The organism is Parapedobacter tibetensis, assembly GCF_024704835.1.
Lineage (GTDB): Bacteria > Bacteroidota > Bacteroidia > Sphingobacteriales > Sphingobacteriaceae > Parapedobacter > Parapedobacter tibetensis.
The window spans coordinates 115,343-206,767 of record NZ_JAMXBE010000012.1 but is presented as its reverse complement, the minus strand read 5'-3'; the positions used below and the strand labels follow the sequence as shown (position 1 = coordinate 206,767).

The following is a 91,425-nucleotide window of genomic DNA, read 5'->3' as shown; positions in this document are numbered from 1 at the left end:
TTTTTCCACTATTAACCATAACTAATCTTAGGGAAGTCATTTGCATCATTGGCCAGTTGGGCATACATGATGTGCTGAAGACCATCGTGTTCGCTGCCCTCGGTGCGGTGGTGAGCTTCATAGTGACCCTGCTGCTACAGCACTGGCTACGCAGGCGCCAGTAGGCCTTATGCAAAACAGCGGGCGGCCCTAGTCATCGGGCCGCCCGCTTAATTATGTTATGCAAGGTCTAAAACGAATACACTTATAACGCTACTATAGCTTCTTGGTCGTCGTTTGCAGCCATTTTTTCTACCCGTTTGATGGATTGGGCAAAATACTGCGCTACCTCATGTAAGAGTGATAGCGTTTCATCGTTTACGAGCTGCGCGTTATTTTTCTTTACCTTTTCAAATTTTTTCTGCTCTTTTTTCAATTCGGCCTTCAAATGAGCCTGTAATAGGGCAATCCGCTTGCCTTCATAGGCTTCCCTTTCGGCATGCTTCTGAGCATATGTGGCTTCTATTTCTGTCATAGCCTTTTTGCTTTCCTCCACACGTATGCCCTTAGCGATGTCTTGTTGGTAGACACCTAGAAAAAAAGCCTTATCACTGTCCAGATCGGTATGGCTCCCACGGCTATTTTTTATCCGTGTTTCTTCCAGATTGTACTGATTCCAGAACACATCTACATTCCTTTGATGGAAGGCAAGCTGTTGTTTGAAAGCGTCGATGCGTTTTTGTTCATCCCTGATTTCGGTGTTGTCTGCGATTTCGTAAGTAGCGGTCTCCATGGTGGTGTTCGCCATACTGTTTCCTACTGTTGTTGCAAAGACTAGCGCACTTAATACTAAATTTTTCATGATGTTTTGTTTTTAATTTTTATCTGTTAATTTTTAAATCCATTTTTTCGAGACAGCCTTCTTTTATCTTGGGATTCCCGCAATGCCGACCCGCTGCTCATTGTTTCATGCCAGTATATTACATTACCGTTCCAAAAAATTAACAGGCTGTATTTCAGTGAAATAAATTTATTAGGCGAGTTGAGCACTGTTCGATAACGGACATTTGGTTGTTCGTATTCGTACAGGCGTACATAAATTATAATAAGGAATTGCTCGAATGCTGAGTTGCACTCGAGATGGGAAAATAGAAGTTATGGTTTCTCCGTGTTATGTCCTAAAACGGTATATATTTTCACAGGATGTTGTTTCCCTTTAAGCAGTACGGTGTCAATCGCTTTACATTCAAATTCAGTAGAAACTTGCTGGTACGTGTTTTCACATATTAATATTTTCACACCGTATTTCTTGGTTTCACTTTCAAGCCTTGCCGCCAAATTTACAGGGTCGCCGATTACGGTGTATTCATATCTTTTCTCAGAACCGATATTGCCGGAAACCACATATCCGGTGCTAATGCCAATCCCGATATTTAATTCGACATTACCATTTTGATTTTTGTTGGTTTCTTCAATTACCCTAAACATATCTAACGCACACGTGATGGCATTTACTGCATCGCTGGAGTTGGTGTAAGGCACACCGAACACCGCCATAACCGCGTCCCCGATGAATTTGTCTAAAATTCCATGATGTTTATGGATGGAAGTTACCATGGCATCAAAATACCGATTCAACAACTCAACAATTTGGGGCGCTCCCAATTCTTCTGTAAGTTTCGTGAAATTCCGTATGTCAGAAAATAGGATGCTACATTTTCTATTTTTACTCTGTAAAATGGAAAGGTCATCCTTATTTATAACCTCATTGACAATGTGTTGGGGGATGTATCTGCTTAAATTAGCATGTATTCTTTTTTCCTTGGTGACATCATGAAACACATTTATTGCCCCGATGATGGCGCCATTGGTATCTTGCATGGGGAGAATACTTAAGTTGGTGACAATATTTTTGGATTTTTCGGTCATAAATTCAAGGCCGTACTCATAATGTTTCTTGCCGGTTGCCATGGTATGGTGGCTGTGGCTTAACAGCGAAAATAGCCCGGTGTCAAGATTGTTGATTTTTCTATTGCCAAGGGATTGATTGCGGTCTAGACCAAATATCCTGTAAAAAGCACTATTCACGGTTTGAATCTTGTCGGCCTTGTCAATGGTCACGATACCATTGTCCAGGTTTTCAACCAGGATATTCAGGTAGTTTTTCATACCATTGATCTGTCTGAAAAGTTGGGCATTTTCAATAGCAATCCGAATTTGACTTGCGAAGCCTTCGAGGATTGATAAATCACTCAATTTAAACGGACCACCGATTTTGTTGATGGCCTGAATAACACCCAAAATCTGGTTATTAGAACGGAAAATAGGGATACTTAAAATAGATGCCGTTTTGTATCCTGTTTTCAAATCTATGGACGCATCGAAATGAGGGTGTTGGTAAGGATTATTCACAATACAGGGCTTGCCACTTTTTGCTACCAAGCCTACAATTCCCTTTTTGGTCCGTATAGTTTCTGTTTCAAGGCCTTTTGCATACTTGGTCCATAATTCGCCAGTATCGTCGTCCAAGAAAAACAGCGAGCTGCGATCGGCCTGGGTTATCTGGGCTGCTTTCGACATAATCAACGGAATCAGGTGGTCCAAATCAAATTCAGAAGTAACCGCTCCGAAAACATTTAAAAGTGTTGAATAGCTATTTTTGAGCTGGTCACTGGCGTGATAAAGCTTCGTGCTCTTAACGATTGCACCAATGGTATGGGCGAAGCTGCCCAGAACCCTGATGTCTTTTTCCTCAAACTCGCCACGTGTTGAATTAAGGCATTGTAACGCTCCGATAGTATTTCCTATGTCATCAAATACAGGTACGCACACCACTGATTTCGTGGTAAAATTCAGTTGCACATCCACGGAATGGTCAAATATCGGAGAACTTTGGACATCATTTTCCAGAATAGCTACGCCGCTTTCAGCCACGCGTCCTACGATACCCGTTCCGATTGGTATGCTTAATGTGAGGTTTTCAATACCTTGTGCAACGATGCTTTCCAAGATTGACAACGGTCTATTGATCAAGAAAAACGAACTTCGCTCGGCTTCTAACGCGTTGGATACATGGCCGAGCACACTATTCACCTCTTTCAATAACCGTTCAGTCTTCACATTAACCATTACTTAGTACGTTAATTTGCATGCTGTTATATGCGGCGATAAGCCTTTCAGTACCTTGTTCGCTCGACATTTCCACTAAATCCATTGAACATAGGCTTAAGAGACGTTGTACCTTATCCATCATGTCGGATGGTGTGCCGACATGTTCATCAAACAAGGCAACATGCTTGGTTGCTTTTACCAGTATTGTTTTGAGTATTTCAAGGGCTTCCGCTGCCATTGGAGGTTTTCCAAGATAGTTTTCCAGCCTTGCGCCGGCACGGTATTGTGGGTACCTCTCCAATCCGATGAATTTCAAAAACCAATCTGCATTAAATTTGCCCAACACTTCGGTGATGCCCATATAGTCGGCCAGCAACTCATCATGCATATTATTCGCCATGTGCCCGTAGTAACGGAGGGTAAAGAGGTGTGTACATTCATGAGCCAACCTGATTTCCATAGATTGTGCTAACCATTGTTCATTTGGGATGCCGAGTTGTTGGGATGAGACGCCACTATATGGCTTTCTGCTTAAAATGATAATGTTGTCTTGGTAGTTCGACTTCTGGGGCAATACAACACTTGAAAACGTTGCTTTCCAATTGCCAAAAGGATTCTCCATTTGCCATTTTTGCCGCAGCGCCTTGATCCGACCCCAGTTATTGATGCCTTTAATGAGTGCTGCACCCATTGATTTGGGTATTACCACAGGTTCGTTTTTATGCGATAGTGCCTGAATAAGACTGCAAAAATCATCGTCATTGGCCGTGGTGAGTACCGGTATTTTACCGGCTATGCTTTGATGGATTTGAAGCGTTAAAGATTCGGCATCATTGAGTATAAGGCCAGCTTGGGATGCCTTATTATTCATTGTAGTCCCGCTTAACGTGGCCGCCCGGTATTCGTCTGATAGGCTAATGCCTTGCTTGATGGGAAATTGCAATTGGGGCAAGTAGGATTTCAATGTCGAAAACACGCCATTTTTCTCAGATTCTTCTTCATACTTAGCCCAAGAAGAGACATAAGATTCATCGGGTAGTGGAAATGATAGGAAATGACTATTCCGGGATTTCGGTGTAAACTTGTTTTGAGTATAGCCAAGAACCGCTTTTATTACCAACGGATTAGTCGTATAACGCTTCAACAACTCGTATCTTTCTGTTAAGCCAGCCATGGATTTCATTCAAGCAATTTGCCTATTGGCCATATTTGAAAAAAGCCCTCCATTGTGCATGAGTTCTTGATAAGTGCCTGATTCTACGATTGAACCTTGATCGAGTACGTATATTCGATCCGCATTGGCAATTGTGCTCAACCGATGAGCAATTACAATACGCGTTGCTTGTAGGTTATCCAGGCTTTCGGCAACAATACTTTGGGTTTTGTTGTCCAGAGCACTTGTTGCTTCATCCATGAATATCAACCTCGGTTTATGCACGATAGCTCTGGCAATCATTAGGCGTTGCCGCTGGCCCCCGGAAAACGTTCCGGCGCCTTCGCTTACCACGGTATGCATTTCCATGGGCATCGCTTTTATATCTTCTTCCATTCCGGCCATCCTTGCCGCTTCCCATGCAGCATCAAGACTGAGCTCGGAATTGCCTATGATATTTTTATAAATGCTGCCCGGCATGAGTGAGCCATGTTGCAAGACCACACCGACCTGTTGGCGTACGAGATCTTTATTTAACGAGTCAAAGGCATTTCCGTCATAATAGACCGAGCCAGCTTCGGCCTCCTCAAAACCCAATAATATCCGCATGATGGTTGATTTTCCGGAACCGGATGGGCCGACAAAAGCAATCATTTCCCCCGGTTTAATTTTGAGCGAAATATCCTTCAATATCAACGGCTGGTTTTCGTGATACCTGAACGAAATGGAATTCAATTCAATCGCTCCACTTAATTCCCCAGGGTCGGCATTGTGATCCGTCGACTCAGGGGTTTCTTCCAAGATGGGTTTTACACGTTCATATAGTGTCACAACATTTAAAGAGGAAATCAAAGATAAACTCATCTTCAAGGCATCGGACAGAAATTGATTGAAGGCCGTGATAAATGCCATAAATGCACCTACAGAAATCATTGCGGCGTTTGCTGATGTGGCGTTGCTGACGGTATAGTAGATAAACGAAAAGAAGAAGATATTGGTGAGTAGGGGATAGGATTCATTAAATACCTGAATGCGATTTTGATGACTCCCTGACTTAAATCCAAGTTTCTTCAATGTCGAAAACTGATTGGCCCAAAGCGAAAATATGCGTTTCTCTGCTCCTGTAATCCGTATTTTGGTGATTCCGGAAAGAAATTCAAATAAGAAGCCTTGGATATTGCCTTGTTTGGTTGAGATATCTCGGTCGTAGGCCAACTTCAACCATCCAATGCTAGCGACAAAAATGATCGCAATAGCTGCCAAACCGACCCCTATCCAAGCCAGGCGCGTATTATAATAGAAAAGTAAACCTAAATTGACGAGCGAAAATGTACCGCTTAACACAGATGTTATCACGGTATTCGAAAGGATTTGCCGTATGGCGTTAATGCTGAGCGCCCTATTGGTTAAGTCCCCCGCCGTGTATTTCCTGAAAAAGGATACCGGTAGGCGCAGCAGGTGGTCCATGAGCCCCCCTTGGAGGTTCAGGTTGGATTTGGTTTCTACCCTAAGCTGTAAAACACCTTGGATCAACTGTAGTAGTGCTGTTATGATGCCGATCATCAGCATGATTGCAAAAACTTCAACCAACATTGTTCGGTCGGCCGTTGGAATCACATCATCGAACATAACCCCCGATAGGACGGGCACCAATAGCCCTAATAGACTTCCTATGAAAGCCGCCAGGACTAAATAGCCAGCATCTTGTTGCACACCGCGGACGGCGAAATTCCAGATTTTCTTGATCGACGCCATTTTGCCATTAAATGCAAAAAAGAACATATAGGCTACCGGCTCAAGTGACTGGGCAATGTCTTCGTTTATGGGAATATCAACAGACGTTCGGACATCCTTCAGGGTATAGGTGTTCGCTTTGCTTTGGAGCAACGCTACAGGTTGCTTCTCATCCTTGGTAAAGGCCAATAGGTGTCCGTTTTCTTCCTTCCACCAGGCGCCCCGTAAAATCACTTTTCGGATTCTAACGTTGGAAGATTGCCCAATGGCAAATAGTTGACGGGTTGGACTATTTGTATAGGATTCCATCAATTTCGGCGCTATGAACCTAAACCCGACGGTTTCTCCGATAAGTTGGCAGGTGGCTAAGACGGAATCGTCTTGGGTTGTCTTGGGTGTGTGGGTGAAGCTGCGTTTCTTTGAGCGGTCTTTGTCCACAATGGCTCCCAGTTCCTGCAATGTGGTATTCAGGGTTTCATCATCGGCATATATTTTATTGACGATCCGATCCTTTTCCTTAGTTTTCGCCGACTTTTCAACGTCAATTACCTGCTTATAGAAGTATTCTTGGATGTCGTTCAACGCGAGCATGAAAAAAATATCATCTGCTACTACTGCCCTTGTATCCAGCACTTTCAATTTGACATCGTTACCCAAAGCTTTTATCCATAGGTTACGGCCTACAGGGAATGGATAGGGATATTGCGCTGTGGAATCGTATGAAATGGAACCTGCATATTTAAGTACATCTCCCTCGACTTTACTGCACCACACGATATCCTTGGGAGGATAAGCAATTTCATGTTCTGATAACATGATGTCCATACCTTCCTTTAACGGCTTATAAACACGGGGAATGTTTTCTTGAATCAGTTTTTCGGATAATTTCTGTATCCATTTATTGATGTAGAATTTTAGAAACTTATGGTCTACATTCATCAATTGGTTTTTATCCAATTCGATGAGCTTGGCCTCAGCTCCTTGCGCAACGAGTTTGATGCCGCGTTCCAGCGGGCGTGTTAATAGGCTGAATAGAATTTCTCCCTTTTTGGCGCTATATAGGTGATGTAGCTGGCTGCAGTAGTTTCCATTTTCGTCAACACTCACATAAAACACATCCACTTCACCCGCGACAACCATCCAGCATTTATCATGGCTCCCCAAGACCAAGGAGTTGTTTGCGCCCAAACTGATTTTTTTTCTTTCTGACATACGCTGATATTATTTTGAACTGATCAAATCGGCATACAGCCCGTTTTGGGCTAGCAATTCAGTATGTGTTCCCCGTTCTACAATCTTTCCGAATTTCAGCACGATGATTTCATCGCAATCCTTGATCGTACTTAGTCGATGTGCCACAATCAGGCAAGTGCAGCCTCTTCTTTTGATATTGTCCATGACCGATTTTTCCGATGTAGGGTCTAGTGCACTGGTTGCTTCATCCATGATCAAAACCGATGGGTTGAGCGAGAGTGCTCTGGCGATTTCCAGCCGCTGGCGTTGTCCACCACTGAAGTTTGTGCCACGTTCGGCCACTTCGCTATCATAGGCACTGTGCCGGGCGGCTATGGTTTCGTGGATCGCAGCATCATGGGCAGATTTTATGATCTGGCTTTCCGGCATTTTGGTGTCCCAAAAGGAAATGTTTTCTGCTACAGTACCCTTAAACATTAATACCTCTTGATCAATAACTGCCACGGATTCATTGACGAAATGTCGCGGGATATCGGTCCTTGCCTTCCCATCGAATCGTATCGATCCTGACCACGGGGTATAGAGGCCGGCTACCAAGCGTGCAATGGTAGACTTTCCACTGCCGGAACCGCCAACCAATGCTACCCTACGGCCCGGCTTTAGTGTCAAATTAAAATCGGCTATCAACGCGGGCATCGTTGTCGTGTAACCAAAAGACAGGTCTCTGATTTCTACATGCCCGATAAGTTTAGCGGTGCTTTCAGCTGCTTCTTCTTCGCGCTGTTCGTTTGCTGTTGTATCTATAGGGTTTGAGTGCTCTTGCTGGGTAAACTCCTCTGATATCCCATAATTCAAGACATCATCGATCCGGTTCATGTCGCCGTCGGTCTCTTGCAGTAAACTGCCAACAGAGACCAGTTGGTTGACGGGACGAATGAAGTTGTTCATCAGGTACAGGAAGGCGACCAGCATACCCAGTGTCATATGGCCATCCATCACGCGCATCGCACCAATGCCCAAAACCAAGGTTGTGGTCAACGAGGTGAGCAATGGCGGGATAATATTCAATTTGATGGTCAGCCAGCCCAATTCCTGCTGTGCATTGATTACCTTGGCTAGGTAACCAGCCCAATTCATGAAGAAATCATTTTCTCTCCCGGAGGCCTTCAAGGTCTCTATCATACTTATTCCAGAGGTGGTGGTGCCGAGCAGCTTGCCATTTTCATTGATGAGACGCCGGTTGCCGTCTTTTCGCGCTCTTGAGACAAGTCTTAAAGCAAAGACATTAATGGCCGCCATTGCAATGCCTATCGTGGTTAGGACCACATCGTATGAAAACATCAACATGGCGTAAAAAATTACAACAATGACATTCAGGAATGCCGTGGCAAGCTCACCACTCAGGAGCCTCGCCACCTTGTCGTTTAGTGTTACCCTATTGCCAATTTCGCTGCTGTATCGTTGCGTGAAGAAGGCAATGGGCAAGTGGAATACATGCCACAGGAATTTACTGGAGGTGGTTAAGGCAAGCTTGGTTTCCAATCGGAGTAGATAGTATTGCTGAATGTATACCAAAGCTGAATTGATTAACAGAATGCCACCCATGACCAACAGTAATGGCATCACAAACCCAGTAACTTGATTGACCAAATACCGATCGATAAAAACTTGGGTAAATGAGGGGATGATGAGCCCCGGGATAACCAAAAATAAGCTAGCCAGGATAATGAAAATAACACTTGATTTGGAACTGGAAATCCGGGTAGCTAAGGATGGTATTAAACCAGTCTTTTCATTTCCTTTTTCAAACCCCTCGCCGGGTTTGAAGGTCATTACAACACCGGTAAACGCTTCGTCAAATTCTTGATGGCTGACCTGATACCGTCCTTGTGCAGGGTCACTCAGGTAGACTTTATCTTTTGTAAACCCTTCAATGACTAGGAAATGATTGAAATTCCAAAAAACGATAGCAGGCATCTCCATTTCCTTGAGCTTCTCAATGGACTTGGCATAACCTTTGGCTTCCAATCCGTACTCCCTGGCAGCTTTTAATAGGTTGGTAGCTTTGAGGCCATCTCTGGAAACGCCACAAGCAATTCGCAATTTTTCCAAAGGGACAAATTTGCCGAAATACCCTAGCATGATACTCAATGCTGCTGCACCGCATTCAACGGCTTCCATTTGGAGTACCGTCGGTGTCTTTACGCGATGGCCATGTTTCTTAAGCTTCAAGACATTACTTATCATGTTTAGCGGTATTTAATATAGATCAAAGAATTTCTTAAGCGCTGGAACAACAATGGTAATGGGCGGTTCTGATTTGACGGTTACCTTTCCCAGGCATGATGTGCCCTCTTTGATTTGCACTTTGGGGCCATTAGCTGAAGTCCATCGAAAACCGCTATAAGCGGCGGTGTCTTTTTCAAATTTTACATGAACTTCAAACGGCGCTCCTACCCCCAATAGGCTTTGAACCAATTGGTCATTTTTGACCGAAGTCATCATGCCTTTTTGGGTAATCGGAAAATCCGATACATAGGTAACCGTACCCTTCATGAACCCGAAATCTTGAGGTTGTATGGTTGACGGCGCTACCAATGCTTCCATGCCAACTTTTATTTTTTTCCCATCCTGAGACGGTATATAAAGTACCCCGCGCAAATCACCTGTAAGTTCATCCTGATTTTTGAGTTTGAACAACGGTGCCCCTTGTGCCACCATGATCCCTGCATCGGTCAACACTTCTACTACTTCGCCTTTATAAGGGCTTTTTATGTTGGATTGTATGTCGTATCGCTCCAGTAGCTGCTCAATATTCCTTTCGGTTTGTGCAATACGCTGTTTGACTAAGTTGACTCGCTGGCCAGAATCAAAATCCAGGTTTAGTTTTTGTGAAGAAGTTTGTGCTGATTGCGCTTTTAAGTTCTCGATTTGGTTGATGGCTCCTTCAATCTGCTGTTCTGTATTGATTACTTGGGAGGTGGTAATCAACCCCTTCTTGAGTAGGTCTTTTTCGGTATCGAGCTGATTTCTGAGAAATTCCAGTGTCTTTCTTTGGGTTCCGATTTGCAATTGGATACTTGATTGCTGTTGGCGGATAAATTCATTTTGCAACTTGGAATCTTGTGACCCAAAGGATTTCAACCGCTCCAATTCAAACTGCTGCTCAACCAAGAGTGCTTTGGCTTCCTCGATTTGCTGGGATATTTGCGGTTGTTCGATCTTGGCAATGACGTCACCCTCCTTGACTTGGTCACCGATCTTCACTTTCAAACTGATGAGTTGGCCTTGCGATGTAGACACCACTTCATGAACTTCACCGCCCAACAATACGCCTACCACGTTAAGTTTGGTTTTTACGTTCCCCCAAAACGACCACGCAATTGCTGTCGCTAAAAGAACGGCGATGGCTGTGAGGGTAACCCAAGCCCTCGGCTCGGTGACTTTGATCAGTTGGTCCAATTTCTCTGGTGTGGAGAGTTTTTCCAATGCCGCTTTTCTAAAAAATGGTGTAGACATACCGCTATCGTTTTAATGAATACTAGGTATTGTATAAAATGCTGTTCGTTCAATCGATTGTATTTCTTTGCCTGCCTTCATCGAAATGAGTGTGCCGGTTTCATATCGAAGATTGATGATGGATACAGCAAATTGCTGTTGTGCCGTTAGGTATTCCAATTGCGCGAAGGTCAGGCGCTCTTGAAACAAAATGAGGTTCAGTAGGGTGGTCAGACCATTCTGGAACCTTACCTGCTCATTGTCGAATACCTCTTGGTAGTATTCCAGTGTTTCTTTAGCTTTTTCAAGTATCGACACGCTGTTTTCAAGGTTGTTTAATGCGATGCTAACATTCAAATCGATGTTTCTCAATAGATTTTCATAGGATATGTTCTGGTCGGTCAAGGCGATTTTGCTTTTTGCTAGATTGGCGAGGGCTAAATTATTGTTGACCGGCAATGAAAATGTAAGGCTTAGGCCTATTATGTGGTTGCGTCCTTGCCTGTTTCCAAACGTGTTAAAAAAGCGATCCACGCCACCACCTACAGCCGCTCCTCCATAGGTATAAAAGCCAGCTAGGTCCAATATCGGCAACACGGCATTCTTAGTGGCTGAAAGCTGAAGTGCTAGGGCATCTTGAGTATTTTGAAATGCTTGGATGTCACTTCTACGGTTCCTGGCCAATGCCATCATAGATTCAACGTCGACCTCTTCATTGAATCGTGACGCTACAATGGCTGGAAAGTCATTTGTAGGATTTCCTATGGATCTACTTTGTGCCTCGTTTAGCCCGATGGCCCTACCCAAATTTACCCGTGCGTTGTACAAGTTTTGAAGAGCCACAGTTGTCTGCCGTTCCTGCTCAGCGAGGTCGGCCTTGATTTGCACGAGGTCACTTGCCGGTTTTTTATCCGCTTTAACGAGTTCTTGGGTGATTTCCAGGACATTTCTGACCCGGTCTTCGTTTTCCCGGAAGATTTCCAAACTTCTGAATGCTCCCAAATACTGCCAGTAGGTTGTTCCCATCTGCAGCACTTCAAAAGCCCCATTTAATTCGAAATTTTGATAAGCGCTTTCCACATCCAGTTTGGCAGCGTTTTCAAATGCGGTGTTTACCTTTACACTGTTGCCCCTTAATAAAGGCTGTGTAAGGGAAAGGGTAGTCGATGTAGCATGGTCTGAAACATTTGGCCCTACCTCTTCATTGTATGTGTTGAATGGGAAGTTGTCATATACCCGAGAGTAATTAGTGCTAATATCGGCTACCATCCCAGTGCGTAGCTTTTTTTGCATGGCCACATAGAAATCAAGGTTATTGGTTTTTAAATTGGACGTCAAAAATTGCTGACGTGGATCTGCATTAAAAGGTGTAAGGTTGTTCCTGCTGGCATTGATACCAGATGACAACTGATAATCGAAAGTGCTCCGTTGTGTACGCAGATTGGCCTCAGCTTGGTCGATTTCCAACGCATTTCTTTGGATAAGTGGACTCTTTGATAACGTCAATTCGGATAGCATGATTAAATCTCCCTCAATAGCCGACTGGCCAAACGTACCAAATGGTAAAACCAATAAAAAGATGCAAAAGTGTATACCTGTTTTCAAATTCATAACGTGGTTTGGCGTAAGGTGAACACCTATTCTTACCGTAAAAAAGGAGTGATCCAGCTTATTATACCTCAGCGAATTTCTTTAGGATCTGGTCAAACCTAGCCCCTGCTTGTGCGACACCTTCAAGAATGTTATGGTCTATGAGGTCTGCTTCTTCTGGTATGCCGTATCCCAATTGGTCCGTGGTTTTACGCAACCTATTGGATAGAAAGAGTGCCAGTGCATAATAGAAATTGGCTCTAAACTGGATATCGAGTTGCATGCGTTCAGCGATCAACGTACGGGAAATCGCATAGACTTCGCAGGGCACCGTTGCCATTACGGATACAGATGGAGGCCTGGTTTCCAAAAAGGACATTTCTCCTAAAATCTCACCTGCGCCAACTGTAGCAATCTCATTAATGTTGGTAATACCGTCTCGGATGGAGAGTTGTCCAGCGAGTACGATGTAAAGATTTTCAATCTCCTCATCCCTGTGGATCAATACATCCCCGGCTTTTACGGATGCTTTATGACCGTTGTTGATCATCCATTCGATGTCCAGATCATTCAGTTGGCCTAATAAAAAAAGTACGCGTTTCATTCGTCTCCATGTTAATGATTTCCAAAGGGGTTACGATACCATAACCGTTTTTTACTCCATTCAAATGTAGGTAGATAAGCGAATGTGAAACTGTCAAGAAACCTGTCAAAACTGACAAATACGATATATGGTAGTGACTTTAATGGTTTGCTTCGGTAACCGAAGCTTTTATTTGAGCATAGAAATACCGGGTGGTTTTGCTGGGATGTTTAAATAGATGATTGAAGAATCGGACTGATCTTCCACTACTACCCGCATTCCTTCCGGCAAATGGCTTGGCTTGCCGGTTACTTTTTCAATGGTCTCTACGGGGGATGCAATAAACCGCTTTTTAAAGGTTGGGTTTTTCCAACAAACCTTAATCAGATAGGCGATCAATTGTTGGCTTTGCCGTTGTCTTTTTGTCAGTTCCAAAGCTGAATGCACGAGTTGCCTTTAGTCCTACCTATTTGGGAAGCAACTCCCTGGGCATGATACCATACTGGTTGTGGAACATTTTTGAAAAATAATAAGTATCACTAAAACCTACGGCATAGGCTACTTCTGCTATCGTCCTATACGCATAATCTTCTAGCAGATTTTTAGCTTTATGCAACTTTAATATCCGTATGTATTTGTTTGGTGTTAGGGAAAGGAATTTCTTGATATTACGGTGCAATTGACGTTCACTTACGGAGACTTCGAATGCCAAGCTAAACAAGTTGATTTGGCTTTTCTTTATCTCTTCGAAAACTACATGTTCCAAATTCATTAGCCAGGTTTGATCGGTCTTGGAAATCTTTTTGGGGTCAATGCTATCCGAACACATAGCCTGGACGTGAGGGAGCGTTTCATACAATTCAAATATCAACGGAGCCTGTTTTTGAACGTGGCGCGTTGAAGCATGTTTAACAACTTCATCGATTAAATCTGCAATCATCTTGCTGTTTTGTAAAGTCACCTCTGCTGCTGTCTTATGGGAATGATGATTCCGGGTTCGTTTAGTAGCTACGTCATTGGCTGCTATAATGGATGACAGCGGGTTCTTAATGCTGTCGACCAATTTCAACAGGGTGTCTGATGATCTCAAGTCTGTAAGGGTATTTTGGCTATCCATAAGCTTGTTTGTGATGTGATGATGTTGTTCTACATTTTTGTTCGCTACTCCTTATTCATTTAATGGTTTGGTGTCCTGTGTATTGATTTAAGAAAACTCTTTTTGTGTTGTGTGGTTGTTTCAATTGGTGTTTTACTTTCCAAGCTTGCGTAAAATCCTTTACGCTAACATCTCTAATAGATTAAGCATTTGTCAATTTTTTGATGAGGAAAGAAACCTGCTGCCTATACACCACAAACCACCTGCTGCCCTAATTTTATTTTGTCAGCATCATTACCTAATGTGATGTCAAATCCTCAAAACTTCATGTTTCCAAGTGTTTTTTAATAACTTGATTATCATATTGGGTTTTTTAACTTGATTATTTTTGTATTGTTAAAACTACTTATGAATAATGGTATAAAACTGACCACTAAACTGTCAAAACTGACAAGCTATGGGGTTCTTGCTGAAGCTTTGGTAGTCAATATTATATATATCAAGTATCGAAGGTTATTTTGTAGAAAAAATCCCTGTAATCAGGTATTTTAGACTATGTTTAGCCTGTGTCAATATATTCATGGCGATTACCATTACTTAGCTTTGCAAAAGCTAAGTTAGTATGGTTGAAATGTTGTCTTAATGCGTGACTTATATCCGCGTAGGTTTTCAGTATAATTGCGGGGGTGGAATGATTATTTGTATGGGACACCGATTCCAACTCCGGTTAGAAAACATGCGGTAAGGAGGATAACGGTTGTGGGAGTACTATATTAGGAACATACGCTTTTATGCCAAGGCGTATTGAATAACTTTTTCCATTTTAAAATTTGACATGGTTTCGTTTATTTCAATTTGTAGTTTGTCCATCATGTCATAATCTGTTAATATATTTTTCTCAAATTTATTCACCATTTCGAGAAAAATATTCCAATAGTTAGGATTATCATTTGGGTGAGGTATGTGACCAGAAACACCAAGTTCCTGTAACCTTAGTGCTATGTCTTCTCGGTCGTAACATTGAGTACCTATTGTTAAGGAAGGTACCCTGTTCATTATTGGGTAATGGTACATTCCTGAACCGCATTGATGAATCACTAAATTTGAAATCCCGCATATATAGTTTAGGGGAAGCAGTTTATTATAAAAAACCGCTCGCTTGTAGGTTTCGTTTATTTCACAATCACAGGTCGTAATAACAGCGTAGTTGCGCTTTGCAAAGAACGCTATAAAATTTGCTATCGGCGTTTTGTCTATTGTACCGGTAGTGATAAAAACAATTGGTTTTTGTTTATTGATATCTAGAAATTCATCCAATCTATTCGATAGATTCTTCGAAGGTTTATCCATAACAATCAGCGGCCCGGAATAGAAATAGGATTCCCGATCTTCCATGTTCTCCGGTAAACGTTCGATTGTAGGTATTCCAGGAATAATCTTAACTTTTGGTTTTGCGTATTGTTGCAAAAAGTACGAATCGGAATCATTAAATGTAGGTACCTCTAAATTGTTCCGATCTGAAAAGAAATCAGATTTTTGAATATAACCGCCTTTCTGTAGTGAATGTACATGACTACTGTTTCTAAATCGCTTATCAATTGATCTAAAAATCCCGGTTCGCTGAATTGAAATTCTTGGCAGTTGGTTTTTCTCAGCGATCAGCGGAGTAAAAAAAGAAGTATCTTCGATAATCAACGATGGCTTTGCCATACCAAAAGCCCTATTTTCCATTTCCATGACATACGCTTTTGTCCGCAAAGCATGATCGGACGTAAGCAGATGCTCTTCAAAATCATAAGCTAAAGGCATACAGCGTATGCCGTGCATCACGAGGAATTTCTGTGCGCGACTATTAACCAAAAACTGATTGTTGATTCCGGCAATATTGCTTAACCACCGATGATGTAAAACATACAGCGGAATCAAATGCGAGAGTCCACCAGCAAAGTAGGGTATAGTTAAAATGTTCATCTGATTGTCGTCAGCCATTTTGTAATGTGTTCGATTTGTTCGTTTTTGTGATGAATCGATAAGGAACGAACCCTACGCTTAATGTTTTCAATACAATGATACCTGAAGATTTTAAATGACTTATCTTCTTCTAAATGACAAGCTAAACTGTCAAGATTAAATAAAGGGATGTTGCCAGCTAATAGTTGCTCCATCTCGCATTTGAGGATAAATTTATAATCGCTAAAATTTCCTTTCTGATAAGCTTTTGACATCAATTCATACAATTTTGATCGGTATGTCTCAAAACTCGACATAAAAGACGCACTTCGCATGTACTTCAAGATGCTGAAATATACAAAAGAGGGTCTCCATACATAACGGATTTTCCGATTATCAAAGAATTGTATTGGGGAATTGCAAGATATTAACTCTTCTCTCGAATCCATAAATACATCGTAGGTGGCTGAAAAACCGGCTATAAAAGAATTCTTGTAAGCATTAGCAAACACATGGGTATCCTTATATAATGGTACGTTATCTTTCACCAGTTTCCTGAAAACAAAACGGGTATTTCTCCTAGAATCAATGGTATTCGGGTCAATTACTTTCTTCGCTAAATCCATAGCTTCAACATTTCCTTTGCTACCATATCCGGCATACGCTAAAGGAATACCTGTGTGTCGGCTAACGATCAACATGCTTTCCAGCACCGAAAAATGAGGCACGTTGTGCTGATCATCCCACGTCCGGATGGATTGATTTGAAAGGACCGGCTGGATGATCGTTTCGTGATCGACAATAACCGGATTACTTCCCGATGCGATGATGTTTTCATAATGGCAGTCTTTGCTTCCCAAAAGGAGGGTAACTGCTAAGAGTATTCCTGCTTTGTAATAATACTCCTGCAATTCATCGGGAGACTTGGCTGCCCGATAAGGAATAAACTCCAGCCAGCCGTAACTCCCGCAGTTCAGACATTTTATCGTTTTCAGATCGGTAGTTAATTTGCGATTAACCCAGTCGATAAATTGGTTGTATGAAATCGCTACATCAATATTCCTGGGTTTGTATATCAGCTTTGTACCATCAGCCAACGTAATTAAGGCAGTACTTTCTCCACGATGCCCATCACCAAGGCCTGTGTCTATGTCCTCAATGATGATATTTTTATTAGTTTCTAAAGAGAAAACTTCTGCAATAACATAAAAGTCTTTACTAAAATTTGAAAATATATTTTGTATATGTTTTAAATAGTTATTTGCAATGGTTTTTAAGATGTTATCCAGGACGGGGTATTTAACTGCCAATACTAAATTGGTTGTTTCTACAAACTCCTGATAGGTGCCTGTTTCATTGCCTTTAAAATATGCTAACTCCTCTTGCAACGTTATTTCCGCAACTAAACTGAGCTCCTGCAAAAGAGTTAGATGAAGTTTGTCGATTAACTCATTGGATGCATTTATCTGTTCCAGGTCATATAAGAAACGCTCAGCATAAGACAGCAGTATATCGACAAACGGAATCTTGTCAGGCTCATTTCTGACCAAATATTCTGTACTGTTTTCCATACGGGTGCGTAACGATTATTCATCGCTTCTAAATTATTTATCTACTTTTTTCTTCTTCTTAAACAGAATAATCAAGACATAGATAAACGTAACAATATATACGACATCCAACCACGTTTCTTTGAACGTAAATGTATTGAAATCGAAATCTTTATATATTGTGATTCCTAATATTATAGCGACTATGATAAAAGGTAAACTTAAATTTCTATTACTCATAATTCATGCTAAAAGTTGATCCGAACGATGAAAACTTTTTAAAACAACTACCCATGAGGAGTAGTTGTTTTAAAAAGTAGTAAAGTTAAGAAATTAAATTTTAACCTCTCATATAATCAACAAGTGCACATACACCAATACCGAGAGCCACACCGGCAACATATGCAGCAGGAGTCACTCCGCCGGCAATCGTCTCCAATTGTTCTTCGGTTAACTCAAGCTCATTTATATCAATTTTTGCCGGAATATTGAGATAGATTACCGATTCATCCGTTTGATCTTCTACAACTACTCTTTTATCATCAAAGTTTGCTAATTTCTTTCCCGTAACCTCCTCAATTGCTGCTACAGGATTTTTTACCAATTGCTCTTTGAACGATGCACTTTCCCAAGCCTTCTGGGTAAGGGTTTTCATCAACTCTGCACCTTTTTCCTGTTGTTCTAATGTGATATTCATTTTTTTTTAGTTTTATATTTACATTATTTGTTCTTTAGTCACCGGTTGCCGCCCAAACCGCAACTCCGACAGCAAAGCCATAGCCAACTGCTATAAATGTTGGGGTAATCCCACCCGCTACCTGTTCCAACTGCTCTTCAGTCAGCTCCAGCGTATCAAAGTCTACTTTTCTTGGAATATTAAAGTAAACTGTAGACTCATTTGATTGGTCTACTACCACCATTTTTTGTCCTTCGGGTAAATTAATCTTATGACCCGTTAATTTTTCCATTATTTCAACTGGATTCGCCATCAACTCACTCTTAAATTGGGCGTCTTCCCATGCTCTTTGTACGACTTGAGCATTCAACTTTTGTTCTTGTGTAACTTCCATGATTTTTTGATTTTATGTTGTTTATTAACTGATTATAATAACCGAAATATGGGAAACGTAGGAAAGGGAAGTGGGAAACATCCCCCATCTATAACCCCGCCTGCCACGGCTTCTAATTGTTCCTCATTCAGCTCCGCATCCAATTCTGGCTTTGCCGGAATGTTGATGTAGATGACGGATCCGATGGTTTGATCACGTACCACTAGTTTTTTCCCTTCGGGCAGTTCGATTGTTTTACCGGTAAGTTTTGCAATAGCGGCTACCGGATCGGCAACCAGTTCTTGTTTGAACGCTTCGTCTTCCCACGCCTTGTTGACAATGGTTTGAATTAGTTTTTGCTCTTGTGTGAATTCCATGATACGATAATTTTAATTGTTTATAAAAAGATTACTAAATGATATCATATAAAAGTCGTTTCTACCGTATAATTACGGGTATTGTGGTGAGTTTCGGTGGGAGCACCATGATGATATCAAGTAAGGCGCTTCCCCCGGCCACAGCTTCGAGTTGCTCCTCACTCAATTCCATATCGTCGAAATTCCGCTCGGCCGGGATGTTGATGTAGATGGTGTTCTCATCTGTTTGGTCTCGTACCACCAGGGTTTTCCCCTCTGGTATTACAACCCGTTCGCCGGTTAACTTCTCAATGGCAGCCATAGGATTGGCAATTAGCTCTTGTTTAAAACCTTCATCTTCCCATGTTCTGTTGATGATGGTTTGCATCAGTTTTTGTTCCTTAGTCAATTCCATGATTAATCGATTTTAATTGTGTAACTAATTACGATGTAAAATTATTTCTATATTTATTGACAGAAATGCCAGAAAGACTGAGAAAATGATTTTTTGTCGAAAATCCCATGAAACACTAAATTTAAACTAGAAATGAAGCAATGCTTAAACTGTAATGCCGAGATACGGGGGAATTATTGCGCAGCGTGTGGCCAAAAGGCATCCACCCATCGTTTTTCTTTGAAGCATATTTTCTCTCACGATTTTATCCACGGCATATTTCACTTGGACAAAGGGATACTCTTTACGGCCAAAGGACTGCTTTTAAGACCGGGACATAGCATCCGGGAATATGTAGCAGGGAAACGCGTCAGGCATTTTAACTATTTTACAATGCTTCTTATACTGATTGCGCTCTCTTATTATATCAGTGGACTTGCCCGTATCCATACGTCGGATATCGTGTCGTTCGAGGACAACGAAATGCAGGAGGAACGTGTAGAATTCTACCGTGGCAAGGTCAAGTTAATTTCGCTCCTCCTGATTCCAGTGTTGTCATTGGTAAGCTTGCTGATGTTTAGAAAGAGCAGGCAAAATTATGCCGAGCATTTAGTATTGAATGCGTATCGGGCGGCTGGAGAGATGCTAATTACGATAGCCTTTTACTACATTCCGTGGATTTTTATCACTACTGTAAATACTGCTGTAACCGTGTACTACTTTTTTAGCGCTTCGCTCCCATGGGTGTATTTCGTTTGGTTTTACCAACAGTATTTTTCACCGTTTTACCGTAACCAGTGGTTACTGTTTTTAAGGGTAGTGTTATGCATGTTGATTGCTTATTATGTTAGCTTCGTTGTGTATGAACTGTTTTTTTTGAACAGAGATGTGATTAAATAAGGCATCACGCCGGCAAGCGGCTTCAATGTGCTATTTACCCACCGCATCCACCAATCGGTAATCCCCATCTTCCTTCGCTTCGGGGCGCCCAATGGCGATATTGGTAGAATGGTACATCAGGAATACCCAATCCTCGGCGCATCCCTGCTCCCAGTATTGCTGGCGGAGGGTCATGGACTTGCGTCCGTCGAAATCGTATTTGGCAGCGAAATTTCTGAAGAACTGCTCCGGTTCGGGAGCTTCATCCCCCCCGAAAAAGAAATGCTCCCCTCCGGTGCGGATGTGGAAGACCTGGTGGTGTGCGGTATGCCCGCCCGAAACTTCGTAACGGATTTCGTTATTCAATGCCCCATCGCCTTCTACCAGCAACAGGTTGCCGCTTCGTTGCAGTATATCAAAGATTTCCGTCTTATATGAATCGGATTTGCCGCTGTATGCATCCTCCCATTCGCCCCGCTGGATAACATATTCGGCTTCGGGGAATGCCAAGCGGATATTCCCGTTTTCGCCGGTGACCATACCACTTGCATGGTCTTTATGTAGGTGCGACAAAAGCACATACCTTATGTCGTTCGGGTCAAAACCTTTTTCGCGGATATTGTCATGTAGCAAAAGTCCGCCTTCTTCGTTGGTGAATCCCAAGCCAGTATCCAGCAAGAGGAGTCCGCCCGCTGACTCAATGAGGAAAGGATGGACATGGATGAATAGGGAGCCAGGGCGGTCTTTCTTGTCGTGCTGTGTTGGATCGAAAGGAATGAATTTTTTCGACGAGTCTACGGAAAAAGAGCCTTCGTATAGGGAATATGCTTGCATTTTTATATTGCGTTGAACCTTTGTACGTTATAAACTGAGTGGTGGAGCCGGTATCCCCAATGTTAGGTAAATACCTTCCCAAACTGTATCTTTACGCGTTCGTAGCGTGCTAAGATATGCAAAAAAGATGGGCAATAGCTTCTTGCCATAATCAGATAGCGTCACAAAAACTTCAAGTAGAACTTGGTATCCGTGCCGTGTTGGCCAATCTTTTGGTCAATAGGGGTATCGGAAGCTTCGAAGAGGCAAAGCGCTTTTTTCGGCCTGATTTGTCTTCACTACACGACCCGTTTCTGATGCGTGACATGGACAAAGCCATTGCCCGTATTGAGCAGGCCATCGGCAACAATGAAAAGGTACTGATTTATGGCGATTACGATGTGGATGGCACTACTTCAGTAGCGGTGGTATACAGCTTTTTCAGGCAATTCCATTCACGCTTGGAATATTACTTGCCTGATCGTTATATTGAGGGGTATGGGATATCCACCCAGGGTATCGACTATGCTGCCGAGAACGGCTTTTCATTGATCATCGCATTGGATTGCGGCATCAAATCGCTGGATAAAGTTACTTACGCCCGCCAGCAGAACATTGATTTTATCATAGGCGACCATCACCTTCCGGGCGAATGCTTGCCCGACGCGGTGGCTGTGCTTGACCCTAAACGTGAAGATTGCGCTTATCCATACAAGGAACTTTCAGGTTGTGGTATTGGGTTCAAAATCATCCAAGCCTTTATCCTGAAAAACAACATGGATATCAATGATTGCTATCAATACCTTGATTTGGTAGCCGTGAGCATCGCATCAGACATTGTGCCCATTACGGGTGAAAACCGTGTGCTGACCCACTACGGCCTCCATAAGCTCAATACCAATCCCTGCTGTGGATTGCAGTCATTGATCGATCTATCTACCCATAAAAACAGCCATTTTACAGTTAATGACATTGTTTTCCAAATTGGCCCCCGTATCAATGCAGCAGGGCGGATAGATCATGCTAAAGACGCTGTGAAGTTATTGATTTCAAAATCATTGCAGGAAGCGGTTGTATACAGTGCCAGCATCGATGTGCAAAACACCCAACGGAAGGATTTTGACCTCCGCATCACGGAAGAGGCATTGGCAATCATTGATGCAGACGAGGTGCTTAAGCAACGGAAAACCACCGTGGTATTTAAGCCCGACTGGCATAAGGGGGTCATCGGGATTGTGGCATCACGCCTTACTGAAAAATATTACCGCCCTACCGTAGTACTTACCCAAACCAATGGACATGTGGCCGGTTCGGCCCGTTCGGTGCTTGGCTTTGACCTGTATGAGGCATTAAGCGCATGCAGCGATTTGCTTGACCAATTTGGAGGGCATAAATATGCCGCGGGACTGACCATGAAGCCAGAAAATATTGAATCATTCCAACAACGTTTTGAAGAAGTGGTCTCGGCAAGTATCCGCCCAAGTATGCTCCAAAAGGAAATTTATATCGAAGCGGTATTGACATTATCGGATATCGATGCTAAATTTTTCCGGATTTTGAAACAGTTCGAACCGTTTGGCCCGCAAAATGAAGGGCCATTATTCCTTAGTAAAAAGGTATATGCCTGTGGGCAGGCGATGATCGTAGGGGGCAACCACCTTAAGATGACCGTTATGCAGGAAGGAACAGTCGGTTTTGATTGCATAGGCTTTGGGCTGGCAGATTATGTGGATGTGATCAATACAGGCAAGGTTGTTGATATATGCTATACCATCGAAGAGAACGTATGGCGCGATAAGCGCAATCTTCAGTTGAATTTAAAGGACATTAGAGTTTAGTGATTTTAGATTTTAGTGTTACGATTCTTTTAATCGAAATCTAAAATCGTAAATCTAAAATCTACAATTGTACATCTAAAATCACTATGATTTTAAAAGCAGAAAACCTCATCAAGAAATACAGGCAACGCACCGTGGTGAATGATGTGTCATTCGAAGTGTCGCAAGGGGAGATCGTGGGATTATTGGGGCCAAACGGTGCGGGGAAGACCACTTCCTTTTACATGATTGTAGGGCTCATTAAACCCAATATGGGCCACGTATACCTGGATGGCCAAGAGATTACCGAAGATCCGATGTACCGAAGGGCACAAAAGGGCATTGGTTATCTAGCCCAGGAGGCCTCCGTATTCCGAAAACTGTCTGTAGAAAATAACATCATGGCGGTATTGGAAATCCATTATAAGGACAAAGCTGAGCGAAAGGAAAAGCTGGAGGAACTATTGGCAGAATTCGGTTTGAACCGTGTACGCACCAACCGGGGCGACTTGCTGTCCGGAGGCGAACGCCGTCGCACAGAGATTGCGCGGGCGTTGGCCGCTAATCCAAACTTCATTCTGTTGGACGAACCATTTGCTGGGGTAGATCCCATCGCGGTAGAAGAGATACAGACCATCGTCTCCAAGCTCAAGCACCGCAATATCGGAATCTTGATTACTGATCACAATGTGCAGGAAACACTGTCTATCACAGACCGGGCATACCTGCTTACGGAAGGTAAAATCATGCTTACGGGAACACCTGAAGAAATTTCTGTAAACGAAATGGCGCGTAAGTTTTATCTTGGCCGGAATTTTGAGTTACGAAGAAAAAGATTATGATTGATTTACGATTTTAGATTTACGATTTTAGATTTATCCGGCCACTCTAGTATAGTACTCCCCAAAAATTGGACAACTGCTTAGCAATCTAAAATCTAAAATCTAAAATCGTAAATCTACAACTAACTAACCACCGACCATCAATGGCCCTTATCAATTCAATTTTTACGTGGATCATGAAAAAGCGCATTCATCAGATTGAGCTTTTTATGAAATATCCGCATGAGGTGCAGGAAGAATGGTTCCAGAGCTTGCTGTCTACGGCTGAAGCTACTGAGTGGGGCAGAAAATATGAATATAACTCCATCCTGACACCAGAGACCTACAAAGAACGTGTGCCTATACAGGACTATGATAGCCTCAAGCCTTATATAGACCGGATGATTCATGGAGAACAAAATATTTTATGGCCGTCGGATATTAAATGGTTTGCCAAATCATCCGGTACCACGGCCGACCGCAGCAAATTTATTCCAGTGAGCGAGGAAGCACTTGAAGACTGCCACTATCAAGGAGGCAAAGACATGCTTTCCGTATATTGCCACAACCGGCCCAATACGAAAATCCTGACCGGGAAATCCGTTGTGTTGGGAGGGAGCTCCCAAATAAATAATTTCCATTCGGATTCGTATTATGGGGATCTTTCATCCATCATCTTGCGTAACCTACCATTTTGGGCCGAATTTCATCGCACCCCCAACTTGGACGTTGTTTTGAATCCCAACTTTGAGGAAAAAATCGAGCATGTAGCAGAAATCACCATCAAGGAAAATGTCACTAACCTTGCTGGGGTGCCTACCTGGAATGTGGTATTGGCCAAGCGTATACTGGAAAAGACGGGTAAGGACAACCTATTGGAGGTATGGCCAAATCTGGAGTTCTATAGCCATGGCGGTGTGAGCTTTAAGCCCTATCTTGAGCAATTCAAGAGACTTATCCCTTCCGATGCCATGTATTACCTCGAAAACTACAATGCATCGGAAGGTTATTTCGCGCTACAGGACCAGTCGGATTCAGATAGTTTGCTGCTAATGCTGGATTACGGGATATACTATGAATTTTTGCCCATGGAAAATCTACTTGATGAGCATCCCAAAACATTGGGCCTCCATCAGGTGGAACTGGGCAAGAACTACGCCTTGATTATCTCCACCAATGCAGGTTTATGGCGTTATATGGTTGGTGATACGATCAAGTTTGTCACCCTGCATCCTTACCGTATACAAATTACGGGACGCACCAAACAGTTTATCAACACCTTCGGGGAGGAGGTAATTGTGGATAATGCGGACGATGCACTGAAACGGGCTTGCGCGGAAACGCAAGCCACCATCCGCGACTATACGGCTGGACCGGTTTATTTCAAGAACTGCGAAGCAGGTGCGCATGAGTGGATCATCGAATTTGAAGAACAACCGAATGATTTTGATAAATTCTGCAAGGTGTTGGATAATACCTTGCGTGAAATCAATTCAGATTATGATGGGAAGCGGTTTAACGACATGGCCTTACGGTTTCCTAGTATTCACAACGCACCCCAGGGCACATTTTACCGTTGGATGAAAGCACGTGGAAAGCTCGGCGGACAGAACAAGGTGCCAAGGCTAGCCAACGATAGGGCTTATCTCGAAGATATTCTTAAGCATTTGAAGGGGATATAGGTTTTTACCATTCCTTATCCTTACCTTTGCATTTTTGCAACCTTCATTGGCGACAGGGCCACGGTTCTCGTTGCTAGGCACAATAGCACAAAATTCAATATGGCAAACATCATCGCAATAGTAGGAAGGCCAAACGTCGGGAAATCTACCCTCTATAACCGGCTGACGGAGAGCCGGAGAGCCATTGTAGACAATTACAGTGGCGTGACCCGCGACAGGCACTACGGACAGGGCGAATGGATAGGAAAGAATTTTACGGTGGTGGATACTGGAGGGTATGTGCATGGATCTGACGATGTGTTTGAAGCAGCCATCCGTGAGCAGGTATTGATTGCCATCGAGGAAGCTTCCGTTATCCTATTCATGGTCGATGTGACCACGGGCATTACCGATTTGGACGATGCGATTGCCGATTTGCTACGGCGCAGTAAGAAGCCGGTTTTTGTCGTGGTAAACAAAGTCGACCACCCGCTCTTACAGCAGGAAGCCAGTATCTTCTATAGTTTCGGGCTGGGCGAAATCTATCCTTTGTCATCCATTACGGGCTCTGGTACCGGCGAACTGCTGGACGAAGTGGTGAAGCATTTCGAAGAAGATGAGGAGGAGGTCGACGAACGCCCGAGATACGCCATCCTGGGAAGGCCCAATGTGGGCAAATCTTCCCTGCTCAATGCCCTTGTAGGTGAAGAACGCAACATTGTGACGCCAGTAGCCGGCACCACAAGGGATTCCATCCGGATACACTATAATCAATTTGGGCATGATTTCATCTTGATTGATACGGCCGGAATGCGCCGCAAGGCCAAGGTGCGTGAAAACATTGAGTTCTACTCCGTGATGCGCACCATCAAGGCCTTGGAAGAATCGGACGTGGTCATCCTGATGCTCGATGCCACTGAAGGAATAGAGGCACAGGATATCAATATTTTCCACTTAGCGGAGAAAAACCGGAAAGGGGTGGTTATATTGGTAAATAAATGGGACCTTATCGAGAAAAACCACAAAACCACCAAAGTTTTCGAGGAGCTTATCCGCGAGAAAATTTCACCGTTCACGGATGTGCCCATTATTTTTACCTCTGTAACCGAAAAGCAACGAATCTTCAAGGCCATTGAAGCAGCCTCAAAAGTGTATGAAAACAAAGTGAAAAAGGTGCCGACGTCGAAATTGAATGACATCATGCTGCCCATCATCGAAAGTTTCCCGCCACCGTCTACCAAAGGAAAGTACATCAAAATCAAGTATGTCACACAAATAATGGGCAAATCCCCGATGTTTGCCTTTTTCTGCAATTTGCCACAATATATTAAAGAACCTTATGCCCGTTTCGTGGAAAATAAACTCCGGGAAAATTTCGATTTTGAAGGGGTTCCCATACAGGTGTATTTCCGACAAAAGTAACACACGCTTGGTGTTGTCACCAACCATTTTAAATTTGTATTTTCGCCCGCATGGATAATCAGTTGGTATTATACAACACATTAACGAGAAGGAAGGAAAAATTCGAGCCGCTGAACCCACCCTTTGTAGGGTTGTATGTCTGTGGACCTACCGTATATAGCGATGTACATTTGGGCAATTGCCGTACATTTGTATCCTTTGACTTGATTTTCCGCTACCTACTTCATTTGGGTTACCAAGTGCGTTATGTGCGCAACATCACCGACGCAGGGCACTTAGAGGGCGACAATGATGAAGGCGATGATAAATTCGCAAAAAAAGCGAAGCTGGAACAATTGGAACCCATGGAAATTGTGCAGAAATATACCTTGGGATTCCATGAAGTCTTACGGCTTTTCAACACCTTACCACCAAGTATCGAACCCACAGCCACAGGCCATATTTCTGACCAGATCGAGATGGTAAAACAGATCATCGAAAATGGATATGCCTACGAAGTGAATGGGACGGTGTATTTCGATGTAGAGAACTATGTGAAAAAGCATGATTATACCATACTGACCAACCGAAAATTGGATGATTTGCTAGACAATACCCGCGAACTGAATGGGCAGGATGATAAGCGGGGCAGGCTTGATTTTGCACTATGGATTAAAGCCAAGCCAGAGCATATCATGCGTTGGCCTTCGCCCTGGGGTATAGGTTTCCCGGGTTGGCACATCGAATGTTCGGCAATGAGTAGCAAATACCTTGGCGAGGAGTTTGATATCCATGGTGGTGGAATGGATTTGGCTGCTACACACCATACCAATGAAATAGCCCAATCGCAGGCTTGTAACCATACCAATCCGGCCAAATATTGGATGCATACAAACATGCTTACGGTAAACGGCACGCGGATGTCCAAATCGGCTGGAAACGGTTTCCTGCCATACGAACTTTTCAGTGGTAGTCATCAGTTGCTGAACCGCGGCTATTCGCCCATGGCTGTCCGATTTTTTATGTTGCAGGCGCACTATAGGAGCACCCTTGATTTTTCCAATGAAGCACTTGATGCCGCTGATAGAGGGTATAAAAGGTTAATGAATGCAATAGCTTTATTGCCCAAATTAAAGATAAATACGAAGAAATCAGCAGTCAACATTGGCGAACTGAAGCAGCGTTGCTATGCAGCCATGAACGACGATTTTAATAGTCCGGTGTTGATTGCCGAATTGTTTGAGGCAGTACGCATCATCAACAGTGTATACGATGGCAAACTCATGCTCGATGAATCATCCTTTGCCGAATTGAATACATTGATGCAGCATTTTGTTCATGATGTACTTGGTCTTATCGATGACAATACGGGGGCTGCGGATTTCGAAAAATTGATGACGGTGATCATCGCATTAAGGAATGAAGCCAAACAAAACAAGGACTACACGACATCAGATCGCATAAGGGAAGGGCTCAGTTCCATGGGCATTCAGCTTAAAGATAGCAAGGAAGGCACACTTTGGAATAAGATTTGATTGGTTGGAGGTGCTTGTTAAAAATCAGTTATCAATTCATAGTCAATGATACATATTGTTCGGTGTGGTATAGTTGTTTGTTTACTCACGTTCTCAATCCAAACTTTTGCGCAGGTACTGGGTAAAGTAGGAAGCCTGTTGTCGGCGGACCGGAGCGCAGCACGGTTGTCGGCTAACGAAGGGCCGCACACGGCATTGTTGTCTGTGGTAGATCGTAGTTCGACTTTCTTTACCCCTTCACCCGTAAACGCGCTGGAATACCTGAATAACCGCCCTAACATTCCGGATGTATTGACATGGAAGCCTGCTTTTGCGGCGGTCGCAAAAAGCATGGAATTTGGCGTAACGGCGGGGTCGCTCTCGTTTCAGCGTGTGGGAGCAATAAAGCGATATGGAGAGTATCTGACGGTTTGGCGGCGCGATCGTAAGGGCAACTGGAAGATTGACCTACGGGCGCAAATCGAGCATCACGGTGGAAAGGAGGAGCCGGAACTTCAATATATTGAGCCCGATGACAAGGACTACACCAGATTCAGGACGAAAGAACGAATACAACAACGGAAGGAAATCGTGACGAGTAATGACCAATTGCTTTCTGCCGTATTGAAGTCCAACGCTGCTGTTGCTTACGAGGAATTTTTGGCAGACGATGCGCGTTTATATTTCCCTTGGAATATACCGATCATAGGTAAAAGTAATATCCTTAAATTTGTTAAGAAACAGGATTTGGCTATCCAAGCGGAATCACTTGTGGCAAGCCGCTCCGCTAGCGGGGAATTGGCCTATTCGTATGGAACGGCTACGGTAGCTACCGGGAGTGATCACCTCAAATGCAACTACGTTAGAATTTGGCAGCTGCAACCCGACTTTCAATGGCGGGTAATTATTGAGATGCTGTTTGAGCAATAAGGCTTTAGTGCAGTAAGCGATAAGCGTGTAGCCTAGCGTCCAAAAGCAAAGGACATCATTATTCCTGTGCAGCTACGGGTTCAATTTTTTCCGCATCTTTCAGCCATATCTTAAGGTCATCACAATCATGATATTCTTCATTGATGTTGATGTACGTTACCTTCCGTCTGCCTTCGAACCATTCACTCAGTTTCCGATTGATTTTATCGTCCAAAGCGGCCTCCTTGATTTTGGCGTAATCTTGATTAAGATTGGCTTGGTGAGGAGGTGTGCGCGATTTGAGATAAGTGAATCGATATCCCGTTTTGCCCATTTGGTCGGTGAATTGGGCAGGACGCGAATATTGGCCGGGCTGTAAGGTGTCAATGGCCGTGAAGACGGACGCATCAAGCTTGTCGGTAGGTATCAATGTGGTACGGTTCTGTTGGTTTTCCATATTGAGGAGCATGCCACCATTGTATTTGGTTTCCTTATTGTCGGAGTACATGGTCGCTGCCGTATAAAAGTCAAGTTTCTTCGATATCACTTGGCTATGTATGCTATCTATATGGGTTTTTGAGCGTTGCAAACTGGCGGAAGTAGGTTTGGTCTGTATCAAAACATGCCGTGTTCGTACCTCTTCGCCCCGGCGCTCCAGCACTTCCAAGAAATGGAATCCGTGCTCAGACTCAAATACCGGTGAGAGTTCACCGGGCTTGAGCCGGAAGGCCACAGCCGAAAACTCCTTCACAAAGCCTTCACGGGTATTGAAGCCCAAATCGCCGCCATAAGGTGACGAACCTGGGTCTTGGGAATACAATCGTGCAATGGTGGCAAAATCCGCGCCCTCAGCAACTTGCCTACGCAGGTCTTCGGCACGGTCGCGGAACTGCTGCTTTTCCTCTCGGGTTAGTTTGGGATAAACCACCAATTCACCTACCTCCACTTCCGTGTTGAAATAGGGTAGGCTATCGTTTTCCAACGACCCGAAATATCGTTTCACTTCCAATGGGGTAACATCAATACCAGACACGATATTTTGCTGCATTTTGTTGGCCTTCAATTGCTCATAGATACTCGGCCGCATTTCCTCCTTATACTGAAGCAATGAGCGGTTTAAGAAACGTTCGAGCCGCTCTTGCCCTCCTGCTTGGCTAGACATGTATCGCAGGCGTGAGTTGATGTTGTCGTCAACTTCACCCTCACCCACTTCAATGGAATCAATGGCGGCTTGCTGCGCCAATAGCTTTTGCGTGAGTTGTTGTTGCAGGATGTAGCATTTGAAATCCGAACTGGCTTTGTTGCCTTGGGCCAGGTACTGGGCATATTGCATTTCGATTTCAGACTGCAGGATGATATTTGACCCCACCACTGCCGCCACTTTATCGATGACCTTGGACTGTGCCGTAACAATTTTGGAGGCACTTAGAATTGCCAAAACCAGAAGAATGCAGCTATGTTTACTCATTAGTTATATATTTCTATGTTGTTTTTTTTGCGGGCATCGTCTACAATGCTCTTTTGCATTTGGGCGATTAAATCAATTTTGCGTTTATTCAAAATCAGGTTACGGATGTTGTCATGCACCAAAGACAAAGGTGAACGGGTATCCCTGAATTTTGAATCGTGCAAAATTATCAGATATAATTCATTATTTTCAATTATTTCGAAAATTCGTCCAGTTTGGCCATAATTGTCTTCTCCGATACGGGAAAGTGGGATTTTATTCACCAATTCATTCACGTAATGCCATGAAGTGTCATACAGTACATACTGAGGAGAATACATGGAGCAATATTTTTCAAGCAAATCCTGGTCCTTGAAATCAGTCGAAAGAAACCATCGCTGCACCCGGTCCAATTCAGGCGCATCCGGCCGCAGTTTGATATAAGAAACCTTGAGAATGGGTTGTTTGAGCAAAAATAACTCCTTTCGCGTACCGTAATATTCACCAATTTCTTCATCGGTAACCACCGTATCCAATTTTTGACTTACCAATGCCTGCTCGTATTCATATACGATAAGCCCATTTTTATATTCCTCCACCTGCCTATCGAGACGTTCCGTATTGATGTTAATGTTTCGTTGCGCATGATAAAGCAATGCCTGTTGACGCAACCATTGTTCGATATAGGCTTGCGCAAGCTGCGTACTGTCATCTCCCGTTATACCAATAGGCACTACTCCCTGCAAATCCTCAGGGTAGAGGAATGCATCATATGACCGTGCCACCGGATGTGGTTTCCCCGAATGACACGCAGCAAACAGGGACGTAAGGATAACTATAGCCAATATAAAAACCCTAACCATTATTTTTTTCCATGCAACACGATATCAACCTGCTTATATTAGAAGGCTAATGTACATATTTGATGGCAATGCGGCATAGATTTAACGATTTTTAACACATCCAAACCACATAAATCCGCATGGCGGAATGGTGCTAAAGGTAATGGAATAAGTAAAATAATTGAGGTATTTAATGCATTTTTTGACATAAATGATATTTTTGTGGAACGTTAGCGCGCGGTGAAATGCCGACGATAGCATGCTGGAGACGTTGAGAAAATAAAAAGACCAGTCAATAGGTATTTTATAGTTCACCAAATTTATTTAGAAATTATGCAGACAATCAAAGGGCCAGGTATTTTTTTAGCGCAGTTTTTAGGAGAACATCCACCATTTAACACCCTCCAATCCATTTGCCAATGGGCAAAGGAATTAGGGTTTAAGGGAGTACAAATCCCAACATGGGCAACCGATTATTTCGACCTGCAAAAAGCCGCGGAAAGCAAGACTTATGCAGATGAAATTAAAGGGATGGTGAATGAGATGGGGTTGGAAATCACGGAATTGTCTACCCACCTTCAGGGGCAATTGGTTGCCGTGCACCCTGCTTATGATCAACTATTTGATAGTTTTGCTCCACCGGAGTACCATAATAATCCCAAGGCACGTACCGCTTGGGCCGTGCAACAGCTGAAATATGCCGCCAAGGCCTCCCATAACCTGGGACTAACCGCACATGCCACTTTTAGTGGGGCATTGCTTTGGCCAATGGTATATCCTTGGCCCCAACGCCCGCAGGGAATTGTAGATACCGGTTTTGCTGAGCTGGCCGACCGGTGGCTTCCCATCCTGAATACATTTGATGAGTATGGAGTGGATGTATGTTATGAAATCCATCCCGGTGAAGATTTACATGATGGGGTGAGCTACGAGCGTTTCTTGGAAAAGGCAAACAACCACCCTAGGGCATGTTTGCTATATGACCCTTCTCATTTTGTATTGCAGTCGCTAGATTATTTGGCTTATATCGACCATTATCACGAGCGTATCAAGATGTTCCATGTGAAGGATGCAGAGTTTAACCCTACGGGTAAGCAGGGGGTCTACGGTGGCTACCAAGGTTGGGTAGACCGCGCCGGCCGTTTCCGCTCGCTGGGCGATGGGCAGGTAGACTTTAAGGCCATATTCAGCAAATTGACCGCCTATGACTTCAAAGGTTGGGCCGTGATGGAATGGGAGTGTGCCATTAAGCATCCAGAAGACGGAGCACGGGAAGGTGCTGTATTCATCAAGGATCATATCATTCGCGTCACCGAAAAGACCTTCGACGATTTTGCCGGGGCGCAGGCAGATGAAGATAGCAATAGACGGTTGTTAGGTATTGATAAGGCATAGAAGGTGCACCATTGAGCACGTAGGAAAGTCATAGCCGTAGGCAGAAATTGTTTTATAGCCATAAACTTCATATTTTAGTAAAATATTTGGCTAAAGGCTTCTAAGTTATGACAACCGATTGCCGTTGTTTCGTTGCCGGTTTACTTTTATTGTTGGTATCGCCAATCACTGCCTATACACAAAAGGAAGCATACATTTTACAACAATTAGACAACCGTAATGGATTGTCGAACAGTGCTGTCAATTGTGTTTTTCAGGATTCAGACGATATGCTTTGGGTAGGTACATGGGATGGCCTTAACCGCTATGACGGGAAGGGCTTCCATGTTTTCAATTATAACGACCACAACAATGGAGACCAAGGAAGTATCGGAAGCAACATCATCCAGCATATCGTAGAAGACCAACGCAAAAACATCTGGATCAGTACCATGGAGGGCATTTCACGGTACAGCAAAAAGACAGGGGGTTTCCATCATTATTTTTACACGCGAAGCAAACAGCATCGTATTCGTGAGCAAGAGTTTGAAGTTGCCGTCGATACCGGCGGCATGGTCTTTGCCCGTACCGCTGCCCATGGTTTAGCCTGTTACGACGCGCAAGCAGACACCTTTGCTTCCCTTAGCTTAACCGGTGTGCAAGAGCGTATCCATAAAATCCTATTTGATGCACACAACCGGCTATGGGTCTTATCCGGACGAGGTATGATCCATGCCTTCGAGCATACGTCTGACCGACAGTTTAAGCCGGTGTATGTTTACAATGGGCAAGACCGGTCTATATCAGATTTGTTTTTTGTCAATGGCCAATTCTTTTTCAGCACATCGGATGGGACCCTGTATCAGGTAGGGGCGAACCTGATGAAACCCAAGTCGGTCGCATCTACAGGATATGGCATTAAAGCGATGACTTGGTATAATCAGCATTACTATGTTGCGATGGTTGGCCAAGGATATTTGGTTTATAATGCCAATTTCGGTCCGCAGGCATCGATCTCAGCCAATCTGGAACCGCTGGAGACCATGAAAGTCACTGCTTGGTCAGTTGGCAACGAACAGTTACTATGGGCTGCGACAGATGGAAATGGGATCCTGAAAATCGCTCCACAAACGATTCCCTTTGCCAGCCTTTCCCCTGCTTATGTAGGGGTAAACAAACCAGTCCGGGCAATTTGCGAAATAGATGGCTCACTATGGGTCGGCACCAAGGGCGGAGGCATTTCCTCCGTCCCCGATTTCGATCACGATTATCCAAAAACCCCCGCATGGAAACACCTCACTGCCAACGGAGAACTGAGCAATAATTCGGTGTATACCATTCGCCAAGGCAGCAATGAACTGGTGTATATCGGCACGGATGGCAAAGGACTGAGCCTTTATGACCAGCGTACGAGTCAGTTTCTCAACTGGGCAGATCTGCCGGGCCATGCGCAATGCCCCGACTTTGGTTCGGTATATGCCGTCAGGGAAGACCCTGATGGTTCCATCTGGTTGGGTACGAGTGGCTTTGGATTGCTCCACCTACGCTTTTCACGCCTCTCCTCCGGGCGCCCCCAAGTGACGTTCATCCAACAGTACAATTATTCCGGTGAGGAAGGTGGATTGGCCAATGATATCATTTACGCCATTTGCCCGGGTGACGGCAACGATCTCTGGATAGCTTGTCGATATGGCGGACTCAGCCTGCTCAATCGGAAAAGTGGGGAAATAAAGACATTCAAAGCATTTACCTATGAAGGTAGCCTATCCAACAATGATGTGTTATCCTTATATAAAGACAGCAAAAACCGACTATGGGTAGGCACGAGTTATGGCCTCAACTGGATTTCGCTGGAAGAAACCCGGCATATACGACCCCAATTCAAAAGCCTTACTACTTCCAATGGGCTGCCCAACAATACTATACATGCCATCAGTGAAGATGATATGGGTTATATTTGGGTGAGTACCAACAAGGGGTTGGCAAAGATCAACCCCGCAGATATCAGCATTGCCCATTATCAGGAAACAGACGGATTGCAGAGCAATGAATTCAGTGATGGGGCCATATGGAAAGACTCGCAGGGTTATCTTTATTTTGGGGGGATTTATGGTCTCAATTATTTCCTTCCACAAGATATCCGTGAAAATACACGCCAACCCAACCTGGTGTTGGCCGGCCTCCAGTTTGCCGGCAAGCCCCTGAATCCCGACGGATATCTCGTGCTGCGAGCGGACCGTGGAACCCCCGAAAACTACGCCGTGCACCGCAATGACAACTTTTTTGAACTGGAACTGCGTGCTTTGAGTTTCATGCGGGCGGAAAAATGCGAGTACACTTGGCAATTGGCAGGCCACGACAAAATATGGCATTATGCTGGCACAAATGGAAAAATATCCTACAGCAATATCCCTCCGGGCAACTACACACTACTCGTCAAATGGTCAAATGGAGAAGGTGTGTGGACCACCGAGCAAGTGGCTTTCCACCTTCACGTAAAACCCTATTTCTGGATGACCTGGCCTGCTTTCCTCGGTTATGCATTACTGTTATTCGCTGGTGGCTACCTATTCTACAAAAACCGCAAAAATAAATTGGAGATCAGGCATCACCTAAAGCTTGAACAGAAACTCAGGGAAAAAGATGAAGCCTTGCATCAAGAGCGGCTCAACTTTTTCACCAACATCGCACACGAACTGCAAACACCGCTTACCCTCATTATGGGATCAGCTGAACGCTTCCAACACCATGATCAAGAGCAAGGCCCAGCGAAAAAACGTTCGGATCTACTATCCATCTTATACCAACAGGCATCTCGGCTCACCTACCTTGTCCAACAGCTCCTCGAATTTCGCAAGGCAGAAGCTGGCCACCTGCAAGCACACTACAACACCATAGACGTTTCAGCCCTGCTGGGTAACCTCACCGAATTGTTCGTGCCTTTGAGCGAGCAGCTCGGCATCACATTTGAACGGCAGATCCCCGATGGCCTCACGGTCACGACCGACCGCGACAAACTCGAGAAAATCCTATTTAACCTCCTTTCCAATGCGTTTAAGCATTCCGGCAAGCATGAACATATCATGATGGGCGTACGGTTTGACGCCGATCAACAGCTGCTGCAACTCACCGTTGCCAATTCGGGCTGCGAATTGGGGAATGATGAACTGGAACGGATGTTCACTAAATTCCAAACCGGCAACAAGACCAATGCCGACCGATTCAGCACGGGAATCGGTTTAGCCTTTACCAAACAGTTGGTCAATCTGCTTGGTGGAAATATCAGTGCCAGCATAGACCAAGGGTGGATCACATTCCAGTTTGATATTCCCATCCCTGCCCAACAGGCACCTAATGAGCTTCCGGCAGACGGCGGAAACCAGAGCAGACCTTCATTTTTGTACCAGAATATGACGGCAGTGACCAGTAGCGAACCCGCGCTCGCCACCACTGAATATAATAAAATCGCCATGCTGGAGACACTCACCGAGGCGCATAAAAAAACCATCCTGCTTGTGGAGGATGAACCAGGGATCCGATACTTATTGCGTGATATTTTGAAAGACCAGTACGTGCTCTATGAGGCTGGAGATGGATTGGAGGCCGTTGCCTTCATCAAGAAACAAGCCCCAGACCTCATCATCAGTGATGTGATGATGCCTGGCATGGATGGCCTGACGCTATGCAACAAAGTCAAAAACACCCCAGCGACCTGCCATATCCCTTTCATTATCTTATCCGCGAAAGGTGCTATGGAGCAACGCACGGAAGGGTATGAGGTAGGTGCAGATGCCTATATCGCCAAACCTTTCCATAGCAGCCACCTACGCATACGGGTAAAAAATTTGTTTGAACAGCAGCAACGCCTACATCAGCTATTCAAACAAACGGATATCGGTGGTATTCCTGCCAGCATCGATCGAGAGCATGGGCAATTCTTATCGGCCTTGGTACAAGTGATCGAACAGCAGTTGGACAATCCCATGCTCAATGCTTCCATGCTGGAGGAGGCGCTCGCGTTAAGCAAAATGCAGCTTTACCGAAAACTGAAAACCATCAGCAGCATGACCCCGGCTGAATTCATTCGACACATCCGCCTGCAACATGCGACCAAGCTACTCAGCACCACTCAACTTACGGTAGCCGAAATCTTCTACCGCACGGGATTCAACAATCAATCCTATTTTTTCCGTGAATTCAAGAAGCAATACCATTGTTCACCAAATGAGTACCGTTCCCGGCAATATGTGCAAGTTTAAGAGCCTATAAAACCGCAAATTGTAACCCCAGTACATTCAAATGTAACTATAGTGCAGTAGCGTTGGTGCGTCATGGGATACCTTTGTCCTACCAGTTGAACTATATTTAACTAAATTTTAACCAATGAAGCCAATCAAACTTGTATTCAACATCGGGAGCTTATTCCTTTGGATACTACTGGGCTGTAGCACGGCCTTAGCAGCAGTTGCGCAACAAACCATCACGGGTAAAGTGACCTCTTCAGATGGCACCCCCTTAAGTGGTGCCACCGTAGAAGTAAAAAATGGCACCCAAAAGACGGGTACCGATGCGGCTGGAGCTTTCTCGCTTTCCGCTTCCACGGATGCCACGCTTATCGTATCGTATATCGGATATAGCACGCAGGAAATACCCCTTGCGGGTAGGAGCACGCTAACCATCATCCTAGAATCTTCATTCAATGACCTTGATGAGGTCGTGGTGGTGGGTTATACGTCACAGAAAAGGAATACCATTTCGGGTGCAGTAGGCAGTGTGAACATGAACGATGCCGAAAAGCGCCGGGTGCCCGATGTAGCCCAGCTACTGCAGGGGCAGGTTGCCGGCGTTCAGGTTACGCAGAGCACGGGCGCCCCAGGCGACCCCATTGATATACGTATCCGTGGGGTGGGTACTATCGGCAATAACAATCCCCTATACGTGATCGATGGGATACCTTCCACCAATTTTTCTTTCGTCAATCCGCAGGAAATCGAGACGATAAGCGTTCTGAAAGATGCCTCTGCGGCGGCAATGTATGGTGCCCGCGCTGCGGCCGGTGTCGTACTGATCACCACCAAAAAGGGGAAAGCCGGCCGTACCGCCATTGACGTGAACTACTTCAATGGCGTACAACAGGTGACGAATCTGCCCACGATGCTCAATACCCAGCAATACCTCAATAAGGTGGAAGAGGCTTGGAACAATGCCGGATATACCGGCACCAATCCCTACACTGCGGATAAGAGCCGCACCGACCTTGCCAATACCGACTGGCTTGACGAACTCTTTGAATCGGGACATTCACAAAACCTGCAGGTTACCGCCAGTGGAGGCAACGAAAAGACCCAGTTCCTGCTTTCCGCAGGATACTACAAGCAAGACGGTATCGTGGTGTATGACAATGACCGTTATCAGCGATTGAACTTCCGGGTGAACCTAAACAGCGAGCTCAGTAAACGCATCAAAGTGGGAACCAACTTACAGTTTTCCCATGAACAGCGTGATCCGCTGTCTTCCCGTGGAGATGCGCCGGGCATTATCCGACACGCTTTGCTAAGGCCGCCCGTGCTATCTGTTTACAAGGATGCTTCCGATCCCACATATACGACAGATGACCCTTTTACTGACTTGCCCTTTTACGTTGGACCGGGAAACTTCCAGAACAGTAAGTATGAAAACACTCAGAATCCAATTGCACTGGCCTATTTTACCGATAATACACAGAAGCAATTCAAGACGTTCGGAAATGTTTTTGCCGAAGTGGATATACTTGGCGACAACTCATTGAAATTTCGGACGAATGTGGGTGTTGACCTCAATTTCAACCACAACAAGGCTTTTTACAGAAATTTCGGGGACGACGACGGTGGGGGAAATGACCCCGACCGGGGGCAAGGTCGCCAAAACCGACCCAACTCACTGAATGAAGACCGGGGTGATGATTTTACCGTTACTTGGAACAATACCTTATCTTATGAAAAGACCTTTGCGGAAAAACACAATTTCAGCACACTGGTCGGAACCGAATTTATCCATAACTCCGGATCTTCCATCAACGCCTCCCGGATGCGGTTTGAATATGAAAATCCCGCCCTGCGTTATCTAGATCTGGGAGGCTCCGAATTGAATCTATGGAATGGCGGTTTAGGATCTGAATGGTCGTTGTTCTCCCTTTTTGGTACAGCCACTTATGTATATGACGGACGCTATATGCTCACCGCCAACCTCCGAGCCGATGCCTCCTCACGTTTTGGTGAGAATAATAAATGGGGGTATTTCCCTTCCGTGTCAGCTGGCTGGAATATTTCCCGTGAATCCTTTATGGAAGATGCTGATTGGATATCGGACCTACGCCTCCGTCTCAGCACCGGCCAATTGGGCAACCAGGCCTCGCTGGCAAACTATGACTACGTGACCTTATACCGCAAAGACGGAGAGGAATATAAAAGAACGCGTTATGGTAATCCCAATTTACGTTGGGAATCCACAACACAGCATAATGTCGGTATTGATTTTGGGCTATGGAACAATAGTCTGAGCTTTACGGCTGATTATTTTATTAAAAACACCTCAGATATCCTGCTACCTATCCGTTTACCCCAATTTATTGGTCAGGTAAGCCCTACCGCCGTAAATGCCGGTGACGTGCGCAACAGTGGCTTTGAATTTGGCATTACGCACCGGCATAGTACGGCAGGCGGATTCCAGTACAGCATTAATGCCAACCTGGCCACGTTGACTAACGAAGTCCGTTCACTGCATCCTAACCTTCCGGTCATTGATAATACGATTTCCCGCATAACACCCGGTCATCCCCTCGATGCCTATTATGGCTATGTTATGGAAGGCATATACCAGAATGCGTCAGAAGTCAGTTCACACCTTTTTGGCACTAGTAACGCCGTAGAAGTACCGGGCGACATCCGCTTTAAAGACCTCAACAACGACGGCATGATCAATGATTTTGATCGGACATTTATTGGCAGCCCGATACCTGACCTCACCTACGGGCTGAATTTTTCGGCCAATTATAAAGGCATTGATCTATCGTTCATGTTCCAGGGCGTGCAGGGTATAGACCGGTATAACGATGGCAAAAAGATCACGGATTATGATACCCGACCTTTTAACCACAGCACGGCAGTACTGGGTAGCTGGAACGGCGAAGGATCGACCAATAGCATACCCCGCGTCAGTTTCAGCAACAATGGCAGCAGCCGCATTTCCAGCATCTATGTGGAAGACGCCTCCTACCTGCGGCTGAAAAACGTGGAGATTGGCTATTCCTTCGGCGAACTGCTGAAGAAAGCCAACTGGGGGGTACAAAACCTTCACCTGTATGTATCTGGACAGAATTTATTTACCGTGACCAATTACAGCGGGCTAGATCCTGAATCGACTGATCTCATGGATATGGGTACCTATCCGCAATCGCGCGCTTTTCTTTTTGGTGTAAACGTAACCTTTTAATTGTGATGAAGATGAAAAAGATCATATTCCCGATAATGGCCATCATAGGCTTTGCGGCTTGTAGTAAATATCTGGATAGGGAACCTATAGGACTTATTAATGAAGACGTGATCAACACGCAACCTTCTGTGAATACGGTGACATCTGCTGTAAATTCTGCCTATGTACCCTTATCAAGTACGCTGAACATCCTTGGCGAATGGGACTGGAACAATGGACTGGTCATCCGTAACGACTTCATCATCCAGGATATTACTTCGGGCGATATCAATAAGAAATGGAATCCGGATGGAGACCAGGCCTGGATGGATGACATTGGTAATTTTAACTTTACGGCAGATAACGGCGGTTTCAACGGCGTGTGGAGTTACGCCTATGAAGGCATCTCAAGGGCTAATGGCGCGATTAACCAACTCGAAAACAGCGAGCTCATGTTGCAAATTGGAATGAGTGAATCTCGCCGGAACAGATTTTTGGGCGAAACCTATTTTGTCCGCGCTTTCAATTATTTTGATCTCGTCACCAACTTTGGCGATGTACCCTTGCTGCTCAAACCACTCAACAGCTTTGAGGAAGCTTACGAAGTGGCCAAACGCGAACCGAAAGAAATGGTGTGGCAGCAGATCCGTACCGACTTGGGTCAGGCGCTTAGCCTTTTGCCCGACGGTAAATTTTCGGACAATACCGACAAATGGCGGGCATCCAAAGGCGCTGTGCTGGCCATGCAGGCCAAAGTGGCACTGTACAATAGCCAATGGCAGGAAGTGGTTGATAAAGTGAATGCGCTCGAAACCCTCGGATATTACGACCTTAATGCCAACTATTTTGACAGTTTTGATGTAACCAAGGAATTTGCCGACGATGAAGTCATCTTTGCCTACGACCACCAATCCAGCAGAACTCCGGCAAGGGGGAGTGGACTTACAGCTATCCAGAATTGGGGCTTTGTAGCACCCACCCAAAATTTCATGAATGCTTTTGAAGCAAGTGATCCAAGGCTTGCCTATACCGTAGACCCTGTCGCCCAAAACGTATACAAACTGTTGGGTGCTACCACGGCCATCTATAAAGGCAACGAGGATTCCCCGGTCAACCGAATCTACATCCGTTGGGCCGACGTGCTCCTATGGAAAGCAGAGGCCCACAATGAGCTGGGTCAATATACAGCTGCCATAACGCTGATCAATGACGTCAGGGAGCGGGCTCGCACTACGCCTACGATCAATGGTGCGGCTGTACCGGCAGGCACTCTCCCTGCCCGTAACACCGGCAGCACGAATAAAGAGGAGGTCAAAGGCTGGCTCATGCATGAACGCCGCGTGGAGCTTGGCGTGGAATCGCATCGCTTCAACGATCTTCGCCGTTGGGGGACGGCTAAAGACGTCTTGACCGCATTGGGCAAAAATTTCCAGGATCGCAACTATCTCTACCCCATCCCACAGGGCGAAGTGGACAAATCGGCGGGTACGATCAGCCAAAATCCAGGATATTAAGCCATGGAGATGACGACGGACATTTCACGGCGTTTCGCCGAAAACCCTTTACTGGCTCCAAAAGACCTCCAACCCTCCCAAGCGGGGTTGGAGATCGCCTGCCTGCTCAATCCCGGCGTGTTCCGGTATGAAGGAAAAACCTGGCTCATCGTTCGGGTAGCCGAGCGGCCGCCCCAGCTGCCGGGAAGCATATCGTTTCCCATATTAAAGGCAAACGGTGATATCGAGATCATCGATTTGTCCACGGATGACTCGGATTTGGATCTCAGCGATCCCCGGGTAATCAACTACCGAGGATCCGATTACTTGACCACCCTCTCGCACTTGCGCCTGTTGTGCAGTGACGATGGCGTGCGGTTTTACGAACCCGAGGGCTATCCCAAACTCACCGGTGAAGGGCTGATGGAATCTTTTGGCATCGAAGATTGCCGGGTGACTCAACTAGGCGACCGGTATTACCTCACATTTACTTCCGTGTCTCCAAACGGCGTAGGGGTTGGGCTGCGCAGCACCACCGACTGGCAACATTTCGAGCAGCACGGCATGATACTCCCCCCACATAATAAAGACTGCGCCATCTTCGGGGAACGCATCAATGGCCTTTATTACGCCTTGCACCGGCCCAGCAGCGTCGATATCGGGGGCAATTACATCTGGCTAGCCCAGTCACCCGATGGATTGCACTGGGGCAACCACCAACTCATTGCACGCACCCGTAAAGGCTTTTGGGATAGTGCACGGGTCGGTGCAGGTGCAGCTCCGATCAAAACCGAAGCGGGCTGGCTGGAAATCTACCACGGGGCGGATACTCAACACCGCTACTGTTTAGGAGCGTTGTTGCTGGACCTGAATGACCCCTCCATGGTCCTTGGCCGTACGGCCGACCCCATCATGGTACCCACAGCGCCCTACGAAGTCAGCGGGTTTTTCGGCCATGTGGTCTTTACCAATGGCCATGTGGTCGATGGCGATGAGCTTGCGATATACTATGGTGCCGCCGATGAATTCGTGTGCGGCGCCCGTTTTTCCATTCAGGAAGTCCTTTCCCGATTAACATAAAAGCATACCATGCTCCAAAAACTCCGTTCAGAAATCACTCATTTCAATCAGCAGCCGCTCAATTTCAGGGTGCTGGTATTGACCAACCTCATCTACGCCTTCGTGCTGCCCGTCATTGATATTTTCGTTGCCGCTTATGTGATGCGTAGCTCGAATGACCCGGTGAAAGTCGTCGTATACCAGCTTACCATTTATACGGGTATCCCACTGACGTTCTTACTCAATGGCTACCTGCTCAATCGCATCAACATCAAAACACTATATGCCATTGGCATGATGCTCAGTGCCGTGTCCATGATGATCATGATGTCGCTGAAAACATTGGACATCGTCGGATTGGCCATTGCCGGTCTGACCATGGGTATGTCATTCGGCTTTTATTGGGCCAATCGTGACTACCTGGCACTCGCCATCACCAACAATGGCAACCGCAATTACTATTATGGCCTCGAAACGTTCTTTTACACCATCATCGCGGTAGTGGTGCCGGTATTCATCGGCTGGTTCATCGTATTTGGCGGACAGGGAACGGGCGATGTGAACACGGCCTATCGCATTGTCACGGCAATGGTTTTCATCATCACCATCCTGGCTTCCATCATGTGTTTCCGGGGTACGTTTACCAACCCCACCCCAGGACGATTCGTCTATTTCAAATTCCACAGGCTTTGGAAAAACATGCTGGTACTTGCCGCACTCAAAGGGTTGGCCCAAGGGTTTCTGGTAACCGCACCAGCCATGTTGATCATGCGGCTGGTGGGCAATGAAGGCGCATTGGGTACCGTGCAATCCATCGGAGCTATCGTCGCGGCCGTGATCATGTATGCGGTGGGCCGATTGACCAAACCATCCCATCGCTTGCTCATTTTTAGCATGGGGCTGATCTGCTTCACCGTCGCCGCAGTCATCAATGGGGCGCTGTATAATGCCACCGGTGTCCTCCTGTTCATGCTGTTCCTGCTCATTGCCAAACCCCTGTTGGACCTGGCTTATTTCCCCATCCAATTCAGTGTGATTGACTTCCTTTCCAAAAAAGAGAAGCGCAATGAGTTTGCCTACATTCTCAACCATGAGCTGGGGTTGTATGCAGGCCGCTTCATCGGAGCAATGACGTTTATTGGCCTAGCTTGGTACTATAGTGAGGAAATCGCCCTGCGCTACGCCATCATCATCATTGCCGTGCTGCAACTGTGTTCTATCTTTGTCGCTAAGCGGCTGATCAACACTACGGAGAAGCTCAATCAGGATTTTGAGTTGGACCCTCAGTGCAGTGAGGAAGACCGGAAGTTGGGAAATCTGAAAGCCTAGTTTTGCTTCCATTGTGAGCGTAGTGTGAAAATAATACATGATTAAAATTAAATTCGTAACTAAAATGAATCGTTTCCTTGCTATACTATTCCTCCTTCCATTCATTTCCTGCAAGCAGGGGCCAACCGTACGGGGCATCCCCGTGCCACAGCAAAGCCTGGCACGCGTGGACTCGATGGCTGACCTTCCGCAACCGCTCCATATTATCGACTGGTTGGCGCTGAGCCAACGCTATGACAGTACGGTCTATGATTTTAAAGCTACGGGCAAGCACTGGCCGTTGGTGTGGTGGGATAGTACCGGCAAGAACTTTGACCAACCCGTTGTTGGCTTGTACACCGCCATGGGCGATGCGCGGCAGGGTCCGCAAAACAACAACGGCATGTTTCACGAATCATTGGCCACCATGGGCGGTGTATTGGGAGCTACGTTGGTCGGCATTGACAAAAGCAACCAAGATGGCCTCAACTATGTAGGTATGCTCAAAAACTATTTCAACAAGGAGACTGGTTGGAACATCATGATGAACAACACCGCTCCCGAAGTAGCCCTATTGGGAGGAGGCTACGGTCGTGACTGGTGGTATGATGTATATCCCAATGTATTGTTCTATGCGCTTTACGACCGGTACCCCGATGAGAGAGGTTTCGATGACATCGCCTATATGATAGCCGAACAATTTTACAAAGCGGATTCCGTGTTGGCAGGCAATTATGACTGGACATACTTCGACTATTCGGCCATGGAGCCTCAAAAAAATTGGATTTGTGCTCAGCAGGATGCCGCAGCGGGGCATGCGTGGATATTGTATGCGGCCTATCAGCGGTTTGGTGATGAGAAATACTTGAAAGGGGCTTTGCGCGCGCTTTCAGCGTTGGAAAATCAATCCGAAAACCGCTTCTATGAAATCTTAATGCCCTTCGGCGCGTATACCGCTGCCCGAATCAACGCCGAGCAGGGCGGAGATTTTGACGTGAAAAAGTTTTTAGGATGGACATTTGATGGCACATCGGTATGCCGCGAAGGTTGGGGTGTCCTCGTGGGGAATTGGAATGGCTTTGATATTTCGGGTATCGTGGGCAGCACGATAGATCATGGGGGATATGGATTCCTGATGAATACGTTTGATACGGCATGGCCGCTGGTGGCCATGGTGCGCTATGATCAATCATATGCCTCAGCGATAGGCAAGTGGATGCTCAACGCCGCCAACGCCGCCCGACTGTTTTATCCCGAGCATATACCAGAAGGACACCAGACCATTCCGCAACTCGCGGCTGTGACCAAAGGAGTGATTGGTTATGAAGGACTGGTGAAACGATCGACTTTTGAAAAATATGCACATATTCCTGCCCCAGTGGCACAGGGTGATGGCCCAAATTGGGTGCCAGGTAAAAATCCGGATGCATCGCAGTTCAGCGTGTATGGCAGTGCTCATGTTGGTATATTTGGCAGCATCATTCAAACCACCGATGTAGAAGGCATCTTGAAATTAGATTTATTGGCGACGGATTTTTTCAGAGGCAACGCTTATCCATCTTATCTATATTACAACCCTTACGATGAAGCCAAAGAGATAACCATTGATTTGTTAGGCAATAATTCAAGGAAAAAAGTTGACTTGTATGATGCGGTTCAAGGACATTTTGTGGCCAGCGGGATAAGCGGACAAACCCGTATCCGTCTTTTGCCCAATCAATCTGCCGTGCTTGCCTATGTGCCACATGAAGCAGAAATAACGCAAGAAGGCAATAAACTATTGGCTGACGGTGTCGTGATTGACTACCATTTTCAAGCTAAACTACCATGATACTATGTCGCGTCCCATAATTTTTGTAATATTGGCTTCGTTACAAGCTGATTTTTATGAAGACAAAAACCATCATGATGCTGTTGTGCTTATCCATCACCGGAGCTGCACAAGGCCAAAAAATTAACCTGCTTATCGGTACCTATACCCATACCGGTAAGAGTGAGGGAATTTATGTGTACGATTTCGATACCAATACCGGAAAAGTAACCCTTAAGAACCAAGTAACAGTGGTTGACCCTTCTTTTTTGACCATCAGCCCCGATCGCAAGTTTGCATATTCAGTTAGTGAGCTTGGAGAAGGTAAGGGAGCGTTAAGCGCTTTTGCATTTGATGAACAAACAGGAAGATTGACCTTGTTGAATACCCAGTTGACCCAAAGTGCAGGCCCTTGTCATGTGGCCATCAACCCTGGGGTGAACCATGCGTTTGTATCTAATTATTCAGGAGGTAGCTTGACCGTGTTTCCGATACATAAGGACGGGAAGCTTGGCGAACTGGTACAACTGATCCAATACGAAGGTAGCGGACCTGATAAAAACCGTCAGCAAGCCCCCCATGTACACTCCGCTTTTTTCAGCCCAGACGAAAAAACGGTATATGTGCAGGATTTGGGAACAGATAAAATCAATATCTACCATTATCATCCTGAACATACAGACAAACCACTCACTCCCGCAGCGCAACCGGTTGTCAAAAGTGCACCAGGTGGAGGCCCACGACATATCGCTCCATCTTCCGATGGCAAATATCTCTATCTTGTACAAGAAATGACAGCCCATTTGATGGTTTATAAGCAGGAGGAAGATCGGTGGGTATCCATACAGGAAATCGCTATGAATGAAAGTGGGTTTACGGGCAAAGACGGAGCTGCCGACATCAAGCTGTCCCCTGATGGAAAGTTTCTCTATGCGTCCAATAGGGGGGATGCGAATACATTGGCTATATATCGGGTAAATACAGCAGATGGCAAATTGACGAAAGTGGGGAATCAATCCGTATTGGGCAAAGGGCCACGTAATTTCACGCTGTCACCCGATGGAAAGTTTTTGTTGGTAGCCAATCAAAACACGGATGAAGTGGTGGTATTTGCGCGGGATGCTAACACGGGACTGCTGGAAGATACGGGCAACCGCATTGCGGTAGGGGCACCGGTATGTTTGGTTTTTTGATAATTATATGCTAATGAAACTCGTTGTATTGGATGGACACACCCTGAATCCCGGAGATCAAAGCTGGGAAGGCTTGGAAAGGTATGGGGAACTGACAGTTTATAACCGTACACCTGTGCATGAAATAGTAAAACGGGCCAAGGGATCCGAAGTGGTGTTTACCAACAAAGTGCCTTTGAATTCGGAGCTATTGGAAAAGCTACCTGATTTGAAATATATTGGTGTGCTAGCCACGGGATACAATGTCGTGGATATCGAATATGCCAAGCAGCAAGGGATTGTAGTGACCAACGTGCCGGGGTATGGCACCATATCAGTCGTACAGCTGACATTTGCACTCCTATTAGAGCTTTGCCATCGCGTGCAACGGCATAGCGACAGTGTTGTGGAAGGCAAATGGGCAAACTCCCCTGATTTTTGTTTCTGGGATTACCCATTGATTGAGCTTTCGGGAAAAACCTTGGGCATCATCGGTTTCGGCGATATTGGCCAGCAGGTAGCGGATGTGGCCTCCGCATTCGGCATGAACATCTTGGGCTATAGCCGGACGGAAACAGATCAATCCCACCGGAGGAATTTCCAATGGGCAAGATTGGATGACTTGTTGGCGCAGTCGGATGTGGTCAGCATCCATTGCCCGCTTACACCTCAAACGAAAGGTTTGATCAATACCGCCACCTTGGCAAAAATGAAAGAAACTGCTTTCCTCATCAATACCTCCCGTGGCCCCATCGTCGTGGAAGGTGATCTCGCGGAGGCATTGAACGGTGGCAAGATAGCTGGTGCGGGGCTTGATGTATTAGCCAAGGAACCCCCAGAACCTGAAAACCCGTTGTTTGCCGCCAAAAATTGCCTGATTACACCCCATATTGCTTGGGCAACGAAAGAGGCTAGGTCCCGTTTGATGGAAATGGTCGTGGACAATTTGGCCGCTTACTTCGATGGAAAACCAATGAATGTGGTCAATAAATAAAGCATATGCATATCCTTGTAGCTCCTAATGCGTTCAAGCATGCACTTGATGCCAAGGAAGCAGCCAAAGCTATCCAACGTGGTCTTTTGGCAAGTAAGCTCTCCTGCACATGTGAATGTTTCCCGGTTGGTGATGGCGGCAATGGCACCTGTCGATTGATTGGTGATCGGTTGCAGGGGAAAATAGTAAACACGCCTGTCAAGGATCCATTGGGAAGACCCATTTCCGCTTCCTTTGGATGGATTGATCATGGACGGACCGCGATCATCGAAATGGCCGATGCCTCGGGATTGCATTTGTTGGAACAAAACGAGCTGGATCCTTTGCACGCAAACGCTTATGGAACGGGACAATTGATAAAGGCGGCACTGGAAATTGGTGCTAGAAAAATCATTGTCGGCATGGGGGGATCGGCCACGGTTGATGGTGGGAGCGGCATACTGGCCGCATTGGGCGTTTGCTTTTTGGACGAGGACGGAGAGGAGATTATGGATTTGCCGTTTGGTTTGCAGAAACTGCATGCCATTGACCGTTCCGCCATGGATAAGCGATTACAGGAGTGTGAGCTTACGATTCTGTGTGATGTGACTAATCCGTTGCTGGGTGAAAACGGTGCGGCCCATATTTTCGGTCCACAGAAAGGGGCAACCCCGGAAATGGTCGAGACACTGGAAGCCATATTGCAACATTATGCGGCGGTTATCCTATCTGAAACAGGGACAGCTATTTCTACGATGGCATCGGGTGGGGTGGCTGGTGGGGCAAGTGCCGGATTGAAAGGAGTGTTGAATGCCGAATTGGTCAACGGCATCGATTATTTTTTGGAACTGACCCAGTTCGACAAATCGCTATTAAAAAGCGATTGGGTAATCACCGGAGAGGGGAGCATTGATAGCCAAACGCTACAGGGCAAAGGACCATACGGTGTCGCCAAGCGGGCAAAACGCTTTGGTGTATCGGTTATCGGGCTGGCAGGCAGCATACCGATGGAAATCGACGATGAGCTCAGCCACTACTTTGATGTATTGTTGGCTATCGGTAATGAGCCTTCTTCCTTGGCTGAAGCCTTGGCCACTACTTCTCAAAATCTTTCAAGGGTTGCGATGCAACTAGGAAATTTACTCGCCGGTTTACGGAGTTCATACCCCCATGTCCATGCTGACCATAAGTGAACTTTATAGCTATCCCATAAAATCATTGGGAGGTGTAGCGCTTTCCCACGCAGCGGTTACCGACCGTGGATTTGAATACGATCGGCGGTGGATGCTCATTGATGAACATAACCGCTTCCTTACCCAGCGGGAATACCCCCACATGGCTTTGCTAAACGTGGAGATCACGGAAGCGGGTCTATTGGTGAGACATCCCGATAAAGGGCATGTCATCGTTCCTTTCAAACCTGCCCTTCAGGTTGAGCTACCTGTGCAGGTATGGAACGATACCTGTATCGGTATACTGGTAAACCCTGATTTGGATAGCTGGTTCAGTGATGCATTGGGGATAACATGTAGCTTGGTTTTCATGCCCGAAACTACTCATCGTCAGGTCGACCAACGTTATGCTCCTGATGGATTTATTACCTCTTTTGCAGATGGGTATCCTTTTTTGATGATTGGCCAAGCCTCGCTGGATGATTTAAACAGTCGGATGGAGGAACCCTTGAACATGGATAGGTTCCGTCCAAATATGGTGTTCACAGGAGGGAATCCTTTTGAGGAAGATTTGATGAAACATATTCAACTATCGAATATTGATTTCTATGGCGTTAAACGCTGTGCCCGTTGCGTAGTGACTACGATCAACCAACAAACGGCAAAAAAAGCAAAGGAACCCTTGAAAACCTTAGCTTCTTACCGATCGAAGAACAAGAAAATCCTTTTCGGACAAAATCTGATTCATCAAGGAACAGGTGTAGTACGCATAGGGGATACCATGCAGGTGTTGAGTACGCATACAGAAGATCGATTTATGATGCCTTAGCATATGAAGCGTTAATCTCTTCCGTTTTGTCATCTCCGGTTGAAAATACTATGTTTGTGATTTAAATCTGTTAGACTACTAAAACATACTTTTAAAATATACTTTCATGAAGAAACAGCTCTTGTGTCAGCGCCTATTTTTAGTTTTCCTATGTTTTTCGCTGTTAACCGCTCATGCCCAGCAAGAAACATACACCCCACCCAAACTCAGTAACCCCGATTCCTGGTCGATGGTACTCATTCCCGATGTGCAAAGCTATGTCAAATTCGAGCGCAATCAGGGCATATTGGAGCTGATGACCGGATGGGTAAGTGAGCAGATTGATCCATTGAATATCCAGATGGTGCTCTGCATGGGGGATCTGGTGGAACATAATGACTGGCTCAACCCCAATGGTACCCAAGCCAACCAGCCGGGTAAGCAGCAATGGGAAGCTACCGCCCGTGCATTCGGCCGGATGGATGGCAAGGTGCCGTATGTGGCCGCTACAGGTAACCACGATTACGGAGTGAAAAACATCGAGTACCGCCGTACAAACTACAACCAGTATTTCCCGGTAGACAAGAATCCGCTATCGCAAAAATTGCTAAGGGAAGTCAGTATCGATGCGGAAGGGTATCCAACACTCACAAACGCTACCTATGAATTTACCTCACCCCATGGGCGGAAATTCCTTGTTTTGCTTATCGAATTTGCCCCACGGGACACCATCTTAAATTGGGCATTACAGACCATCAATGATGAAAAATATACCGACCATACAGTCATTTTGTTGACCCATTCCTACTTAAATTCAGACAGCGAACACATTGTCAAGGAAGGGTACCCCATCACGGATGGTAACTATGGCGCGGCCATCTGGGAAAAATTGGTGAAACCTTCCAAAAATATCCAACTGGTGTTTAGCGGCCATATCGGCAAGCCGGATGATGCGTTGGGCCACCTCGGGTTCCGCACGGATACCAATGCTGGGGGAAAGACGGTACACCAGATGGTGTTCAATGCACAAGCGCTAGGCGGTGGCTGGCATGGCAATGGTGGCGATGGCTGGCTCAGGTATTTGGAATTCCTGCCCGATGGGAAAACCATCAGCGTGAAGACCTTTTCTCCCTTATTTGCCATTTCACCAACGACACGGCATTTGGCATGGCGCACAGAAAGCCATGATGAATTTACGTTTGTGTTGGGAGACATGGAATAGCCTGCGGTAAGCAGGCTCCGTTTGCGATCTACATAAGGGTTTATGGCTTCGGGTGCATTCCAAATTGTCGCTTTTGACAACATAGTTCTGGCGTCATTGGTAGNACGTTTGTGTTGGGAGACATGGAATAGCCTGCGGTAAGCAGGCTCCGTTTGCGATCTACATAAGGGTTTATGGCTTCGGGTGCATTCCAAATTGTCGCTTTTGACAACATAGTTCTGGCGTCATTGGTAGGCTGCTTCGCGGTCACTCCATCGCTTATGCCTCCCGCGCTGGTTCGCAAAGACGAGGAGCGACAATTTGGAATGCACCCTATAGCTTCTTCCCTTGATTTTTTGAAATTAAATTTTGTACCTTTGTCATATGACAACGCTTCGTGTTGATATTGATAACAAAAAATCTGAAAAGGTGGTTTTGGCCGTTTTTGAAGCATTAGGTTTGAATTATAAGATTGAAATCGCTTCAGATACGGATCGGCCGCTTAATAAAAAGGAGCAGATGCTTTATGACCGGCTAAAGGATTCCTTTGAAGAAATCAAGCAACACCAAGACGGTAAAATCAAATTGAAAACTATTGAAGAGGTTTTATCAGAACTCTCTTAGCATGCCCATAACCGTAATACCTACCACCGGTTTCACAAAAGAACTTAAGCGAATAGCCAAAAAACATCGTTCCATACTAGTTGATATTGCTAAACTGTCGGCCCAACTTAAAAATGACCCGACTATGGGTGTAGATTTAGGGTATGATGTTTATAAGATACGGATAGCCATTTCAGGAACGAATAAAGGGAAGTCAGGAGGTGCCCGTATCATTACCTTTGTAACCGTGGTTCAGGAAACGGTCTACCTAGCTGAAATATATCTGAAAAGCGAACGTGATACCGTGTCTGTTGAGCAGGTTATTCAACGAATGAAGGATGAAGGCTTAATCTAAATGTCCCCAACGACACGACATTTGGCATGGCGCACGGCCGAATACGATGAGTTTATATTTGAGTTGGATTGATGAGAAGGTATACGATAGAACGCAGATAATACAGATTTTGCGGATGCACATCGATAATCAGTGTCGATCAGCCAAATCCGCATCATCCGTGTTCTATTTTTATGCCTTAGCCCCTCAACTTCTCAGCCCCTTCTTTGATCTCATCCACAACACCAGGATCCAGTAGGGTAGTGGTATCGCCCAGATTGGAGGTGTCGCCCTCCGCAATTTTCCGCAGAATGCGCCGCATGATTTTCCCCGACCGCGTTTTGGGCAGCCCGCTCACAAACTGGATCTTGTCCGGTTTGGCAATAGCCCCAATGATGCGGCTCACCGTTTTGTTGATGTCCAACCGGGTAAGCTCTTCATCGGTGTGGTGCTGGCTGGCAATGACGAATGCGTAAATGCCTTGACCCTTGACGGCATGTGGATAACCTACTACGGCCGATTCAATCACGTCGCTATGCATGTTGATGGCATTCTCCACTTCAGCGGTACCAATGCGATGGCCGGATACATTTAACACGTCATCCACACGTCCGGTGATCCGGTAATAGCCGTTTTCATCACGAAGGCAGCCATCGCCAGTGAAATATAGATTTTCGTAAGCAGAAAAATAAGTCTGCCGGCACCGCTCATGGTCGCCATAAGTGGTGCGTAGCATCCCCGGCCAAGGAAATTTGATGCAGAGGTTACCACTCACGTCATTGCCTGTTATTTCTTTCCCGTTTTCATCTACTAAGATGGGTTGCACCCCCGGGAGGGGTAGCATGGCATATCCAGGTACCGTAGGGGTGACCCCAGCGATGGGCGATATGAGGAAGCCCCCTGTTTCCGTCTGCCACCAAGTGTCTACGATGGGCGCCTTCCCATGGCCGATTTTTTGATCATACCAGTGCCAGGCCTCTTCGTTGATGGGCTCACCGACGGTGCCCAGCTTGGTGATGCTACTAAGGTTCTTGCCGTCCACATACGAATCGCCGGCAGCCATAAGCGAACGGATGGCAGTTGGCGCTGTATACAAAATATTCACATGGTGTTTTTCCACAATATCCCAGAGCCGTCCGGCATCGGGCCAAGTGGGTATACCCTCAAACATCAGTGAGGTAGCCCCTTGGGATAATGGGCCATAAACAATGTATGAATGGCCCGTGATCCAACCGATATCGGCTGTGCAGAAATAGACTTCCCCGGGTTGGTATTGGAAAGCGTTTGTGAAGGTATAGCCCGTGTAGACCATGTAACCGCCGCAGGTATGCACTACGCCTTTGGGTTTGCCTGTAGAGCCTGAAGTGTAGAGCACAAAAAGCATATCTTCGGCATCCATTTCTTCGGCAGGGCATGGTGGATTACCCTGCGTTTCCACTTTCTTGATTTCGTCTTCCCACCATACATCACGGCCCTTGATCATGGATACAGGAGTACGTGTGCGGGTAAGCACGATGACCCGTTCCACCGACTTGCATTGCACCAGTGCATCGTCTACAATGCTCTTAAGCTCGATGTCCTTGGTGCCGCGGAATCCACCATCGGAGGTAATGACCAACCGGCAATCGGCATCGTTGATGCGGTCGGCGATGGATTGTGCCGAAAATCCACCAAAGACTACCGAATGGATGGCACCGATACGGGCACAGGCCAGTACGGCAATAACCAGTTCAGGAACCATGGGTAGGTAAATGCATATGCGGTCGCCTTTGCGGACACCATTATTCTTGAGCACATTGGAAAATTGCTCCACCTTGTCCAGTAATTGTTTATAGGTGAGCACACGGTGTGCCTCATTAGGGTCATTGGGTTCCCAGATAATGGCGGGCGTATCACCATGCTGGTAGATATGCCGATCCAGGCAATTTTCGGTGATGTTGAGTTTTGCGCCCTCAAACCATTTGATCTTGGGTTCTTTGAAATTCCAATCCAATACGTTGTTCCATTTGCGTCGCCAATAGAAGTTTTCAGCGATACCTGCCCAAAATGCCTCCGGATTTTCCACGCTATGTTGATAGGTGTTTTGATAATCCTCAAATGATTTGATTTGTAAATCCATTGTTTAGTTTGCCCTTTTATGCTTTATTTTGTTTAATAATACGAAGTTCGTGGTCAGTTGTCAATAGTTTGGAAAATTAATGAAGAATTTTTCAACAGTATAATCGTTTTTGAATTGACTGGCCTATTTCTGGTTTTTTTATTGTTGGCTAATTTACACACTTTTTAAAAAAAAGCGAATTTTCTGCCAAATGATATCGATTTATATTCGGAAATTATTGGACATGCTGTTATTCAGCAACGTGTTCATTTCCTGCTGTGCCGTGGCTCAGGGTGGGTTAACTTACCTGTTGCTTGGATGGCCATTTGACTTCCGCATACTAACTATGTTGGGTTGTGCTACGTTGGCACTTTATAATTTCAGCATGATTTTAGCAAGGCCCGCAAAACCAGCGGAATCCCCTTTTCGTCGAGTAAGGTGGATTTTCAGGCATGAACGGCAGCTGTGGTTATTTACCCTGATCGCGGGCATAGTGGTGATCCTGATGCTGATTCAACTGCACAGGGAGTCTGTATTCATTTGCTTACTTGTTGGAATACTCGGTTTGGCTTATAATGTGCCATTTATTCCGCTGAAAAATGAGAAACCGGTTGGCTTGCGGCATATACCAGGGATTAAGTTGTTTTATATTGCTTTGGTTTGGGTGCTCAGTTGTGTTTTTGTGCCAGTCGGAGAAGCCTACCATGCAGGCATCATCATTAGCTGGACACAGGTATTGCAGCTGGCTGCATGGATGTTTTTATTTATTGTAGGAATTACCATTCCTTTTGATATTCGCGATGTTTATCAAGATCGGCATTATGGGTTAAAAACCATCCCGATAATGATTGGCGAGCGGAACACCTACTTGCTATGTTTGATGCTATTGCTGATTCAAGCAGTTTGGGTAGGGGTAAGCGGTTATCCCATCGAAATACGGATTGCATTGATTTCGGTGACGCTGGTTACTACCGGATTGGTTTTTATGCCAGTCGTCCGCCGCTCGACCGGTGAATATTATTACTTCCTGCTACTCGATGGGATGATGATTCTGCAGTTTTTGGCAGTGTATGGAGTTATTCTATTGGATGGGTTTCGATGAATCTCAACACCTTATCCACAAGGACATCCGCAATTTTAAAGTAGCTTTCTACGCTCCACCCAGCCACATGCGGGCTGAGGATGACCCTGTCGTGGTTGGCCAGCGGTTGAAACCACGGCTCTCCGCCCAATGCAGGGAATTTTTCAACGGGAAGGACATCAAATGCCGCCCCCAATACCTTGCCTCGGTCAAGCGCCTTCAATATGGAAGGGATGTCCACGATTTCACCCCGGGCACCATTGAGGAAAAAAATCGGTTTACGGAAGTGTAACAGATACTCATCATTGACCAAACGATGTGTCTCACGCGTAAGCGGGATATGCAGACTCAGTACATCGGCACTTTTCACCACTTCCTCCATGCTTACTTCAGTTGCATAGGCATCGCTGAACCCCGTTTTGTATTTATCATAGACGATTACACGAACATCGAAACCGGAAAGTTTGCGGGCCATGGCTTGTCCATTGTTGCCATAACCGATAAGGGCCACGGTTTTGCCCCCCAATTCAATACCACGGTTTTCTTCCCGCAGCCATTTCCCGTTTTTTACTTGATGGTCGGCGCGGATGAAGTTGTTCATCAGTGCCAATAACATGCCCACCATATGCTCACCCACGGCATCACGATTGCCCTCGGGGGCATTGAGCAACGTGATGCCACGGTTCACGGCGTAAGCCTCATCGATGTTGTCCATACCGGCCCCTCCACGCGCGATAAAAGCCAATTTCGGGGCAGCATCAATAAATAAGCCGTCTACCTTGAATTTCGAGCGGATGACCAGCCCTGTATAACGCGGAATGATTGAAAGTACTTCCTCTTTTTGGATATCGGGAAAGTAATCAAATGGAATATGCTTTTTTTGGAGTTTTTCCATGAAAATGGGATGGACGTCGTCCACAATCAATACAGTCATAGGTGATTTTGTCATATATGCTGGGCAATTTCGTTAGTCAATTGGATAAAATCAGGCACGGAAAGTCGTTCGGCACGTAGTTCATACAATGGGTTTTCACCCATTTTGTCTTTGCTGAGGATAACGGACAAGGCATTCCGTAGCGTCTTTCGGCGTTGGTTAAACGCCGCTTTGACAATCCGCCAAAACAATTTTTCGTCACAATCAAGTGTCTCCATGTCATTTCGGGTAAGCCGGATGACACCGGAGAGTACTTTAGGGGGAGGGTTGAAAGCCCCCGCCTTGACTGTGAAAAGGTATTCAACCTCAAAAAAAGCTTGTATAAAAACCGAGATGATCCCGTACGCTTTACTACCTGCTCTAGCCGTGCACCGTTCGGCTACCTCTTTTTGAAACATGCCCACCACCTCTACCACGCGCTGGCGCTCTTCCAATACCTTAAACAGGATCTGGGACGATATATTATATGGGAAATTGCCAATGATGGCCAATTTGCCATCAAAATACGAAGCGAAATCTAAAGCGAGAAAATCCCCATGGATGAGTTTGTTGCCCGCCTGTGGATATTTATCCTGTAAGAATTGTACGGATTCCTGATCTACATCAATGAGCCAGATTTGATAGTTTTCATTGGCCAGCAGGAGATCCGAAAGAATACCCATGCCTGGTCCCACTTCCAGCACCGTATCGTATCCCAATTCAGGCCGGAGCGCGCCAACGATTTTCGCCGCAGTGGTTTTATCCGTCAGAAAGTGTTGGCCTAAATGTTTTTTTGCGCGGACAGTGCCCATTGATAGATTGCTTTGCGGCAAAGATAAGGATTAAGATAAAGATTATGGGATACTTAATCGCGCACTTTTGAAGATACGGAGCCGCAATCCGGTTATTTTTTATAATTTTGGTAGCTAATTTGAATGATTAGCCTAATTATATAGAATAGCATGAACGAAAAACTGAAAATTGGTATTTCTGTAGGCGATATAAATGGTATTGGCATGGAGGTAATCATCAAATCATTGATGGATAATCGGTTATTGGATTTTTTTACCCCCATTGTATATGGCCATGCCAAGGTAGCCTCCTATCACCGAAAAGCATTAGGGGTCAACGATTTCAGTTTCAACATCATCCATTCGGCCGAGCAAGCCCATGAAAAGCGCCCTAACATTATTAACTGCTGGCAGGAAGATGTAAAAGTAACATTGGGTGAGCAAAACGAGGTGGGCGGCAAATACGCGTACTTATCGCTGAAACGAGCGGTAGATGATCTACAGGAAGGGAAGATTGATGCATTGGTCACGGCTCCCATCAACAAACACAATATCCAACAGGAGGACTTTAATTTCCCGGGCCACACTGAATACTTGCAAGCTAGGCTGGAAGCCGAAAATGTATTGATGTTTATGATTAGCGATGAGCTGCGTGTGGGCGTGGTAACTGGGCATATTCCCGTTAAAGAAGTGGCCCAAAAGGTAACTGTAGAAGCTATTGTAGCCAAACTTCATGTGATGAACAGCAGCTTGAAGAATGACTTTTGGATACGGAAGCCTAAGATTGCCGTATTGGGATTGAACCCGCATGCTGGAGACAATGGATTAATCGGTACGGAAGATGAAGAAGTAATTGTGCCTGCTATCGAAAAAGCCAACGCCGAAGGTGTTTTTTGTTTTGGTCCATACCCGGCTGATGGCTTCTTTGCCGATGAAACGTATATCAAATTTGACGCAGTGCTGGCTATGTACCACGATCAGGGACTGATTCCATTCAAGCACATCGCTGCCCGTAGTGGGGTCAATTTTACAGCCGGTCTCCCGGTGGTGCGAACCTCTCCCGATCACGGTACGGGATATGACATTGCTGGAAAGAATCAGGCTTCCGAAGCTTCTTTTATGGAGGCAATTTTCACGGCCATCCACATCGTAGGACGAAGGAGGGAGCAGGGAGAATTATCGGCAAACCCATTGGTCACCAGACGTCTATCCCGTGATAGGGACTGAATGTGTCCATCCCAACGATTCCTGTGTTTATCTCATATTGAATATGTATTTTTGCCCGAATAAAAGGGCAGTGTGAGCCTGTATCCGCTATGAATGAATTACTGCAACATCCTATTTTTACATTGCTGAGTGACATTGCCGAAGAATGCAAGGTAGAATGTTACGTCATAGGCGGTTATGTAAGGGATAAGGTGATGGAGCGTGATTTCAAAAACGACATAGACATCGCGGTGGTGGGTAGCGGCATCGATTTTGCGCAGCGTGTGGGTAATCGCTTGAATGCCAAGGTGGCCGTTTATAAGAATTTCGGAACCGCCATGCTAACCCACCAATCCTTGCAAATCGAATTTGTGGGTGCACGTAAAGAATCATATAGGGCAGACTCACGTAAACCCATCGTAGAAAATGGGAGCTTGGAAGACGACCAAAACCGACGCGATTTTACCATTAATGCAATGGCCTTATCGTTGAATAAGGGCGACTTCGGGCAGTTGCTCGATCCTTTTGGAGGGATTACAGACATCCAACATCGTATCATCCGCACACCACTGGATCCCAATGAGACTTTTTCTGACGATCCGTTGCGTATGATGCGTGCCATACGCTTTGCTACGCAACTGAATTTCAAAATTGACATTGCAGCCATCAATGCAATCAAAACCAATACGGAGCGGATAAAGATTATTTCCAAGGAACGCATCACCGATGAATTGAATAAAATCATTTTATCCAATAGACCTTCCATCGGATTCAAATACCTGTTTGATACCGGGCTGTTGCACCTGGTTTTCTCGGCAATGGCCAATCTTTATGGCGTAGAAATTATCAACGGAAAGGGACACAAGGATAATTTCTACCATACCTTGGAGGTATTGGACAACGTTGCTATGTTGAGCGATGACTTATGGCTCCGTTGGGCAGCCATTATGCACGACATCGCCAAACCTGCTACCAAACGCTTTGACAAACGGCATGGATGGACGTTCCATGGGCATGAAGATAAGGGCGCAAGGATGGTACCCAAGTTGTTTGCTGATCTTAAACTGCCGCTTAATGACAAAATGAAATTTGTGCAAAAGCTGGTATTGCTGCATCTACGACCCATTGTACTGGCGCAGGATATTGTGACCGATTCCGCAGTAAGGCGGCTCCTGTTTGAAGCGGGCGATGACATCGATGACCTAATGATGCTTTGCCATGCGGACGTGACAACCAAAAATGAATATAAAAAGAAAAAATACCGACAAAACTTTGAGTTGGTGAAACAGAAGCTTCGGGATGTGGAGGAGCGCGACCAAATCCGGAATTGGCAGCCTCCCGTATCTGGAGAAGATATCATGGAAGCTTTTGGATTGAAGCCCGGTAAGGAAGTAGGCATCATCAAAAATACCATTCGTGAGGCTATATTGGAAGGAGATATTCCCAATAATAGGGAAGAAGCTTACCGATTCATGCTGGAAAAAGGGAAGGAGCTTGGATTTTAGATTTTAGATTTTAGATTTACGATTTTAGATTTACGATTTTAGATTTTTCATCTCACATCAGGTCTCATATCTCATATCCGATTTTCATTTCCGTCCATAAATTAAGATATTCGCATTAAATATACATAAGACCACTACTAACTATAACAATACGCCATGGCTATCTACCGATTTAGGATTTCATTTGAAGATTTTGATGATGTGATTCGTGAAATTGATGTGTTGCCCAAACAAACTTTTTTGGATTTGCATAATGCGCTACATGCAGCAACCGGTTACAACCCCAAAGTGTCTTCCTCCTTTTATGTGAGTAATGACCAATGGAAGAAAGGGAATGAAATTGCCTATTTGCCTGATAAGCAGAAGGTAGAAAATCATGTTATATTGATGGAAGATTCGCGGCTGAATAAGTTTATTGATGATCCACACCAGAAATTTTATTATGTATACAATTTCGATAAGCCGTTTGATTTCCACGTGCAGCTTATCAAGATATTGAAAGAAGAGGAAGGCAAGGTTTATCCCGCGTTATTCAAGAGTGTTGGGCAGACACCCAAACCTTATGGCACGAGCGTACTACCAATGGAAATAGTAGATAAAAAAGAAACTGACGACTACGATTTCCTGAATGAAACAGAGTACGGTATTGATGAGGCAGAGGATTTCGATATGCTTGATGAGGAAGAACAAGAAGAAGGAAAAGAAGGCAATGGGGAAAAAAGCGGAGGGTATGAAGAAGAATTTTAGTTGAGCACGTGAGAAAAACGCTTGTTTGCATCGTTGGTCCCACAGCTATTGGCAAAACAGCCGTAGGCATTGAGCTTGCTCAAGGATTTGGTACGGTGGTGCTCTCAGCTGATTCCCGGCAGTTTTATCGCGAAATGAATATTGGTACAGCCAAGCCTTCCCAAGAGGAATTGACGGTCGTACCCCATTATTTCATTGATTCTCTTAGCATAGCGGATGATTATTCTGCAGGCGATTTCGAACGGGATGCACTGATTGTATTGGAAGCTATGTTTGCATGGCATGATGTGGTGATATTGGTAGGAGGCTCGGGTCTGTTTGTAGATGCGGTATGCCGTGGGCTGGATGATTTGCCGGGCCCTATGCCCGGTGTGCGCGAGCGACTGAATGAACTCCATAAAGATCAAGGACTGGAATACATGCAGGATATGCTGCAACGCATCGATCCAATATATTATAGCGAAGTGGATATCCACAACCCGCAGCGGGTCATCCGTGCACTTGAGGTATACGAAAGTACCGGAAAACCCTTTTCCCATTTCAGGCAACAAAAGCGTGCACAACGGGATTTCGATATCCTGAAAATTGGCTTGGAGATGGATCGGCAATTATTATACGAGCGGATCAACAGCCGTGTAGATGCCATGATGGAAGCGGGTTTGCTGGAGGAAGTAAAAACATTGCTGCCCTACCGCCATCGCCCTCCGTTGCTAACGGTGGGGTATGCCGAACTATTCGATTACCTCGATGGGACATACACATTGGAAAGGGCGGTAGACAAAATCAAGCAAAATACCCGTCGTTATGCCAAACGGCAATTCACTTGGTTTAGGAAAGACACTTCCACCCATTGGTTCAATCCGGATGATGTGTCGAACATCATTGAATGGATCGATAAAAGACGTTTGTAATTGGTGTCAATATCATATATTGGCTATTATTGTATTTAACATATCAACTCCGTCATGCATATCGAACAACTCCGTGATTATTGTTTAGCCAAACCAGGTGTGACCGAAAGCTGTCCATTCGGACCGGACACCTTGGTGTTCAAAGTGGCAGGAAAGATATTTTTGCTTACAGGATTAGATAGTCAACCCTTGTCTTTCAATGCCAAATGCAATCCGGAATATGCGTTGGAATTACGAGAACGAAACCCACATGCTGTGCAAGGGGCCTACCACATGAATAAGCGGCATTGGAATTCCATTAGTTGCAACGGGGAGCTGAGCGACGACATACTGATGGGCCTCATCGACCACAGTTATGAGCTGGTCGTAGCTGGATTGCCAAAAAAGGACCGTGAACAGCTGTACTGACCGGGTGCAATTCAAATTGTCGCTTATCGTCATTGCGAACCCGAGCGGAGGGCAGGAGCGATGGAGTGACCGCGAAGCAGCTCCGAAGGAACTATTTCTATCAGGGATGAGTATGGGGCTGCGGGGCTGATAAAAACCAATCTAACTTGACGAAGATTGCTTCGGCTCACGCAACCCTACCCAGCCTCGCAAAGACGTCAAAGTTGATCGTATCCGATGCGACAATTTGAATTGCACCCGTACTGACCTCTTGCCTGGATGATAAATCAAGGACATCTGTCAGGAATTGCGAATCTTGAGCGCGGATTATCGAGAAATGATAATTTAAATAAAATCATTAGAAACCAAATATCATGAGCGAGCATTATTACAACAAGAAGGATCTTGCCAAATTTTCCAAGGTCGCAGATTTTCAAAAAAACTTAGGCGATAAGTTTTTTGATTACTATGGTGAGGTTTTCAAGGACAGTGAGTTGACTGCAAGGGAAAAAGCATTGATTGCATTGGCTGTGTCCCATGCTGTGCAATGTCCGTATTGCATTGATGCCTATAGCAGTGATGCTTTTGAAAAGGGATGGAGCGAAGCGCAAATGATGGAAGCTGTCCATGTGGCTTGTGCCATCCGTGGTGGGGCCTCCTTGGTGCATGGGGTGCAGATGATGGAAAAAGTTAAAGAAATCGCTATGTAGGCATGAAGTCATTAAAAGCTCAACACCATATACTTGCCGATGCTTATGCGCAAATCGGAATCATCGAACATGGGATGTCCGATGATCTTGTGTTGCCCCTTTTTCGGGAAAAGCTGCGACAATCGGGCTTATACCCACTGAAACCCACGGAAATAACCATATTCCAAGTAAACATTGGCAAGATGTGCAACCAGACCTGTAAGCATTGCCATGTGGATGCTGGGCCTGACCGTAAGGAGATCATGACTAGGGAAACCATGCAGCAGTGTTTAGCGGTGCTGGAGGAAAACGAGCAACTCAAGACAGTGGACATTACGGGCGGGGCGCCGGAGATGAATCCTGAATTCCGATGGTTTATCGCAGAAATTGCCAAACTGAATCGGCATATCATTGTCCGCTGTAACCTCACCATCATTTTGGCCAACAGAAAATACCACGATCTCCCCCGGTTTTACAAACAGCACCGCATCGAAGTGGTTTCCTCCCTCCCCTTTTATACGCAGGACCGGACAGACAGGCAACGGGGCAATGGGGTTTTTGAGGACAGCATCAAAGCGCTTCAACTGCTGAATGAGGTAGGTTATGGCAAAGCAGGCACGGGTTTGGTGCTGAACCTGGCGTATAATCCGGCAGGGGCCTTCTTGCCCCCTTCGCAAGCCGCGTTGGAAAGCGAATATAAAGAGGTGCTGGAACAACGATTTGGCATCGTATTCAACAACTTATTGGCCATAACGAATTTGCCGATAAGCCGTTACTTAGACTATTTGCTTATCAGTGGCAATTATGAAAGCTACATGGAAAAGCTAGTTAATGCGTATAATCCAATAGCAGCGGAAAATGTGATGTGTCGCAATACCATTTCCGTGGGGTGGGATGGCTATTTATACGATTGCGATTTCAACCAGATGCTGGAATTGCAGGTAGATTGTTCAGGCAAGCACATCCGTGAATTCGATGCCGGAGCGCTAGCAAAAAGGGAAATCATCACTGGTCAGCACTGCTATGGCTGTACCGCTGGATCCGGATCCAGTTGTGGCGGCGCCATTGCCGAAAATGGACCCAAAAGATGAGCAATGGCACGATCAAACTATCTATTATTAGGGAGCATCGAATACCTGTACCGAGTTGATAGTAACCAGGGTCCTTTCTCCTCATATTTTACTATCAATACAAAAAGGGGGATTTTGCTCGAATTTTAACATAATCAACGATGAAAAAATCGTGATTACTTCAAAATTGTAACTGAACCAGACAATGGCTGCTCCAATACATCCGAAGATAGGGTATAATAGTATGTAGCGACTGGCAAAGAGGCACCATTGAATTGGCCGTACCATGGGACGGTATATCCTTTGGCGGAAAACACCAAGGAGCCCCAACGGTTGAATACCTGTATGAATACATGGGGATAGTCTTCCAACCCATCGATCTCCCAAGCATCATTTACACCGTCTCCATTTGGTGTGAAACTATTGGGTACTAGGATATTTTGCAATACCTTAATCGTGACTGTTTCAGTTTTCATACACCCTGCCGCATTGCCAGCCGTGAGGGTATAGGTAGTGGTTTCGCTTGGGGAGGCAACGGGATATTGCACATGGTAATTATCCAGTCCAGGCTGGTCGCTCCAATTGAATTGTGTGGCATTGGTTTGTGGGAGCAAGGTCACCGTTTGTCCGGGGAGCATGACCATGTTTTCCATGGGGTGAAGGTATACGGTGTCATGCACCGTTATCTCGACTCGTGAAGGTTCAGTACATAATACATCGTCTGGAGGTGAAAACGTAAGCGTATGCTCGCCAATCCCTGCAATATTGGGATAAAAATAACCATCAACAACCCCTGCTCCACCATATACACCTTCCATGTTTCCATCATTATTAATAATCGCCCCTCCCGTAAGGTATAAGGGTTCATCATCCATACAGATGGAGCTTTGCGGAAGGGTAAAGGAAGTATGGATCGTCTCCAACACATCGATTTCATACGTATGTGTATAAAAGAAATCACCACAGATGTTAACAGCTGCCCTTTTCAATATAAAATGGCCGGTTTTTTCTGGCTCAAAAAGATAAGTGGGCGTATTCGCATCAGGGATAGCATGATCACCGTCACCTTCATCAATTAGCCAGCGATAGGTTAATGGGCCTGCGCCGTGTCCCACGAATTCAGGTGGGGCTAAGGATGCATTAGCACTCTCACATATTGCTGATTGCTCTGTGTCTACACGACCTACTTGTGGTATAACAGGTGCTATGTATATGGAATCTGAAAGGATTCGACATAGTTGATTACTAAGGTTATTTACATGGGCTGCGGCTGAAATCCGATACCATCGATTGGCTATTGGGGTGATTTGCAATGTGTTTCCGTTCTCGTTTGGCAAATCCAGCCATTCAGCCTGTCCATTTTGTCTTGTCTGCCATTGGAATCCCGCATTAGCAGCATAACCTTCATCTGCTATTTCTCCAAGAATGGCAATCGGACGTATATCATCTTCGCAAAAAAACAGGGTATCACCCTGTATAAATGGTTGGTCGATATTCAACATGATTTCTGGACCGCAGGGCCTGAACTGGATATCGTCCATGGCTAGGTCGTTGCCACACCCACCGGGATTTTCATTGATGAGCACCAATTCAAAATCCGTTTGTCCGCCTGTTTCAAACTCAAAACCATATTCTTGCCATCCAGGTGTCGCCGAAGGAAAAACATTGCCCGTTGCATAGGGTAAACTGACCACGTTTCCTGCCAAATCTTCAATAACAAACCGTACATTAGGAGGTATCGGATTTCCTCCACATTCTTCTGGTCGATTGGCATTAGCTATCCAGGCACTAAAGCGGAAGTGCGTATCTTCGCACAACCCCGGTACCCGAATACGGTAGAATTCACCCGCCTCATAACCTGCATTCACGATCAACATCATGCCCTGCTGGTCGCCTGTATGATCCGGAAGATGCTGCCAACTTCCCCGTCCTTGGTTGATGTTATTTCCCAATTTATATTCACCATCATTCAATTGGCCGTTTTGGTTACGGATATAGGTCGTGGTTCCTGCTCCAAACTCTGGGTCTACGTTTGTTCCAAAGGTGATATTGATGATTGGGTCACCATAGTTAGCACAGCCCTGTTGTGCCATTGTCCTTTCCGATAATGCGATGGTTACCCATATTGCCATGGTCGCTATGGTTGCATAGCCCCTCATCGGTTATAACAATATAGGTTTACCATGCGATTACCGGACATTTGGGCCCCCATTGGTTATTGATATTGATGCCAAGGATAATTTCATGCGATCCCTGCGAATGCCTACGTAAATCCGAATTGACGAAATCATAGGAATAGGCCACATTCAGCGTGGAACTGATGAAGAACCCGGCCATTGCTGCCACCCCATCCCGATGCCGCCAAGTGAATCCGGCCCACAACATATCGGAAAATTGTCCTTTAAGATTAAGGTCATAAGCAAAAGGAGCAGGACTTACAAATTTGAGCATGGTGGATGGAGTAACATAAAAATCACCGATGCTAAATCGATATCCGGTCGTTGCAAAATAATGCCTCCGCAATCCCATATCGGCTCCCCCAGATACCGAAGTAGAAAGGCTATAATCGTTTTCCAACAGATTCTGGGCAGCAACTCCCACGTATAGATCATTGGAGTAAAACCACAACCCAGCGCTGATGGCTGGATCCATCCGGTTAAAATCGGCCATACCGTATATCGGGTCTGCCGGATCTTTTAATTGCACGTTGTTGATGTCAATGCGGTGGTAGCTCATGCCGGCGCCTACACCGAAGGACAATCGATAGTCCCGATTTAATGGGAGGTGGTAAGCAAAATTAAACTCCGCTGAGGAAAGCAATATTGGGCCTGTCTGGTCTACAAAGACCTTGCCCCCAATTCCTATCCTATTGTTTTTGAAATCAGTAATATTCAGTGGAGAATTGATTGTCGCATACAAGGTTTTGGGAGCATTGTTTATGCCTGTCCACTGTGAACGGGCGGCTAGTTTCAAATCGATATAAGGCTCAATTCCCGCCAAAGCGGGATTAAGTATATAGTTATTGGCCATATACATCGTATAGTGCGGATGCTGCTGAGCCAGTGCCATCATATGTGAGCAGGCCATGAATAGTAAAAACAGCTTCCTATGATTCACCATGGCATTAAAACGCAGTAGGAAAAAACCAAATTAATTGATGCGCTTGGTAAATATAGCATATTCCTTCGGTTTATTTGCACCCGAATGCATCGTAATCACAAAACTGCAATCACTCGCTTTTTACATCTTTAACCCAATCTCCCGCAACCGTTCATCCAGGTATTCCCCGGCGGTCACATCTGGATAAGCTTTGGGATGTTCAGCATCTATACACGACTCCAGAGCTGCCAGGCTCATGCCTGATTTGGGATGAAGAAAAAACGGCACGGAATAACGCGAAGTTTTCATCAATTCACGGGGCGGATTGACCACACGATGGGTGGTTGATTTCAATTTATTGTTGGTGAGGCGTTGCAGCATATCGCCCACATTCACTACGATATCTTCGCCATGGGCTTTCACCGGATACCAAGAGCTATCGCGAGTGAGTACTTCCAAACCATCAGCACTGGCTCCTATGAGCAAGGTGATGAGGTTGATGTCTTCATGTGCCCCAGCACGCACGGCATCCGAAGGGATATTATCCGGATTTTCAATCGGAAAGTAATGGATGGCCCGCAGGATGGAATTACCATTATGCACCTTGTCTTCAAAATAGTCTTCATCCAAACCAAGGTAAATCGCAATAGCCTTCAACAATGTCCTACCTGCACTTTCCAGTCGCCAGTACACTTCAGCCGTGATTTCATTGAAGCGAGGCAATTCTTTTACGTCCACATTATCGGGGTAATCCTCTTCAGGTAAGTCTTCTCCAACGACCGTTTGCCCACGTTGCCAGAATTCCTTGAGGTCTGGTGTCTTGGCATCCTTGGCCTTTTCCTTACCTCTGGAGGTATAGCCACGCTGCCCCGCAAGCCCTGGGATTTCGTATTTCATTTTCTCTTCTTCCGGTAACGTAAAAAAAGCTTGTACCACGGAATACAGTTCATCGATAAGCGCCTTATCTATGCCATGGTTGGCAATGGTGACGAAACCGGTTTCGTTGAATGCGTTACCAATATCTTGCGAGAATTGCTTACGTTGTGCTGCTGACCCCTTGGTATAATCATGAAGGTCGAGTCTGGGAATGTTTACTGTGGACATATTGAATTTTTAGTAAAGATAACGGGTTTTTGTTGATTTTCAAACCTTCTCTGTCAAACCTTCTCTGTCAAACCTGCTAGCTATCGTGCACTCATCAAACCTCATCGGTTTAGTTTTTATCTTCAAAAATTTGCATTCTAAAAATATTACCACTAAATTTGCTATGCAAGCATAGTAATTTGCGCCCTGGATTATGAATGAAGATAATACCATTGATTATTACCTGAAGACTGCATGGCAGTCTGCTGCCAATAAGTATAACCAAATTGCTTCGCGTTTTGGGATTACACAAGTCACAGGTTATGTGCTCATTAACATCCACAAAGAAGGGACTGCGGTATCGCAGATCGCCAACCTTCTTGGAGTAAAGACTACCAGCCTATCGCGTATACTCAACAATTTGGAAACCTCGGGGTTTATATATAGGGAAACCAACAGTGCCGACAAGCGTTCAGTAAAGGTCTTCCTAACAGATTTAGGTAATGAGAAAAGAGAAATCGCCAAAGACGTGGTTCGCAAATTCAATGCGTACTTGGATGAACGTATTCCTAGCGAGGAACGTGTAGCGCTCATCAAAACATTGAAACGCATAAACCAATTGGCTGTAGAGTACAATCCAGAATGATGAACCAAAACTTCATAAGGTAAGACCTAAATAAAACCTATGAAGTTTAACATACATATATTATGACAAACAGAAGCATCAAAAAAGTAGCGGTATTAGGATCGGGCGTAATGGGTTCACGTATTGCCTGCCATTTTGCCAATATCGGTGTAGAGGTCGCATTGTTGGATATCGTGCCACGGGAATTGCTGCCAGCGGAAGAGGCTAAGGGTCTGACCTTGGAAAGCAAAGCCGTCCGTAATCGCATCGTCAACGGATCGCTCGAAACGGCCATCAAGACCAATCCTTCGCCTGTTTTTAGTAAACGTACAGCCAAACTGATTACCACGGGAAATTTCGATGACGATATGGCTGTCCTAGCATCCGTAGATTGGATTATCGAAGTGGTGGTGGAAAGACTGGATATCAAAAAGCAAGTGTTCGAAAAGGTGGAACAACACCGTAAGGAAGGCACGCTTGTAACGTCCAATACGTCGGGCATCCCTATCCACCTGATGGCCGAAGGACACAGCGATGATTTCAAGGCTCATTTCTGCGGTACACATTTTTTCAACCCTCCACGCTACCTGCGGTTGTTGGAAATCATCCCCACTGCGCATACCAAACCTGAAATCGTGGATTTTCTGATGCATTATGGCGATAAATTCCTTGGCAAAACCACGGTACTATGCAAGGATACGCCGGCATTCATCGGTAATCGGGTGGGTGTTTACTCCATGCTGGCCCTTACCCATCTTGTCGAGCAATTGGGGCTTACTGTAGAGGAGGTCGACAAATTCACCGGACCGGCAATGGGCCACCCCAAATCGGCTACGTTCCGTACGGCGGATGTGGTGGGACTGGATACCTTGGTAAACGTGGCCAATGGACTGGCCGAAAATGCTAAGGAAGATGAAGCCAAGGGCGTATTCATACTACCCGAATATATCCAACGCATGGTGGATAAGAAATGGCTAGGAGAGAAGAGTCAGCAAGGCTTTTACAAAAAAATAAAGGATGATAAAGGGAATAGTGAAATATTGGCGCTTGACCTCAAGACCTTGGAGTACCGGAAGCAAGATAAGGTGAAATCTACCACGTTGGAAGCTACTAAACCTGTAGATGATATCCGTAAGCGGATGAAAGTATACGAGCAGGGGACGGATAAAGCCGGAGCATTCTTCCGTGCTATGCACTATCCTTTATTTGAATACGTTTCCAGACGTGTTCCCGAAATTACCGATGAGTTTTTCCGTATTGACGATGCCATGCGTGCGGGCTTTGGCTGGGAACTCGGGCCGTTTGAAGTGTGGGATGCCTTGGGGGTAAAGGAAACGGTCGGGAAAATCAAGGCTGAAGAGAAACGGGTGCCCGGCCATAGCGGAGAGGTGGCCGACTGGGTACATGACATGCTGGATGCGGGTCATGAATCTTTTTATAAGGTGGAAAACGGCATCAGGCATTATTATGATATCCAAAGTAAGGCATATAAGCCCATCCCAGGCACCGAAGGTTTCATCCTGTTGGATAATATTCGCAATCACAATACGGTTTGGAAGAATAGTGGCGTGACCATCACCGACCTTGGCGATGGTATCTTAAATGCCGAATTCCACACCAAGATGAACACCATTGGCGGCGATGTTATCCAAGGCATCCATAAGGCCATTGATTTGGCCGAAAAAGATTTTCGTGGGCTCGTTATTGCCAATGATGGAGCCAACTTCTCGGCCGGAGCTAATATCGGGATGATTTTCATGATGGCTGTGGAGCAGGATTATGATGAACTAAATAGGGCGGTACAGACATTCCAAAACACAGCTATGCGCTTACGGTATTCGGCTATTCCCATAGTGGCGGCTCCATTCAACCTGACGCTGGGCGGTGGCTGCGAGTTTTCCATGCATGCTGATTTTGTCCAGCTGCATGCTGAAACGTACATGGGCTTGGTAGAGTTCGGTGTAGGTGTCATTCCCGGAGGGGGCGGTTCTAAAGAGTTTGCTCTTCGTGCTTCCGATGAGTTTAAAGAAGGACAAATTGTACAGCAGGTGCTGCGGGAGCGGTTCCTGACCATTGGACAAGCCAAAGTGTCTACCTCGGCGGTGGAGGCCTTTGAGCTCGGTTATTTGCTACCGGGTAAATATGCCATCAGTATGAACAGGAGCCGCCTACTGGCGGATGCGAAAGCTAAAGCAATTGAACTAGCCGAGGCGGGATATACGCAGCCAATCCCTCGTAAAGATATCAACGTTTTGGGCAAACAGGGGCTAGGTATCGTATATGCCGGAGCCAATTCCATGCGCGCGGGTAATTACATCTCCGAACATGACCAAAAAATTTCCGAGAAACTGGGCTGGGTGATGTGTGGTGGCGACCTGTCTTCGCCTACCGAGGTGTCTGAGCAGTATCTATTGGATTTGGAGCGAGAAGTGTTCTTGTCGCTATGTGGGGAGAAAAAAACACTGGAGCGCATTCAACACATGTTAACCAAAGGTAAACCATTAAGAAATTAAGACTATGGAAGCATATATAATTGCAGGATATAGAACGGCAGTAGGAAAAGCTCCAAGAGGAGTTTTCCGATTTACCAGGGCCGATGACCTCGCGGCAGACGTGATCAAGCATTTGGTGGCATCGGTACCTAATCTGGACAACGAACAGATAGACGATGTCATCGTAGGTAATGCCACCCCAGAGGCGGAACAAGGCCTTAATATTGGCCGCATGATTTCGTTGATGGGACTGGACACGGACAAAGTGCCAGGTGTCACCGTGAACCGCTATTGTGCCTCAGGCTTAGAGACCATCGCCACGGCGGTGGCAAAAATAAAAGCAGGTATGGCGGATACCATCATCGCTGGTGGGGTAGAGGTGATGTCGGGTATGCCTTTTGGTGGGTGGAAGCTGGTGCCTAATTCCGAAGTGGCCAAACGCCATCCCGACTGGTATTGGGGAATGGGGCTCACAGCAGAAGCTGTAGCCAAGGAATACCAGGTGAACCGTGAAGACCAAGACGAATTTGCCTTGAAATCGCACCAAAAGGCGGTGGAAGCTATCAAAAACGGTCACCTCAAAGACGGTGTAGTACCCATCACCGTGAAAGAAAACTACCTTGAAAACGGCAAGAAAATCAAGACCCGCGAATATGTGGTAGATACCGATGAAGGGCCACGGGCAGATACGAATCTGGAGGCATTGGCCAAACTGAAACCCGTATTTGCCGCTGGAGGTAGTGTCACGGCAGGTAATTCTTCGCAAACTTCGGATGGCGCCGCATTTGTGCTCGTGGTATCCGAACGGAAGTTGAAAGAACTGAACGTCGAGCCAATTGCTCGTCTGGTGAGCTATGGTGTAGTGGGTGTACCGCCGCGAATCATGGGTATTGCGCCAATTGATGCCATACCAAAAGCGCTTCAACTAGCCGGGATGAAACTGGAAGACATCAGCCTGATTGAATTGAATGAGGCCTTTGCTTCACAGTCGTTGGCCGTTGTCCGCGAACTGGGCATCAATACGGATATACTGAACGTCAATGGAGGCGCCATCGCCCTTGGCCATCCACTGGGCTGTACTGGGGCAAAACTTTCGGTACAGCTATTCAACGAACTGAAACGAAGAAAACAAAAATACGGTATGGTAACCATGTGTGTAGGTACGGGACAGGGAGCTGCCGGAATTTTTGAGATGCTATAAATCAGATAAAATTATTGAATGATGGAGACAACAAATAAATCAACGATAAAGGGCGGAGAATTTGTCATCCGTGAAACAGATTATCGGGATATATTCATCCCTGAAGAATTTGACGAAGAACAGGTAATGATTCGGCAGACCTGTCAGGATTTTCTTGAGGCCGAAGTCTTCCCCAATTTGGATCGCATCGATGCGCAGGAGGAGGGACTGATGCAAAGCCTGCTGGATAAGGCGGGCGAACTGGGACTGCTAAGTGTATCCATCCCTGAAGATTATGGCGGGTTTGGTAAGAATTTCAACACCTCTATGTTGGTGACGGATGCTGTAGGTGCAGGTCACTCTTTTGCGGTGGCGCTTTCCGCGCATACAGGCATTGGTACCTTACCCATTCTTTATTATGGGAATGATGAGCAGAAAGCCCAGTATATACCCAAGCTGGCCACGGGTGAATGGAAAGCGGCCTACTGCCTTACGGAGCCGAATGCCGGGTCTGATGCGAATTCGGGAAGAGCCAGCGCCAAACTCAATGCCGAAGGAACCCATTACCTCCTCAATGGGCAGAAAATGTGGATCACCAATGGGGGCTTTGCCGATGTTTTTATTGTGTTTGCCAAAATAGACGATGACAAAAACCTATCTGCGTTTATCGTGGAAAGGGAGTTTGGGGGCATCGTCATGAACCCTGAAGAGCACAAGCTCGGCATCAAAGGCTCATCTACCCGGCAGGTGTTTTTCAACGATTGCCCCGTGCCGGTGGGGAACTTGCTTTCCGAGCGGGAGAACGGATTCAAGATCGCCGTGAACATCCTCAACATCGGCCGCATTAAATTGGGCTCAGCCGCCATAGGATCTTCACGCCGTGTAATCAGTCAAGCGATCAATTATGCCAATGAACGGGTGCAGTTTGGCTTGCAGATTTCCAAATTCGGTGCTATACGCCATAAGCTAGCCGAGATGGCCGTACGTAATTTTGCCGTGGAAAGTGCCGCCTACCGTGCAGGGCAAAACATTGATGATGCCTATGATGCGTTGGTTGCGGGGGGAATGGATGCTGCCAAAGCCAAGTTGAAGTCGACCGAGCAATTTGCCATTGAATGTGCTATATTGAAAGTTTGGGGTTCGGAGATGCTTGATTATGTGGTAGATGAAGGCGTACAGGTATACGGCGGAATGGGCTATTCGGCCGACGCACCGATGGAGCGTGCCTACCGCGATTCCCGCATTAACCGGATATTCGAAGGTACCAACGAGGTGAATCGCCTGCTCATCGTAGACATGTTGCTCAAACGTGCATTGAAAGGCGAACTCGACCTGATGGGACCTGCACAGGCCATAGCTGGAGAACTGACAGCCATCCCCGATTTCGGGGAGGAAGATAACACCCCCTTCGCCTATGAAAAGAAAATTATTGCCAATCTCAAAAAGGTCGGCTTATTAGTGGCTGGTGCTGCCGTACAGAAGCTGATGACGACCTTGCAGAAGGAACAGGAAATATTGATGAATATTGCCGACATCATCGGCTACGTTTATGTAGCCGAATCTACCTTATTGCGCGTGGAGAAATTGGTTAATCAGCGTGGAGAGCATACGGTGCAAGGGCAGTTGGATATGGCTCGCATTTACCTACACACCACCGTTGATAATGTTTACCTCGCTGGCAAGGAGGCGCTTAATTCATTTGCCGAAGGCGATGAACTGAAGATGATGCTGGTGGGGCTGCGGCGTTTCACCAAGGTGGAGCCGTTTAACCTCAAGGACGCTAGGCAACGGATAGCCAAGCAGCTAATAGAAGCGAATAAGTATTGTTTTTAAGTGTATTTCACAAACACATGAAGGCGGAGCCGAGGCAGTGAAAGCTGCTTCGGTTTCTTTTTTGCAAATGGGTTGGACTACGTTATGGAAAGCCGTCAATCCAGGCATCCATATTACAATGAAGTTAATTGCACCCCAGAGACTCGGTTTTTAGAAGTAATTTTACTATGTTTGGTTAGTGGTACAATCAGAACAACACGTATTGCAGGAATACAAAAAAACAGGGGATTTGCAACTGTTGGGTAAACTGTATGAGCCCTATATGCCACTTATCTACGGATTATGCCTCAAATATTATAAGGACGAAACGAAGAGCGAAGATGCCGTGATGCAGATTTTCGAGGCGCTCATTACCAAATTACGGGTGCATGAGGTAAGTAACTTCAAAAGTTGGCTATATACATTGGCAAGAAACCATTGTCTGATGGATCTGCGCTTGGCCAACCGTATCAATACCGTGGATATCGAAGAGCATATTGTGGAAAGCGACATTTTTTTGCATCAGTATAATAGTAGTGATGCAATTCCAGAGAAGCGGCTTACGCAGATGGAAGCATGCTTAGATGAGCTTAGTGAAGAACAACAGCGCTGTATCCGGCTGTTTTACTTGGAACAGAAATGCTATAGGGAGGTTGCTGAAATGACCGGATATGACCTCAACAAGGTGAAAAGCTATATCCAAAACGGTAAACGCAACCTGAAAATTTGCATGGAAAGGAGAGTGGAATGAACAATAATTACAATATCATTCGCATACAACAATACCTCAATAACGAATTGAGCGAAGCGGAAATGTACCAGCTGGAACGAGATGCGTTAAATGATCCGTTGCTCCATGATGCCATGGAAGGATACAGGCAGCAAAAGGAGGTGAGTCACCGCCAATTGAGCCTATTGCAGCAGCGGCTGGCCAATCGGATTGCAGGGCAGGCAAAGGAACGTAATTCCTTTTACTTCGGTTGGCAACGTTTGGGCGTGGCTGCCACGGCATGTGTATTGATGGTATTGGTGCTGGTATTGCTATGGATGCGCAATCATTCGGTACAGCAAACCGGTGAAAAAGAAGTCCAAGTGGAGTTAGCCACGCCAGGAAGTGGTGCCGGAATCCATGCCACAGGTGTAAACAATGCCGAAATGAACGCCTACCCCGAAGGCGGTTGGGATACGTTTAACGAATACCTTACCAAGAACAAGGGAACGGAACTGCCTGCCGGTGAAGTTATTTTAACTTTCCCTATCAATAGCCGAGGCCGGCCAGTCGCTATTGAAGGTTCGGACGGCACGGATCCCCGGTTGCTTGAAGAAGCCAAACGCTTATTGCAAGCTGGACCGATATGGAAAGGCCAAAAAGGCAAAATCCAACTGGTATTCCAATAACCGAAGGGCGAACCTTGCTCTTCCCCAATACATTAATTTTTTCGATGTCTTTTGGATCAATTTCAAAAACATCAAAAAGCCATGTAGGGTTTGCCATAGGGTTACCGGACATTTTGGGGTATTATGCCCGGCTCAACAGTACTGTTTAACCCCTTAACAGTACCATTGGAACGCTCAACAATACTGTTGAGATGCTCCGCAGTACTGTTGGAACGTCCAACAGCATCATTGGAATGTCCAACAGTATTGTCCGGAAGTTCCGTGGTATTGTTAGGGCGCTCCCCGGTATCATGGAGCGTATCAACAGTACCATTGAAACGTCCAACGGTATTGTCCAGAAGCTCCGTGGCATTGTTAGGGCACTCCCCGGTATCATGGAGCGTATCAACGGTACCATTGAAACGTCCAACAGTATTGTCCGGAAGCTCCGTAGTATTGTTGGAGCACTCCCCGGTATCATTGGGCGGCCCAACAGTACCATTGAAACGCCCAACAGTATTGTCCGGAAGCTCCGCGGTATTGTTGGAGCCTTCCCCGGTACCGTGGAGCGTCCCAACGGTATTGTTGAGAAGTCCCGCAGTATCGTTGGAGCACTCCGCGGTACCATGGAGCGGCCCAATGATACTGCTTAAACGCTATTTTTTCTCCTTGCCCTTCAACAACGTATAGTCACGGTAATAGGCATCCACCTCCGTACGCATCAGCCATACGCGGGGCTTGGCGAGGTGCTCGTCGCCTTTTTTGTGATACCGCGTCAGTAAAGCCGCACTCCCTTCGCTTCCGGTCATTTCCCCTGTAGACTTCATTGACATCGTGGGGGCTACTTGACAAACCTTCAAAACGCTAAATCCAATCCGTGTCGTCCGGGGTAAGCCTATCCAGCGTTTCCGACATCACACCGGATAAGCCGTCTCACTCTTCGTTTCTGATAGAATAAAGAAGCTTTGAACAGTCACAATATTGGGAAGTACCGCCAACTTGTTGCGCAGGAAAAGGTGGTACTCCTCCATATTAGTGGTGGCGATTTTCAGGATGAAGTCAAAAGAGCCCGTCATCTGGTAGCACTCCATTACCTCTTCGAACTGTGCAACGCGCTGTTCAAACTCACCCAACGTTTTGGCCGTATGTTCCTTGAGCAATACATGGGAGATGGCAATCAGCGTCTTGTCTATTTTTTTGCGATCTACAATGGCCACGATCCGGGTGATGTACCCTTGCTCCTTTAAACGCCTTACGCGCTCGTGGATGGTTGCAGGTGACTTGTTCAGCTTGTAGGCCAGTTCTTTGTTCGTCAAGGTGGCATCATGTTGAAGTAGCCGCAATAGTGCTTTGTCTGTGGGATCAAGTATGGTCTGTGTCATGATGATAGTGGAAAAAAGTCAGTCATATTTGAGGTTAGTCTAATGATTCTGAATAATAACATATAATATATACAAATAACCGAAAAATTTATGGAAATAATGGATATATATTGTAAATATAATGATTTATATGGTTATTTGTCTAATATTTTACAGTTTAAATATATGCCGGTTATGATCAATGATCCCTTGTTTTCGCGATGCCTTAATGAAGGACTTGCCAGTAAATTCAGGCATTTGTGGCATATGGTTGGGAATACCCCCATGTTGCGATTGGATTATACGTACAAAGGTAAGGCAGGAAGCATCTATGTAAAATGTGAGCATTATAACCTTACGGGAAGCATAAAGGACCGTATGGCCTTATACATCCTTTATCAAGCATACCGCAACTGCCAGATAAGCCCTGAAGATACGATTATAGAGGCTACCAGTGGAAATACCGGGATTGCCTTTTCGGCCATTGGCCGTGCCCTTGGACATCCTGTGAAAATCATCATGCCTAACTGGCTGAGTAAGGAGCGCATAGATATTATCCGGAGCATGGGCGCGGAGGTTATCTTGGTTTCCAAGGAGGAGGGAGGCTTTTTAGGCAGCATAAAAATGAGTGAGGAGATGGCTGCCAAGGGTGGGGTGTTCCTGCCCAGACAGTTTGAGAACCTGTACAATGGGGAAGCCCACGCACGAACAACCATGGAAGAGATTTGGCAACAAATGGACAACGTTGGTCTGAGTCCCGATGCTTTTGTAGCCGGAGTAGGGACAGGCGGTACGATCATGGGGGCCGCCGATTTCCTCAAGCGCAAAAGCAGCGGAATATGTGTGCACCCACTGGAGCCTGCCGAAAGCCCTACATTAACCACGGGTTACAAAGTCGGCTCTCACCGTATCCAGGGCATTTCCGATGAATTCATCCCCGCCATCGTGAAATTGGACCGGTTGGATAAGGTTGTCCAAGCCAACGATGGAGACGCCATCATTATGGCACAGAAACTGGCCAAGGAAATGGGCCTAGCGGTGGGGATTTCTTCCGGAGCCAACGTCATCGGAGCCATCAAAGTGAAGGAGCAATTAGGGGAAGGGGCAATCGTAGCCACATTGCTGTGCGACAGCAACAAGAAATACCTGAGTACAGACTTAGTTAAGGAAGAACCGGGAAAAGCGGGGTACGTCAGCTTGGAAACCAATTTTACCGGCTATGAACCCATACCGCGGTTAAGTAAACCCGTTTTGGGAGAAGAAACAGCAACAATAAATATATAATCAAAATAATCAATTATGAAGAGGATAATCTTAAGTAGCATATTGCTATGGATATGTTCACTGAGTTATGGACAGCTATTGGAGCCTGTGAAATGGAGTTATGCCGCCAAGAAAGTAGGAAAGAATGAAGCGGTATTATTTATCAAGGCCGACATCGATGCTGGGTGGCATCTGTATTCTCAACACATTGCGGATGGCGGTCCGGTAAAGACCACGTTTTCCTTCGAGCCATCTAAACAATATGAATTGGTGGACAAGACCGCCGAGCCGAAACCGATTAAGAAGCATGAAGAAGTATTCGGGATGGAGGTGGCTTATTTTGAGAAACAGGTGGTCTTTCAACAGAAAATTAAATTGAAAGCCGGCCAAACCGTGGTGAAAGGTACAGTTGAATACATGGTTTGTGACGATCAGCAATGCTTGCCACCCGATGAGAAGACGTTTGCCATCACGGTGAAATAACGAACGTATAAGCCTAAAGAAAGCGGAATGTTAATAGAGAAGAACATTATGATTTGGCTAAAGGCATTGGTAATCAGCTCGCTGTTGTTGTGGTTGCCAGGCGGAATAGCGTTGGCACAGGATACGGTTTCATATGACGATGTCGAATTTTTTTCGGAAGAGGAACTCGCCGAGGAGCTTGATAGCGTGGCGGAAACCGCCCCGCAAGATGCTGCCGATACCGCTGCAATACATACGGCCGCAGGCGACGGCGTGGCGGACAACCCGGAGTCCAAATCCCTTTGGGCGATCTTCATAGCCGGGTTCATCGGTGGGTTTGCCGCGCTACTGATGCCCTGTATATTCCCGATGCTGCCGCTTACCGTAAGTTTCTTTACCAAGAGTAGCCATTCCAGGAGTAAGGCTGTGGGACAGGCGCTACTGTATGGACTATCCATCATCATCATCTACGTCGCGCTGGGGTTGATTATCACCGTAAGCTTCGGTGCTGATGCCCTCAATAGCCTTTCCACCAACGGCATTTTCAATATGTTGTTCTTTATCCTCTTGGTGGTATTTGCGATTTCGTTTTTGGGTGCTTTTGAAATCACGCTACCTTCCTCCTGGGTCAATAAAATGGATGCTCAGTCTGACAGGGGAGGGCTTGTCGGCTTATTTTTCATGGCGGCAACACTGGCCGTGGTGTCCTTTTCTTGTACGGGACCAATCATAGGCACCTTGTTAGTGCAGGCAGCCACCATGGGTGAATTACTCGGCCCCGCGGTTGGCATGTTTGGCTTTTCGCTTGCATTAGCCATACCCTTTGCCTTATTCGCTATGTTCCCAGGCTGGATGAAAAGCATGCCTTCTTCAGGTGGTTGGTTGAATAGTGTGAAAGTTACGCTGGGTTTTCTCGAATTGGCACTGGCGTTGAAGTTCCTGAGCAATGTTGATTTGGCTTACCACTGGAACCTGTTTGACAGAGAAGTCTTTTTGGTGTTATGGATTGTTATTTTTGGACTATTGGGGATATACCTGCTTGGCAAACTCCGTTTTGCCCACGATAGCCCAATCCAGCACCTCAGCATTCCACGCTTATTCCTTTCTATTATGGTGCTGTCGTTTACCTTATATATGGTGCCGGGGTTATGGGGAGCGCCGCTTAGGGCCGTTTCGGCTTTCCTACCTCCCCAGGCTACGCAGGACTTCGACCTGTACACGACCTCTTTTGGTGGTGGGGTACATTCCGGTGGCGCTACACAGGGAAGCTCCCCACGTAAATATGGAGACATTTTCCATGCTCCCCTTAATTTGGATGTATTTTTTGATTATGATGAAGGTATCCAGTATGCCCAATCCGTAGATAAACCAGTGATGATTGATTTTACCGGCCATGCCTGTGTGAATTGTCGCAAGATGGAAGCTTCGGTATGGCCTGAAAAGGAGGTTTATACATTACTTAGGAATGAGTTAGTCATCATCCAGCTTTATGTGGATGATAAAACCGCATTGCCGGCCGAAGAGCAATACGTTTCGGCATTCAGCGGAAAAAATATTCGCACCATCGGGAATAAATGGAGTGATGTGCAAGCGTCCAAATTCAATGCAAATTCGCAACCATTCTATGTGTTACTTGATCCGAATACGGAGCAGGTATTGATAGAACCCAAAGGAGCCGATTATAATGTAGAAAGCTACCGTAGCTTTCTACAATCAGGAATATCGGCATTCAAACAATAAAAGGCGAAGTGCGGACGGCACCCCGTACGCTTGCCGGTAGATTTAGTTTTCTTCCCATCGTATTTTGTCGGCCACCGGCCCACGATTAGCATCTCGGTCCGGTTCATCATGGTATCCCATGTAGAAAAAACCCACGCACTTTTCGTTGTCGGCCAATCCAAGAAAATCACCCAATTGGCTGATGGTGCCTGGGCTACTCCAATATCCACCGATGCCTGCCGCTGAGGCGGCAAGCCATAGGTTTTGTACGGCGCATGCCGTAGCGGCTAGTTCCTCCCATTCAGGCACATCGCCAGAATAATGGATGTTGATGGCTATGACGGCAGCCGATTGCAGTACTTTTTCACGTGTAATGTCGTATTTCTTTTGCAGGAAGAGCGCTTCGGGGGTGTTTTCTTGATATAATTCTGCAAACTTATCGGCTAGACGCTGTAAACCTTTGCCCCGGAATACGGAAAATCGCCACGGTTGGGTAAGCTTGTGGGTGGGGGCGGCATTGGCACAATCCAATAGACTGATGAGTGTTTCTTTGCTGATTTCCTTGTCAATGTAGCTGGCTGGAAATATACTTCTTCGGTTTTTGATAATATGCTGCATCTTTTCGAAATCGTTTGTTGTCATCTGATTTATGTTTTGATACTTACTTATTCGCTGATTTGTCTATCCGCGAATTTGCAAATCAATGAATTGGCGGATTGGCTTTGACCTAAGACTGCTCTTCCCACAAGGCTGCAATATGCAGTATCGTTCGTACGGCCTTTTGCATATCTTGTACCGATACCCATTCTTGCTTGCCGTGGAATGCGTGTCCACCGGCAAAGATGTTGGGGCAGGGTAAGCCCATGAGTGATAGACGCGATCCATCTGTACCACCGCGTATGCTGCGCTTAATGGGTTGCATACCTGCACGACGGATGGCTTCCATGCCAATGTCCATGATTTGCGGGTGCCTGTCAAGTACCTGTTTCATGTTGCGGTATTGTTCCTTGATATCGAAATGATAGGTGCAGCCGGGGTAATTGGAGACCACTTCTTTTATGATGCCTTCCAGTTCGGATTCATGCGCATGGAGGTTTTCATCAATAAAGTCACGTATGATGAAATCTATCGTAGCCTGTTCTACGCTACCACTGATGGTTACAGGGTGTACAAAACCTTGGCGGCCGCCTGTGCTTTCGGGTGATAGCCTATCTTTGGGCAGCTTATTGATTACATCCGAAGCGATTTTGATGGCACTCTGTAATTTGCCTTTCGCGAAGCCTGGATGTACGCTAATCCCATTGATGACAACCGATACACCATCTGCCGAGAAAGTTTCGTCCTCGATGGAACCTGCTACTTCGCCATCTACGGTATAAGCAAAGTCGGCATCCAATTTTTTCAGGTCCACCTTATCTACGCCCCGGCCGATTTCCTCATCGGGGGTGAAAAGGATTTTGATGGTGCCATGCTTAATTTCGGGGTGGAACATCAGCAGCTGCGCGGCAGACATGATTTCAGCGATGCCTGCCTTATCGTCGGCACCTAACAAGGTGGTGCCACTGGCTGTGATGATATCATTTCCAAGTTGGTTATGTAAGTCGGCATGTTCGCTTGGTCGAATAACGACCGAAGGATCATCGGGCAGGGTGATGTCTTCGCCTTGGTAATCGCGGTGTATGATGGGCTTTACATCGGCCCCAGAGCAATCTGGCGAGGTATCCATATGTGAACAAAAGCAGATGACCGGGACACTCTTGTCCGTATTGGCCGGAATGGTAGCGTAGACGTAACCATGTTCATCGAGATGAGCATCCAACAGCCCCATTTCCAACAGCTCTTGCGCCAGTATTTTACCAAGGTTTTTCTGTTTTTCTGTCGATGGATATGTATTGGACGTAGGGTCGGATTCGGTATCTATTTGTACATAGCGGAGAAACCGTTCTTCCACGGTAAATTCGGTAATCTTGTTTATGATGGTATTGCTCATAATAGCGTCAAAGATAGCAAATGTTGGTGGCAAATATCGTTCATGGGTGCACCGACAGCTAGCAGGTTTCACGCAAAGCACGCGAAGGTTTTTCACGCAAAGTGGCCAAACCCATTCCTTAGCGGCCTTCGCGAGAAAGCGGAGCGCCTTTGTGGTCTCTGCGTGAACCTTTTTAATACATCATGAAAAAGTTAAGCGACAGGTTTGTTCTTCAGCAACACCACGGGTACATCCGCAATATTCAAGAGCTTTTTACTGACACTGTTGTGAAAGAGGCGTTCGAAGAAACCATAATTGCGTGATGCCATGAGAATGAGATCGATATCATGTTTTTTGACATAATCGAATATACCATAGGCCTTATCCTTATGTTCATTTACCATATCAAATACGGGGTTCAGCTCACCAAGTAACCTGGTGAGTTGTTTTTGACATAGGAGGGTTTCGGGCGACTGATGCTGTGATTCATAATCCACATGTACGATATATGTTTCAGCATCCAATTGCCCGGCGATACGCTTGATACTATCAACGGGAGTGGAGGTTTCAATATCCCTTAAATCAGTGGCATAGACTACCTTTTTTACAGTTTGAAAGACATGGTTCCTGGGAACGATCAGCAAAGGCGCGACTCCAGATGCTGCCACTGCAAGTGTATTTCGGCCAATGAGCGTATTTTCGATATCCGATAAACCAGCAATCCCCATCACAATCAATGAAACATTATGCTGATTGACGATAGCCTCCACACCTGTTTTCACAGGATGGTTATTGGCTAACAAGATGATTTTATCCCGAGATATCGCTTTGGGGATGCGGAGTCTATCGGTCATTTTCTCGAGGTGTTTTATGGCAGCATCGTAATACAGGTTTTCACTTTGCTCGGAATTGGATAATGCTACGGGCGTTGTTACATAAGAGTGATAAAAAATTACCTTTAGCGCATTCAAATGATCAGCCAAATCCAGGCCATATTGTGCTGCTGTATAAGATACATCAGAGAAATCTATCGGAATTAAAAGCGTTTTCATCTAATATTGGTTTAAAAGAAAATTTCATAAACCGATGATTGGACATGGGTTTATGAACTATGGTTAGGTAATTTAGTGATTTTTTATCAGAAAGGAAAATCTTATCTGCTAAATCTCACTTTTATTTTCGTCGGCGTAACCAAATACTTTTTGCAACAAGGGTGTAGTACGTGTTCCGCCTAGATTATCGCGTATTTTGAGCTCTTCCTGTGCCACCTGATGGAAAAGACCGTCGATGGCCTTTTGGGTGACATACTTGTTCAAGTCTGTTTCTATCTTATCGTTTACCAGTGGGATTTGGTTGTAGCGAGTCACCACGTCGCTCCAATATTTGGCTACATTATGTTTGCCGAGTGCCCCTTCCACGATGGGGCTGAATCTTTTAGCCAATTCATTAGTAGTGGTTCGTTTAAAAAAACCGGTTGCGGCATCTTGTTGTCCACTGAGTAGGATATTGGTGGCGTCTTTAATGGTCAATTGCGAGAGTGCCGACACAAAAACCGGCGCCGCTTCGCTCACGGCGCTTTCCGCTGCTCGGTTGAGGCTTTGGATAAAGTTATCGCATAACGATCCAAGACCGATGCCACGCAATGTGCTTTCTACCTTTTGGGCTTCAGGGGGCATGAGTATTTTCACGGCCGCGTTGCCCAAAAAACCATCCTGTACTGCCAATGACTTAATACTACGGTCTAACCCTTGGCTTAGCGCTTGTTTAAGGCCCGAGGATATTTCACTGGAAGTAACCGAGGTACCTGCTGTTGAACCGGAAGTGGACGGATTTGTTCCGGTACCTGTCCCATTGGTAGTGGCCATTTGGCTCAGTGTGTCGCATTGGGTAAAAAACAACAGACAGGATGCAAAAGAAAGTGCTTTTAAGCTGTTCATAGCATGCTATTTTAAGTAACTGAATATGGATTCCGCCAAAGTTAACATAATAGACGAAATTAACGATATCAATAATGTACTTCCACCAGCACGGGATAATGATCAGAAGGCAATTTGCCTTGGTAACTGTCGGTAAGAATGCCATAACGAGTTACGGTGAAGGGAGATGAAAGAAAAATATGATCAATCCTACGATCACTCACCTTATTGATGTCAAACCCATTAAACGTGCCATTTGGTGCATATTTCAAGGGCGATAATTCATAAGCATCTGTTACTACACCGCTGGAATTGAGCACGTGATAGCTTTCATTCCGTTGGTCCACATTGAAATCACCCGTGATAATCATTGGCGTACCGCTCCCCAATTCATGAGCCTTTTTGATAATGAGTTTCGCACTTTCCTTACGTGCCTCTACACCCACATGGTCAAAATGGGCGTTAAATAGGAAAAACTGGAAGCCGGTACGTTTGTCTTTAAAGAGCCCCCATGTGCAGATGCGGGGTAAGGCAGCATCCCAACCCTTATTGGGCACTTCCGTTTGCTCAGCAAGCCAGAAATTGCCTTGTTTTATCGCCTCGAATTTATCCGTGTTGTAAAATATCGCTGCGTATTCTCCATCATCCTTACCGTCATTACGGCCCACGCCAATGTATTCAAAGCCGGGCAGGTTTTTCTTGATATCCTCAAGCTGGTGCTTGAGTCCTTCCTGCGTACCAAAGATATCGAACTCGTGGAATCGGATTAGCTGCACAAGATGTGGATGCCTATCTTTCCACAAATTGCCCACATCGCGAGATGCGTCATACCTGACATTGTAGGAGGCCACAATGAATTGCTGTGCAAAACCAACCGATATGCAAAGCCATATAAGAATGGAGATGCTGATGATCCTTTTCATTTTATCAGTTGTTATGTTTGTTGATTACTTCTATGGCTAACGCAGGTTCGTCCGTGGTGAGGAATTCCACATTTTGATTCAATAGGTTGAGCATTTCATCTTCGGTATTTACGGTCCACGCATTGATTACGAGGCCCAGGTCATGAGCTTCCTTAATCCAGGTAGGATTCTTCTTATACACGTTGAAATTATAGTCGAGGCCATAAAAACCGTCTTTTTTAGCTTGGTCCGGAGCAACGTCTCCATTCAGGTAATATACCTTGGCATTGGGGTCGAGTTCGATGATGCGTTTGGCGCCATCGTAATCGAAAAGGATATATTCTACCCACTCATCCGCATTCAGTTTTTTGACGAGTTGTACAGACAAATCTGCGGAATACCGGGTGCGTTCTTTTCCCAAGTTAGATGTCTTTAGCTCATAGATAAGTTTGGTCTTTTTTTGTTTCATCCCCTCGCGGAGGTATTCCTTGGCCGTAGGGATTGATTCTCCGTTTGGATGCTTCTTGGTCAACAATTCCTTATATGTGGATGTGGCGATATCCATGCCATAGAAATCCTTATCATGGTTTACGACGAGCACATCGTCTTTGGTGAGGTGTACGTCAAACTCGGTGCCAGCACATCCCAATGCTATTGCACGATGCAAGGAGGCAATTGAATTTTGTGGAAAGTTATCAGCTTTCCATGCGCCGCGGTGAGCGATCGCTTGGTTCTTGATAAATTGGGCAGCAGATACATGCCACATAATGCATACGGTTAATGTCAGAAAAATACGGGTTACTGTCTTCATGTTTTTAATGTTCATTAGCATAGTTGTTTCTATTGTCTGCCTGCCTATCATAAGCAGGTGAGCGATTGCTCGTGACGGTTCACCAAATAGAATGTTTATGTGTTAGCGTTTTGTTGGCTAAAGGTAATCAAATTATTAATCTCTTCTGTGTTTTCATTAGCATTAACGAATGCTCACAGCTATTAAAAGACTAAAATAGCATTGGCCACTTTGCGTTCTCCATCATGATCAAAGGCTTTGTTATCCGATGGATAATTAACCACCCCGGAATGATTTTCTCCCTTTATGTACAAAGTGGTAGATCCTCCGCCGTCAAGATTCAGGGCGTCTTGCACATCCATCACACGCAACAAAAAGGCCAGTTGATGTAAGTTCATGCCATGAGCAAGCGCATTCCTCCCGTCTACGGTAAGTAGGATAATCTTGTTGTCGGCCGTGAGGCCAACCGCAGACCGAGGATGGCGATTGTCATTGAATGCATTCTTTTGTAGCAGTATTTCGGCTCCACCATGAAGTAGGGTAGGGCCGCAAACCATAACGTGATCCGCAGGCAATTGTTTATCCCATCCAATGGTTTGATCAACGCCAATGACTATGGACGCTTCTTGCCCATTCATGATGAGCGCGCCATTAGCCCGTTCGTGGTTTGCGCCATTAGGTAGCAGCAAGGAGGTTTCATTGACGATTTGTTTATTGATTTTCAAGAACGTTACCGAACCGCCTAGTTTGGTGTCAAAAAACGTGGCATTAATGGCGCCAAGGGCATCGGCTTCACGCGCAAATTCACTGGTGAGTTTAAGGTCTTGAGACAAGCCTACAAAAGCTAACCTTCGCTCGGGTACGGACAAATCGATTTCCAGCAGATTTATTTCTTGCTGGGATTCAAATAGGTTCTCGAAATGAGCCTGCCGCCAGGTAATTCCGGGTTTTAAGGTCTTCTCTTGCCAGTGCGCTTCGGCAATCAGCAACGAGTCTATTGGAGTTTGGGCAATAGACAGTTGGGGTAGGATATAAAGACAAAGTAATACGATTAGATAGGAATAGCGTCTTCTCGTAATTTTAATCAACGCATGAACATTCATCTTGAGTATGTATTTAATTTTAGTGGGCCAAAATAATAAATCTTCAAACAAACCAACAGAAAAGATGGAAGATTGACGGATTAAAGTAAAAATTAGAAAAACTGTTGTAACTTTATCGTTAATCAGACATCCTAATGGAACCGCTAAAGGGAAAACTATCCAAATGGAAATGTACAGTAAGCTGTCGATATCAAAATTGCCAATTGAATTGGCATGTTGGGTATTGGCATTGGTATTACTTTACTTTTCCAATCCACACGCGCATCATTTTTCATTGTGCCCATTGGAAAATGCGGGTTTTACGTGGTGCCCGGGATGCGGGTTGGGACGCTCGATTACCTTATTAATGCATGGGGAGCTGAAGGCTTCATTAAGCATGCATTGGCTTGGGATACCTGCTTTGCTTATCATCATCCATCGCATATACACATTATCAAAAAGAGAATACATAATTTGGACAAAACATAACCACCATGAGTAACCGTAATATATTAATGGGCATCCAAGGGATTACCCCAGAGGAATTGATGTACCTGCAACAAGCCACGGCTTCGTTGAATGATGACCAATTGAAGAACTTCGTATTCTTATACAGTGGCAAGCGGAAAAATGCGCAAGACATCATGCTATTTACGTTGCTGGGATTTCTTGGGTTTGCCGGAATCCAACGTTTTGTGTTAAACCAAGTGGGGATGGGGATTATCTATTTTCTCACGATAGGTTTTTGTTGGATTGGTACCATTGTAGACCTGATCAACCATAAAAGTATGACGGATGAGTACAACCAACGTGTGACACGTGAGTGCATGCACATGGTGCTGAGTGGATTTTAATTGTTCCCTTCCCACTCGTCATAAAACCGACTTAAAAATTGCTCCATGAATTCATGGCGTTGTTTGGCTATCGTTCTAGCTGCTTGGGTATTCATCTTGTCTTTGAGTAACAGAAGCTTTTCGTAGAAATGATTCAGGGTAGGAGCGGTCGTGTTTTTATATGATTCCTTGTCGTGATGGGCAACTGGAGGAATATTGGGATTATACAATTCCCTGTTTTTAAAGCCACCGTAATGAAAGGCACGGGCGATGCCAATGGCTCCCATGGCATCTAGACGGTCGGCATCCTGAACGATTTCGAGCTCTTTCGAGTAAAACGTTACATCGCCCAAGCTCGCTTTGTAAGACATGTTGAAGATGATGTTTTGCACATGCTGTACGGTGCTGGCCTCCACTCCGATTTTGCTCAGAAATTCACCAGCCATCTGCGGGCCAATGGTTTCATCACCGTCATGAAACTTGCTGTCGGCAATATCGTGCAGCAATGCGGCTAACTCACAAGTTATCCGGTCAGCTGTTTCATGTTGGAGCAATAGCTTTACGTTGTTCCAAACCCGAAGAATGTGCCACCAATCGTGCCCTGCTTCGGCGTTAGCCAGCTGTTTGCGCACGTAATCCGCTGTTTGGTCAATGTATGCTTGCATCATCGGCCTTTTCGTCCCCTGTTCTGCGACTACCTTCATATACTTCATATTCCAGTAGGCGGCAATCTAGTTTACCATTGTAGAATTCTATTTTTCGCGACGCCCGTAACCCGATTTTTTTGGCAAGGTCGAGGTTGCCCGTAAATACATAGCCCCGCCGGCCAGCACATCGTTGCTTGAGGAAATCGCCGATACGAGCATAGGTGGCTTCTAGCTTGGTGTGCACCCCCATACGCTCCCCATATTCGGGATTGAAAACTACCACTCCGGCACCATCAGGCAAAGGGGTATCCGCAAAGTCGCATACATGGAAATCGATAAGGCTGTCTACCCCGGCCGTTTTGGCATTCATCAAAGCGATATCAATGGCTTCTTTGGATAGATCTGAAGCGATGATTTTTGCCATGATATTTTTGCTTACCTGTTCTTTTAATTTTCGCCGTTCCGCAAAAAAGACTTGCTCATCATATCCAAGGATATGCATGAAGGCATAGTTCATCCGGAAAAGACCCGGTTTCCGGTTGGTGGCGATGAGTGCTGCTTCAATGGCCAATGTGCCCGATCCGCACATGGGATTGGCAAAAGCAGACTCTCCATCCCAGGCGGTAGCATAAACCACTCCTGAGGCCAAGGCTTCAAGCATGGGTGCTTTGCCGGGATGCTTGCGATATCCGTGTTTGGCTAATGTTTCACCTGAAGTGTCGAGAAAGATTTCAGCTTGGTCATCCTGCCAGTAGAGGTGTACCACGGTTTTATGCAAATCAGGCCCGCTATCTGGCCTCAGACCCTTCTTTTCCTTGATGCGGTCGGCAATTGCATCCTTTACCTTCAGGTTGGCAAACAAAGGCGTAGAAATAGTGGAATTATTCACATTGGACGTAACGGTAACATATCCATCGAATGCAATGAGCTCTTCCCATGGGATGCCCAGTATCGATTGATAAAGTTCCTCGGGGTTGGTTGCCGGGAATGAATGCAGGGAATAGAGCACTTGGCTGGCACAACGCAGGTTAAGGTTGAGCCGGATGCAGTCGTTGACGGTGGCCAATAGCTCGACACCGGTGGCGAATCCACGCTCGATGTCAAATCCCAATTGCCGGATTTCATATTGTAAATAGGGCGACAAGCGCCTACTGCAGGTGATGATAACTTTGCTGGGGGTGTTGAAAACTTCCATAAGATTTTGGCAAAGTTAGTTATTATTGTTAGGTAAAAAATATGTAATTTTGGGGTTTCAACAAAAAATAAGCAATGGAAATACGTGGAAAAGTGCACGAAATTGGTGATACACAACAGGTCACTGATACGTTCAAAAAAAGAGATTTGATTATTCAGTATGCGGAAAACCCTCAGTTTGTAGAATATATTCGTTTTGAAGCAACACAAGACAGAACCAATATATTCGACAACCTGAATGTGGGTGATGAGGTGGAAGTTTCATTCAACTTGCGTGGGCGTCCTTGGACCAATAAAGAGGGGGTAACCACCTATTTTAATTCATTGGTGGCTTGGCGGGTGAGCAAGGTCACGACTACACCCGTGGATGCCAGTGGACAATCGGCTCCCAGCCCGCAGGCATTTGATACGCCTCCCACAGTGGATATTTCTGCTGACGAAGGAAAAGACGATGATTTGCCTTTTTAAATAGTGTCCGTCTATAATGTCGCCTGGCCACTGATTTTATGGACAGATACTAACAGGGTATAATTTAATTGTAATATAAATCAAAATGGGTGGTGCGATTTTCCGTGCCGCCTTTTTTGTTGGTTAGTTAATTGAACACGGATAACACAGGGATTTCGCTTTTAACTTTTTTCTTCATTGCGAGGCTGTGTTGGGCTTCGCGGTCGCTCCATTTCACCCCCCAGCGCACTTGCTCGCAAGGACGAGGGGTTGCGATTCTTTTAAATGCGAAATCCCTGACGGATAACACTGATGGGCAGATTAACGGTGATTTTTTTCTATATAAATCAGCGTTCCGTTTATTTTATTCCCAACGTTTTTTAGGTACACATGTAATATCAGCTGTTTTCCGCAGCAGAATCGGTCGTTGGTCATATCGGTTTTCCAATACAAGGGAATCCGTAGTATATCGTACAATTTTAAAACGAGGCAGGTATTGGCCTATGCGATAGCAGCCTGAGATTTTTTGCCGCCAATTGGCCCTTGTGTATAATCCATCCACCAAGAGGCTATCGCCTCTTACCACGTATACCCCTTTTGCATATTCCGTCCATAACCCATTGTTGTAGCATGAATCGGCAATGTTCTTGACTTTGGATGTGGTGTGCAAGGTTGCATAGATGGAATCGCAGGTGAATTTCAATTCATGCAGGGTATATTGCAGCAGGGCATCCTGCATCGGGATGCTGTCTTGTATCCATACCCCTTGCAGGTACTCGGCACCTTCATGCTGGATATCTGGATTGAAACGGCAACTGCAAACGGACAGAAAAAACATACCGGCTAGTAGAAACCGGTATGTGATGTTACGTAATTTATTTGGATTGTAATGAAGCACGTGATGTTATTTCAGTCCTCCAATCATATCTTCCGGCCGCACCCATTCATCGAATTGGTCATTGGTCAATAATCCCAATTCCAATGCAGCCTCCCGTAGGGATTTTTTTTCCTTATGAGCTTTTTTCGCAATTTTGGCCGCATTTTCATAACCGATGTGTGGGTTGAGGGCCGTAACGAGCATCAATGAATTTTCGAGGTGTTTTTTGATGCCATCACGGTTAGGTTCGATACCTACCGCACAATGGTCATTGAACGAGACACAGGCATCGCCAATTAACCGTGCAGATTGCAGGAAATTGGCGGCCATCATGGGTTTGAACACGTTGAGCTCGTAATGTCCATTGGCACCGCCTACAGCGATGGCTACATCATTGCCGATGACTTGTGCAGCAACCATGGTGAGTGCCTCACATTGTGTGGGGTTTACCTTACCCGGCATGATGGATGAGCCGGGTTCGTTTTCAGGAATCATCAGTTCACCGATACCGGAGCGTGGACCGGAAGCCAACATGCGGATGTCGTTGGCAATTTTCATCAGCGATACGGCCAATTGTTTCAACGCACCATGGCTTTCTACGATGGCGTCGTGAGATGCGAGCGCCTCGAATTTATTGGGTGCCGTGCGCAAGGGTAGCCCGGTGAAATCAGCGATATACTTGGCCACATTTTCTGCGTATCCTTTGGGGGTATTGATCCCGGTACCTACGGCCGTACCGCCAAGGGCAAGGTCGGAAAGGTGCTCCAGTGTATTTTTCAATGCCTTGAGACCATAATTAA

The 91,425-nt window shown here is 45.7% G+C and carries 81 protein-coding genes (1 of these 81 running past the window's edge); 43 read left to right on the top strand and 38 right to left on the bottom strand.

Features of this window, described 5'->3' with window-relative positions:
* Positions 1-244 precede the first annotated feature (244 nt).
* The 16 genes from NF543_RS18505 to NF543_RS18430 all read right to left on the bottom strand — a co-directional run bounded on the left by NF543_RS18505 (position 245) and on the right by NF543_RS18430 (position 19,258).
* Positions 245-841, bottom strand: coding sequence for a hypothetical protein (locus NF543_RS18505; RefSeq protein WP_257669669.1), 597 nt, complete (start codon positions 839-841; stop codon positions 245-247).
* A 293-nt stretch (positions 842-1,134) separates the two neighbouring features.
* Positions 1,135-3,108, bottom strand: a complete 1,974-nt coding sequence (locus NF543_RS18500; protein WP_257669668.1) for an adenylate/guanylate cyclase domain-containing protein — start codon at positions 3,106-3,108, stop codon at positions 1,135-1,137.
* Positions 3,101-4,264: a DUF7005 family protein gene (locus tag NF543_RS18495; RefSeq protein WP_257669667.1), complete on the bottom strand. Its 1,164-nt coding sequence runs from the start codon at positions 4,262-4,264 to the stop codon at positions 3,101-3,103. The genes NF543_RS18500 and NF543_RS18495 overlap by 8 nt, the downstream gene beginning before the upstream one ends.
* Positions 4,265-4,273: 9 nt before the next feature.
* Entirely contained in the window at positions 4,274-7,189 is a 2,916-nt protein-coding gene (locus tag NF543_RS18490; protein ID WP_257669666.1) for an NHLP bacteriocin export ABC transporter permease/ATPase subunit, read from the bottom strand.
* Positions 7,190-7,198: 9 nt separating this feature from the next.
* A complete protein-coding gene (locus NF543_RS18485) occupies positions 7,199-9,418 on the bottom strand; it encodes an NHLP family bacteriocin export ABC transporter peptidase/permease/ATPase subunit (protein WP_257669665.1) in 2,220 nt (739 codons plus the stop codon).
* A gap of 12 nt (positions 9,419-9,430) precedes the next feature.
* The gene (locus NF543_RS18480) at positions 9,431-10,690 is read right to left on the bottom strand and encodes an NHLP bacteriocin system secretion protein (RefSeq protein ID WP_257669664.1); all 1,260 of its coding nucleotides are present in this window, start codon (positions 10,688-10,690) and stop codon (positions 9,431-9,433) included.
* Between the two features lie 12 nt (positions 10,691-10,702).
* Positions 10,703-12,280 carry a TolC family protein gene (locus tag NF543_RS18475; protein ID WP_257669663.1) on the bottom strand — a complete coding sequence of 526 codons (1,578 nt, stop codon included), beginning with the start codon at positions 12,278-12,280 and terminating at the stop codon, positions 10,703-10,705.
* 61 nt (positions 12,281-12,341) lie between these two features.
* A complete protein-coding gene (locus NF543_RS18470) occupies positions 12,342-12,863 on the bottom strand; it encodes a cyclic nucleotide-binding domain-containing protein (RefSeq protein WP_257669662.1) in 522 nt (173 codons plus the stop codon).
* Positions 12,864-13,031: 168 nt separating this feature from the next.
* A complete protein-coding gene (locus NF543_RS18465) occupies positions 13,032-13,277 on the bottom strand; it encodes a hypothetical protein (protein WP_257669661.1) in 246 nt (81 codons plus the stop codon).
* Between the two features lie 31 nt (positions 13,278-13,308).
* A complete protein-coding gene (locus NF543_RS18460) occupies positions 13,309-13,959 on the bottom strand; it encodes a helix-turn-helix domain-containing protein (RefSeq protein WP_257669660.1) in 651 nt (216 codons plus the stop codon).
* Positions 13,960-14,727: 768 nt separating this feature from the next.
* Positions 14,728-15,927: a hypothetical protein gene (locus NF543_RS18455; protein ID WP_257669659.1), complete on the bottom strand. Its 1,200-nt coding sequence runs from the start codon at positions 15,925-15,927 to the stop codon at positions 14,728-14,730.
* Entirely contained in the window at positions 15,906-17,459 is a 1,554-nt protein-coding gene (locus NF543_RS18450; protein ID WP_257669658.1) for a type 2 lanthipeptide synthetase LanM, read from the bottom strand. Before NF543_RS18450 ends, NF543_RS18455 begins: the two co-directional genes overlap by 22 nt.
* A gap of 319 nt (positions 17,460-17,778) precedes the next feature.
* Complete coding sequence (locus tag NF543_RS18445) at positions 17,779-18,135, bottom strand: class IIb bacteriocin, lactobin A/cerein 7B family (protein ID WP_257669657.1); 357 nt, start codon at positions 18,133-18,135, stop codon at positions 17,779-17,781.
* Positions 18,136-18,169: 34 nt separating this feature from the next.
* A complete protein-coding gene (locus NF543_RS18440; RefSeq protein ID WP_257669656.1) occupies positions 18,170-18,508 on the bottom strand; it encodes a class IIb bacteriocin, lactobin A/cerein 7B family in 339 nt (112 codons plus the stop codon).
* Between the two features lie 32 nt (positions 18,509-18,540).
* Positions 18,541-18,864 carry an NHLP leader peptide family RiPP precursor gene (locus NF543_RS18435; RefSeq protein WP_257669655.1) on the bottom strand — a complete coding sequence of 108 codons (324 nt, stop codon included), beginning with the start codon at positions 18,862-18,864 and terminating at the stop codon, positions 18,541-18,543.
* Between the two features lie 61 nt (positions 18,865-18,925).
* Positions 18,926-19,258, bottom strand: coding sequence for an NHLP leader peptide family RiPP precursor (locus tag NF543_RS18430; protein ID WP_257669654.1), 333 nt, complete (start codon positions 19,256-19,258; stop codon positions 18,926-18,928).
* A 132-nt stretch (positions 19,259-19,390) separates the two neighbouring features.
* Here NF543_RS18430 and NF543_RS18425 point away from each other — a divergent pair, with 132 nt between their 5' ends.
* Positions 19,391-20,137, top strand: coding sequence for a DUF3667 domain-containing protein (locus NF543_RS18425; RefSeq protein ID WP_257669653.1), 747 nt, complete (start codon positions 19,391-19,393; stop codon positions 20,135-20,137).
* A 30-nt stretch (positions 20,138-20,167) separates the two neighbouring features.
* Here the strand turns inward: NF543_RS18425 and NF543_RS18420 are convergent, their stop codons facing one another.
* Positions 20,168-20,950 (bottom strand): MBL fold metallo-hydrolase, encoded by a 783-nt coding sequence (locus NF543_RS18420; protein WP_257669652.1) that lies wholly within the window; start codon positions 20,948-20,950, stop codon positions 20,168-20,170.
* 116 nt (positions 20,951-21,066) lie between these two features.
* Between NF543_RS18420 and recJ the strand changes: the two genes are divergently transcribed.
* The 6 genes from recJ (at position 21,067) to NF543_RS18390 (ending at position 29,073) form a co-directional block, all read left to right on the top strand.
* On the top strand, positions 21,067-22,767 hold the full coding sequence (gene recJ / locus NF543_RS18415) for a single-stranded-DNA-specific exonuclease RecJ (RefSeq protein WP_257669651.1): 1,701 nt from the start codon (positions 21,067-21,069) through the stop codon (positions 22,765-22,767).
* Positions 22,768-22,853: 86 nt separating this feature from the next.
* On the top strand, positions 22,854-23,588 hold the full coding sequence (lptB, locus tag NF543_RS18410) for an LPS export ABC transporter ATP-binding protein (protein ID WP_257669650.1): 735 nt from the start codon (positions 22,854-22,856) through the stop codon (positions 23,586-23,588).
* A gap of 143 nt (positions 23,589-23,731) precedes the next feature.
* Positions 23,732-25,249 (top strand): GH3 auxin-responsive promoter family protein, encoded by a 1,518-nt coding sequence (locus tag NF543_RS18405; protein WP_257669649.1) that lies wholly within the window; start codon positions 23,732-23,734, stop codon positions 25,247-25,249.
* Between the two features lie 99 nt (positions 25,250-25,348).
* On the top strand, positions 25,349-26,650 hold the full coding sequence (gene der, locus NF543_RS18400) for a ribosome biogenesis GTPase Der (protein ID WP_257669648.1): 1,302 nt from the start codon (positions 25,349-25,351) through the stop codon (positions 26,648-26,650).
* Positions 26,651-26,700: 50 nt separating this feature from the next.
* Complete coding sequence (gene cysS, locus NF543_RS18395; protein ID WP_257669647.1) at positions 26,701-28,164, top strand: cysteine--tRNA ligase; 1,464 nt, start codon at positions 26,701-26,703, stop codon at positions 28,162-28,164.
* Between the two features lie 45 nt (positions 28,165-28,209).
* Positions 28,210-29,073, top strand: coding sequence for a Cif family virulence factor (locus NF543_RS18390; RefSeq protein ID WP_257669646.1), 864 nt, complete (start codon positions 28,210-28,212; stop codon positions 29,071-29,073).
* A 58-nt stretch (positions 29,074-29,131) separates the two neighbouring features.
* Here the strand turns inward: NF543_RS18390 and NF543_RS18385 are convergent, their stop codons facing one another.
* The gene (locus NF543_RS18385) at positions 29,132-30,520 is read right to left on the bottom strand and encodes a peptidylprolyl isomerase (RefSeq protein ID WP_257669645.1); all 1,389 of its coding nucleotides are present in this window, start codon (positions 30,518-30,520) and stop codon (positions 29,132-29,134) included.
* Positions 30,520-31,284, bottom strand: a complete 765-nt coding sequence (locus tag NF543_RS18380; protein ID WP_257957528.1) for a hypothetical protein — start codon at positions 31,282-31,284, stop codon at positions 30,520-30,522. Before NF543_RS18380 ends, NF543_RS18385 begins: the two co-directional genes overlap by 1 nt.
* 390 nt (positions 31,285-31,674) lie before the next feature.
* On the opposite strand from NF543_RS18380, the gene NF543_RS18375 reads away from it, so the two are divergent.
* The 14 genes from NF543_RS18375 to NF543_RS18310 all read left to right on the top strand — a co-directional run bounded on the left by NF543_RS18375 (position 31,675) and on the right by NF543_RS18310 (position 52,118).
* Positions 31,675-32,736, top strand: a complete 1,062-nt coding sequence (locus NF543_RS18375; protein ID WP_257669643.1) for a sugar phosphate isomerase/epimerase family protein — start codon at positions 31,675-31,677, stop codon at positions 32,734-32,736.
* A gap of 107 nt (positions 32,737-32,843) precedes the next feature.
* Positions 32,844-36,974, top strand: coding sequence for a two-component regulator propeller domain-containing protein (locus tag NF543_RS18370; RefSeq protein WP_257669642.1), 4,131 nt, complete (start codon positions 32,844-32,846; stop codon positions 36,972-36,974).
* A gap of 124 nt (positions 36,975-37,098) precedes the next feature.
* Positions 37,099-40,185, top strand: a complete 3,087-nt coding sequence (locus NF543_RS18365; RefSeq protein ID WP_257669641.1) for a SusC/RagA family TonB-linked outer membrane protein — start codon at positions 37,099-37,101, stop codon at positions 40,183-40,185.
* 11 nt (positions 40,186-40,196) lie between these two features.
* Positions 40,197-41,678: a RagB/SusD family nutrient uptake outer membrane protein gene (locus tag NF543_RS18360; RefSeq protein WP_257669640.1), complete on the top strand. Its 1,482-nt coding sequence runs from the start codon at positions 40,197-40,199 to the stop codon at positions 41,676-41,678.
* A 3-nt stretch (positions 41,679-41,681) separates the two neighbouring features.
* Positions 41,682-42,737, top strand: a complete 1,056-nt coding sequence (locus NF543_RS18355; RefSeq protein ID WP_257669639.1) for a glycoside hydrolase family 130 protein — start codon at positions 41,682-41,684, stop codon at positions 42,735-42,737.
* 9 nt (positions 42,738-42,746) lie between these two features.
* Positions 42,747-44,045, top strand: coding sequence for an MFS transporter (locus NF543_RS18350; protein ID WP_257669638.1), 1,299 nt, complete (start codon positions 42,747-42,749; stop codon positions 44,043-44,045).
* Between the two features lie 37 nt (positions 44,046-44,082).
* Complete coding sequence (locus NF543_RS18345; RefSeq protein ID WP_257669637.1) at positions 44,083-45,855, top strand: D-glucuronyl C5-epimerase family protein; 1,773 nt, start codon at positions 44,083-44,085, stop codon at positions 45,853-45,855.
* A gap of 56 nt (positions 45,856-45,911) precedes the next feature.
* The gene (locus NF543_RS18340; RefSeq protein WP_257669636.1) at positions 45,912-47,027 is read left to right on the top strand and encodes a lactonase family protein; all 1,116 of its coding nucleotides are present in this window, start codon (positions 45,912-45,914) and stop codon (positions 47,025-47,027) included.
* Positions 47,028-47,040: 13 nt separating this feature from the next.
* A complete protein-coding gene (locus NF543_RS18335) occupies positions 47,041-48,000 on the top strand; it encodes a D-2-hydroxyacid dehydrogenase (protein ID WP_257669635.1) in 960 nt (319 codons plus the stop codon).
* Between the two features lie 5 nt (positions 48,001-48,005).
* A complete protein-coding gene (locus NF543_RS18330; protein ID WP_257669634.1) occupies positions 48,006-49,172 on the top strand; it encodes a glycerate kinase family protein in 1,167 nt (388 codons plus the stop codon).
* Positions 49,156-49,980, top strand: coding sequence for an MOSC domain-containing protein (locus NF543_RS18325; protein ID WP_257669633.1), 825 nt, complete (start codon positions 49,156-49,158; stop codon positions 49,978-49,980). Before NF543_RS18330 ends, NF543_RS18325 begins: the two co-directional genes overlap by 17 nt.
* 106 nt (positions 49,981-50,086) lie before the next feature.
* Positions 50,087-51,181, top strand: a complete 1,095-nt coding sequence (locus NF543_RS18320) for a metallophosphoesterase (protein WP_257669632.1) — start codon at positions 50,087-50,089, stop codon at positions 51,179-51,181.
* A gap of 363 nt (positions 51,182-51,544) precedes the next feature.
* On the top strand, positions 51,545-51,784 hold the full coding sequence (locus NF543_RS18315) for a hypothetical protein (RefSeq protein ID WP_257669631.1): 240 nt from the start codon (positions 51,545-51,547) through the stop codon (positions 51,782-51,784).
* Position 51,785: 1 nt separating this feature from the next.
* Positions 51,786-52,118 carry a type II toxin-antitoxin system RelE/ParE family toxin gene (locus NF543_RS18310; protein ID WP_257669630.1) on the top strand — a complete coding sequence of 111 codons (333 nt, stop codon included), beginning with the start codon at positions 51,786-51,788 and terminating at the stop codon, positions 52,116-52,118.
* Positions 52,119-52,296: 178 nt separating this feature from the next.
* Here the strand turns inward: NF543_RS18310 and acs are convergent, their stop codons facing one another.
* The gene (gene acs, locus NF543_RS18305; protein ID WP_257669629.1) at positions 52,297-54,216 is read right to left on the bottom strand and encodes an acetate--CoA ligase; all 1,920 of its coding nucleotides are present in this window, start codon (positions 54,214-54,216) and stop codon (positions 52,297-52,299) included.
* A gap of 190 nt (positions 54,217-54,406) precedes the next feature.
* On the opposite strand from acs, the gene NF543_RS18300 reads away from it, so the two are divergent.
* A complete protein-coding gene (locus tag NF543_RS18300) occupies positions 54,407-55,297 on the top strand; it encodes a UbiA family prenyltransferase (RefSeq protein ID WP_257669628.1) in 891 nt (296 codons plus the stop codon).
* Here NF543_RS18300 and NF543_RS18295 read toward each other — a convergent pair.
* Together NF543_RS18295 and rsmA are read right to left on the bottom strand one after the other, a co-directional pair.
* Complete coding sequence (locus tag NF543_RS18295; protein ID WP_257669627.1) at positions 55,272-56,225, bottom strand: NAD(P)-dependent oxidoreductase; 954 nt, start codon at positions 56,223-56,225, stop codon at positions 55,272-55,274. The genes NF543_RS18300 and NF543_RS18295 overlap by 26 nt on opposite strands.
* A complete protein-coding gene (gene rsmA / locus NF543_RS18290) occupies positions 56,222-57,001 on the bottom strand; it encodes a 16S rRNA (adenine(1518)-N(6)/adenine(1519)-N(6))-dimethyltransferase RsmA (RefSeq protein WP_257669626.1) in 780 nt (259 codons plus the stop codon). The genes NF543_RS18295 and rsmA overlap by 4 nt, the downstream gene beginning before the upstream one ends.
* A 150-nt stretch (positions 57,002-57,151) precedes the next feature.
* Here rsmA and pdxA point away from each other — a divergent pair, with 150 nt between their 5' ends.
* The 8 genes from pdxA to arsS all read left to right on the top strand — a co-directional run bounded on the left by pdxA (position 57,152) and on the right by arsS (position 63,516).
* Entirely contained in the window at positions 57,152-58,207 is a 1,056-nt protein-coding gene (pdxA, locus tag NF543_RS18285; protein WP_257669625.1) for a 4-hydroxythreonine-4-phosphate dehydrogenase PdxA, read from the top strand.
* Between the two features lie 89 nt (positions 58,208-58,296).
* Complete coding sequence (locus NF543_RS18280) at positions 58,297-59,691, top strand: CCA tRNA nucleotidyltransferase (RefSeq protein WP_257669624.1); 1,395 nt, start codon at positions 58,297-58,299, stop codon at positions 59,689-59,691.
* Between the two features lie 156 nt (positions 59,692-59,847).
* Positions 59,848-60,438, top strand: a complete 591-nt coding sequence (locus NF543_RS18275; protein ID WP_257669623.1) for an IS1096 element passenger TnpR family protein — start codon at positions 59,848-59,850, stop codon at positions 60,436-60,438.
* Between the two features lie 8 nt (positions 60,439-60,446).
* Positions 60,447-61,349 (top strand): tRNA (adenosine(37)-N6)-dimethylallyltransferase MiaA, encoded by a 903-nt coding sequence (miaA, locus tag NF543_RS18270; protein WP_257669622.1) that lies wholly within the window; start codon positions 60,447-60,449, stop codon positions 61,347-61,349.
* A 54-nt stretch (positions 61,350-61,403) separates the two neighbouring features.
* On the top strand, positions 61,404-61,757 hold the full coding sequence (locus tag NF543_RS18265; protein ID WP_257669621.1) for an MmcQ/YjbR family DNA-binding protein: 354 nt from the start codon (positions 61,404-61,406) through the stop codon (positions 61,755-61,757).
* A complete protein-coding gene (locus tag NF543_RS18260; protein WP_257669620.1) occupies positions 61,741-61,887 on the top strand; it encodes a hypothetical protein in 147 nt (48 codons plus the stop codon). Before NF543_RS18265 ends, NF543_RS18260 begins: the two co-directional genes overlap by 17 nt.
* A gap of 223 nt (positions 61,888-62,110) precedes the next feature.
* On the top strand, positions 62,111-62,446 hold the full coding sequence (locus tag NF543_RS18255) for an arsenosugar biosynthesis-associated peroxidase-like protein (protein WP_257669619.1): 336 nt from the start codon (positions 62,111-62,113) through the stop codon (positions 62,444-62,446).
* Between the two features lie 2 nt (positions 62,447-62,448).
* Positions 62,449-63,516: an arsenosugar biosynthesis radical SAM (seleno)protein ArsS gene (arsS, locus tag NF543_RS18250; protein ID WP_257669618.1), complete on the top strand. Its 1,068-nt coding sequence runs from the start codon at positions 62,449-62,451 to the stop codon at positions 63,514-63,516.
* A gap of 155 nt (positions 63,517-63,671) precedes the next feature.
* Here the strand turns inward: arsS and NF543_RS18245 are convergent, their stop codons facing one another.
* The 3 genes from NF543_RS18245 to NF543_RS18235 all read right to left on the bottom strand — a co-directional run bounded on the left by NF543_RS18245 (position 63,672) and on the right by NF543_RS18235 (position 67,698).
* Positions 63,672-65,627 carry a T9SS type B sorting domain-containing protein gene (locus tag NF543_RS18245; RefSeq protein ID WP_257669617.1) on the bottom strand — a complete coding sequence of 652 codons (1,956 nt, stop codon included), beginning with the start codon at positions 65,625-65,627 and terminating at the stop codon, positions 63,672-63,674.
* A gap of 46 nt (positions 65,628-65,673) precedes the next feature.
* Positions 65,674-66,615 carry a PorP/SprF family type IX secretion system membrane protein gene (locus NF543_RS18240; protein WP_257669616.1) on the bottom strand — a complete coding sequence of 314 codons (942 nt, stop codon included), beginning with the start codon at positions 66,613-66,615 and terminating at the stop codon, positions 65,674-65,676.
* Positions 66,616-66,735: 120 nt separating this feature from the next.
* Positions 66,736-67,698 (bottom strand): isopenicillin N synthase family dioxygenase, encoded by a 963-nt coding sequence (locus NF543_RS18235; RefSeq protein WP_257669615.1) that lies wholly within the window; start codon positions 67,696-67,698, stop codon positions 66,736-66,738.
* Positions 67,699-67,891: 193 nt separating this feature from the next.
* On the opposite strand from NF543_RS18235, the gene NF543_RS18230 reads away from it, so the two are divergent.
* The 7 genes from NF543_RS18230 (at position 67,892) to NF543_RS18200 (ending at position 75,816) form a co-directional block, all read left to right on the top strand.
* Positions 67,892-68,323 (top strand): MarR family winged helix-turn-helix transcriptional regulator, encoded by a 432-nt coding sequence (locus NF543_RS18230; protein ID WP_257669614.1) that lies wholly within the window; start codon positions 67,892-67,894, stop codon positions 68,321-68,323.
* A gap of 62 nt (positions 68,324-68,385) precedes the next feature.
* Positions 68,386-70,815 (top strand): 3-hydroxyacyl-CoA dehydrogenase/enoyl-CoA hydratase family protein, encoded by a 2,430-nt coding sequence (locus NF543_RS18225; protein WP_257669613.1) that lies wholly within the window; start codon positions 68,386-68,388, stop codon positions 70,813-70,815.
* Between the two features lie 4 nt (positions 70,816-70,819).
* A complete protein-coding gene (locus NF543_RS18220; RefSeq protein WP_257669612.1) occupies positions 70,820-71,995 on the top strand; it encodes an acetyl-CoA C-acyltransferase in 1,176 nt (391 codons plus the stop codon).
* A gap of 21 nt (positions 71,996-72,016) precedes the next feature.
* A complete protein-coding gene (locus NF543_RS18215; RefSeq protein ID WP_257669611.1) occupies positions 72,017-73,807 on the top strand; it encodes an acyl-CoA dehydrogenase FadE in 1,791 nt (596 codons plus the stop codon).
* A 178-nt stretch (positions 73,808-73,985) separates the two neighbouring features.
* Positions 73,986-74,537, top strand: a complete 552-nt coding sequence (locus NF543_RS18210) for an RNA polymerase sigma factor (RefSeq protein WP_257669610.1) — start codon at positions 73,986-73,988, stop codon at positions 74,535-74,537.
* On the top strand, positions 74,534-75,184 hold the full coding sequence (locus NF543_RS18205) for a hypothetical protein (RefSeq protein ID WP_257669609.1): 651 nt from the start codon (positions 74,534-74,536) through the stop codon (positions 75,182-75,184). Before NF543_RS18210 ends, NF543_RS18205 begins: the two co-directional genes overlap by 4 nt.
* A gap of 191 nt (positions 75,185-75,375) precedes the next feature.
* On the top strand, positions 75,376-75,816 hold the full coding sequence (locus tag NF543_RS18200; RefSeq protein ID WP_257957527.1) for a hypothetical protein: 441 nt from the start codon (positions 75,376-75,378) through the stop codon (positions 75,814-75,816).
* Between the two features lie 3 nt (positions 75,817-75,819).
* Here NF543_RS18200 and NF543_RS18195 read toward each other — a convergent pair whose 3' ends face one another.
* Both NF543_RS18195 and NF543_RS18190 read right to left on the bottom strand, forming a co-directional pair.
* Positions 75,820-75,996, bottom strand: coding sequence for a hypothetical protein (locus tag NF543_RS18195; protein ID WP_257669607.1), 177 nt, complete (start codon positions 75,994-75,996; stop codon positions 75,820-75,822).
* 81 nt (positions 75,997-76,077) lie between these two features.
* Positions 76,078-76,545: an Lrp/AsnC family transcriptional regulator gene (locus NF543_RS18190; protein WP_257669606.1), complete on the bottom strand. Its 468-nt coding sequence runs from the start codon at positions 76,543-76,545 to the stop codon at positions 76,078-76,080.
* 174 nt (positions 76,546-76,719) lie between these two features.
* On the opposite strand from NF543_RS18190, the gene NF543_RS18185 reads away from it, so the two are divergent.
* From NF543_RS18185 to NF543_RS18175, 3 genes are read left to right on the top strand one after another with little or no spacing between them, the layout of a single operon-like run.
* Positions 76,720-77,808 carry a PLP-dependent cysteine synthase family protein gene (locus tag NF543_RS18185; RefSeq protein WP_257669605.1) on the top strand — a complete coding sequence of 363 codons (1,089 nt, stop codon included), beginning with the start codon at positions 76,720-76,722 and terminating at the stop codon, positions 77,806-77,808.
* Positions 77,809-77,823: 15 nt separating this feature from the next.
* The gene (locus tag NF543_RS18180) at positions 77,824-78,270 is read left to right on the top strand and encodes a protein-disulfide reductase DsbD N-terminal domain-containing protein (protein WP_257669604.1); all 447 of its coding nucleotides are present in this window, start codon (positions 77,824-77,826) and stop codon (positions 78,268-78,270) included.
* A gap of 48 nt (positions 78,271-78,318) precedes the next feature.
* Positions 78,319-79,989: a protein-disulfide reductase DsbD family protein gene (locus NF543_RS18175; protein ID WP_257669603.1), complete on the top strand. Its 1,671-nt coding sequence runs from the start codon at positions 78,319-78,321 to the stop codon at positions 79,987-79,989.
* Positions 79,990-80,031: 42 nt separating this feature from the next.
* Here the strand turns inward: NF543_RS18175 and NF543_RS18170 are convergent, their stop codons facing one another.
* From NF543_RS18170 to NF543_RS18140, 7 genes are all read right to left on the bottom strand, one after another.
* Positions 80,032-80,610 carry a nitroreductase family protein gene (locus tag NF543_RS18170; protein ID WP_257669602.1) on the bottom strand — a complete coding sequence of 193 codons (579 nt, stop codon included), beginning with the start codon at positions 80,608-80,610 and terminating at the stop codon, positions 80,032-80,034.
* An 85-nt stretch (positions 80,611-80,695) separates the two neighbouring features.
* Positions 80,696-81,958, bottom strand: coding sequence for a peptidase T (gene pepT / locus NF543_RS18165; RefSeq protein ID WP_257669601.1), 1,263 nt, complete (start codon positions 81,956-81,958; stop codon positions 80,696-80,698).
* Between the two features lie 191 nt (positions 81,959-82,149).
* Positions 82,150-82,989, bottom strand: coding sequence for a universal stress protein (locus tag NF543_RS18160; protein ID WP_257669600.1), 840 nt, complete (start codon positions 82,987-82,989; stop codon positions 82,150-82,152).
* 108 nt (positions 82,990-83,097) lie between these two features.
* Entirely contained in the window at positions 83,098-83,874 is a 777-nt protein-coding gene (locus NF543_RS18155; protein ID WP_257669599.1) for a DUF4197 domain-containing protein, read from the bottom strand.
* 68 nt (positions 83,875-83,942) lie between these two features.
* Complete coding sequence (locus tag NF543_RS18150; protein ID WP_257669598.1) at positions 83,943-84,776, bottom strand: endonuclease/exonuclease/phosphatase family protein; 834 nt, start codon at positions 84,774-84,776, stop codon at positions 83,943-83,945.
* 4 nt (positions 84,777-84,780) lie between these two features.
* Entirely contained in the window at positions 84,781-85,566 is a 786-nt protein-coding gene (locus NF543_RS18145) for a glycerophosphodiester phosphodiesterase (protein ID WP_257669597.1), read from the bottom strand.
* A 182-nt stretch (positions 85,567-85,748) separates the two neighbouring features.
* On the bottom strand, positions 85,749-86,648 hold the full coding sequence (locus NF543_RS18140; RefSeq protein ID WP_257669596.1) for a phosphodiester glycosidase family protein: 900 nt from the start codon (positions 86,646-86,648) through the stop codon (positions 85,749-85,751).
* A gap of 163 nt (positions 86,649-86,811) precedes the next feature.
* Here NF543_RS18140 and NF543_RS18135 point away from each other — a divergent pair, with 163 nt between their 5' ends.
* Entirely contained in the window at positions 86,812-87,129 is a 318-nt protein-coding gene (locus NF543_RS18135; RefSeq protein ID WP_308379142.1) for a DUF2752 domain-containing protein, read from the top strand.
* On the top strand, positions 87,122-87,481 hold the full coding sequence (locus tag NF543_RS18130; RefSeq protein ID WP_257669595.1) for a TM2 domain-containing protein: 360 nt from the start codon (positions 87,122-87,124) through the stop codon (positions 87,479-87,481). The genes NF543_RS18135 and NF543_RS18130 overlap by 8 nt, the downstream gene beginning before the upstream one ends.
* Here NF543_RS18130 and NF543_RS18125 read toward each other — a convergent pair.
* Both NF543_RS18125 and NF543_RS18120 read right to left on the bottom strand, forming a co-directional pair.
* Entirely contained in the window at positions 87,478-88,125 is a 648-nt protein-coding gene (locus tag NF543_RS18125) for an HD domain-containing protein (protein ID WP_257669670.1), read from the bottom strand. The genes NF543_RS18130 and NF543_RS18125 overlap by 4 nt on opposite strands.
* Positions 88,109-89,302, bottom strand: coding sequence for a THUMP domain-containing class I SAM-dependent RNA methyltransferase (locus NF543_RS18120; RefSeq protein ID WP_257669594.1), 1,194 nt, complete (start codon positions 89,300-89,302; stop codon positions 88,109-88,111). The genes NF543_RS18125 and NF543_RS18120 overlap by 17 nt, the downstream gene beginning before the upstream one ends.
* A gap of 74 nt (positions 89,303-89,376) precedes the next feature.
* Here NF543_RS18120 and NF543_RS18115 point away from each other — a divergent pair, with 74 nt between their 5' ends.
* Positions 89,377-89,769 (top strand): DUF3127 domain-containing protein, encoded by a 393-nt coding sequence (locus tag NF543_RS18115; RefSeq protein ID WP_257669593.1) that lies wholly within the window; start codon positions 89,377-89,379, stop codon positions 89,767-89,769.
* A 343-nt stretch (positions 89,770-90,112) separates the two neighbouring features.
* Here the strand turns inward: NF543_RS18115 and NF543_RS18110 are convergent, their stop codons facing one another.
* Both NF543_RS18110 and fumC read right to left on the bottom strand, forming a co-directional pair.
* Entirely contained in the window at positions 90,113-90,646 is a 534-nt protein-coding gene (locus tag NF543_RS18110) for a fumarate hydratase (protein WP_257669592.1), read from the bottom strand.
* Positions 90,647-90,652: 6 nt separating this feature from the next.
* Positions 90,653-91,425, bottom strand: the 3' portion of a protein-coding gene (gene fumC / locus NF543_RS18105) for a class II fumarate hydratase (protein WP_257669591.1). It continues 625 nt past the right edge of the window; 773 of the gene's 1,398 nt are visible here — the last part of the coding sequence; its start codon lies off the right edge, out of view; it ends in the stop codon at positions 90,653-90,655.

Coding starts and splice junctions, on each gene's coding strand:
- NF543_RS18505 (WP_257669669.1), bottom strand. CDS start 841: ATGAAAAATTTAGTATTAAGTGCGCTAGTCTTTGCAACAACAGTAGGA.
- NF543_RS18500 (WP_257669668.1), bottom strand. CDS start 3,108: ATGGTTAATGTGAAGACTGAACGGTTATTGAAAGAGGTGAATAGTGTG.
- NF543_RS18495 (WP_257669667.1), bottom strand. CDS start 4,264: ATGGCTGGCTTAACAGAAAGATACGAGTTGTTGAAGCGTTATACGACT.
- NF543_RS18490 (WP_257669666.1), bottom strand. CDS start 7,189: ATGTCAGAAAGAAAAAAAATCAGTTTGGGCGCAAACAACTCCTTGGTC.
- NF543_RS18485 (WP_257669665.1), bottom strand. CDS start 9,418: ATGATAAGTAATGTCTTGAAGCTTAAGAAACATGGCCATCGCGTAAAG.
- NF543_RS18480 (WP_257669664.1), bottom strand. CDS start 10,690: ATGTCTACACCATTTTTTAGAAAAGCGGCATTGGAAAAACTCTCCACA.
- NF543_RS18475 (WP_257669663.1), bottom strand. CDS start 12,280: ATGAATTTGAAAACAGGTATACACTTTTGCATCTTTTTATTGGTTTTA.
- NF543_RS18470 (WP_257669662.1), bottom strand. CDS start 12,863: ATGAAACGCGTACTTTTTTTATTAGGCCAACTGAATGATCTGGACATC.
- NF543_RS18460 (WP_257669660.1), bottom strand. CDS start 13,959: ATGGATAGCCAAAATACCCTTACAGACTTGAGATCATCAGACACCCTG.
- NF543_RS18455 (WP_257669659.1), bottom strand. CDS start 15,927: ATGGCTGACGACAATCAGATGAACATTTTAACTATACCCTACTTTGCT.
- NF543_RS18450 (WP_257669658.1), bottom strand. CDS start 17,459: ATGGAAAACAGTACAGAATATTTGGTCAGAAATGAGCCTGACAAGATT.
- NF543_RS18445 (WP_257669657.1), bottom strand. CDS start 18,135: ATGAATATCACATTAGAACAACAGGAAAAAGGTGCAGAGTTGATGAAA.
- NF543_RS18440 (WP_257669656.1), bottom strand. CDS start 18,508: ATGGAAGTTACACAAGAACAAAAGTTGAATGCTCAAGTCGTACAAAGA.
- NF543_RS18435 (WP_257669655.1), bottom strand. CDS start 18,864: ATGGAATTCACACAAGAGCAAAAACTAATTCAAACCATTGTCAACAAG.
- NF543_RS18430 (WP_257669654.1), bottom strand. CDS start 19,258: ATGGAATTGACTAAGGAACAAAAACTGATGCAAACCATCATCAACAGA.
- NF543_RS18425 (WP_257669653.1), top strand. CDS start 19,391: ATGAAGCAATGCTTAAACTGTAATGCCGAGATACGGGGGAATTATTGC.
- NF543_RS18420 (WP_257669652.1), bottom strand. CDS start 20,950: ATGCAAGCATATTCCCTATACGAAGGCTCTTTTTCCGTAGACTCGTCG.
- recJ (WP_257669651.1), top strand. CDS start 21,067: ATGCAAAAAAGATGGGCAATAGCTTCTTGCCATAATCAGATAGCGTCA.
- lptB (WP_257669650.1), top strand. CDS start 22,854: ATGATTTTAAAAGCAGAAAACCTCATCAAGAAATACAGGCAACGCACC.
- NF543_RS18405 (WP_257669649.1), top strand. CDS start 23,732: ATGGCCCTTATCAATTCAATTTTTACGTGGATCATGAAAAAGCGCATT.
- der (WP_257669648.1), top strand. CDS start 25,349: ATGGCAAACATCATCGCAATAGTAGGAAGGCCAAACGTCGGGAAATCT.
- cysS (WP_257669647.1), top strand. CDS start 26,701: ATGGATAATCAGTTGGTATTATACAACACATTAACGAGAAGGAAGGAA.
- NF543_RS18390 (WP_257669646.1), top strand. CDS start 28,210: ATGATACATATTGTTCGGTGTGGTATAGTTGTTTGTTTACTCACGTTC.
- NF543_RS18385 (WP_257669645.1), bottom strand. CDS start 30,520: ATGAGTAAACATAGCTGCATTCTTCTGGTTTTGGCAATTCTAAGTGCC.
- NF543_RS18375 (WP_257669643.1), top strand. CDS start 31,675: ATGCAGACAATCAAAGGGCCAGGTATTTTTTTAGCGCAGTTTTTAGGA.
- NF543_RS18370 (WP_257669642.1), top strand. CDS start 32,844: ATGACAACCGATTGCCGTTGTTTCGTTGCCGGTTTACTTTTATTGTTG.
- NF543_RS18365 (WP_257669641.1), top strand. CDS start 37,099: ATGAAGCCAATCAAACTTGTATTCAACATCGGGAGCTTATTCCTTTGG.
- NF543_RS18360 (WP_257669640.1), top strand. CDS start 40,197: ATGAAAAAGATCATATTCCCGATAATGGCCATCATAGGCTTTGCGGCT.
- NF543_RS18355 (WP_257669639.1), top strand. CDS start 41,682: ATGGAGATGACGACGGACATTTCACGGCGTTTCGCCGAAAACCCTTTA.
- NF543_RS18350 (WP_257669638.1), top strand. CDS start 42,747: ATGCTCCAAAAACTCCGTTCAGAAATCACTCATTTCAATCAGCAGCCG.
- NF543_RS18345 (WP_257669637.1), top strand. CDS start 44,083: ATGATTAAAATTAAATTCGTAACTAAAATGAATCGTTTCCTTGCTATA.
- NF543_RS18340 (WP_257669636.1), top strand. CDS start 45,912: ATGAAGACAAAAACCATCATGATGCTGTTGTGCTTATCCATCACCGGA.
- NF543_RS18335 (WP_257669635.1), top strand. CDS start 47,041: ATGAAACTCGTTGTATTGGATGGACACACCCTGAATCCCGGAGATCAA.
- NF543_RS18330 (WP_257669634.1), top strand. CDS start 48,006: ATGCATATCCTTGTAGCTCCTAATGCGTTCAAGCATGCACTTGATGCC.
- NF543_RS18325 (WP_257669633.1), top strand. CDS start 49,156: ATGCTGACCATAAGTGAACTTTATAGCTATCCCATAAAATCATTGGGA.
- NF543_RS18320 (WP_257669632.1), top strand. CDS start 50,087: ATGAAGAAACAGCTCTTGTGTCAGCGCCTATTTTTAGTTTTCCTATGT.
- NF543_RS18315 (WP_257669631.1), top strand. CDS start 51,545: ATGACAACGCTTCGTGTTGATATTGATAACAAAAAATCTGAAAAGGTG.
- NF543_RS18310 (WP_257669630.1), top strand. CDS start 51,786: ATGCCCATAACCGTAATACCTACCACCGGTTTCACAAAAGAACTTAAG.
- acs (WP_257669629.1), bottom strand. CDS start 54,216: ATGGATTTACAAATCAAATCATTTGAGGATTATCAAAACACCTATCAA.
- NF543_RS18300 (WP_257669628.1), top strand. CDS start 54,407: ATGATATCGATTTATATTCGGAAATTATTGGACATGCTGTTATTCAGC.
- NF543_RS18295 (WP_257669627.1), bottom strand. CDS start 56,225: ATGACAAAATCACCTATGACTGTATTGATTGTGGACGACGTCCATCCC.
- rsmA (WP_257669626.1), bottom strand. CDS start 57,001: ATGGGCACTGTCCGCGCAAAAAAACATTTAGGCCAACACTTTCTGACG.
- pdxA (WP_257669625.1), top strand. CDS start 57,152: ATGAACGAAAAACTGAAAATTGGTATTTCTGTAGGCGATATAAATGGT.
- NF543_RS18280 (WP_257669624.1), top strand. CDS start 58,297: ATGAATGAATTACTGCAACATCCTATTTTTACATTGCTGAGTGACATT.
- NF543_RS18275 (WP_257669623.1), top strand. CDS start 59,848: ATGGCTATCTACCGATTTAGGATTTCATTTGAAGATTTTGATGATGTG.
- NF543_RS18265 (WP_257669621.1), top strand. CDS start 61,404: ATGCATATCGAACAACTCCGTGATTATTGTTTAGCCAAACCAGGTGTG.
- NF543_RS18255 (WP_257669619.1), top strand. CDS start 62,111: ATGAGCGAGCATTATTACAACAAGAAGGATCTTGCCAAATTTTCCAAG.
- arsS (WP_257669618.1), top strand. CDS start 62,449: ATGAAGTCATTAAAAGCTCAACACCATATACTTGCCGATGCTTATGCG.
- NF543_RS18245 (WP_257669617.1), bottom strand. CDS start 65,627: ATGGCAATATGGGTAACCATCGCATTATCGGAAAGGACAATGGCACAA.
- NF543_RS18240 (WP_257669616.1), bottom strand. CDS start 66,615: ATGGTGAATCATAGGAAGCTGTTTTTACTATTCATGGCCTGCTCACAT.
- NF543_RS18235 (WP_257669615.1), bottom strand. CDS start 67,698: ATGTCCACAGTAAACATTCCCAGACTCGACCTTCATGATTATACCAAG.
- NF543_RS18230 (WP_257669614.1), top strand. CDS start 67,892: ATGAATGAAGATAATACCATTGATTATTACCTGAAGACTGCATGGCAG.
- NF543_RS18225 (WP_257669613.1), top strand. CDS start 68,386: ATGACAAACAGAAGCATCAAAAAAGTAGCGGTATTAGGATCGGGCGTA.
- NF543_RS18220 (WP_257669612.1), top strand. CDS start 70,820: ATGGAAGCATATATAATTGCAGGATATAGAACGGCAGTAGGAAAAGCT.
- NF543_RS18215 (WP_257669611.1), top strand. CDS start 72,017: ATGGAGACAACAAATAAATCAACGATAAAGGGCGGAGAATTTGTCATC.
- NF543_RS18205 (WP_257669609.1), top strand. CDS start 74,534: ATGAACAATAATTACAATATCATTCGCATACAACAATACCTCAATAAC.
- NF543_RS18200 (WP_257957527.1), top strand. CDS start 75,376: ATGCTCCGCAGTACTGTTGGAACGTCCAACAGCATCATTGGAATGTCC.
- NF543_RS18195 (WP_257669607.1), bottom strand. CDS start 75,996: ATGTCAATGAAGTCTACAGGGGAAATGACCGGAAGCGAAGGGAGTGCG.
- NF543_RS18190 (WP_257669606.1), bottom strand. CDS start 76,545: ATGACACAGACCATACTTGATCCCACAGACAAAGCACTATTGCGGCTA.
- NF543_RS18185 (WP_257669605.1), top strand. CDS start 76,720: ATGATCAATGATCCCTTGTTTTCGCGATGCCTTAATGAAGGACTTGCC.
- NF543_RS18180 (WP_257669604.1), top strand. CDS start 77,824: ATGAAGAGGATAATCTTAAGTAGCATATTGCTATGGATATGTTCACTG.
- NF543_RS18175 (WP_257669603.1), top strand. CDS start 78,319: ATGATTTGGCTAAAGGCATTGGTAATCAGCTCGCTGTTGTTGTGGTTG.
- NF543_RS18170 (WP_257669602.1), bottom strand. CDS start 80,610: ATGACAACAAACGATTTCGAAAAGATGCAGCATATTATCAAAAACCGA.
- pepT (WP_257669601.1), bottom strand. CDS start 81,958: ATGAGCAATACCATCATAAACAAGATTACCGAATTTACCGTGGAAGAA.
- NF543_RS18160 (WP_257669600.1), bottom strand. CDS start 82,989: ATGAAAACGCTTTTAATTCCGATAGATTTCTCTGATGTATCTTATACA.
- NF543_RS18155 (WP_257669599.1), bottom strand. CDS start 83,874: ATGAACAGCTTAAAAGCACTTTCTTTTGCATCCTGTCTGTTGTTTTTT.
- NF543_RS18150 (WP_257669598.1), bottom strand. CDS start 84,776: ATGAAAAGGATCATCAGCATCTCCATTCTTATATGGCTTTGCATATCG.
- NF543_RS18145 (WP_257669597.1), bottom strand. CDS start 85,566: ATGAAGACAGTAACCCGTATTTTTCTGACATTAACCGTATGCATTATG.
- NF543_RS18140 (WP_257669596.1), bottom strand. CDS start 86,648: ATGAATGTTCATGCGTTGATTAAAATTACGAGAAGACGCTATTCCTAT.
- NF543_RS18135 (WP_308379142.1), top strand. CDS start 86,812: ATGGAAATGTACAGTAAGCTGTCGATATCAAAATTGCCAATTGAATTG.
- NF543_RS18130 (WP_257669595.1), top strand. CDS start 87,122: ATGAGTAACCGTAATATATTAATGGGCATCCAAGGGATTACCCCAGAG.
- NF543_RS18125 (WP_257669670.1), bottom strand. CDS start 88,125: ATGCAAGCATACATTGACCAAACAGCGGATTACGTGCGCAAACAGCTG.
- NF543_RS18120 (WP_257669594.1), bottom strand. CDS start 89,302: ATGGAAGTTTTCAACACCCCCAGCAAAGTTATCATCACCTGCAGTAGG.
- NF543_RS18115 (WP_257669593.1), top strand. CDS start 89,377: ATGGAAATACGTGGAAAAGTGCACGAAATTGGTGATACACAACAGGTC.